The sequence below is a fragment of the Rudaea cellulosilytica DSM 22992 genome (assembly GCF_000378125.1).
Classification (GTDB): Bacteria; Pseudomonadota; Gammaproteobacteria; order Xanthomonadales; family Rhodanobacteraceae; genus Rudaea; species Rudaea cellulosilytica.
On the sequence record NZ_KB899241.1, the window covers coordinates 516338 to 631680 of the forward strand.

Annotated in this window: 98 protein-coding genes; 52 read left to right on the plus strand and 46 right to left on the minus strand. The window is 64.4% G+C overall.

Going from position 1 to position 115343, the window contains the following annotated elements; all coding sequences use genetic code 11:
- Positions 1-44 precede the first annotated feature (44 nt).
- Positions 45-1919, minus strand: coding sequence for a winged helix-turn-helix domain-containing protein (locus tag F455_RS0102310; RefSeq protein ID WP_169337277.1), 1875 nt, complete (start codon positions 1917-1919; stop codon positions 45-47).
- A 257-nt stretch (positions 1920-2176) separates the two neighbouring features.
- Between F455_RS0102310 and F455_RS0102315 the strand changes: the two genes are divergently transcribed.
- The 3 genes from F455_RS0102315 to F455_RS0102325 all read left to right on the plus strand — a co-directional run bounded on the left by F455_RS0102315 (position 2177) and on the right by F455_RS0102325 (position 4688).
- On the plus strand, positions 2177-3304 hold the full coding sequence (locus tag F455_RS0102315) for an InlB B-repeat-containing protein (protein WP_157578385.1): 1128 nt from the start codon (positions 2177-2179) through the stop codon (positions 3302-3304).
- A 17-nt stretch (positions 3305-3321) separates the two neighbouring features.
- Positions 3322-3960, plus strand: coding sequence for a hypothetical protein (locus F455_RS19470; protein WP_157578386.1), 639 nt, complete (start codon positions 3322-3324; stop codon positions 3958-3960).
- A 179-nt stretch (positions 3961-4139) separates the two neighbouring features.
- Complete coding sequence (locus tag F455_RS0102325) at positions 4140-4688, plus strand: DUF3016 domain-containing protein (RefSeq protein WP_018971646.1); 549 nt, start codon at positions 4140-4142, stop codon at positions 4686-4688.
- 19 nt (positions 4689-4707) lie between these two features.
- On the opposite strand, the gene F455_RS0102330 is transcribed toward F455_RS0102325, so the two are convergent.
- Positions 4708-5436 carry a helix-turn-helix domain-containing protein gene (locus F455_RS0102330; protein ID WP_020684036.1) on the minus strand — a complete coding sequence of 243 codons (729 nt, stop codon included), beginning with the start codon at positions 5434-5436 and terminating at the stop codon, positions 4708-4710.
- A gap of 349 nt (positions 5437-5785) precedes the next feature.
- On the opposite strand from F455_RS0102330, the gene F455_RS19475 reads away from it, so the two are divergent.
- The 9 genes from F455_RS19475 (at position 5786) to F455_RS0102375 (ending at position 18628) form a co-directional block, all read left to right on the plus strand.
- Positions 5786-6886, plus strand: coding sequence for a dipeptidase (locus F455_RS19475; protein ID WP_018971648.1), 1101 nt, complete (start codon positions 5786-5788; stop codon positions 6884-6886).
- Entirely contained in the window at positions 6883-9117 is a 2235-nt protein-coding gene (locus F455_RS19480) for a TonB-dependent receptor (RefSeq protein ID WP_083918767.1), read from the plus strand. Before F455_RS19475 ends, F455_RS19480 begins: the two co-directional genes overlap by 4 nt.
- A gap of 8 nt (positions 9118-9125) precedes the next feature.
- Complete coding sequence (locus F455_RS0102345) at positions 9126-10160, plus strand: N-acetyltransferase DgcN family protein (RefSeq protein WP_018971650.1); 1035 nt, start codon at positions 9126-9128, stop codon at positions 10158-10160.
- Positions 10161-10266: 106 nt separating this feature from the next.
- Positions 10267-12255: a serine hydrolase domain-containing protein gene (locus tag F455_RS0102350; protein ID WP_018971651.1), complete on the plus strand. Its 1989-nt coding sequence runs from the start codon at positions 10267-10269 to the stop codon at positions 12253-12255.
- Complete coding sequence (locus F455_RS0102355; protein WP_018971652.1) at positions 12255-13265, plus strand: dipeptide epimerase; 1011 nt, start codon at positions 12255-12257, stop codon at positions 13263-13265. The genes F455_RS0102350 and F455_RS0102355 overlap by 1 nt, the downstream gene beginning before the upstream one ends.
- Positions 13262-14596: a peptide MFS transporter gene (locus F455_RS0102360; protein ID WP_211212275.1), complete on the plus strand. Its 1335-nt coding sequence runs from the start codon at positions 13262-13264 to the stop codon at positions 14594-14596. The genes F455_RS0102355 and F455_RS0102360 overlap by 4 nt, the downstream gene beginning before the upstream one ends.
- Entirely contained in the window at positions 14596-15723 is a 1128-nt protein-coding gene (locus F455_RS0102365) for a YkvI family membrane protein (RefSeq protein ID WP_018971654.1), read from the plus strand. Before F455_RS0102360 ends, F455_RS0102365 begins: the two co-directional genes overlap by 1 nt.
- Entirely contained in the window at positions 15720-17294 is a 1575-nt protein-coding gene (locus F455_RS0102370; RefSeq protein ID WP_018971655.1) for a serine hydrolase, read from the plus strand. The genes F455_RS0102365 and F455_RS0102370 overlap by 4 nt, the downstream gene beginning before the upstream one ends.
- Positions 17291-18628 carry a dipeptidase gene (locus F455_RS0102375; RefSeq protein ID WP_018971656.1) on the plus strand — a complete coding sequence of 446 codons (1338 nt, stop codon included), beginning with the start codon at positions 17291-17293 and terminating at the stop codon, positions 18626-18628. Before F455_RS0102370 ends, F455_RS0102375 begins: the two co-directional genes overlap by 4 nt.
- A 72-nt stretch (positions 18629-18700) precedes the next feature.
- On the opposite strand, the gene F455_RS0102380 is transcribed toward F455_RS0102375, so the two are convergent.
- Positions 18701-19342, minus strand: a complete 642-nt coding sequence (locus F455_RS0102380) for a TetR/AcrR family transcriptional regulator (protein ID WP_026292994.1) — start codon at positions 19340-19342, stop codon at positions 18701-18703.
- A 226-nt stretch (positions 19343-19568) separates the two neighbouring features.
- Between F455_RS0102380 and F455_RS0102385 the strand changes: the two genes are divergently transcribed.
- The 6 genes from F455_RS0102385 to F455_RS0102410 all read left to right on the plus strand — a co-directional run bounded on the left by F455_RS0102385 (position 19569) and on the right by F455_RS0102410 (position 27194).
- Complete coding sequence (locus F455_RS0102385; RefSeq protein WP_018971658.1) at positions 19569-20702, plus strand: efflux RND transporter periplasmic adaptor subunit; 1134 nt, start codon at positions 19569-19571, stop codon at positions 20700-20702.
- Between the two features lie 12 nt (positions 20703-20714).
- Entirely contained in the window at positions 20715-21176 is a 462-nt protein-coding gene (locus F455_RS0102390; protein ID WP_018971659.1) for a DUF2214 family protein, read from the plus strand.
- A gap of 2 nt (positions 21177-21178) precedes the next feature.
- A complete protein-coding gene (locus F455_RS19485; protein WP_051084111.1) occupies positions 21179-21616 on the plus strand; it encodes a DUF4260 domain-containing protein in 438 nt (145 codons plus the stop codon).
- Complete coding sequence (locus F455_RS0102400; RefSeq protein WP_018971661.1) at positions 21613-24798, plus strand: efflux RND transporter permease subunit; 3186 nt, start codon at positions 21613-21615, stop codon at positions 24796-24798. The genes F455_RS19485 and F455_RS0102400 overlap by 4 nt, the downstream gene beginning before the upstream one ends.
- Before the next feature lie 252 nt (positions 24799-25050).
- Positions 25051-25710, plus strand: coding sequence for a protein-L-isoaspartate O-methyltransferase family protein (locus F455_RS0102405; RefSeq protein WP_018971662.1), 660 nt, complete (start codon positions 25051-25053; stop codon positions 25708-25710).
- Between the two features lie 41 nt (positions 25711-25751).
- Complete coding sequence (locus tag F455_RS0102410) at positions 25752-27194, plus strand: TolC family outer membrane protein (protein ID WP_018971663.1); 1443 nt, start codon at positions 25752-25754, stop codon at positions 27192-27194.
- A 66-nt stretch (positions 27195-27260) separates the two neighbouring features.
- Here F455_RS0102410 and waaA read toward each other — a convergent pair whose 3' ends face one another.
- Positions 27261-28547 carry a lipid IV(A) 3-deoxy-D-manno-octulosonic acid transferase gene (gene waaA / locus F455_RS0102415; protein ID WP_026292997.1) on the minus strand — a complete coding sequence of 429 codons (1287 nt, stop codon included), beginning with the start codon at positions 28545-28547 and terminating at the stop codon, positions 27261-27263.
- 92 nt (positions 28548-28639) lie between these two features.
- On the opposite strand from waaA, the gene lpxL reads away from it, so the two are divergent.
- From lpxL to F455_RS0102430, 3 genes are all read left to right on the plus strand, one after another.
- The gene (gene lpxL / locus F455_RS0102420; protein ID WP_018971665.1) at positions 28640-29560 is read left to right on the plus strand and encodes an LpxL/LpxP family Kdo(2)-lipid IV(A) lauroyl/palmitoleoyl acyltransferase; all 921 of its coding nucleotides are present in this window, start codon (positions 28640-28642) and stop codon (positions 29558-29560) included.
- A 122-nt stretch (positions 29561-29682) separates the two neighbouring features.
- Complete coding sequence (locus tag F455_RS0102425; RefSeq protein WP_018971666.1) at positions 29683-32424, plus strand: DUF2339 domain-containing protein; 2742 nt, start codon at positions 29683-29685, stop codon at positions 32422-32424.
- Positions 32421-33809, plus strand: a complete 1389-nt coding sequence (locus F455_RS0102430; protein ID WP_018971667.1) for a DUF3999 domain-containing protein — start codon at positions 32421-32423, stop codon at positions 33807-33809. The genes F455_RS0102425 and F455_RS0102430 overlap by 4 nt, the downstream gene beginning before the upstream one ends.
- A gap of 50 nt (positions 33810-33859) precedes the next feature.
- Here F455_RS0102430 and hrpB read toward each other — a convergent pair whose 3' ends face one another.
- Both hrpB and uraD read right to left on the minus strand, forming a co-directional pair.
- Entirely contained in the window at positions 33860-36385 is a 2526-nt protein-coding gene (gene hrpB, locus F455_RS0102435) for an ATP-dependent helicase HrpB (protein WP_018971668.1), read from the minus strand.
- 13 nt (positions 36386-36398) lie between these two features.
- Positions 36399-36908 carry a 2-oxo-4-hydroxy-4-carboxy-5-ureidoimidazoline decarboxylase gene (uraD, locus tag F455_RS0102440; RefSeq protein WP_018971669.1) on the minus strand — a complete coding sequence of 170 codons (510 nt, stop codon included), beginning with the start codon at positions 36906-36908 and terminating at the stop codon, positions 36399-36401.
- Positions 36909-37140: 232 nt separating this feature from the next.
- On the opposite strand from uraD, the gene alc reads away from it, so the two are divergent.
- Both alc and F455_RS0102450 read left to right on the plus strand, forming a co-directional pair.
- The gene (gene alc / locus F455_RS0102445) at positions 37141-38199 is read left to right on the plus strand and encodes an allantoicase (RefSeq protein ID WP_020684037.1); all 1059 of its coding nucleotides are present in this window, start codon (positions 37141-37143) and stop codon (positions 38197-38199) included.
- Complete coding sequence (locus tag F455_RS0102450) at positions 38196-38699, plus strand: ureidoglycolate lyase (protein ID WP_033409117.1); 504 nt, start codon at positions 38196-38198, stop codon at positions 38697-38699. Before alc ends, F455_RS0102450 begins: the two co-directional genes overlap by 4 nt.
- Before the next feature lie 6 nt (positions 38700-38705).
- Here F455_RS0102450 and puuE read toward each other — a convergent pair whose 3' ends face one another.
- On the minus strand, positions 38706-39668 hold the full coding sequence (gene puuE / locus F455_RS0102455) for an allantoinase PuuE (RefSeq protein ID WP_018971672.1): 963 nt from the start codon (positions 39666-39668) through the stop codon (positions 38706-38708).
- Positions 39669-39687: 19 nt separating this feature from the next.
- Between puuE and F455_RS19490 the strand changes: the two genes are divergently transcribed.
- From F455_RS19490 to F455_RS0102480, 5 genes are all read left to right on the plus strand, one after another.
- On the plus strand, positions 39688-40773 hold the full coding sequence (locus F455_RS19490; protein WP_051084113.1) for an aminopeptidase: 1086 nt from the start codon (positions 39688-39690) through the stop codon (positions 40771-40773).
- A 217-nt stretch (positions 40774-40990) separates the two neighbouring features.
- Positions 40991-42649 (plus strand): 2-isopropylmalate synthase, encoded by a 1659-nt coding sequence (locus F455_RS0102465; protein ID WP_018971674.1) that lies wholly within the window; start codon positions 40991-40993, stop codon positions 42647-42649.
- Between the two features lie 54 nt (positions 42650-42703).
- Complete coding sequence (locus F455_RS0102470; protein WP_018971675.1) at positions 42704-43828, plus strand: MGDG synthase family glycosyltransferase; 1125 nt, start codon at positions 42704-42706, stop codon at positions 43826-43828.
- A gap of 23 nt (positions 43829-43851) precedes the next feature.
- On the plus strand, positions 43852-44361 hold the full coding sequence (locus F455_RS0102475) for a hypothetical protein (protein WP_018971676.1): 510 nt from the start codon (positions 43852-43854) through the stop codon (positions 44359-44361).
- A gap of 163 nt (positions 44362-44524) precedes the next feature.
- A complete protein-coding gene (locus F455_RS0102480) occupies positions 44525-45349 on the plus strand; it encodes a sulfotransferase family protein (RefSeq protein ID WP_083918768.1) in 825 nt (274 codons plus the stop codon).
- Positions 45350-45472: 123 nt separating this feature from the next.
- On the opposite strand, the gene F455_RS0102485 is transcribed toward F455_RS0102480, so the two are convergent.
- Positions 45473-47557, minus strand: a complete 2085-nt coding sequence (locus tag F455_RS0102485) for a M13 family metallopeptidase (protein WP_018971678.1) — start codon at positions 47555-47557, stop codon at positions 45473-45475.
- Between the two features lie 258 nt (positions 47558-47815).
- Positions 47816-48631, minus strand: coding sequence for an adenosylmethionine decarboxylase (gene speD / locus F455_RS0102490; protein WP_018971679.1), 816 nt, complete (start codon positions 48629-48631; stop codon positions 47816-47818).
- A gap of 525 nt (positions 48632-49156) precedes the next feature.
- On the opposite strand from speD, the gene crp reads away from it, so the two are divergent.
- The gene (gene crp, locus F455_RS0102500) at positions 49157-49792 is read left to right on the plus strand and encodes a cAMP-activated global transcriptional regulator CRP (protein ID WP_018971681.1); all 636 of its coding nucleotides are present in this window, start codon (positions 49157-49159) and stop codon (positions 49790-49792) included.
- Between the two features lie 42 nt (positions 49793-49834).
- Here crp and F455_RS0102505 read toward each other — a convergent pair whose 3' ends face one another.
- From F455_RS0102505 to pdsR, 11 genes are all read right to left on the minus strand, one after another.
- Positions 49835-50833: a bifunctional helix-turn-helix transcriptional regulator/GNAT family N-acetyltransferase gene (locus F455_RS0102505; protein ID WP_018971682.1), complete on the minus strand. Its 999-nt coding sequence runs from the start codon at positions 50831-50833 to the stop codon at positions 49835-49837.
- An 84-nt stretch (positions 50834-50917) separates the two neighbouring features.
- Positions 50918-51862, minus strand: coding sequence for a response regulator (locus tag F455_RS19495; RefSeq protein WP_018971683.1), 945 nt, complete (start codon positions 51860-51862; stop codon positions 50918-50920).
- Positions 51859-53226 carry an ATP-binding protein gene (locus tag F455_RS0102515; protein WP_083918872.1) on the minus strand — a complete coding sequence of 456 codons (1368 nt, stop codon included), beginning with the start codon at positions 53224-53226 and terminating at the stop codon, positions 51859-51861. Before F455_RS0102515 ends, F455_RS19495 begins: the two co-directional genes overlap by 4 nt.
- Before the next feature lie 289 nt (positions 53227-53515).
- Positions 53516-54307, minus strand: coding sequence for an indole-3-glycerol phosphate synthase TrpC (trpC, locus tag F455_RS0102525; RefSeq protein ID WP_018971686.1), 792 nt, complete (start codon positions 54305-54307; stop codon positions 53516-53518).
- Positions 54304-54648, minus strand: a complete 345-nt coding sequence (locus F455_RS0102530) for an antibiotic biosynthesis monooxygenase family protein (protein WP_018971687.1) — start codon at positions 54646-54648, stop codon at positions 54304-54306. Before F455_RS0102530 ends, trpC begins: the two co-directional genes overlap by 4 nt.
- The gene (gene trpD, locus F455_RS0102535) at positions 54645-55697 is read right to left on the minus strand and encodes an anthranilate phosphoribosyltransferase (RefSeq protein ID WP_018971688.1); all 1053 of its coding nucleotides are present in this window, start codon (positions 55695-55697) and stop codon (positions 54645-54647) included. The genes F455_RS0102530 and trpD overlap by 4 nt, the downstream gene beginning before the upstream one ends.
- A gap of 3 nt (positions 55698-55700) precedes the next feature.
- Positions 55701-56294: an anthranilate synthase component II gene (locus tag F455_RS0102540; protein WP_018971689.1), complete on the minus strand. Its 594-nt coding sequence runs from the start codon at positions 56292-56294 to the stop codon at positions 55701-55703.
- Positions 56295-56385: 91 nt separating this feature from the next.
- The gene (gene trpE, locus F455_RS0102545) at positions 56386-57861 is read right to left on the minus strand and encodes an anthranilate synthase component I (protein ID WP_018971690.1); all 1476 of its coding nucleotides are present in this window, start codon (positions 57859-57861) and stop codon (positions 56386-56388) included.
- A gap of 116 nt (positions 57862-57977) precedes the next feature.
- A complete protein-coding gene (locus F455_RS21745; protein WP_018971691.1) occupies positions 57978-58721 on the minus strand; it encodes an SEL1-like repeat protein in 744 nt (247 codons plus the stop codon).
- An 88-nt stretch (positions 58722-58809) separates the two neighbouring features.
- Positions 58810-60873, minus strand: coding sequence for an ATP-binding protein (locus tag F455_RS0102555; protein WP_018971692.1), 2064 nt, complete (start codon positions 60871-60873; stop codon positions 58810-58812).
- Positions 60874-60932: 59 nt separating this feature from the next.
- Entirely contained in the window at positions 60933-61622 is a 690-nt protein-coding gene (pdsR, locus tag F455_RS0102560; RefSeq protein WP_018971693.1) for a proteobacterial dedicated sortase system response regulator, read from the minus strand.
- A 470-nt stretch (positions 61623-62092) separates the two neighbouring features.
- Here pdsR and purU point away from each other — a divergent pair, with 470 nt between their 5' ends.
- A complete protein-coding gene (purU, locus tag F455_RS0102570) occupies positions 62093-62944 on the plus strand; it encodes a formyltetrahydrofolate deformylase (protein WP_020684038.1) in 852 nt (283 codons plus the stop codon).
- 16 nt (positions 62945-62960) lie between these two features.
- Here the strand turns inward: purU and rpe are convergent, their stop codons facing one another.
- Both rpe and djlA read right to left on the minus strand, forming a co-directional pair.
- On the minus strand, positions 62961-63626 hold the full coding sequence (rpe, locus tag F455_RS0102575) for a ribulose-phosphate 3-epimerase (protein ID WP_018971696.1): 666 nt from the start codon (positions 63624-63626) through the stop codon (positions 62961-62963).
- Positions 63627-63714: 88 nt separating this feature from the next.
- A complete protein-coding gene (gene djlA / locus F455_RS0102580; RefSeq protein ID WP_018971697.1) occupies positions 63715-64524 on the minus strand; it encodes a co-chaperone DjlA in 810 nt (269 codons plus the stop codon).
- 170 nt (positions 64525-64694) lie between these two features.
- Here djlA and F455_RS0102585 point away from each other — a divergent pair, with 170 nt between their 5' ends.
- The 4 genes from F455_RS0102585 (at position 64695) to F455_RS0102600 (ending at position 67862) form a co-directional block, all read left to right on the plus strand.
- On the plus strand, positions 64695-65591 hold the full coding sequence (locus F455_RS0102585; protein ID WP_026293003.1) for a phosphoribosylaminoimidazolesuccinocarboxamide synthase: 897 nt from the start codon (positions 64695-64697) through the stop codon (positions 65589-65591).
- Between the two features lie 280 nt (positions 65592-65871).
- Positions 65872-66951 carry a 3-deoxy-7-phosphoheptulonate synthase gene (locus F455_RS0102590; protein ID WP_018971699.1) on the plus strand — a complete coding sequence of 360 codons (1080 nt, stop codon included), beginning with the start codon at positions 65872-65874 and terminating at the stop codon, positions 66949-66951.
- An 18-nt stretch (positions 66952-66969) separates the two neighbouring features.
- On the plus strand, positions 66970-67470 hold the full coding sequence (locus tag F455_RS0102595; RefSeq protein ID WP_018971700.1) for a methylated-DNA--[protein]-cysteine S-methyltransferase: 501 nt from the start codon (positions 66970-66972) through the stop codon (positions 67468-67470).
- A 65-nt stretch (positions 67471-67535) separates the two neighbouring features.
- Positions 67536-67862, plus strand: a complete 327-nt coding sequence (locus F455_RS0102600; protein WP_083918769.1) for a BON domain-containing protein — start codon at positions 67536-67538, stop codon at positions 67860-67862.
- Between the two features lie 41 nt (positions 67863-67903).
- Here F455_RS0102600 and F455_RS0102605 read toward each other — a convergent pair whose 3' ends face one another.
- Both F455_RS0102605 and F455_RS0102610 read right to left on the minus strand, forming a co-directional pair.
- Complete coding sequence (locus tag F455_RS0102605) at positions 67904-68947, minus strand: LacI family DNA-binding transcriptional regulator (protein WP_018971702.1); 1044 nt, start codon at positions 68945-68947, stop codon at positions 67904-67906.
- A gap of 40 nt (positions 68948-68987) precedes the next feature.
- Positions 68988-70553: a tryptophan halogenase family protein gene (locus F455_RS0102610; RefSeq protein ID WP_018971703.1), complete on the minus strand. Its 1566-nt coding sequence runs from the start codon at positions 70551-70553 to the stop codon at positions 68988-68990.
- A gap of 224 nt (positions 70554-70777) precedes the next feature.
- Between F455_RS0102610 and F455_RS0102615 the strand changes: the two genes are divergently transcribed.
- Positions 70778-73279: a TonB-dependent receptor gene (locus tag F455_RS0102615; RefSeq protein ID WP_018971704.1), complete on the plus strand. Its 2502-nt coding sequence runs from the start codon at positions 70778-70780 to the stop codon at positions 73277-73279.
- A gap of 111 nt (positions 73280-73390) precedes the next feature.
- On the plus strand, positions 73391-74929 hold the full coding sequence (locus F455_RS0102620; protein ID WP_018971705.1) for a GH1 family beta-glucosidase: 1539 nt from the start codon (positions 73391-73393) through the stop codon (positions 74927-74929).
- 9 nt (positions 74930-74938) lie between these two features.
- On the opposite strand, the gene F455_RS0102625 is transcribed toward F455_RS0102620, so the two are convergent.
- Together F455_RS0102625 and F455_RS23170 are read right to left on the minus strand one after the other, a co-directional pair.
- Positions 74939-76291 carry an alpha/beta hydrolase family protein gene (locus F455_RS0102625; protein ID WP_033409126.1) on the minus strand — a complete coding sequence of 451 codons (1353 nt, stop codon included), beginning with the start codon at positions 76289-76291 and terminating at the stop codon, positions 74939-74941.
- A 17-nt stretch (positions 76292-76308) separates the two neighbouring features.
- Positions 76309-76737: a DUF3830 family protein gene (locus tag F455_RS23170; protein WP_169337279.1), complete on the minus strand. Its 429-nt coding sequence runs from the start codon at positions 76735-76737 to the stop codon at positions 76309-76311.
- A 175-nt stretch (positions 76738-76912) separates the two neighbouring features.
- On the opposite strand from F455_RS23170, the gene F455_RS21750 reads away from it, so the two are divergent.
- Entirely contained in the window at positions 76913-77680 is a 768-nt protein-coding gene (locus F455_RS21750) for a helix-turn-helix domain-containing protein (RefSeq protein WP_018971708.1), read from the plus strand.
- Between the two features lie 24 nt (positions 77681-77704).
- Here the strand turns inward: F455_RS21750 and F455_RS0102640 are convergent, their stop codons facing one another.
- The 5 genes from F455_RS0102640 to F455_RS0102665 all read right to left on the minus strand — a co-directional run bounded on the left by F455_RS0102640 (position 77705) and on the right by F455_RS0102665 (position 81146).
- Positions 77705-78952, minus strand: a complete 1248-nt coding sequence (locus F455_RS0102640) for a DUF711 family protein (protein ID WP_018971709.1) — start codon at positions 78950-78952, stop codon at positions 77705-77707.
- Between the two features lie 203 nt (positions 78953-79155).
- A complete protein-coding gene (locus F455_RS0102650) occupies positions 79156-79608 on the minus strand; it encodes a hypothetical protein (RefSeq protein ID WP_157578389.1) in 453 nt (150 codons plus the stop codon).
- Between the two features lie 63 nt (positions 79609-79671).
- Positions 79672-80262, minus strand: coding sequence for a ferritin-like domain-containing protein (locus F455_RS0102655; RefSeq protein ID WP_018971712.1), 591 nt, complete (start codon positions 80260-80262; stop codon positions 79672-79674).
- A gap of 137 nt (positions 80263-80399) precedes the next feature.
- Positions 80400-80834, minus strand: a complete 435-nt coding sequence (locus F455_RS0102660) for an SRPBCC family protein (protein WP_026293006.1) — start codon at positions 80832-80834, stop codon at positions 80400-80402.
- 120 nt (positions 80835-80954) lie between these two features.
- Entirely contained in the window at positions 80955-81146 is a 192-nt protein-coding gene (locus F455_RS0102665; protein ID WP_018971714.1) for a hypothetical protein, read from the minus strand.
- Between the two features lie 297 nt (positions 81147-81443).
- Here F455_RS0102665 and F455_RS0102670 point away from each other — a divergent pair, with 297 nt between their 5' ends.
- Entirely contained in the window at positions 81444-81767 is a 324-nt protein-coding gene (locus F455_RS0102670; protein ID WP_018971715.1) for a hypothetical protein, read from the plus strand.
- A gap of 186 nt (positions 81768-81953) precedes the next feature.
- Here F455_RS0102670 and F455_RS0102675 read toward each other — a convergent pair whose 3' ends face one another.
- The gene (locus F455_RS0102675; protein ID WP_211212276.1) at positions 81954-82970 is read right to left on the minus strand and encodes a catalase family protein; all 1017 of its coding nucleotides are present in this window, start codon (positions 82968-82970) and stop codon (positions 81954-81956) included.
- 757 nt (positions 82971-83727) lie between these two features.
- Here F455_RS0102675 and F455_RS0102685 point away from each other — a divergent pair.
- From F455_RS0102685 to F455_RS22795, 3 genes are read left to right on the plus strand one after another with little or no spacing between them, the layout of a single operon-like run.
- A complete protein-coding gene (locus F455_RS0102685) occupies positions 83728-84090 on the plus strand; it encodes a hypothetical protein (RefSeq protein WP_020684040.1) in 363 nt (120 codons plus the stop codon).
- Between the two features lie 42 nt (positions 84091-84132).
- Entirely contained in the window at positions 84133-84519 is a 387-nt protein-coding gene (locus tag F455_RS23310; protein ID WP_211212277.1) for a DUF1328 domain-containing protein, read from the plus strand.
- Between the two features lie 7 nt (positions 84520-84526).
- Positions 84527-84775 (plus strand): hypothetical protein, encoded by a 249-nt coding sequence (locus F455_RS22795; RefSeq protein WP_157578390.1) that lies wholly within the window; start codon positions 84527-84529, stop codon positions 84773-84775.
- A gap of 143 nt (positions 84776-84918) precedes the next feature.
- Here F455_RS22795 and glmS read toward each other — a convergent pair whose 3' ends face one another.
- The 4 genes from glmS to F455_RS0102715 are packed head-to-tail and all read right to left on the minus strand — an operon-like array spanning position 84919 to position 89798.
- Positions 84919-86769 (minus strand): glutamine--fructose-6-phosphate transaminase (isomerizing), encoded by a 1851-nt coding sequence (gene glmS / locus F455_RS0102700; protein WP_018971721.1) that lies wholly within the window; start codon positions 86767-86769, stop codon positions 84919-84921.
- Positions 86770-86828: 59 nt separating this feature from the next.
- Positions 86829-88205: a bifunctional UDP-N-acetylglucosamine diphosphorylase/glucosamine-1-phosphate N-acetyltransferase GlmU gene (gene glmU / locus F455_RS0102705; RefSeq protein WP_018971722.1), complete on the minus strand. Its 1377-nt coding sequence runs from the start codon at positions 88203-88205 to the stop codon at positions 86829-86831.
- Between the two features lie 48 nt (positions 88206-88253).
- Positions 88254-88946, minus strand: a complete 693-nt coding sequence (locus F455_RS0102710; RefSeq protein ID WP_018971723.1) for a VIT1/CCC1 transporter family protein — start codon at positions 88944-88946, stop codon at positions 88254-88256.
- 33 nt (positions 88947-88979) lie between these two features.
- Positions 88980-89798 carry an AMP nucleosidase gene (locus F455_RS0102715; protein WP_018971724.1) on the minus strand — a complete coding sequence of 273 codons (819 nt, stop codon included), beginning with the start codon at positions 89796-89798 and terminating at the stop codon, positions 88980-88982.
- A 184-nt stretch (positions 89799-89982) separates the two neighbouring features.
- Between F455_RS0102715 and F455_RS0102720 the strand changes: the two genes are divergently transcribed.
- The 4 genes from F455_RS0102720 (at position 89983) to F455_RS0102735 (ending at position 95380) form a co-directional block, all read left to right on the plus strand.
- Positions 89983-92397 carry an acyl-CoA dehydrogenase gene (locus tag F455_RS0102720; protein ID WP_033409130.1) on the plus strand — a complete coding sequence of 805 codons (2415 nt, stop codon included), beginning with the start codon at positions 89983-89985 and terminating at the stop codon, positions 92395-92397.
- A 10-nt stretch (positions 92398-92407) separates the two neighbouring features.
- Entirely contained in the window at positions 92408-93037 is a 630-nt protein-coding gene (locus F455_RS0102725) for a 2-hydroxychromene-2-carboxylate isomerase (protein WP_018971726.1), read from the plus strand.
- 93 nt (positions 93038-93130) lie between these two features.
- Positions 93131-93964, plus strand: a complete 834-nt coding sequence (locus F455_RS0102730) for an ATP-binding cassette domain-containing protein (protein ID WP_018971727.1) — start codon at positions 93131-93133, stop codon at positions 93962-93964.
- Positions 93965-94069: 105 nt separating this feature from the next.
- Positions 94070-95380, plus strand: coding sequence for a dicarboxylate/amino acid:cation symporter (locus F455_RS0102735; protein WP_018971728.1), 1311 nt, complete (start codon positions 94070-94072; stop codon positions 95378-95380).
- Positions 95381-95498: 118 nt separating this feature from the next.
- Here F455_RS0102735 and F455_RS0102740 read toward each other — a convergent pair whose 3' ends face one another.
- On the minus strand, positions 95499-96149 hold the full coding sequence (locus F455_RS0102740; RefSeq protein WP_018971729.1) for a TetR/AcrR family transcriptional regulator: 651 nt from the start codon (positions 96147-96149) through the stop codon (positions 95499-95501).
- A 375-nt stretch (positions 96150-96524) separates the two neighbouring features.
- Here F455_RS0102740 and F455_RS0102745 point away from each other — a divergent pair, with 375 nt between their 5' ends.
- From F455_RS0102745 to F455_RS21755, 5 genes are all read left to right on the plus strand, one after another.
- Positions 96525-97748, plus strand: a complete 1224-nt coding sequence (locus F455_RS0102745) for an efflux RND transporter periplasmic adaptor subunit (protein WP_018971730.1) — start codon at positions 96525-96527, stop codon at positions 97746-97748.
- A 59-nt stretch (positions 97749-97807) separates the two neighbouring features.
- Complete coding sequence (locus F455_RS0102750; protein WP_018971731.1) at positions 97808-101005, plus strand: efflux RND transporter permease subunit; 3198 nt, start codon at positions 97808-97810, stop codon at positions 101003-101005.
- 77 nt (positions 101006-101082) lie between these two features.
- Positions 101083-101811 (plus strand): SDR family oxidoreductase, encoded by a 729-nt coding sequence (locus F455_RS0102755; protein WP_018971732.1) that lies wholly within the window; start codon positions 101083-101085, stop codon positions 101809-101811.
- 190 nt (positions 101812-102001) lie between these two features.
- Positions 102002-104095, plus strand: a complete 2094-nt coding sequence (locus F455_RS0102760; RefSeq protein WP_018971733.1) for a phosphocholine-specific phospholipase C — start codon at positions 102002-102004, stop codon at positions 104093-104095.
- 229 nt (positions 104096-104324) lie between these two features.
- Positions 104325-104915: a cysteine dioxygenase gene (locus F455_RS21755; RefSeq protein WP_018971734.1), complete on the plus strand. Its 591-nt coding sequence runs from the start codon at positions 104325-104327 to the stop codon at positions 104913-104915.
- A 15-nt stretch (positions 104916-104930) separates the two neighbouring features.
- Here F455_RS21755 and F455_RS0102770 read toward each other — a convergent pair whose 3' ends face one another.
- The 4 genes from F455_RS0102770 to F455_RS19525 form a co-directional block, all read right to left on the minus strand.
- A complete protein-coding gene (locus F455_RS0102770) occupies positions 104931-105620 on the minus strand; it encodes an energy transducer TonB (RefSeq protein ID WP_083918771.1) in 690 nt (229 codons plus the stop codon).
- Positions 105621-105688: 68 nt separating this feature from the next.
- The gene (rrtA, locus tag F455_RS21760) at positions 105689-106333 is read right to left on the minus strand and encodes a rhombosortase (protein WP_018971736.1); all 645 of its coding nucleotides are present in this window, start codon (positions 106331-106333) and stop codon (positions 105689-105691) included.
- The gene (gene rhlP, locus F455_RS0102780) at positions 106326-107171 is read right to left on the minus strand and encodes a rhombotarget lipoprotein (protein WP_211212278.1); all 846 of its coding nucleotides are present in this window, start codon (positions 107169-107171) and stop codon (positions 106326-106328) included. The genes rrtA and rhlP overlap by 8 nt, the downstream gene beginning before the upstream one ends.
- Positions 107152-108012 (minus strand): alpha/beta hydrolase, encoded by an 861-nt coding sequence (locus F455_RS19525; RefSeq protein WP_157578391.1) that lies wholly within the window; start codon positions 108010-108012, stop codon positions 107152-107154. Before F455_RS19525 ends, rhlP begins: the two co-directional genes overlap by 20 nt.
- A gap of 125 nt (positions 108013-108137) precedes the next feature.
- On the opposite strand from F455_RS19525, the gene F455_RS0102790 reads away from it, so the two are divergent.
- The gene (locus tag F455_RS0102790) at positions 108138-108869 is read left to right on the plus strand and encodes a helix-turn-helix domain-containing protein (RefSeq protein ID WP_018971739.1); all 732 of its coding nucleotides are present in this window, start codon (positions 108138-108140) and stop codon (positions 108867-108869) included.
- A 19-nt stretch (positions 108870-108888) separates the two neighbouring features.
- On the opposite strand, the gene F455_RS19530 is transcribed toward F455_RS0102790, so the two are convergent.
- From F455_RS19530 to F455_RS0102815, 5 genes are all read right to left on the minus strand, one after another.
- Positions 108889-109521: a hypothetical protein gene (locus F455_RS19530; RefSeq protein ID WP_018971740.1), complete on the minus strand. Its 633-nt coding sequence runs from the start codon at positions 109519-109521 to the stop codon at positions 108889-108891.
- A gap of 1 nt (position 109522) precedes the next feature.
- Positions 109523-109897: a hypothetical protein gene (locus tag F455_RS0102800; protein ID WP_018971741.1), complete on the minus strand. Its 375-nt coding sequence runs from the start codon at positions 109895-109897 to the stop codon at positions 109523-109525.
- Positions 109894-110544 carry a sigma-70 family RNA polymerase sigma factor gene (locus tag F455_RS19535; RefSeq protein ID WP_083918772.1) on the minus strand — a complete coding sequence of 217 codons (651 nt, stop codon included), beginning with the start codon at positions 110542-110544 and terminating at the stop codon, positions 109894-109896. Before F455_RS19535 ends, F455_RS0102800 begins: the two co-directional genes overlap by 4 nt.
- Before the next feature lie 66 nt (positions 110545-110610).
- Positions 110611-112194: a SulP family inorganic anion transporter gene (locus F455_RS0102810; protein ID WP_018971743.1), complete on the minus strand. Its 1584-nt coding sequence runs from the start codon at positions 112192-112194 to the stop codon at positions 110611-110613.
- A 134-nt stretch (positions 112195-112328) separates the two neighbouring features.
- A complete protein-coding gene (locus F455_RS0102815) occupies positions 112329-112793 on the minus strand; it encodes a DUF3574 domain-containing protein (protein WP_018971744.1) in 465 nt (154 codons plus the stop codon).
- A 94-nt stretch (positions 112794-112887) separates the two neighbouring features.
- Between F455_RS0102815 and F455_RS0102820 the strand changes: the two genes are divergently transcribed.
- Entirely contained in the window at positions 112888-115338 is a 2451-nt protein-coding gene (locus F455_RS0102820; protein ID WP_018971745.1) for a TonB-dependent receptor plug domain-containing protein, read from the plus strand.
- Positions 115339-115343 lie beyond the last annotated feature (5 nt).

Genomic DNA, 115343 nt, shown 5'->3' on the forward strand with positions numbered 1-115343 from the left:
ACGTGGCCAAAATGCCGAGCGCAGTTAGATTTGAAAGCAGCTGCTCAATCGCAGTGCACCGCGGCTTCCTCCGCGCGGCAACGATCCGGCCAGCCGTGCACGCGCCAGTAGTCGACGAAGCGATTGCGCGCGACATAGTCGGCGAAGGCTGCGTCGCGCCGGTGGCTGGCGAGTTCCTCGTTCCATAGCATCGAACTCATGCTCGACTGGCCATGCCGCCAGATCGCTTCGAGCATGGCGATGTCGCCTGCGATGTCAGGTTCGGGATCAAGCACGCGTGTCCAGTTGGCATGCTGACCGTCCGTTTCCGAACGCGCGATCGCCGCGCGCGCGGCCGACCATTTGGTCGCATCCTGCAGGGCATCGAGTACAGCGGTGTATGACGCCTGCCAGCGCGCATCCTCGGGCGTGGCCGCGCGTGCAGCGGCGACATCGCCGCGCCAGACGGCGTTGAACCAGATGCCCGCCTGGCGCTTGAACGGCACCGCGGCGAAGTAGGTCGTCGCCTCCTCGTGCCGACCTAACGTGTCGAGCGCATGGCCGAGCATGAAGTTGACTTCGATCGAGAGCGGATCGAAACGGTACGCGGTACGCACTTCGTCGAGCGCACGCGTGAGATAGCCCAGCGTGGTGAGCCGGCGCGCGTGCCAAAGGCGCAGCGTCGTATCCGCGGGCGCAAGCTCGATCGCGTGCTGCGTCAGCGCGATGCACGGCTCCCATTCGGCGTTGCGGCATTTGTCGTCGGCAATCACCGTATAAGGCTCGGCGAGATTTGCATCGAGCTTGAGCGCGGTCTGCGCTTCGGCCAGCGCGGCAATGCGCATCGTGCGCGCACTCTCAGCGTCGATATAGGACGGCTGGGTCAGTGCCATCGCGAGCCCCGCATGCGCGCGCGCGTAGCCGGGCGCGTCGGCGACCAGCACGCGGAAATCCGCCACGGCGCGATGCCAGTCGACGACGTCAAAGCGCAGCCAATGACGCGCCTCGAGGTAGCGCCGGTACAGCACCGGATCTTCGCTGCGCCGCAGTTCCGCCTGCAGGGAGGGCGACAAGGTCAGCGCCAGCGCCTGCGACACCGCTTCGACAATCTCTCGACGCAATGCGAACACGTCCGTCCCTGCGCGATCGAAATTGCGGCTCCACAACACCTCGCCCGAAGCAATCTCGGTCAGACGCAGTTGCGCATGCAAGGCCTCGCCGTCGCGGCGCAATGCGCCGACCAGCGCATAGCGAACGCCGAGCTGCTGCGCGAGCCGGCTCAGATCTTCGTCGCCCGCGCTTGTGCGGCCGGCCGAACTTCGTGCAATCACGCGCAAGCCATCGAGGCGCGCGAGGGTGGCGATCAGATCATCCGCAAGACCGTCGGCAAAGGCGCGATCCCCGGTCGCGTCGGCGTCGAGGCGGAACGGCATCACGACCAGTCCGCCGTCGGCGACACCGGTCGTCCCGGCGTTTGCGCTCGCCGACACTGCGATCTTGCGCTGCGGCCACGCGACATACGCAGACAAAAGCCCGAGCATCACGATTGCGACAAGGGCGAACGGGATACGCCAGCGCGACGATCCCGGCTGCGCCTGTGCCGGCGCAGCCGTAATCGGCGACGCCTGTACCTCTGCGGGCGCCGTGTCGACTGCAACGTGAGGCGATTCGACGGCCGCAACGAAACGGTAACCTTGCTTGGGCACGGTCTGGATGTAGCGCTCGCCATCATCGTCTAGCGCGCGGCGCACCTGCCAGATGATCTTGCTCAGGCTCGCATCGGAGACGACGGTATGCGGCCACAGCGCCGCGACGAATTGATCCTTGCCGACGAGCTGCCCGGCGCGCGCGACGAGCAAGGCCAGGGTATCGAACGCTTTCGGCGGCAGGTCGATTTCTTCTCCGTCGCGATGCAGGCGACGTTCGGCAACGTCGAACACGAACGGTCCGAAGGCGCAGCGAGAGGGAGGAGCCTTGTCTGCGACCACGAAGCGACCGTCTGTCGGGTTGTGAACCTAGGGGATAGCACGTCGCGAATTAAAAACGACAAAAAAAGGATACGCCGGCAAGGACTTTTCTGCATGCACTATCGCAGAGTGCATGGTCGGTACCACCCGACCGCGGACAACGCGCATGCGAAGTATCCGCAGCGGCGTCGCTCGAGCGGGAAACGACTTTCATCCAGCGGAGACCGGAAATGCGGAAGTTTTTGGCGATATGGGCGGCATGGGGCATGTTCTTCGCGCCAAGCACATGGGCGGCGGCGTACACGTTCACCTCGGCGAATTACAGTTCCGGCCAGATCACGGTGGGATCCAATCCTTATACGACCGCGATGCAGACGATCGGATCGTTCACAGTCGGCGCGCTGCCGGCGAATCAGTCGACTCAGTCGGACGCCATCGGATCCCTGCAGACCTGGAGCGTCAACGACGGTGTGACCACCCATACGCCGGCAAATTCGATACCGACTCTCTTCTCGGTCAGCACTGACGCCAGCGGCACCATCACCGGTTTCACGCTCAACGTTACTACCTCGCCGGTTACGGCAGGGCAGCCGGCGTATGCGGCTTTTATCAGCATGGCCGCCAACGGCTACCGCAACGTCACCGTCCAATACGACTCGTCTTGCTCGGCGCCGGCAACGGATACTTCGACCGGCAAGACCTTCTGCAATTCCCTGATCTACACCGGTGGCGATACGGTCGCCACCGCCGCGGCGCTTGCGGGCAGTTTCAGCACGGGCGGCACCGCGCCGACGACCTATGTCGTCACCCCAAGCGCCGGCACAGGTGGCACGATTTCGCCGAGCACGCCGCAAACTGTCAATTCGGGCGCTACAGCCACGTTCACCATGACGCCAGTTTCGGGTTACCAGCTCGCCAGCGTCAGCGGCACTTGCGGTGGCGCGCTGAGCGGCAATACCTACACCACCCAAGCGGTTACTGCGAACTGCACGGTGATCGCGACGTTCAGCGTTGCGCCTCCAACGACGTACACGGTCACACCCAACGCTGGCCCGGGCGGCACGATTTCGCCGAACACACCGCTGGCGGTCAACTCGGGCGCGACGACGATATTCACCCTCACGCCCAATCCGGGCTATCAGGTCGCCAGCGTCGGGGGCACCTGCGGCGGCACGCTGAGTGGCAATGCCTACACCACCAATGCGATTACCGCCAACTGCACGGTGAGTGCGGCCTTCAGCGTCGCCTCCGCACCCGCCCCCACAGCATCGGCACCGACGCTCGGGCAATGGGGACTCATCTTGCTGCTGTCCGGCATGTGCGCCGCCGTTGTCCGGCACGGACGGCGCGCACGCTGATCCTGCATCTCTCCGCGATGAAGACGATGAAACGGGCCGTGCTGTGCTTGGCGTTCTCGCTACTGGTCGCGAGCTCGCCGCAGGTGTACGCCGACGGCATTGCGCCGCAGGCCCGTCAGAATTTCGTTAGCATCGACGCGCTCGATGTCGAGCACCACTGGCCCGCGGGCGTGCATGTGCATTGGGAGTCGGGCGAGCCGGACGGCAAGCCCGAGTCAGGCATCGGCAAGCACACACACTGCAGCGTCTTTGTCGCAGCGGCCGCGAAGCTGCTCGGCATCTACATCCTGCGCCCACCCGAGCACAAACAGATATTGCTCGCGAACGCCCAGGTCGACTGGCTCGCGGGCGAAGGCGCGAGCCACGGCTGGCGGCCGTTGCGTGATGCCGCCGAGGCGCAGGCGCAGGCCAATCGCGGCCTGTTCGTCGTCGCCGCCTACAAGAACCGTCGCGACGACAAGCCCGGCCACATCGCGATCGTCCGTCCCGGGATGAAAAGCTCCGCCGCGCTCACCCATGAAGGCCCGGACATCACCCAGGCCGGCGGCCGCAACTATCGCAGCACGACGCTCGTGCAGGGTTTCGCCGGCCATCCGTCCGCATGGCGCGACCGCGAGGTGCGCTTCTACGCGCATGCGCCGGAACTCCCGCGTTGATGTCCGGCGCAAACTTCGATTGATCTGGCGGCAGCGCTGCGCAGTCCGAGGCTGAATGCCCGGCAACCACTGCGCGCCACCACCCACGCCCTGCGACGAAACCCGGCGCCTACCCGTCTTGTCTATCGTTCCCGCAGGCCGCAGAGTATCTGGGCCTGGTTCATCCGACGAGGTTTGCCATGAAGACGTATCGCCATTCGACATTCCGTCCGCTGATCGCGGTCGCCGCGGCCTGCCTCGCGCTCGCCGCCTGCGCCGCACCAGGACCGAAGAAAGCGTTGCCCGAACGCGTCCAGGTCAGCTGGGCGCCTAACGACCAGTTGACCGAGGTCAAGAACAACTCCTTCGGGCGCGGCTGGCTCAAGCCAGCGGATTGGCAGAAGACGCTGTCCGAGTACTTGCGCAAGCGCGCCGATCTCGTCCTGCCGCCGGGGCAAAAGCTCGAAGTGATCTTCGAGGACATCAAGCTCGCCGGCGATTTCGAGCCTTGGCGTGGTCCGAATGCGCAGGATATCCGCTTCATGAAGGATATCTATCCGCCGCGCGCGACGCTGCGCTACCGAGTAATCGACGCGAACGGCACCACGATCCGCGAGGGCGAGAGCAAGCTTTCCGACCTGGCCTACCTGCAGCGCACGACGGTCGTGAACTCGACCGATCCGCTGCGCTACGACAAGCAGATGCTCGACGACTGGCTCGACAAGGAATTCACGCGCAAGCAGTCGTGAGCTGCGGATCGTAACCAGCTCAACGCGCGCCGCGAGTAGACCGTTTTGCAGGTGGTTTCGCGGCGCGTTCGCTTTTATCCGTTGCCGGCACCCGCACTGCCTGGCTGTCGCCATGCAGTGAATACAGCGATTCGAGCAGGCCTTCGTCGGCGCTCGAGCAGACCGCAAGTACCAGCGCCTCGTCGCAACCTTCGGCTGCCACATAGGCGTGCCCCATGTTGCTGTCGATGTAGATCGACTCGCCTTCGTGCAGAACGATCGGATCGTAGAATTCCGTATTCACCTGCACCGCCCCTTCGAGCACGTAGATGAACTCCTCGCCGGAGTGACGCACGAGTTCGCCGAATTCCTCCACGCTCTTCGCGCGGATGCGCGTGAACACTGGCACCATGCGCTTGCGGCGCAGTTCCGGACACAGATAGTAGTAGTCGTAGTTCTTCGTGTTGACGCGCACCGCCTCGCTCATGCGACCGACGCTGCGCCGCGCCGTCACCGCCGTCTCGCCGGCTTCAGCCGGATCGGCGAACAGTTCCGACATGCGGATATTGAGGCGCTGGCTCAGCTGCAGCAGCTTGTCGTAGGTCAGCGTCAGCCGGTTGTGCTCGACTTTGGATAGCGTCGACACGGGAATCTCCGTGCGTTCGCTCATCTCCTTCAGCGTCCAGCCGTGGCGTGCGCGCAGCCCGCGCAGGAGGCCACCGAGAGTGTGGTGGCGCGCTTTCCCGTCCATCGATTCCTTTTCTTTCACAAATTTTCCAATCAGGACATTTCACCGGATATTCGCACCCCGGAAGCATATCGTCCCGCCGATGCGGGTCAACCTCCGGAACGCAGTATTTCTCGGTCGATACCCCGGAAATCCAGGCGTGACGCTCACTTGGCCATGCGATTTACTGAGGACGAATCTACGCCCGGATCATAATTTGTCCTGATTAGAAAATATTGTTGACAATTCTCTAATCAGGATCATACTCGCCCCAGCACGCCAATTGGGGACGACTATGATCCGTGCCACGTTCCAGTCCGGGCGACGCCGGGCACTACGGGCGATCGGGGCCGCTGCGGCGTTATCGCTTTCACCCTCTTTCCTCCGCGCCGTGGCGATCTCGACGACGCCGGTGCGTCGCAAGTACTCGAGAAAAGCCACCAATATCGTGCAGGGCGCACTCGTCATCGACATGCTCGCGCCGCTCAAGATCGACTTCAATCCGGAGGCGTTCTCGCTGCCGCTCAGCGAGGCCGACGCGGACCTGTTCCGCAGCTGCGGCATCACCGCATTCCACAACTCGGTCGGCGTCGGCACTTACGACGAGGCGCTGCAGTTCATCGCCGCGTGGAGCGGCTTCGCCGGACGCAACAGCGAAGTGTTCTCGCTCGTCGGCCGGGTCGAGGACATCGATCGCGCCAAGGCGAAGCGCAAGACCGCGGTCGTCATGGGCCTGCAAAACGCCGACCAGTTCCGCACGCCCTCCGACGTCAAGGATTTCTACGATCTCGGCCTGCGCTGCGCGCAGCTCACCTACAACACGCAGAACCTGATCGGCAGCGGCTCGACCGAACGTGTCGACGGTGGCGTCACCGATTACGGCATCAAGATCATCGAGGCGATGAATGACGCTGGCATGCTGATCGACGTTTCGCATTCGGGCGACCGCACGACGCTCGACGCGATCGAAATTTCCCCGCGGCCAATCGCGATCACGCATTCGAACTGCCGCGCGCTCAACAACCATCCACGCCTGAAGACCGACGAGGCGATTAAGAGGCTCGCGGCGAAAGGCGGCGTGATGGGCATCACCGGCGTGCGCAACTTCGTCAAGGACAAAGAGCCGACGACGATCGAAGACATCGTCGACCACATCGACCATGTCGTGAAACTCGTCGGCATCGAGCACGTCGGCATCGGCTCGGACTCCGACCTGATGGGCTACGACCACATGCCCAAAGACCAGTACGAAAAGCTCAAGGCCGCATACAAGGCGAGCTATTCATTCCGCAGCCGCATCGACACCGACGGTTTTGATCATCCGCAAAAGGTCTACGACCTCACCGAAGCATTGCTGCGGCGCGGCTATGGCGAAGCGAATATCCAGGCCGTGCTCGGTGGCAATTTTCGTCGCCTGCTCGGTGCCACCTGGAAGGAACCGAAACGCACACCGCCCCCTTCCGAGAAAAAACCCGAGGAGAAGAAATCATGACCCCGATGTCCACGCATCGTCGCTGCAAGCGCACGCCGTTGCCGCTTGCGATCACGTTCGCAATCGTCGCCGCGTCGACCGCGCATGCGGAGGACCCGGAGGCCGCATCGAAGAGCAATCAGCTCGGCACGATCGTCGTCACCGCGGAAAAGCGCAGCGAGGACGTGAAGACCGTACCGATGTCGATCAGCGTGATCGACGAAAGCCAACTCGACGGTCAACACACGACCCAGCTTGCCGACCTCGTCGGCTACGTGCCGGGCCTGACCCTCATCAACACGGGCGGCGCGCCGGGCCAAGCCTCGCTCGCCTTGCGCGGCATCGCGCCGCCGGCCGGCACGGGCGCGGCGGTGGCGACCTACATCGACGAGACACCGTTCGGCACGAGCGGTCTGTACGGCCGCGGCTCCAGCGAAATGCTCGATCTTCTGCCCTACGATTTCCAGAGCATGGAAGTGCTGCGCGGTCCGCAGGGCACGCTGTACGGTGCCAATGCATTCGGCGGCGTCGTGCGCTATGTCAGCAAGCAGCCCGATCTCGACGCGACTTCGTTCCGCGTCGGCGCCGACACCTTTGCGCAATCGAATGGAGACGGCCTGGGCGTCGGCGGTCACGCCTCCGCCAGCTTGCCGCTCATCACCGACCGGCTCGCGCTTTCCGTCAGCGTTGCGCAGCAGAATTCGCCGGGCTTCACCGACAACGTGCGCTCCGGCGAAAAGGGCCAGGACGCATTCTGGCAACGCGCGGCGCACGCGATATTGTTGTGGAAGGCGAGCGACGACGTTTCCGTCAAGTTCTCGGTGTTCGACTCCCGAAGCAACGCCGACTCGAGCCAGTACACCGCGCTCGATCCGACCACGCTGAGACCGGTCTATGGCAATCTCAAGAACGACAACTACGTACCCGAGTCGTACAAAGCGAGCGACCACTATTTCAATGGCACGCTGAACTGGGACGTCGGCTTCGCCGATTTCGTCTCCTCGACGAGCTACGCGCAGACGGACCATCGCACGATCGTCGACGCGAGTGACGTCTACGGCGTGATCTTCCCGCTGCTCGGCCTGCCCGGACCGGGCATATCGGCCGTCGACTATCGCATCAAGTTGCACAAGACGACGCAGGAATTCCGCCTCGTCTCCAAGCCGGACGATCATCTCGAATGGCTGCTCGGCGCGTTCTGGACACGCGAGAGCGCCAGGCAGGACCAAGTCGCAAGCGCACAGTTTCTCGACCTCAGCCCGATTCCCGGCCTCAATCCCCTCGAAGTGGTCGCGATGCCTTCGACCTACAAGGAATACGCCGGCTTCGGCGATCTGACGTACAAGTTCACGAGCGCGTTCGACATCAGCGCCGGCGTGCGCTGGGCGCACAACGCGCAGACCTTCACGCCGACCGTGGGCGGCGCGCTCGGCGGTGTCAATTACGAAGCGGAGGATTCGTCGGAGAGCGTGTTCACGTATTCAGTCAGTCCGCGACTGCATTTGAGCGCCGATTCGATGCTGTACCTGCGCGTAGCCAGCGGCTATGCGCCGGGCGGCCCGAACATCGTGCCCGCATTGCCGGGCGTGGACATACCGACGTACGTCAACTCCTCCAAGCTCACCAACTACGAGTTCGGCATCAAGAGCATGCTCGACGACCATCGCCTCTCGCTCGATGCGGCGCTGTACGACATCGAGTGGCAGAAGATGCAGATCACCGAACAGGTGGGCAGCCTCGGCTTTCTCGCCAATGCTGGCTCGGCGCGCAGCCGCGGCATCGAATTCTCGGCGCTGTACATGCCGATTCCGGGGCTGCGCCTCGGCTTCAACGGCGCCTACACCGACGCCGTGCTGACCGAGGATGCGGCGAGCTTGCACGGTCTCAACGGCGACCGCTTGCCGAACGTGCCGAAATGGACCAGCTCGGCGATCGCCGACTACAGCTTCCCGCTCTCCGGCGGCTGGAACGCGCGCGTCGGCGGCGGCCTGCGCTACGTCGGCGCGACGCAAAACGGATTCGTACACAACCCGACCACGCTGCCGCAGCAGGGCTATACGGCACTGGACCTCAATGCCGATGTATCCAACGACCGCTGGACGCTGCGCTTCTTCGCCAAGAACGTGACCGACAAGCGTGTCTACACCAACCTCAACTTGTTGGCGAACGCGGCCACCGGCGAGGCCTTGAAGGTGAACGCCGTGCCACTCGCGCCGCGCACGGTCGGCGTCGGCTTCGACCTGAAATTCTGAGTCTGCGCATGAACGCCATCTTGCGTAAAGCAACGGTCGACGCCCTGCCGCAACCCTACCTGTTGTTCCTCGGCGACACGACCGAACCGGGTTATGCGAAGACCGCGTTCGGCCTGCGCGACTGGGCCGGCGATCGCTGCGTCGGCGAATGGTCGTGCGGTGCGACGGTGACGACGGGCCTGTCGTTCCTGTCACCGCGAGAGGCCCGCGCGCGTGGCGCACGCGGGCTGGTGATCGGCGTAGCCAACGTCGGCGGTACGATCCACGAAAGCTGGATCGGATCGCTCGTCGAAGCGATCGAAGCTGGGCTCGACATCGTCAGCGGCATGCACACGCGCCTCGCCGACTCGCCGCAGCTCAAGGTCGCGGCGACGCGCCACGGGCGCCGCCTGATCGACGTACGCACGCCGCCGCCGAACATTCCGATCGCGAGCGGACGCAAACGCAGCGGCAAGCGTCTGCTCACGGTCGGCACCGACTGCGCGCTCGGAAAAAAATACACCGCGCTCGCACTCGCGCGCGCGTTTGCCGAACGCGGCATCGACACCGACTTCCGCGCGACCGGGCAGACCGGCATCCTCATCGCCGGCAGCGGCATGCCGATGGACGCGGTCGTTTCCGACTTCGAAGCCGGCGCTGCCGAGATCCTCAGCCCCGCTGCCGATGCGCGTCACTGGGATGTGATCGAAGGACAAGGCTCGCTGTTCCATCCGGCCTACGCCGCGGTGTCGCTCGGCTTACTGCACGGCAGCCAGCCCGACGTGTTCATCGTCTGCCACGAACCAGGGCGCACGCACGTACTCGGCAATCCGGGCTATCTGCTGCCGTCGATCGAAGAGGTGATCGATTTGACCGTAAGGCTCGGCCGGCGCACGAATCCCGCGATCCGCTGCGGCGGCGTCAGCCTCAACACTGCGCACTTCGACGAACCCGCCGCGCGCGAGCTGCTCGCAGCACAGAGCGCGGCGCTCGGTCTGCCGGTGGCCGATCCGATGCGCGGAGGTACCGAGTTCGCGCGACTCGTCGACGCCTGCCTGAGTTGAGCAAGCGCGCATGACATTCAAGACAAACGCATTTTCCCACAATGGACTACTGACCTGGCGCGGCAGCGCAGTTCAGCTGTCCCGCGTCCAGACAACGGGAGTGAAAATGAAAACGAACAAGCTGATCGTAGCCGCCCTGCTTTCGCTGGCGGCGTTCATGGCAGGCGCGCAAGCGCCGACGCCGGCAACGCCACCGACGACAGCGACTGAAGTTGCGCCTGCCGCATCGCCCGGCGAGCACGCGCTGACCGCTGCCGACATCGATGCCTGGCTCGACGGTTACATGCCGTATGCGCTGGCCACCGGCGACATCGCCGGCGCCGTCGTCGCCGTGGTCAAGGACGGCGAGATCGTCAGCGAACGCGGCTTCGGCTACGCCGACGTCGCGACGAAGAAACCGATCGATCCGAAGCTCACTCTGTTCCGGCCCGGCTCGGTGTCGAAGCTGTTCACCTGGACTGCGGTAATGCAACTCGTCGAGCAGGGCAAGATCGACCTCGACGCCGACGTCAACAAGTACCTTCCCGGCGACTTCCAGATTCCGCCGCGCGACGGCAAGCCGATCACGATGCGCAACATCATGACGCATACGGCCGGCTTCGAAGAGCAGATCAAGAACATCATCACCGAGGATCCGGACAGCCCGGACTACGTCACGCTGCTCAAGCGCTGGACCCCGACGCGCGTGTTCGACGCGGGCACCACGCCGGCCTACTCGAACTACGCGACCTCGGTCGCCGGCTATGTCATCGAACGCGTCTCCGGTGAGTCGTTCTACGACTACATCGACAAGCACATCTTCGCGCCGCTGGACATGCCTCACTCGACCTTCCGCCAGCCGCTGCCGAAGGATCTCGTGCCGCTGATGGCGACGGGCTACACCTCGGCATCGGTGCCGGCGAAGAAGTTCGAAATAGTTGGCCCCGCCCCAGCCGGTTCGCTGGCCTCGCCCGCGGAGGAGATGGCGCATTTCATGCTCGCCCATTTGCAGAACGGTGAGTACAAGGGCAAACGCATCCTCAAGGAGGAAACGGCGAAGCTCATGCACGACAGTCCGCTGACGCTGCTACCGTCGCTCAACCGCATGGAGCTCGGCTTCTTCGAGACCAACATCAACGGCCGCGAAGTCATCGCGCACCTTGGCGACACCGATTACTTCCACACCTCGTTGCACCTTTTCCTCAAGGAAAACACCGGTTTCTACGTGTCGTTCAACAGCGCCGGCAAGGAAGGCGCCGCGCATCATCTGCGTATCGCGCTGTTCAACGATTTCGCCGACCGCTACTTCCCCGGCCCGCGCACGACCACCCATGTCGACGAGGCGGCCGCAAAGCAACACGCGCAGATGTTGACCGGCAATTGGCTCGGCTCGCGCGGCGCGTTCACGAATTTCTTCTCGGTCATCGGCCTGATCGGGCAAACCAAAGTCGCGGTCGACGACAAAGGCGGCCTGCTGATTCCGGATGTGAAAGGTCTGGATGGCAAGCCGGTCAAATGGGTCGAAATCTCGCCGTTCGTCTGGCAGGACGTGAATAGCCACGATCAGCTCGCCGCAAAAGTCGTCGACGGCAAGGTCACCCGCTTCAGCTATGGCCTCGCCGGTCCGTTCGAAGTCTGGCTGCGCCCCGATGCCGCACACGACGGCGCCTGGCTGACGCCGGCGTTCTACGCGAGCCTCGCCGTGCTGCTGCTGACCGTGCTGGCCTGGCCGATCGCCGCGATCGTGCGCCGCAGGTATCGCGCGCGCCTCGACCTCGCACCCGTGGCGCTGAGCGCGTACCGCGCGGGCAAAATCGGCGCGCTGCTGATGCTGCTCGCGTTCGGCGCGTGGATCGCGACGATCATGACCATGTTCTCCGACCTCAACAACACCAGCGCGAAGTTCGACCCAGTCCTGCGCTTCGATCAGATCTTCGGCTTCCTCGCCTTCCTCGGCGGCTTCGCGCTGATCTTGTGGAATCTGTGGACGGTGTGGAGCGGCGGCGGCCGGCGCTGGCCGGCGAAGCTGTGGAGCGTTGTGCTCGCACTCTCGGCCTGCGTCGTGCTCTGGGTCGCGTTCGCGTTCCACCTGATCGGTTGGGGAGTGAACTACTGATGCCGGCTTTGGCACTCACGGTTTCGGTCGAAAAACTCCGATTCGCCGAACCGTTCCGCATCTCCGGCTATGTATTCGAAACGCAGGACGCCGTCGTCGTCACGCTCGACGACGGCGCACATCGCGGCCGTGGTGAGGCCTCCGGTGTGTACTACCTCGGCGACGATGCGGCGAAGATGGTGGCCGCGATCGAAGGCGTGCGTTCCGCGATCGAGGCCGGAATCAACCGCACGGCGTTGCAGCAACTATTGCCCCCGGGTGGCGCACGCAATGCCGTCGACTGCGCGCTATGGGAATTTGAGGCACGGCGCGCGGGATGCGAAGTGTGGCAACTCGCCGGCCTGGCCTCGGTGCAGCCGCTCGTGACGACGTTCACGCTCGGCGCCGACGCGCCCGAGGCCATGGCTGCCGGCGCACGCAAGTACGCGCAGGCACGTGCGCTGAAGGTGAAATTGACCGGCGAACTCGAACTCGACATCGCACGCGTGCACGCCGTGCGCGCGGCACGACCCGAGGTCTGGCTCGGCGTCGATGCAAATCAGGGCTATGCGATCGATACGCTCGACAAGTTGATACCCGCGCTGGTCGATGCAAAGGTGTCGTTGCTCGAACAGCCGTTGAAGCGCGGGAAAGAGGCCGACCTCGATGGCTTCGCTTCGCCGATCGCGATCGCCGCGGACGAAAGCGCGCTGAGCCTCGCCGACATACCGAACCTCGTCGGCCGCTTCAACGTCGTCAACATCAAGCTCGACAAATGCGGCGGCCTCACCGAGGCGCTTGCGATCGCGCGCGAGGCGCGGCAGCACGGCCTCGGCGTGATGGTTGGCAACATGGTCGGCACGAGCTGGGCGATGGCGCCGGCGTTCGTCGTCGGCCAGCTCTGCGACATCGTCGACCTCGACGGGCCGATCTTTCTCGCCCACGATCGCACGCCTGCGATCCGCTACCACGAAGGTCTCATCTGGTGCGGGGACGACGTGTGGGGCTCGCGCAAAGCGGCGGCGACGTGAGCGCACTGCAAAACGGCGGCGCGACGACGAATCAGTCGAACTGGTTCGGCCAGCCACGCGGGTTGACGATCCTGTTTCTGACCGAGATGTGGGAGATTTTCTCCTACTACGGCATGCGCGCACTGCTGGTTTACTACATGACCAAACAGCTAGCCTTCGCGCAGGAAAAATCCTCGCTCATCTACGGCGCGTATACGTCGATGGCGTTCTTTACGCCCATCCTCGGCGGCATCCTCTGCGACCGCTGGCTCGGCAAGCGCCGCTCGGTCATCATCGGCGGCGCGACGATGGCCGTGGGGCATTTCATGATGGCGTTCGAGCCGCTGTTCTATCCGGCGCTGGCGACGATTGCGCTCGGCAACGGCCTGTTCATGCCGAGCCTGCCGAGCCAGATCAACGACCTCTACCAACCCGATGATCCGCGTCGCGGCTGGGCCTACAACGTCTATTACGTCGGCATCAACATCGGCGGCTTTCTCGCGCCGCTCGTATGCGGCACGCTCGGCGAGTTCTACGGCTGGCACGTCGGCTTCGGCGCGGCCGGCGTCGGCATGCTGCTCGGTTTGCTCGTGTACCTGCTCGGCGGCAAACACCTGCCAGAGCGGCAGCCCGCCCCGCGCGAACCCGGCAACGCGCAGCCGCTGCGCAACGGCAAGCAGACCTTCCTGCTGCTGCTCGGCGTCGGCCTCGCGGTGACGGTGTTCCGCGGCGCCTACGAGCAGATCGGCAATACGGTGCCGCTGTGGTCGGATGCCGGCGTCGACCGTGCGTTCGGTTCGATGATGATCCCGATGACCTGGTTCCAGTCGCTCGATCCGCTGTTCGTGTTTCTGATGACGCCGCCGTTGCTCGCCCTCTGGCAACGCCGCGCGCAACGCGGCAAGGTTTCCTCGTCGATGCGCAAGATGGCGGCTGGCGCGTTGCTCGTCGCAACCTCCTACCTGCTGCTCGCGCTCGCGGCGCGCTTCGCTGGCGATGGCCGCGCGCACTGGCTGTGGCTGCTCGCGTATTCGGCCGTGTTCACGCTCGGCGAGCTGTACGTGCTGCCGACCGGGCTTGGGCTGTTCGCACGTCTTGCGCCGCCCACGCTCGGCGCGACCACGGTCGGCGCCTGGTACCTTTGCATCTTCCCTGGCAGCCTCGCAGCCGGCTTCGTCGGCACGCTGTGGAGCCATACCAGCCACGCGCTGTACTTCGTGCTGCTTGCGGTCCTCGCCGGCATCGCCGCTTTGCTGTTCCTCACGCTCGATACGAACACACGCCGCATCGAGGACGCGCGTGCCGCTGAGATCGCCGCGGCCGCCCTGCATCGCACGGAAGTGACTGCCTGATGCGCGGCGCCAGCACCACCAGCTCTTGGTTCCAACGCTACCTGCTGCCCGGCTTCGCCTTCAAGGCCGTGATCATCGGCGGCGGCTACGCCACCGGACGCGAACTCGCCGAATTTTTCCTGCCGGCCGGCCCCTGGGGCGGACTCGCCGCGATGGTGTTCGCGATGCTCGTATGGAGCCTGGTCTGCATTGCCACGTTCCTGTTCGCCCGTGCATACGGCGCGCGCGACTATTTGAGTTTCTTCCGCGCGTTGCTCGGCCGCGGTTGGGTCGTCTTCGAGGCAGCCTATCTGATCTTCGTCGTGCTGATCCTCGCCGTGTTCGGCGCCGCGGCGGGCGAAATCGGCGCGGCGCTGACCGGGCTGCCGCACCTGATCGGCACACTAGCCCTGCTCGTCGCGATCGCAGGCTTTGCGATGTTCGGCAACGCCTCGGTCGAGCGCCTGTTCAAATACGTGTCGTTCCTGCTTTACGGCGTCTACTTCCTGTTCGTGATCCTCGCGTTCACGCGCTTCGGCGATCGCATCGCGGCCGGTTTCGCGAGCAATGCGCCGGCAACAGCTAACTGGGCGCTCGGCGGCATCACCTATGCCAGCTACAACATCATCGGTGCGGTCGTCATCCTGCCGGTGCTGCGTCATCTGCGCAGTGATCGCGATGCCGTCGTTGCCGGCGCGATTGCCGGCCCGCTCGCGATCCTGCCGGCGATTCTGTTCTTCACCTGCATGATCGCGTTCTATCCGGCGATCGGCGAACAGACACTGCCTTCGGATTTTCTTCTGCGTCAGATGAACCTGCCGCTGTTTCATCTGCTGTTCCAATTCATGATCTTCGCCGCGCTGCTCGAAAGCGGCACCGGCGCCGTGCATGCGGTCAACGAACGCATCGCAAAGACCTGGCTGGCCGCGCGCGGTACGGCGCTGTCGGCAGGTGCGCGTCTGCTCATCGCCCTCATCTTGCTCACGATCTGCATGCTGCTCGCCGATCGCATCGGTCTCGTCGCACTGATCGCCAAAGGCTATCGGCTGCTTGCCGTCCTTTTTCTTCTCGTCTACGTCGTACCTCTGCTGACCGTCGGTGTGGCGCGTCTGCGTCGCCGTCCCACCATTGCCCAGGAGATTCCATGAAACGTTCGCTGCCGCTCGCGTTGCTGATGGCCTGCCCCGTGTTCGCCGCCGCCGCACCACCCGACGGATTCGAACAGCGCGTCGAATCGCTGCGTAAGGAGATCGGCGTGCCCGGCATGTCGATCTCCATCGTCGAAGGCGGCAAGGTCGTGTTCGCGCAAGGTTTCGGCGTGCGCAAACTCGGCTCGCCCGAGAAGGTCGACGCCGATACCTTGTTCGATACCGGCTCGACCGGCAAGGCGATGACCGTGGCCGATCTCGCCATCCTTGTCGACGCGGGAAAAATCGGCTGGGACGACAAGGTCGTCGATCGCCTGCCCGGTTTCCAGATGTACGATGCGTGGGTGACGCGCGAGATGACGATCCGCGACCTGCTCGTGCATCGCAGCGGCCTCGGTCTCGGCGCGGGCGATCTGATGTTCGTGCCGCGCACCAATCTGTCGCGCGCCGAATCGGTCAAGCGCCTGCGCTACATCAAGCCAGCGACGAGTTTCCGCAGCGGCTTCGCTTACGACAACGTGCTCTACATGGTCGCCGGTCAGCTCATCGAAGCGGTCACCGGTGAGACCTGGGAACACTTCACCGTCGAACATCTGTTCAAGCCGGCAGGCATGCTGCACGCCGTGGCGGACTCCGAATCGCACTTCGCCGATCCGAACCGCGCATGGCCGCATGCGCGCATGAACGGCGGTCTGCGCGGCGTGGGCGATCAGCAAGTGCTCGACGAACGCGACGAACTCGGCCGCAACGCCGCGCCAGCCGGCGGACTGTCGATCAGCGCGAACGATCTCTCGCGCTGGCTGCGCATCCAGCTCGCCGGCGGCAAACTCGTCGACAGCGACGCGCACCTGTTCAGCGAAGCGGCGCAGAGAGAAATGTGGAAACCGATGGTGCTGCAGCCGATCGCACCGCGCCCCGAATCGCTCAAGGCCACGCAACCGCTGTTCGACACCTACGCACTCGGTTGGGACGTGCGCGACTATCGCGGCACGAAGATCATCTGGCACGGCGGCGCGGTGTTCGGCGAGCTGACCGCGGTCGTGCTCGTACCGGACAAGAAGGTCGGCTTCTCGATCACGATCAACAGTGAAGACGGCGAGATCATCAGCGGCCTGATGTTCGAGCTACTTGATCATTACCTTGGTGCGCCGTCCAGCGACTGGCCGGCCAAGTTCCGCGATTTCAAGAAGCAGCGCATCGCCGAGGGACTCAAAGCCTACCAGACCAAGGCAGCGACGCCGGCGAAGGTCGGCCCGTCGCTGGCGCTCGCGCGCTACGCCGGTACGTACAACGATCCGTGGTACGGCAACATCGACGTCGGCGTCGCCAAGGGCAGGCTGACGATCGATTTCAAATCGACGCCGCGCATGGGCGGCGCGCTCGAGCATTGGCAATACGACAGCTTCGTCACGCGCTTCGATGACAAGACGATCGAGCCGGCCTATGTCACCTTCGCGATCAACGCCGACGGCAAGGTCGAGCGCGTGACGATGAAACCGGTATCGCCGCTGGCCGATTTCAGTTATGACTATCAGGATCTGATGTTCACTCCGGTCGAGGCCAAAAAATGATTTTCGCTCCGTTGCGCTTCACGTTTCCGCTTGCGCTCACCGCCGCCGTCATCACAGCGCTTGCCGCCACGCCGGCTTCAGCGGCCGGCGACAATGTCGAGGCGCGCGTCGCGCACGTGCTCGCGACGACGCCGCTGATCGACGGCCACAACGATCTGCCCTGGGAAATCCGCACGCGCTTCAATGGTGACGTGGCAAAGATCGATCTCGCCGCGGACACGTCGAAGCTTCCCGCGCCGGCCGGCGAGGCGACGCTGATGACCGACATCCCGCGCCTGCGCGCCGGCCACGTCGGTGGCCAGTTCTGGTCGGTGTGGATTCCGGTGTCGGTCAAAGGGCCCGAGGCCGTGCAGGTCACGCTCGAGCAGATCGATCTGGTCAAGCGAATGACGGCGCGCTGGCCGCGTGATTTCGCCATGGCCTACACCGCCGCCGACATCCGCCGCATCCACAAGGAAGGCAAGATCGCCTCGCTGATCGGCGTCGAGGGCGGCCACCAGATCAACAATTCGCTCGCCATGCTGCGCGAGTACTACGACGCCGGCGTGCGTTACATGACGCTCACCCACTCGTCGAACACGGACTGGGGCGACTCGGCCACCGATGCGCCCGCGCACCATGGCCTCACACCGTTCGGCAAGGAAGTCGTGCGCGAGATGAATCGCCTCGGCATGCTCGTCGATCTTTCGCATGTTTCCGAGGAGACGATGCGCGCGGCGCTCGATGTGTCGCTGGCGCCGGTGATTTTCTCGCACTCCTCAGCGCGCGCGCTCGACGACCATCCGCGCAACGTTTCCGACGACGTACTGCGCCGCGTCGCCAAGAACGGCGGCGTGGTCATGGTGAACTTCGCGTTGTCGTACATTTCCGAGGCGCATCGGCACTGGGAGGCCGATCGCGGGGCCGAACAGATGCGCTACAACGCTCCGCCGTTCGGCGGTCTGTATATCGGCGATCCCGAACGCGCGAAGGCCGCGCTGGCCGAGTGGGACAAGGCGCATCCGGAGCCGAAGGTTACGCTCGCCGAAGTCGCCGATCACATCGAACACGTCGTCAAGATCGCCGGCGCCGATCACGTCGGCATCGGCTCGGATTTCGATGGCATGCCATCGGTGCCGCAGGGCCTCGAGGATGTCGGCAAATATCCGGCCCTGCTCGCCGAACTCGCGCACCGCGGCTGGAGCGATGCCGACCTCGGCAAACTCGCGGGCGGCAATTTGCTGCGCGCGATGGCCCAGGCCGAAGCGGTCGCGGCGAAGCTGCGCGCCGAGCGCGCGCCGTCGGCGGCCACGCTCGAACAACTCGACCGGCCGCCAGCGAAGTCCGCGCGCTAGCTCAGCGTTTTTCTGCGAGAGGGGAAGTGCGCCGCGGCGAATGCAGCCGCCGCGCAGGCGCAATCGCCGCGCTCAGCGCGGCGCGTAGGCGCGCAGGAAGAAATCGACCGTGGCGTTGAGGTGCTCGTCGATCTCGCGCGCGGTCGGCGGCTCGCCGCAGCCGAACTCCATGCGCGCATAGCATTCGCCCTTGAGCAGACAATAGAACTGCGTCGCGGCGCGATGCATGTCAGGGACGTCGAGCTTACCGACCTCGACTTCCGCGCGCAGGAACGACTCCAGCCCTTCCTGCACCTTGAGCGGGCCCGCCTGCCAGAACCGGTCGGCCAGCTTCGGTGCGGTGCGTGCATTGGCAATGATGGTGCGATGGATCGCGATCGCGTCCTCGCTCGTGATGAGATCGAAGAACGCGCGCGCGATGGCAAGCAATTGCTTGCGCAACGGTCCCTTGAGATCGGGACGGAACAGCTCTTCCGGCATCAGCGTGTCGCACTTGCTGCGCACGGCCTCGGCGAACAGCGTTTCCTTGTCGCGGTAGTGACTATAGACCGTGAGCTTGGATACGCCCGCCTTGTTGGCGATCGCATCCATGCTGGTGCCCTCGAAGCCCTGCTTGACGAAAAGCTGCTTGGCCGCCTCGAGGATCGCGGCGCGCTTTTCCATATCTTTCGGGCGGCCGGGGCCGACGGATTTGGTAACGGCTAATACGGACATGACATCGACATTGTTCGAGCTCGCTGGGGTGATGTCCAGATCTGCGGCGCTTTTGGCACATTAAATACTGGACAGTTCAGTTTATTAATTGTAGGATAGCACAAAATCCGTTGTAAGAAACAAAAAACCGCTCGATTTTCCGCAACTTAACTTTTGCGCGATTCGTCCGGATTCGCAATCTGCCCCGCAGCAATGTCATTCACCAGCCAGTACGGAATTTGACGCCATGTCCGACGCTTTCCTTGTCAGCGCCTCCCTTCGAACTGCCGCTCGCGGCGCCGGCGCGGCTTTCACCCTGATCGGCGCCCTCATCCTCGCCGGTTGCGGCAGCCACGCGGCGGTTCCCGCGCCCCCGCGCAGCGCTATCGTTGCACATCCACAGCTCGCCGATACGATCAACGCCGAGGTCTATTCCGGCGACGTGCGCGCGCGCTTCGAGAGCCAGCTCGGCTTCCGCGTCAACGGCAAGATCAAGACGCGCAAACTCGATGTCGGCAACCATGTCGAGGCGGGACAGGTGATCGCCGAGCTCGATCCCGCCGATCTGCAATTGCAAGCCGGCAGCGCCAGCGCGAACCTAGCAGCGGCCAAGGCCAACCGCGATCTCGCCCAGGCCGACTACGACCGTTATCGCAAGCTGCTCGACAAGAACTACGTCAGCCAGACCCAGGTCGATGCGCAGGCCAATGCGCTCAAAGCCGCGCAGGCGCAGGTGCAACAGGCGCAGGCCGCGCTCGCGGTCGCCGCCAACCAGACCGAATACACGAGCCTGCGCGCCGACCACGCCGGCGTGATCACCGCGCTCAACGCCGAGGCCGGCCAGGTCGTCGCTGCGGGCCAAAGCATTGCCACGCTCGCCCGGGACGGCGCCGTCGAAGTGGAAATCGCCGTGCCCGAGAACCGCATCGGCGCGTACAAAGTCGGCACGCCGTTTGCGATCGAATCCTGGGCCGACGCAGGCAAGCAGCTCGGCGGCCACCTGCGCGAAATCGGCGCGGAGGCCGATCGGGTCACGCGCACCTATCGCGTACGCGTCAGCTTCGACGATCCCAGTGCCGCGCCGCGTCTCGGCCAGACCGCACGCGTCTACTTCGCCGACGGCGCCAATGCCGGGCAGATCCTGATTCCGCTGTCCGCGCTGCATGAACTCGGCGGCAAGCCCGCTGTGTGGATCGTCGATGCGAAGACGCGCCAGGTGAAGCTCGCGCCGGTCAACATCGCCGCCTACCGCGAGCAGGGCGTGACCTTGTCCGCGGGCACCGGCACGCAGGACTGGATCGTCACCGCCGGCGTGCACAAACTGCGCGAAGGCGACACGATCGCGCCGGTCGATGCGCTCAATCGCCCGCTTGCGCTGTGAAGGGGACGCGCCATGCTGGTTTCGGCCCTGGCTGCCTTCATCCATCATCTCGCGGCGTTCGCGATCGCGGCAGCACTGGTCGTCGAACTCGTCACGCTGCGCGGTGAGCTGACCGTCGAACGCGCGCGCCGCCTGGTCAACGTGGACGCGGCCTACGGCATCGCCGCGGTGACGATCATCGTTGTCGGCATCGCGCGCGTGGTCTGGTTCGAGAAAGGCGCCGGCTACTACCTGCATGATGCGCCCTTCGTCGCCAAGATGATCCTGTTCGCCGCGATCGGCCTGCTTTCGATCCGCCCCACCATCACCTTCCTGTCGTGGCGTAGCGCGCTCGCGCAAAACCGCGTGCCCGCGCTTGCGGCGGATGCGCAGCGCCGGCTGCGCTCGATCGTGCATCTCGAACTCGTCCTGCTTGTGCTCGTGATCCTGTGTGCCGCGCTGATGGCCAAGGGCGTCGGCTTCTTCGGAGGATAAAAATGATTCGTGATTCCGCAACCCCGGTCGCGGGGGCTTCGGGCGGCGTGCGTCTGCTGCTGCGCCTCGAGGGACTCGCCGTATTCCTTGTCGCACTCGCCCTGTACCGCCAGACCGAGTACGGCTGGGGCCTGTTCGCACTATGCTTCCTCGCCCCCGATCTGTCCTTCCTCGGCTATCTCGCCGGCGACCGTGTCGGCGCCATCGCCTACAACACGGCGCATTCGTATCTCGGCGCCGTCATCGCCCTCAGCGCGAGTGCCTACCTCGCTGCGCCGCCTTTGTTCGCCGCCGGCCTGATCTGGTGCGCGCACATCGGCTTCGACCGCGCGCTCGGCTACGGACTCAAGTACGCCGCCGGCTTCGGCCACACCCATCTCGGCCGCATCGGCCGTCGCGCCGGAACTACTTCGTCGCCCACCACGGACGCCGCTACATGAATCGCTTTAATCTTTCCGAATGGTCGCTGCGCAACCAGCCGCTGTTGCGCTACTTCATCGTCCTGCTCGCCGCGCTCGGCATCTGGTCGTACATGGGCCTGGGTCAGTCCGAGGATCCGCCGTTCACCTTCAAGGTCATGGTCGTGCAGACGCAGTGGCCGGGCGCGACCGCGGCCGAGGTTACCGAGCAGGTCACCGAGAAAATCGAGAAGAAGCTGCAGGAGCTGCCGCAGGTCGATTATCTGCGCAGTTACTCACGCCCGGGCGAGTCGATGGTCTTCGTGGTGATGAAGGATTCGTTGCCCGCGGACACGGTGCCCGATTTCTTCTACCAGGTACGCAAGAAGATCGGTGACATCCGCTACACGCTGCCGCAGGGCGTGCTCGGCCCGTTCTTCAACGACGAGTTCGGCGACACCTTCGGCAACATCTATGCGCTCAGCGGCGAAGGCTATTCCGACGCGCAGCTGCGCGATTACGGTGAGCGCCTGAAGTTGGAATTGCTGCGCGTACCCGACGTGGCCAAGGTCCAGTTCGTCGGCCTGCAGGACGAGAAAGTCACGATTGAATTGTCCAACGCCAAGCTCGCCACGCTCGGGGTCACGTTCGACCAACTGCAGCAGACACTGGCCGCGCAGAACGCAATCACGCCCGCCGGCAGCTTCGAGACCGGCAGCGACCGCATCTATCTGCGTCCGAGCGGTGCATTCGATTCGGTCGATCAGATTCGCAATATTTCGATTCGCGCGAACGGCAATCTGTTCCGCCTCGGCGACATCGCCAACGTCACGCGTGGCTACGCCGACCCGGCGAATCCGCGCATGCGTTTCATGGGCAAGAATGCACTCGGCCTCGCCGTGTCGATGCGCGCCGGCGGCGACATCATCCATCTCGGCAAGAACCTCGACGAGACGATCGCGCGCTTGCAGCAGACGCTGCCGATCGGCCTCGAGCTCGGGCGCGTCACCGACCAGCCGCGCGCGGTCGCGCGTTCGGTCAGCGAGTTTGTCGATACGCTGGCCATCGCGGTCGTGATCGTGCTGCTCGTCAGCTTCTTCTCGCTCGGCCTGCGCACCGGCCTCGTCGTCGCGCTGTCGATCCCGCTCGTACTCGCGATGACTTTCGCGGCGATGAAGTATTTTGGCATCGACCTGCACAAAATCTCGCTCGGCGCGCTCGTGCTTGCGCTCGGCTTGCTCGTCGACGACGCGATCATCGCGGTCGAGATGATGGCGATCAAGATCGAGCAAGGCTACGACCGCATCCGCGCCGCGGCGTTCGCCTACACCTCGACCGCGTTCCCGATGCTGACCGGCACGCTGGTCACTGCGGCGGGCTTCCTGCCGATCGCAACGGCGAAGTCCGGCACCGGTGAATACACGCGCTCGATCTTCGAAGTCGTGACGATCGCGCTGCTGATCTCCTGGGTCGCGGCGGTGATGCTGATTCCGTATCTCGGCTACAAGCTGCTGCCGGAGCGCGACCAGGCGCCGCTGCCGGCGAACTCATGGCTGAACAAGCTGCCGCCGCGCCTGCGTCGCATCGTCACCGGCGAACATGCGCCGCATGCCGCCCACGATCCGTACGCGACGCCGTTCTACAAGACCTTCCGCGCGCTCGTCGACTGGTGTGTGAGCCGCCGCTGGCTGGTGATCGGTGCAACAGTTGGCGCATTCGTGTTGTCGATCGCCGGCTTCGGCCTCGTCCAGCAGCAGTTCTTTCCGGACTCCACCCGGCCCGAACTCATGGTCGACCTCAAGCTGACCGAAGGCGCCTCGCTCAACGCGACCCAGGAGCAGGTGAAGAAGCTCGAGGCGTGGCTGGCCAAGCGTCCGGAACTCGAAAACTACGTCAGTTTCGTCGGCAGCGGTGCACCGCGTTTCTACCTGCCGCTCGATCAGCAGTTGCCGCAGGCGAGCTTCGCCGAACTCGTGCTGCTGACGCGCTCGCCCGCCGATCGCGAAAAGATCCGCGCTGACCTGATCGAATTGTTCGACAAGGATTTCTCCGAACTGCGCGCGCGCGTCGTGCGCCTCGAGAATGGCCCACCGGTCGGCTACCCGGTGCAGTTCCGCGTCTCCGGCGCGGATATCGCGACGGTGCGCGGACTCGCGCGCAAGGTCGCCGACGTCATGCGCACGAATCCAACCCTGCGCAACGTCAACCTCGACTGGGAGGAGCCCTCCAAGGTGGTCAAGCTCGACATCGACCAGGAGCGCGCACGCGTGCTCGGCGTGTCCTCGCAGGACCTGGCCAACTTCCTGCAGAGCTCGTTGTCCGGCGTGCCGATCACCTACTATCGCGAGCGCGATCAGCTCATCGAAGTCGACCTGCGCGGTCCGACCGACGAGCGCGCGCGCCTTTCCTTGCTCGAAAGCCTCTCCGTGCCGACGCCGTCGGGCAAAAGCGTGCCGCTCAAGCAGATCGCGACCGTGTCGTACGGCTTCGAGGAAGGCATCATCTGGCGCCGCAACCGCCTGCCGACCGTGACGATCCGCGGCGACATCTACGGTGACACCACGGCGCCGACCGTGACCGCGCAGGTGCTGCCGCAGCTCGACACGATCAAGGCGTCGATGCCGGCCGGATATTTGCTCGAGGTCGGCGGCGCGGTCGAGGAATCGGCCAAGGGCCAGAACTCGGTCAATGCCGGCATGCCGCTGTTCCTCATCGTCGTGCTGACCGTGCTGATGATCCAGCTGCGCAGCTTCTCGCGCGTGCTGCTCGTGTTCCTCACCGCGCCGCTCGGTCTGATCGGCGTGACCTTGTTCCTCGTCGTGTTCCGCGTGCCGTTCGGCTTCGTCGCGATGCTCGGTACGATCGCGCTGATGGGTATGATCATGCGTAACTCGGTCATCCTCGTCGACCAGATCGAGCAAGACATCGCGGCAGGACACGAACGCTGGACTGCGATCGTCGATGCGACGGTGCGCCGCTTCCGCCCGATCGTGCTGACCGCGCTCGCCGCAATCCTGGCGATGATCCCGCTGTCGCGCAGCGCGTTCTACGGGCCGATGGCGGTCGCGATCATGGGTGGTCTGCTCGTCGCAACGGCACTGACCCTGCTGTTCCTGCCCGCGCTGTACGCCGCCTGGTTCCGCGTGCGACGCGGCGAGCCTGTCGCGCATCCTGCCAACGATGCCGGCGCCGGAGTGACCATGGCCAGCGCAGGCAGTCATTGAATTTCGTGATATGCGCCCAACCGTCTTGACGCAACAGTTACTGATCGGTAACATACGCGCCGTTACTGATCGGTAACATCGTTTCGGATCAGCGGCTTTGGGTTCGCGTCAGCGACGATGCCGGAACATGCACAAAGGTTTGAATGACTTCCGGCACTTAGGACGCCGCAGCGATCTGCGGCATCGTACGATTGCCGGCGTTCAATCCAGCACTTATGCTTTGATTCTTTTCAAAAAAGCCGGAAACCCATCATGTCACTCAACGTCGAACTCGCGCGCAACAACATGATCGAACAGCAGGTGCGCCCCTGGGACGTGCTCGACGAGCGCGTGCTCGGCGCGCTCAGCGCGGTGCGGCGCGAGGACTTCGTGCCCGAGGCGCTGCAGAGCCTCGCCTTCACCGACATGCAGCTGCCGCTTGGCCATGGCGAGGTCATGCTCAAGCCCGTGCTCGAAGGACGCCTGCTGCAGGCAGCGGCGCCTTTGAGGAGCGAGAGCGTCCTCGAGATCGGCACCGGATCTGGCTTCCTCACCGCTTGTCTCGCCCATCTCGGCGGCAATGTCACCAGCGTGGAATTGCGCGCCGATTTCGTCGAGGCAGCGCGCGCGCGCCTAAAGGCCACCGACGCGCGCAACGTACACATCGAGCATGCCGACGCGGTCAACGATTATGACCCGCGCCAGCAATTCGACGTGATGATTGTCACTGGCGCGGTCGCCGTGCTTCCGCCACGCTGGCGCGAGTGGATCAAGCCAGGCGGTCGCCTCGTCGCGATTGCCGGCATCTCGCCGGTGCAGCAGGCCATCCTGTACACGCGCGACGGGGCCGGCGAGTGGAGCAGCGAGCCGCTGTTCGAGACCGACCTGCCCTATCTCGCCCATGCGGCGCCCGCGCCGCAATTCACGCTTTGAAACACTGGACGCGGACATCCGATTCCCGAAGGAAATCCACAATGCAAAAAAATAAACTTGTCCACAATGCCGCGCGCGATCGCATCAAGCTTGGCGTGCTGGCCGCGGCGCTCGCGGTCGCGGTCCTGTCTTCGCCGCTGCGCGCCGAGGACCTGACCCAAATCTACACGCAGGCGCGCGAAGCCGACCCGACGCTCGCCGCCGCGGACGCGAACCGGCTCGCCACCAAGGAAGGCTCGCCGCAGGCGCGCGCCGCGCTGTTGCCGCAGATCAACGGCAGCTATGGTTATTCCCGCAGCGACACCGGCGGCAACAGCACCGCGCCGGAACTGGTTACTCAGAACGACGGCAGCTCGCAGTACGAAGTTCTCTCGAGCGGCAGCTACCTGCGCAATCGCTCGCGCCCTGCGGCGGTGCAACTGAACCAGGTGCTGTTCAACTGGGCCGACATCACGCGTCTGCGCGGTGCGAACGCGCTCTCCGAAGGCGCCGATTTCACCTACGACGCAGCCTCGCAGGATCTGCTCGTGCGCACCGCGACGGCCTACTTCAACGTGCTCACTGCCGAGGACCAGCTCACCTTCAGCCAAGCAAACGAGAAGTCGCTGCAGAAGCAGCTCGATCAAGCCGACGAGCGCTTCAAGGTCGGCCTCTCGGCGATCACCGACGTGCACGTCGCGCGCGCGCAGCACGACTCTGCCGTGGCCGGGGTCATCGTCGCGCAGAACAACGTCGAGACGCAGCGTGAAGCGCTCGTGCAGATCATCGGCAAGAGCTTCGGTGACCTGAAGAAGCTGCGCGACCCGGTCCCGCTCGACAAGCCGGTGCCGGCAGAGATGCAGGCCTGGGTCGACCTCGCCAGCAAGCAGAATCCGTCGCTCGCATCGGCGCAGAAATCGGTGGACTCGGCCGAATACGGCATCCAGACCGCGCGTTCCGGCCACTATCCGACGTTGAACGCGACGTTGCAGCGCCAAGTTACGCCGGGCTGGGGCAACTCGACTTATTTCGGCCCCAATGGCGCGAGCGAAGGCCCGCTGCACGGCAACAGCGTCACCGGCAACACCGCAATCGGCGTCACCCTGAGCATCCCGATCTTCTCCGGCGGCCTCATCTCCTCGCAGACGCGCCAAGCCGTCTATCAGCGCGACGCGGCGCAGGACCAGCTCGAAATCACCCGCCGCGGCGTTCTGGCGAACACACGTAACGCCTACCGTACGGTGATCTCCGGCATCAGCGAAGTCGAGGCAGCCAAGGCCGCCGTGGTTTCGGCGCAGAGCGCGGTCGACGCGACTCAGGCCGGTTTCGAAGTCGGCACCAAGACCATCCTCGACGTGCTCACCAGTCAGAGCCAGCTCGTCAGCGCGCAGAGCTCCTACTCGCAGGCACGCCACAATTTCGTGCTGAGTGGCCTGTTGCTCAAGCAGGCAGCCGGCTCGATCGCGGTGAAGGACCTCGACGCGGTCAACGCATTGCTGCAGTAACGATCGAACTCGCTGCCTCCGGCCCCGCCGGAGCTGGGTTGCGCAAGGGCACGGCAGACCGTGCCCTTATTTTTTCGCTGCTTCGTCGTCGAGCGCCTTCTCCACGATCGCCAGCGTGCGCAGCACGCTGCCCTGCTCGCGCTCGAATGCCTGTTGTGCGGCTTCGCCAACGCGCTTGCGCAAAGCTCCGTCGGCGAACAGGCGCGTGATCGCGGCGCCGAGCTCATCGCCGTCGAGCACCTGCAGCGAAGCGCCGGCCGCGGTAAGGCTCTGGTTGATCTCGGCGAAATTGAACATGTACGGGCCAATCACGATCGGCACGGCGAGCGCGGCCGCTTCGAGCACGTTGTGTCCGCCGATCGGCACGAGGCTGCCGCCGACGAAAGCGACGTCGGCCGCGGCGTAGTAGTTGAGCAGCTCGCCGAGCGTATCGACGACAAAGCATTGCGTATCGGATTTTGCCACGCCGTCCTCGCTGCGCGTGCGTGTGACGAAACCGAAACTGCGACAGGCCAATGCCACCGGCTTGAAGCGCTCCGGATGGCGCGGCACGAGCAGCATCAGTGCATCGGGAAAGCGGCGCAGCACCTCGGCATGGGCCTTGAGCACGGGCAGTTCCTCGCCGTCGTGCGTGCTTGCCGCGATCCACACCGGACGGCGCGCGCCCCAGGAGTCGCGCATCGCCGCGGCCTCTTCGAGCAGGTGCTTGGGCACGGTCATGTCGTATTTGAGGTTGCCGATCACGCCGAGATGCTCGGCCGGCGCACCGAGTTCGGCGAAGCGCGTTGCGTCGGTGGCCGACTGCGCGGCGATGTAACTGACACCGGCCAGCGCTCGTTTCACCAACGGACGGATCGGCGAGTAACCGCGCAGGCTTTTCTCCGACAGGCGCGCGTTGGCGATGATCAGCGGAATGCCGCGCGCCTCGCACTCGAAGAACAGGTTCGGCCAGATCTCGGTTTCCATGATCAGCGCGACGCGCGGACGAACGCGGTCGAGGAAGCGTGCGATCGAGGTCGGCAGGTCGTAAGGCAGATAGAGGTTGACTACGCGATCGCCATAGACGCGGCGCACGCGCTCGGAGCCGGTCGGCGTCACCGTCGTGATCACGAACTTCATATCCGCGTAACGCGCCATCAGTGCATCGATCAGCGGCAACGCGGCGTTGACCTCGCCCATCGACACGGCATGGATCCAGATGCTTTCCTTCAACTCGATCGTCGAATGACCGAAGCGCTCGCGCCAGCGGTCGAAGTATTCGCGGTAGCGCAGCCCGCGCACCGCGAGCCGGTACAGGATCGCCGGCGTCAGCAGGTACATGGTCAGGGTGTAGAGAAAGCGGCGTAGCGGCACGTGCGAAAGGCGGGATGAAGGATGGCGAAGTATAGCCGCGAGGCGGACGCAGCATGGATTCGGGCAGCGATGCTTCTCGTATACTCCGGGCGATGACGGCAGCGGAAAACCCACAACCCTCTCTGCGCTCCCCGCGCTACTGGCTCTCGTGGCTCGGCGTCGGCGTGATGAAGCTCGTCGCACTGCTGCCGTACCGCACGCTGCATCTGCTCGGCCGTGGGCTCGGCTTGCTGACCCGGCAACTGCCCGGCGCACGCCGCCGCATCGCGCAGCGCAACCTCGAAATCTGCTTTCCCGAGCTCTCCGTGGGCGAACGCGAGCGCCTGCTGCGCGCCACGCTCGCCGATCTCGGCATGATGCTGGTCGAGTTCGCCTTCGCCTGGATGGGCAGCGACCGCGCGCTCGCGCGTTTGCCGTGCGCGATCGAGGGGCTCGAACATCTCGAAGCCTGCCGTGCGCGGGGCCGCGGCGTACTCCTCGTCGGCGCACATTTCTCGCACCTGGAGCTGTGCGCACGCCTGGTCTCGCAACGCATCCGCATCGCCGGCATGTACCGCGTGATGGACAACCCCGTGTTCGAGCATGAAGTGCTGGGCGCGCGCCTGCATTACGCCGAGGCGATGTACACCAAGGACGAGCTGCTCGCGACGGTGAAGTACCTGCGCCGCGGCGGCACGCTCTGGTACGCGCCAGACCAGGACATGCGCGGCAAGGATTCGGTGTTCGTGCCGTTCTTCGGCATCGCTGCGGCGACAATCACAGCGACGCATCATCTCGCGCGCCTGTCCGGCGCCGCGGTGATTCCGTTCTTCCACCGCCGCCTGCCCGATGGCCGCGGCTACGCGCTGCGCCTCGAGGCACCGCTGAAGGATTTCCCGACCGCCGACGCTGTCGCCGACACCGCGCGCGTCAACGCGCAGATCGAGCGCATGGTGCGCGAGGCGCCGGCGCAATACCTCTGGGTGCACAAGCGTTTCAAGTCGCGCCCGCCGGGAGAGCCGCCGCTGTACTGATCCTCGCCCCGGCGGTTTTCCGTCTTGCAGATGATGTGAAAATTGTTTGATGATGCCTGTGCAAGCGGGCGCTGATCGTCCTGGGGTTTGGACTGCACGGGGCGCGACGGGAGACAGACGCGATGACGTTCTTGTGGATGTTGGTGGGCGCCGTGCTCGGCGGCTGGCTCAGCTGGATCGTGTTCGACGAGTCGGTCGGCGCGGTCGGCATGGCCTTCGGCATCGTTTGCGGGCTGTTGTTCGGCCGCCTCGCCAAACTCGGCAAGCGCGTCGGCGCACTCGAGGCGCAACTCAAGGCGCTGGTTTCGGCGCCTGTCGTGCAGCGGCCGGAGGCACCAGTCGTCGTGGCCACACCCTCGGCACAGGCGGCGCCGGTCGAAGCGGTCACACCGCCGTCCGCGGCCACGCCGGCACCCGCTGTTTTCGCCACGACCACCGCCATCGATCCCGGTACGACAACGATCGACTTGCGCGAACCCGTAACCGCGGTTGAAGCTCAGCCGCCGCCACGCATCCCGACTCCACCGCGCGCCGATCCGCCCGCGCTCGCATGGATCAAGCGCTGGCTGACCGAGGGCAATCCGCTGGTCAAGGTGGGCGTCGTCGTCGTGTTCTTCGGCGTCGCCTATTTGTTCAAGTACGCGGCCGACGCAGGCTGGCTGACCGTGCCGGTCGAGTTCCGCTTCCTCGGCGTCGCCGTCGCTGCGCTCGCCGCGCTCGCATTCGCCTGGCGCAAGCGCGAATCGCACCGTGCCTTCGCCCTGAGCCTGCAGGGCGGCGCGATCGGTGTGCTGATCCTGACCATCTTCGCCGCCTACCGGCTCTACGCTCTGCTGCCGCCGACGCTGACCTTCGCCCTGCTCGTCATCGTCGTCGCCGGCGCGGGACTGCTCGCGGTGCTGCAGGATTCGCTGGCGCTCGCCGTGCTTGCGATCGTCGGCGGCTTCCTCGCGCCGATCCTCGCCTCGAACAACAGCGGCAACCATGTCGCCCTGTTCTCGTACTACGCCGTGCTCAACGCGGCGATCTTCGGCATCGCCTGGATCAAGTCATGGCGCGCGCTCAATCTTGTCGGCTTCGTCTTCACCTTCGGTGTCGGCTCGGCCTGGGGCGCGCTCAAGTATCGGCCGGAATTGATCGCCTCGACCGAGCCATTCCTGCTGCTGTTCTTTGCGTTCTACCTGTTGATCCCGGTGCTGCACGCGCGCTTGCACGCGCGGCAGGAAGGCGAGCCAGGATCGAATCGCCTGCAGGCTGTAGTCAGCGGCAGCCTCGTGTTCGGCACGCCACTGGTCGCATTCGCGTTGCAGACGGCGCTGCTCGAAGGCGCGCGTATGCCGCTCGCGTTCAGCGCACTCGGCGCCGCAGCGATCTACGCCGCACTCGCCGCGCTCGAGCTGCGCCGCTGGCACGTGCAATTGCTCGGCGAATCGCATGCGCTGCTCGCGCTCGGCTTCGCCACGATCGCCGTGCCGCTCGCGCTGTCGGCGCAGGCGACCACGTGCACGTTCGCGCTCGAAGGCGCGGCGCTGGTCTGGCTCGGCTTGCGCCAGGCACGGCGCATCCCGCGCTGGATCGGCTACGCGTTGCAGGGCATGGCCGGCGCGATCGCCGGCGATCGTTTCGCCGCCGCCACGGACGCGCTGCCGATCCTCAACGGGACTTTCCTCGGCGCCGCGCTCCTCGCCCTCGCCGGGCTGGCCAGCGCACGCTTGCTGCAACGGCGCGATGCGCGTGCGCCTTTGACCCTGCTGTTCCTCGTCTGGGGCGGGTTCTGGTGGTACCTCGCCGGCGGCAACGAAATCGAACGCTTCGTCGCCCACGCACGGCACTGGGATGCGTGGCTCGCCTTTCTCGCTGTGACCGCGCTGATCTCCACCGAGGCTGCGCGGCGGCTTAGCTGGCGCGAACTGCTGGTTCCGCCGGCGGTCACGATCGCACTCGGACTGCCGTTCGTCGTCCTGACCATGCTCGACGAGCATGGCCCGCTCGAAGGCTGGCACCTCGCCGCCTGGGCACTATGGCTGGCCGCGGCCTGGCGCACGCTGCCGGCGCTCGCCACCGAACAATTGCGGGCCGCTCGCATCCTGAATTTTGTCTATTTGTGGATTTGTATACTTCTGCTTTCGCTCGAACTCGGCCATCTCGGCCACGATCATCTGCACCTGCGCGCGATCTGGTTCGCTTTGACCCTGCTCGTCCCGTTCGCCGCTGCGTACCTGCTCGCGCTGCGCCGCTCGCCGCTCGTGCGCTGGCCGCTCGGCACCGAGGCCGACGCCCTGCGCACACCGCTGCTTGGCAGCCTCGCCGCGGCCATGGGCATCGCCTGGCTCACCGGCCTCGTGCAGGAAGGCGAGCCGACGCCGTTGCCGTATCTGCCCTTGCTCAATCCGCTCGAACTCGCGCAGATCGCCTGGCTCGTGCTGCTCGCACTGTGGTATCGCCAGGCGCAGAGCGAAGGCAAGGTCTGGTTCGACGCCGAACTGCGCGCGCGCGTGCTCGCGGCCGCCGGCCTCGTCCTGCTGACCACGATCACGCTGCGCTGCGTGCATTTCTTCGGCGGCGTGCCGTGGGACGCCGGCATGGCTTCCTCGCCGCTCGCGCAATCGGCGCTGTCTATCGTGTGGACGCTAGCCGGCATCGCCGCGATGCTCGCCGGCAAGCAGCGCGGTTCGCGCGCGGTCTGGTTCGGCGGCGCGGCGCTGATGGCGCTCGTGCTGGTCAAGCTCATGCTGATCGACCGCAACCATCTCAACGACCTTTCTGCCATCCTGGGTGTGCTCGTGGTCGGCGTGCTGCTCGTCGCGGTCGGCTACTTCGCGCCGGTGCCCCCGAAGACGCTCGCGGCGGGAGAGAAGACATGAGGCGCATCGCCGGCTTGACCGCGGCTCTGCTCGCCATCGCTGCCGCCGCGCATGGCGACGAATCGAAACGCTACGCGTATTCCTGGCCGCTGACGCTGGCCGGCGATGGCGCCGCCCGGCAGGTAGAGCTACCGCTTGAGGTCTACCAGACGCTGACCGATGCTCAGCTGCGCGATCTCATCGTAATCGACGAGCAGGGCAATGCCGTGCCGACTGCAGCGCGCACGGCCGACCCCGCGACCGCCGTTTCCGCGCGCACCGAACTGCCCTTGTTTGCGCTGCCCGCCGGCCTGCCGGCGAACCCGGCCGACGGCCCGCTCAACCTGCGCATCGAGCGCGACGCGGACGGGCGTCTGCGCAGCATCGGCGCCGATCTCGGCGCGGCGAATGCGAAGCCGGCGGCGGATTCGCAGGACTACCTGATCGACGCGAGCAAGCTCGATGCACCGATCGACCGCCTGCGCCTCGACTGGGACGAGGCAGCCGGTGCGGTCAACGCGCAATTCGCGCTCGGCGCCAGCGATGATCTGCAGAACTGGCGCAACCTGGTCGCCAGCGCGAACGTGCTCAGCCTCGCACAGGACGGCAATCGCCTCGAACTGCACGAAATCGGCGCGGCCGGCGTGCATGCGAAATATCTGCGCCTGCGGCGCCTCGATCGCGGCGCCGCACTGCCGGGCCTGCGCCTCAGCGTCGTCACCTCGGCGCAGCGCAGCCCGACGCGCGCCGCGCGCGAGTGGCTCGCGCTCACGACCAAGGATCCGGCTGCCTCCGACGCGTCGACGCCGACTGGCGTCGAGTATCGCTACACCCCGCCCGCCGCGTTGCCGGTCGAGGCGATCAAGCTCGATCTCGCCGCCGACAATTCGGTCGCGCGCGTCAGCATCGCCAGCCGCCGCAGCGGCACGCAGGCGTGGACGCCACGCGCCGAGCTCACGGCGTTTCGCCTGCAGCAGGGCGGCGACGCCGTCGTCAACGACGAAACGACGCTGACGGGCGCGGTGCGCGACAATGAATGGCGCGTGCAGTCGGCGACGCCGCTCAATCGCGCACCGACCTTGAATCTTGCATGGCGCCCCGACCGCTTCGTCTTTCTCGGCGATGCCCAGCACCGCTATCGACTCGTCGCCGGCAGCGCCACAGCGCGCCGCGCCGACTACCCGGTCGAAGTCGCGCTTACCCAGCTGCGCGCCAAGCTCGGCGCCGACTGGCAGCCGCCGCTCGCCGCGCTCGGCACGCGCGCAACGCTCGCTGGCGATGCCGCGCTGCAGATACCCGCATCGAAATACGACTGGAAGACGTTCCTGCTCTGGGGAGTGCTAGTGGCCGCTGCTGCGGCGATAGGTTATCTCGCGTTGAGTCTTCTGCGCGGCCAGAAGACGTAGATACACGATGGTTGCGATCATTCGCTCGTGGCGACGGTGGGAACCATCCATCAGCGCGCGCGCGGCTTGGCACGCGCGGTCGGCGTCGCCGTCCACGGATCGTCGGGCCAGGGATGCTTGGGGTAGCGACCCTTGAGTTCCTTCTTCACCTCGGGATAGGTGCGCTCCCAGAATCCCTTCAGATCCTGGGTGACCTGGATCGGACGTTGCGCCGGCGAGAGCAAATGCAGGGTCACGCCGACGCGGTCACGCGCGATGCGCGGGGTGTCGGCAAGGCCGAACAGTTCCTGCAGCTTGACCGCGAGCACCGGCGGCTTGCCCGGCTCGTAGTGCAACGTGCGCTCATTGCCGCTCGGCACGCGTATCGTTTCGGGGGCGTATTCGTCGAGCACGCGACGCTGCGCGTAGTCGAGCCTGCCCGCAAGCGCCTCACCGAGCGACTGCGCACTCAGCGAATCGAGTTTGGTCTTGCCGGCGAGCGCGGGCGCGAGCCAGTCGTCGAGCGTGGCGAGCAGCGTGACGTCAGACAAGTCCGGCAATTCCAGTTCGGGACAGGCTTCGCGCAGGAAGGCGACGCGCGAGCGCAGCGCACGCGCATGGTCGCTCCACGGCAACGAGTCGAGGCCGGTCTCGCGCACGGCGGCGAGCAATGCGGGCAGCGCATCGTCGGCCTTGGCCGGCACGCTGCGACGCTCGAGCACGAGCCCGGCGAAACGATATTCCTCGAACGCCTCGACGCTGCGCGTATCGCGATTCCAGCGCACGACGCGTTCGCGCTTGAGGCGATCGGCGAAATCACGTTCGAGCAGATCGGGATCGAATGGCGCCGCAGCGAGAACGAGGCTGTCGCGCTCGTCCATGCGCAGGTCGACGACGACGAGCCAGGGTTCGCCGTAGAGGGCCGAATTCTGATGCAGGCTTGCGCCGCGACCGTTGCTCAGCGCATAGCGGCGTGGGTTGCTCGTGTCCTGGCGCGCGATGCGGTCGGGAAACGCGTGCGCGAGCACGTCGCCGATGGCGGTAAGGCTCGTCGCCCGCACGGGTGCGGGATCGCGCACGCCGAAGCGCCGGCGCCACGCCTCGGCTGCCTGCGCGATCGTCGCGAGCAAGCCTGCATCGGCGCCGAGCTCGCGCGCGGCGCGGCCGCCTGCATTGCGGTACGCCACGTATGCGGCATGGCGCGCGCGGAAATCGTCGTTGCGTGCGCCTTCACCGCGCAGCGGATTGCGCGCCTCGATCAACGCGAGCAGATCGCAGGCCAGCGTGCGCTGGTCGCGTGGTGCGCGCAACACGGCCGCGGACAGGCGCGGCGTGGCGCCGCCCGCGAGCATCGCCCGACCGAGTTCGGTGAGGCTCGCGTCGGCGTTCGGCGATGTCGTCGCGCCGAGCAGGTGCAGCAGATCGCGCGCACTGGCGAGCGCACCGGGCGGCGGCGCATCGAACCAGCGCAGATCGCTCGCGCCCCAGGCGGCGAGTTCGAGGGCGAGACCGGAAAGCTCCACCTGCGCAATCTCGGCGCGGCGCGACGGCTCGAGGCGCCGGCTCTGTGGCCATAGCCGGTAGGCCACGCCCTCGGCGACGCGCCCGCCGCGGCCGGCGCGCTGGTCGGCCGAGGCCTGCGAGATGGTTATCGTTTCCAGGCGCGTGAAGCCCGAATTCGGATCGTAGTACGGCTCACGCGCAAGGCCCGTGTCGATCACCGCGCGGATGCCCGGCAGGGTAACGCTCGACTCGGCCACGTTGGTCGCAAGCACGATGCGCCGCGTGCCAGCGCGTGCGGGGGCGAGCGCGGCGTGCTGATCGGCGAGCGAGAGTTCGCCGTGCAGCGGCACCAGTGCGAGCTCCTGACCGTTCGGTGCGCTCAACGCAGCGAGCGCCTGCTGCGCGCGTTCGATCTCGCGCCGCCCGGGCAGGAAGACCAGCGCATCGCCCTCGGTCTCGGCCAGCGCCCGTTCGACGACGCGGCGCAGGTGGAACGGCCAGTCCTCGTTCTGCTTGGCCGGCGGATAGTCGATGCGCACCGGGAAGCTGCGCCCCACGCTGGTCAGACGCGGCGCGTCGAACCAGCGCGCGATGCGCTCACCGTCGAGTGTCGCCGACATGATGACGAGGCGCAGGTCGGGGCGCAGCGAAGCCTGAACTTCGAGCGCGAGCGCGGCACCGAAATCGCCGTTGAGATGGCGCTCGTGGAATTCGTCGAACAGGATCGCGCCGACCTCGGCGAGTTCCGGATCGCTCTGGATCATGCGCGTGAGGATGCCTTCGGTGACGACCTCGATGCGCGTGCGCGTCGAAACTTTCGTCTCGAAACGGATGCGATAGCCGACCGTCTCGCCGACGTCTTCGCCGAGCTGCGCGGCCATGAATTCGGCCGCGGCACGCGCCGCAATGCGACGCGGTTCGAGCATGACGATCTTGCGCCCGGCCAACCACGTCGCATCGAGCAGCGCGAGCGGCACCTGCGTCGTCTTGCCGGCGCCGGGCGGCGCTTCGAGCACGAGGCGCGGCTGCGCATCGAGCTGCGCGCGCAGCTCGGGCAGGATTTCCGCGATCGGGAATGTCGTGCTTTTCGCCACGCGAATGTCTGCGTCAGGCCGCAAGCAGCGACGCCAGGCGCAATCGCGCGATTTCGTGCACCTGATCCAGGCAGGTGGCGAATTCGCGCGCGGCATCGTCGCCCGCAGCACGGCCGCGCAGTTCGGCGAGGATGCCCGACTTGGTGTGATGGCGTACGGCGATGATGAACGGAAATCCGAACTTCTCGCGGTAGCGGCGATTGAGTTCGGCCAGCTCCACTTTCTCGGCCTCGCTCAGATTGACCAGGCCCGCACCTTTTTGCTCTTCGCTCGAATGCGCGGTCAGCGTGCCGCTCGCCGCTTCCTTGCCGGCCAGCTCGGGATGCGCACGCAGCAACGCGAGCTGGCGTTCGCGCGCGGCCTGCGCCACGGCCTCGCGCAACGCCGCGATGAGCGCATCGACATCGGCGAACGGCGCGCGCACATGCGCGGCGGCGGCGATCCACGGCGAGTGCTCGTAGATGCCGGCCAGCGCCTCGGTGAATTCCGCGGCAGACAAGTGGTTGAGTTCGTTCAAATTCATCGTTGCGTGTATTGTGCCTGCCGATATCCGGGCATTTTGTTGGCGCCGCGGGTTTTCTACAATCGGTGGCACCTCGAAAAACCGTAGCGACGACAAGAATTTGTGCGACACCGGAGCGCAGGAACCGGAGCATACAAATAGTATGTGAGGATTCCGAGCACCGCCGGCGCGCAACATCGAGCGCAGTAGGTTTTTCGAAGTGCCCAGTTTCGAACCGAACAAGGAATGGGGTATGGCAACGTCATCCAGCGAAAGCGCACCGATCGCGGCAGCCGCCGTCGAACTGCCCGACTGGGCGCGGCGCGCGACCAATCTGGCCAATCCGCGCATCGGCGCGGCAGCGATCGCGGCATCGGATGAGTTCTTCGCGCCGCTGGCGCGCATGCTCGATCCGGCTCCCGCCGTGTTCGTGCCGGGCAAATACGACGCCAACGGCAAATGGATGGACGGTTGGGAGACGCGGCGCAAGCGCAGCGCGGGCCATGACTGGGCGATCGTCAAGCTCGGCCGGCGCGGGCGCATCGCCGGCTTCGACATCGACACGAGCCATTTCACCGGCAACTACGCGCCGGCCATCTCTATTGAAGGCACGTTGATCGAGGGCACGCTCGCGGGAAGCGACGATCCCGAAGCCCTGCAGCGCGTGACGTGGACGCCGGTGCTAGCCGCGACGTCGCTGAGCGGCAACAGCCACCATCTCGTCGAGGCGGCCAGCGACGGCGTCTTCTCGCATCTGCGCGTGCACATCTATCCCGACGGCGGCGTCGCGCGGCTGCGCGTATACGGTCACGTGGTCGGTGCATTCGACACCGCCGATGCGAACGCGTTGCACGACCTGATCGCGCTCGAAAACGGCGGCCGCGCCGTGGCCTGGAACGACGCGCACTTCGGCGCTGCGGCGAACCTGCTGCTGCCCGGCCGCGGCCTCGACATGGGCGACGGTTGGGAAACGCGGCGCCGGCGCGAGCCGGGCAACGATTGGTGCCTGATCGCGCTGGGCGCGCCCGGCGTGGTCGAGAAGATCGACATCGACACCGCGCATTTCAAGGGCAACTATCCGGACCGCTGCTCGCTTCAGGCGGCGCATGTCGAGGGCGGCACCGATCAATCGCTGATCACGCAGAGCATGTTCTGGCCGGTGTTGTTGCCGGAGCAGAAGCTGTCGATGGATGCCGAGCACCACTTTGCGAAGGAGATCGCCGCGCTCGGGCCGATCACGCACGTGCGCCTCAACATCTTCCCCGACGGCGGCGTGTCGCGGCTGCGCCTGTGGGGGCGACTGGCCAAGTGAGCACGCGCATCGCCAAGATCGAAGCGTTGACGCGCGATGCTTTCGCGCCGTTCGGCGACGTCATCGAGGCGAGCGATGCCGTGCGCCATTTCCCGATCAACGGCGGCACGACCGAGCGTTATCACGACCTGGCCAACGTCGAAGTCGATGCTGCGGGCCGCGCGATCGTCAGCATCTTCCGCGCGCAGCCGCGCATGCTGCCGTTCGCGATCACGATGCTCGAGCGCCACCCGCTTGGCAGCCAGGCGTTCATGCCGCTGCACGCGCGGCCGTATCTCGTCGCCGTCGCACCGCGCGGAGAAACCTTCGGCGCGAACGACGTGCGCGTGTTCCTCGCGCGCGGCGACCAGGGCGTCAACTACGCCGCGGGCGTCTGGCACCATCCACTGCTCGCGCTCGGCGCGATCTGCGATTTCCTCATCGTCGATCGCGCCGGGCCCGGCGCGAACTGCGACGAGCGCGATCTGCCCGAGCCGCTGACGATTCCGTCGCCAATGTAGCTGTAACTATGCGGCGAACGGATGCGTCGCGATCCAGTGCCGCGCGATATCGACGCGACGGCAAACCCACACCTTGTCGTGCGCAAGCACGTAGTCGAGGAAGCGTTCGAGCGCGGCCACGCGCGCAGGCCGGCCGACCAGGCGCGCATGCAGGCCGATCGAGAGCATCTTCGGCGCGTCGAGGCCGTCCGGATCGCCTTCGCGATACAGGACGTCGAAGGCATCTTTCAGATAGTCGAAGAACTGCGTGCCCGAGTTGAAGCCTTGCTGTGCAGCGAAGCGCATGTCGTTCGTGTCGAGCGTGTACGGCACGATCAGCTGTGGCACGCGCCCAGGTACACCGTCGCGCACGATGTCGACTTGCGCCCAGTAGGGCAAATCATCGGCGTAGGAATCGGCGTCATAGAGATAACCGCCCTGTTCTGCGACGAGACGCCGCGTGTTGGGCGAATCGCGCCCGGTGTACCAGCCGAACGGCGCGTGGCCGCAGAGTTCGGCGAGGATCGCCGTTGCCTGCGCAATGTGCGCGCGCTCGGTCGCCTCGTCGAGGTTCTGATAACTGATCCAGCGCAGGCCGTGGCTGGCGATCTCGTGGCCGAGTTCCTGGTACGCCGCGAGCAGCTCGGGCTTACGCCGCAAAGCCATCGCCGCGGCGAACACAGTCAGCGTCAGCTTGCGCGTGGCGAACGCGCGCAGCACACGCCATACACCCGCACGCGAACCGTATTCGTAAAGCGATTCCATGCTCATATGTCGCGCCGGGAACGCCTGCGCGCCGATGATCTCCGACAGGAAGGTTTCCGACGCCGCATCGCCGTGCAGCACGCTGTTTTCTGCACCCTCTTCGTCGTTTAGCACGAACTGCAGCGCGAGGCGCGCGCCGCCCGGCCAGCGCGGATGCGGCGGCGTGCGCCCGTAGCCGATCAAGTCGCGCGGATAGGCAGAGTTGGGGTTGGCGGCAGCGTTCATTTCGCCGCATGATCGCACAATGCGACCCCTGCTTCGTATCTTCACGATGGCCATCCTCGCGACCCTGACTTCGGCCTGCTCGACTCTGCGCTACGTCGCCCATGTCGCGCATGGGCAGGCGCAGCTCGTGAGCGGACGCGAACCGATCGCGAAAGTGATCGCCGACCCCGCGACCGACGCGAAACTCGCAGCGCGCCTGCGTATCGCGCAGGAAGCGCGTGGTTTCGCCTCGGCGCGTCTGCATCTGCCCGACAACCACAGCTATACGAGCTATGTCGATCTGAAGCGACCTTACGTGGTGTGGAACGTATTCGCCGCGCCGCGCTACTCGGTCGATCCGATCCTGCATTGTTTTCCGATCGCCGGCTGCGTGCCGTACCGCGGCTGGTTCGACGAGGCGCTCGCGAAAGCAGAGGCTGCGAAACTCGAGGCGCGCGGCGACGACGTCTACGTCGGCGGCGTGACGGCGTACTCGACGCTGGGCTGGTTCGCCGATCCGATCACCTCGACGATGCTGCGCTGGGACGACGACGAGTTGATCGGCACGATCTTTCACGAACTCGCGCACCAGCAGCTCTACGTGAAGGACGACACGGCATTCAACGAATCCTTCGCGACGTTCGTCCAGGACGAGGGCCTGCGCGAGTGGCGCACGTCGCGTGGAGAAAGCGTGCACGAAGAGCGCGATCGCAATGCAGGCGACGAATTCGTGCAGCTCGTGCTCGATCTGCGCGAGCGCCTGCGCAAACTGTATGCAGGCGAGCTCAGCCAGGCCGCGATGGAGGCGGCCAAGCAGAACGAGATCGCGGAATTCCGCCGGCGCTACGCCGAGTGGCGCGATACGCACTTCCCAGGCGACCATCGCTACGACGCGCTCGTCGCCAAACCGATCAACAACGCCACTCTGCTCCCGTTCGGCCTCTACGACGGTTGGACGCCGGCGTTCGCCGCACTGTTCGCGCAGTCGGCAGGTGACTGGAGCGCGTTCTACATACGTGTCGGCGAGCTGGCTCGCGTGGGCAAGGCTGCGCGCGAGGAACGGCTGCGAGCGCTGGCCGCGACGGCCGCCCAGCCGGTTCCGCCGTCTAGACGTCCAAATTCGTGACGCTTGCAACGCAGAGAAGGGGGTCTGCTAGAATCTGGCCATGCGCACGCTGCCGCTATCGCCGCTCCTTCTTTGGCTCGACCTTACCCTCGGCCGGGATCCGCTACGCGTGCTTTGAACTCTCCCTGATCCCGGCCATCGACCAGACCTTCACGGAAGGTCGGCAGGAGAGACGCGCGCCGTCGAATTTTCTCCCCGCAACATCCATGGCCGAATCATGATTCCCAATCCGCATACCAAATACCGCCCCTTTCCCACGGTCGACTTGCCCGACCGGCAATGGCCTTCGCGTCGCCTCACTGCCGCGCCGATCTGGCTTTCGACCGACCTGCGCGACGGTAACCAGGCGCTGTTCGATCCGATGAACAAGGCGAAGAAGCTGCGCCTGTTCGACGAGCTCGTGCGCGTCGGCTTCAAGGAAATCGAACTCGGCTTCCCGGCCGCATCGCAGATCGACTTGGACGTGATCCGGCATCTGATCGAGAACGATCTGATTCCCGACGACGTCACGCCGATGGTACTGACCCAGGCGCGACCGGAACTGATCGAGCGCACGATCGAGTCCGTGCGCGGCGCGAAACGCGCGATCGTCCACGTCTACAACGCGACCGCGCCGCTGTGGCGCCGCGTGGTGTTCAACATGAGCGTCGAGGAGGTGCTCAAGCTCGTCGATACCCAGGTCACGCTGATCAAGCGCTTGACCGACGCGCGGCCCGGCACCGACTGGCGCCTGCAGTATTCGCCGGAAACGTTCTCGATGACCGAGCTCGAAGTCTCACTCGCCGCGTGTAATGCGGCGACGCGCGCGTGGGACGCGGGTCCCGACCGGCCGATCATCCATAACCTGCCGACCACGGTCGAGGTGGCGACGCCGAATGTCTTCGCCGACCAGGTCGAATGGATGCACCGCCATCTCGAGCGGCGTGAGCACGTGGTGCTCTCGGTGCATTCGCACAACGACCGCGGCACCGGCGTCGCCTGCGCGGAACTGGCGATGCTGGCCGGTGCGCAGCGTGTCGAAGGCTGCCTGTTCGGCAACGGCGAACGCAGCGGCAACGTCGACATCGTCACGCTCGCGCTGAACCTGTACACCGAAGGCGTGCATCCCGGCCTCGACTTTTCCGACATCAACTCGACCGCGCGCATCGCCGAAGAATGCACGCAGCTGCCGATCCATCCGCGTCATCCCTACGTAGGCGATCTGGTCTTCACCTCGTTCTCGGGCTCGCACCAGGACGCGATCAAGAAGGGTTTCGCCGCGCGCCGCGAAGGCGATTTCTGGGAAATGCCGTACCTGCCGATCGATCCTGCCGACGTCGGTCGCAGCTACGAGAGCATCGTTCGCGTGAACAGCCAGTCGGGCAAAGGCGGCATCGCCTACCTGCTCGAACGCGACCACGGCATCGTCCTGCCGCGGCGCATGCAGATCGAGTTCTCCTCGATCGTGCAGCGGCACGCCGACGCGAGCGAAGCGGAGATCACCAGCCCGGAACTGTGGAAATTGTTCGAGCGCACCTATCTGACTTGCGCGAACGACACGAACGGATTCGTCTACCGCGCGCACAACGCGCGCGCGACGGACGCGGGCCACGCGATCGATCTCGACGTCGCCGTCGACGGCCGACCGCACACGCTGCGTGGCCAGGGCGCCAGCGTGGTCGATGCGACGGCGCAGGCACTGCCGATGACGCTGCGCATCGACAGCCACGAACAGCTTGGCGCCACGAACGGCGACGCAGTCGTCATCGTCGAGGCCGCGCACGCGGATGCGCCAGGCGCGCGCTTCGGCGTCGGTCGCCATGTCGATCGCGACACGGCCGCCATTCTCGCCGTGCTCAACGCGGCCGCGCGGCTCGCGGCGAAGCCGGCGGCCTAGCGTGGGTCGGGTATCATCCCTGCCTTGCGATTCGTGCGAGGCAGGGATGGATCGATGACCAAACTTCTCATCCTCAGCGTCAGTGCCGGCAACGGCCATGTGCGCGCCGCGCAGGCGCTCGAAGCGAGCGCGCGTGAGCTGCCCGAGGCACCCGAGGTCACTCATCTCGACGCGATGGATTTCGTCGCCACGGGCTTCCGCAAGATGTACACCGACGGCTACATCCGCCTGATCAACGAGCACCCGGGCATCTGGGAACACCTGCATCATCTGTCCGACACGACGCCGCATAGCGCCGCCTCGCAACGGCTGCGCCGCGGCGTCGAACGCCTGTCGAGCGGTGCGCTGCGGCGCGAGGTGCGCAAGCGCAAGCCTGACGCGGTGATCTGCACACATTTCCTGCCCGCCGAACTGCTCAAGCGCGAAGCCGAGCAAGGCCATCTGCACTGCCCGATCTGGCTGCAGGTGACCGACTACGATCTGCACAACATGTGGCTGGTGCCTGATATGGCCGGCTATTTCGCGGCGACCGACGAGGTCGCGTTTCGCATGCGCGCGCGCGGGCTGCGCGCGGAGCGCCTGCACGTCACCGGCATTCCGGTGATGCCGGCGTTCTCGCGGCCCGACGCGGCCGAACTCGATCGCGAGCGCTGCGCGCGCGAACTTGAGCTCGATCCGGCGCGGCGCGTGATCCTCATCGTCGCGGGCGGCGCCGGCGTCGGCAACCTGTCCTCGCTCGTACAACGCGTTCTTGGCCTCGCCGGCGATTTCCAGATCATCGCCGTCGCCGGGCGCAATGCCGAGGCGAAGCAGAAACTCGACGTGCTGGCCGCGCAGCAGCCGCAACGCCTGCTCGCAGTCGGCTTCACCGACAAGATGCACAAGCTCATGGCGGCCAGCGATCTCGTCGTGACCAAGCCCGGCGGCCTGACCGTCTCGGAATGCCTCGCGCTGGGCCGACCGATGCTGCTGATCTCGCCGATCCCGGGACAGGAGGAGCACAACGCCGGCTATCTGATGGAGGAAGGCGCGGCCCGGCTCGCCTACGACACGTTCGGCGTCGAGTACAAGATCGCACGCCTGATGGCGGAACCTGCGACGCTCGCCGCGATGGCGATACGCAGTCGAGCGCTGGGTAAGCCACAAGCAGCGCAGGATGTGCTGCGGCTCGTGCTCTGATCCCGCGAAGCTGGAATTTCGGAATGATTGAATCTGTCGAATCGGGCACATCAACAAGCACTCGCCTCGGCTGGCCACGCACCCTCGCCTACATCGCCTGGGTGCTGCTGATGGCCTGCTTCTTCGCCGAAGTCGAAATCCAGATCGAAGGCGCTTCCGGCTGGGCAGCGAAGCTGCCGACCTGGCGCATCGAGTCGCACTGGCTGCTCGACATCTTCTGGGGCGGGCGACCGATGACGGGCTATCACGCCTGGGTGTTCAGTTTTATGGCGCTCGCCTTTTTTGCGCCGCTCGTATTTTTCGCGCAGTACACCTGGCGCGCGGCGGCGCAGGCACTGGCCGGCGTGATGCTGTTCTGGATGGTCGAGGATCTGGCCTGGTTCATGTTCAACCCGGCCTTCGGCTGGAGCCGGTTCGCGCCGGAATACGTGCCCTGGCACAAGCATTGGCTGCTTGGCGCTCCTGCCGACTATTGGCTCGGGATCGGCGGTGCGACGCTGATTTTCTTCATAATCAATCGAGGCCGAATGTGACGTTTTGCCAAAATCACTGTTCAACGATGGGTTATACATTCTGGCGATAAGTCCAACGGCGATCGCATGAGCACCACGCCGCGACTTTGACCCCATTCGCGGCGTTCAAGGAAGCTCTTGAAGCTGCGTTTGGCGCTCCGCTTCAAAGCCCAACTGGAAGCCAATGACAAATCAGGCAACTTCGAACCCCGCCCCGATCTTCATAGGTGGCGCAGGCCGCTCAGGAACAACCTTGTTGCGGGTGATCCTTGACGCACATCCGCGCATCGTCTGCGGTCCGGAATTGAAGGTCACGCCTCTGATCTGCCGTCTGTGGGCGGATTGTCAGTTCGGATATTTCTCCGCACTGCAGCAGCATCATCTGACCGAAGAGGACCTGGCTCGGAGTTTCCGCACCCTGCTGATGTCACTGCTGGAAAAGGACGGCATGGTGGCAGGGAAACCGCGCATCGCCGAAAAGTCTCCGGACAATGTCTTCTTCTTCCATCACCTGCATCGCTTGCTGCCCGACAGCCCGCTGATCCACGTCATCCGTGACGGCCGCGATGTCGTCTGCTCGTTGCGCGGGATGAACTGGAGGAATGCGAAAACCGGCGAGCTTATCGATTGCGCACGCGACGCCCGTGGGGCCGCCACGTACTGGGTACATGCCGTGCAGGCCGGTCGCGCAGCGCCTCGGCAGCAGCCGTCTCTGGCTTCGCGTTATTTCGAATTGCGCTATGAAAAGCTGATCAGCGCCCCCGAGCAGACGCTGCGACCTTTGTTTGAATTTCTCGGCGAGGCGTGGGATTCGCGCGTACTTCGCCACCATGAGCAACAACGAAATCTGGCCGGCGAGTCCAGTGCCGGCCAGGTCTCGCGGCCGATCAACGCAAGAGCGCTCGCGCGCTGGAAAACCGATCTGAGCGAGGCGGATAAGGACGTGGTCAAGGAAATCGCAGGCCCGCTGCTGCAGGAGCTGGGTTACGTGACCGATCAGAACTGGTAGCCGCCATCGCGTCGGTGCATCCCGGTGGCGGAATCGAAAAGGACCGGCGGCACGGATGGAGCGAGGGCTCGCCCCCACTCCACCAACGCGACTTCAGGCCGAAATTTTTCGCATGCGGACCAACTACCAGATCGTCACGCGCTTTTCCGGCGCCACGTACATCTTGTCGCCTTCCTTGACGCCGAACGCTTCGTAGAACGGCGCCTGGTTGGACAGCGTGCCGAGGACGCGATCGACCGGCAGCGAATGCGGATCTGATTTGATCAACTCGATCGCGAATTTGTCGCGCACCTTGGCCTGCCAGGCCTGCGCCCAGCCGATGTAGACGCGCTGGTCGCCGCTGAAGTCGTCGGGCGTCGGTGCGGGCTTGCCACCGAGCGAAATCTTGTACGCCTTGTACGCGATCGCGAGACCCGAATTGTCGGCGATGTTCTCGCCGAGCGTGAGCTCGCCATTCAAGTGGTAGCCCGGCACCGGTTCGAACGCGGCATACTGGGCGACGAGCGCCTTGGTCTTCGCCGCGAACTTCTCGTGGTCGGCGGCCGTCCACCAGTCGCGCAGGTTGCCGTCGCCGTCGTATTGCGCGCCCTGGTCGTCGAAGCCGTGGCTGATCTCGTGGCCGATCACCGCACCGATGCCGCCGTAGTTGACCGCGTCGTCGGCGTTGGCGTCGAAGAACGGCGGCTGCAGGATCGCGGCCGGGAACACGATCTCATTGAGCTCGGGGTTGTAGTAGGCATTGACCGTCTGCGGCGTCATGCCCCATTCGGCGCGGTCCACGGGTTTGCCGAGCTTGTCGATGTTGCGCTGGTACTCGAACGCGTTGCCGCGCATGACATTGCCGACGAGATCGTCCTTCTTGATCTCGAGCGCGGAGTAGTCGCGCCACTTGTCCGGGTAACCGATCTTCGGCATGAACTTGGCGAGCTTTTCCTGTGCGGCCTTCTTCGTCTCGGGGCTCATCCAGTCGAGCGTGTCGATGCTCTGCTTGAACGCGGCGAGCAGGTTTTTGACCAGCTGGTCCATGCGCGCCTTCGACTCAGGCGGGAAATGCTTGGCCACATAGAGTTTGCCGACCGCCTCGCCGATGATGCCTTCGGTCAGGCCGACGCCGCGTTTCCAGCGCGGCTGGTCGGCGGGCACGCCACGCAATTCGGTGCCGTAGAAGGCAAAGCGCGCGTCGACGAAATCCTTGTTGAGGTACTTGGCGTAGTTACGCAGCAGCTGCCAGCGGAAATAAGTCTTCAGCGTCGCCAGCGGCGTCTTGGCGAGGATCTTGTCCATGCCCGTCATGTAGCTCGGCTGGCCGACGATGACATAGTCGGTCTTGCCCTCGATGCCGGCGGCGACGAGGAAGCTCTTCCAGTCGTAGCCCGGCGCGAGTTTGGCGAGGTCGCCGAACGTTTCCTTGTTGTAGCCCTTGATCGGATCGCGCAGCTGCACCTTGGTCCACTGCACGCGCGCCAGTTCGGTTTCGAACGCAAGCGTTGCCTTGGCGTTCGCCGCGGCGGCCTTGTCGCCGGACATCGTCAGCATCTTCTCGATGAACTTGGCGTAGGCCTCGCGGATCTGCTTGAGCTTGGCGTCGTTCTCGAGATAGTAGTCGCGGTCGGGCAAGCCGAGGCCGTCCTGCTGCAGGTCGACGACGTACTTGGTCGAGTCCTTGTTGTCCTGGTGGACGAAACCGCCGAACGGCGCGGTCGCGCCGATCTGCAGAAAGTGAGCGACGAGCGCCGGAATCTCCTTCTTGTCCTTCAGCGCGTCGATGCGCGCGAATTCGGCCTCGAGCGGCTTGAGGCCGGCGGTTTCGAGCGCCGCCTCGTCCATGAAGCTCGCGTAGAGGTCGGCGATCTTCTGCTTGTCCTTGTCCGCGGTATCGGAGGTCTTCGCCGTTTCCTCGATGATCACGCGAATGTTCGCCTTGGCCTCGTCGTCGAGTTTGACGAAGGCGCCGCTCATCGGCTTGTCGTCGGGAATCTGGAAGGTATCGAGCCAGTGGCCGTTGACGTAGCGGTAGAAGTCGTCCTGCGCGCGCACGGCCGTGTCCATGTTGCCCTTGGTCACACCCGAAGTCAGCGGCGGCGGCGTTGGTGCGGCGGCTGCCGGAGCCGGCGCTGGCGCTGGCGCCTTCCCGGCCGGCGGCGGAGTCGATTGCGAGCAAGCGGCAATGAAGCCGGCGCAGGCCAGCCAGACGAGGGTGCGTTTCATACAAAGATCTCCGGGAAAAAATGCGATCGATCAGTCTATTCTGCGCATCGACACCGCGCATAGGCCAAAGGTAATCGCAGCGAGCCGAGCGGCTCTGGCCTTTGTTCTTCGGGCCCCCGTTTGCCGCGGCGAGGGCGTGCCGAAGCTGCAACTCGGTTTGCTCACCGGCAACCCTGCCGTCTGGATGCGGCAATCCCTGCCGACATGACGAGCGACAAGGCGCGGTGCTATGACCGGGAGCGCCGCGTCAGCGGCAACCTACGAGAGATTGCGCCCGTGGAACAACTCCTCGATCTCGCGCTTGAGCAACGACTCGATGCGCAACCGCTCCTTGAACGACAGATCCTTGGCATGCGCCTCGAACAGATAGGTCTCGAGATCGAACTCTTTCACGTGCATCTTCGTGTGGAAGATGTTTTCCTGATACACGTTGACATCGAACATCTCGTACTTGTTGCGGATGTGCTTGGCCAGGTATTCCTGGATCGAGTTGATGCGGTGGTCGATATAGTGCTTCTTGCCCTTCACGTCGCGGGTGAAGCCGCGCACGCGGTAGTCCATCGTCACGATGTCCGACTCGAAGCTGTCGATCAGGTAGTTCAACGCCTTCAGCGGCGAAATGACGCCGCAAGTGGCCACGTCGATATCGGCGCGGAACGTCGCGATGCCGTTGTGCGGGTGCGTCTCCGGATACGTGTGCACCGTGATGTGGCTCTTGTCGAGATGCGCAACGGCGCTGGCATCGTGATGCTCATGGACAGCGTCGGAGATCAGCTCGCGGCCCGCATCGCGCTTGTCGATGATCGGCTGTTCCGAGATCAGGATCGTGACCGAGGCGCCCTGCGGATCGTAGTCCTGGCGCGCGATGTTGAGGATGTTCGCGCCGATGATGTCGGCCACGTCGCTGAGGATCTTGGTCAGGCGGTCGGAGTCGTACTGCTCGTCGATGTACTCGATGTAGCGGTCGCGCTGCTCGGGCGTCACCGCATAGCAGATGTCGTAGATGTTGAAGCTGAGCGCCTTGGTCAGATTGTTGAAGCCCTGCAGCTTCAGACGCGGGATGGGCTTGACCATGGTGGAATTCCTCGGAGAACGTGCCGCAGACGCGGTGAAGGGGGGCGAATTATGGGCCAAGATGATTGCGGACGGAACCGTGGAAGCAACATGGACCAAATCGATGACGGAGGAAACCTCCTGGCAAGCGACATGAACCGAGTCGATGACGGCGAAACTTCCTGACAGACGATATGTGCCAAGATGATTGCAGAGAAGCGGCGAAGTTGGCACGGGCTGGGTCGGCGCTGCGTTTGTAGACGGCAATTCGTCCTTGCATGGACCGGGGCGATATCGATCGGGAAAAATCGTGAACTGTGCGGCACCCCTTCGCCCGAGGCGCAAATTTTTCCGCGGTGATACGTTTAACGGCTTTTTTTCGTCTAAGATGCGAAAACGTCGATCCGGGAGCCCTGCCGAACGCCGTGCGGCTCGGAGGTATGGTCGGCGATACGTGAGCAACCCTATAGAACGAGGTCGAGCGTGCCCCAGCCTTTGCGTTACACCCTGCAAAAAACCGTAGCGCGCGTGCAAACACCACCCGCTTTGGTTCTGGACCAGGCAGCCCTGAACCGCTTCCTGGAAGACTGCCATCTGCGCCATTACCCGCGCAAGACGGTCATCATCCGTCCGGGCGATTCGGCGAACATTCTCTATTTCATCATCGACGGCTCGGTCACCGTTTCTTCGGAAGACGAGGAAGGTCGCGAGCTGATCCTGGCCTACATCAACGCCGGCGAATTCATCGGCGAGATGGGCCTGTTCGTGGAGACACCCCAACGCGAAGTCACCGTGCGCACGCGCACGCCCTGCGACCTCGCCGAGATCAGCTACGAGCGCCTGTTCCAGCTCGCCGAGGGCCCGCTGCGCGAGGACCTGCCGAAAATCCTGTTCGCGATCGGCACCCAGCTCACCAACCGCGTGCTCAACACCTCGCGCAAGGTCAGCCGCCTCGCCTTCATGGACGTGACCAACCGCGTCGCCAAGACCCTGATCGACCTGACTGCCGAGCCGGACGCCTTGTCGCATCCGAGAGGTATGCAGATCCGCATTTCGCGTCAGGAAATCAGCCGCATCGTCGGCTGTTCGCGCGAAATGGTCGGGCGTGTGCTCAAGCAACTCGAAAGTCAGGGCATGATATCGGTGTCGGGCAAGAACATGGTGGTGTTCGACTCGCGCTGAACGCTTTCAGCCGCCGCTCCCTGCCCGCGCGGGAGCGGCGATCTAGCGATTGCGATTGCGTTTAGCCACCAAGGCCACCGGTAAGGCAGTCGCTCCCGCATAGATCATGTACACATCCGACCGTGCGTAGTGCGAGCCCGGCCGCAGCGCCGGCTGACGCACGAAACCGACGCTTTCGTACAGCTTCAGCGCCGGGCCCAACTTCGAGTTCGATTCGAGAAACAGCAGCTTGCCCTTGCGGCGGCGGAATTCCGCTATCACCGCATCGAGCAGCAGGCGTCCGGCACCCTTGCCGCGCCAGCCAGCCTCGACGCCCATTTTGGACACCTCGTACTCGCCGACTGCAGCGTCCTTGAGCAGCGCGACCGTGCCGATTACCTCGCCGTCCACGCGCGCGTAAAGAATCGCCCCGCCGGGTTCGAGCACGTGTTTTTCCGGCTGGCACAGCACGTCGCGATCGATCGGCTCCAGCGACCAGTAGCGCTCCAGCCATTGCGCATTGATGCGATGAAAATGTTCGCGCAGCGCCGGTTCGAACGGCGTGATTTCGACATCGGCTGCGGCGAGGCGCGCATGCCGCGCGAGGATGTCCTGCAGCACCCGTTCGCTGGACAGTTCCTTTTCCAGCGCGGCCATCGCCGTCGACAGGTCGCCGGCGTGGCGCGCGAGCAACGCATTCGTCGCGCGCCGGATCGCGGTCCAGATCGGCCCCATGTCGGCGAGGCGACGCTCCGCCTCGAGTGGCAGGTCGAGCAGGCTGCGCCGCGCGTCGGCGCGGTCGGACTTGCGCACGAGCCAGCCCTCGCGTACCAGGCGTGTCGCAAGCTGGCTCACTGCGGAATGCGTCTGCCCGATCGCTTGCGCAATCTGGGTCACCGTACCAGGACCCCTCACCTGCACGTAACGCAGCACCGGAAACCAGTGCGCATCGAATTCGATTCCGGTTGCGCGATAGGCGGCGTTCGCGATCCGATAGCAATGCTCCGACAGCGCCTTGAAGCGGCTGCCGAGCGCGAGTTCACCCTGACTTTGCAGGAACATGAGGCAATCCGTAAGCATTTACGTTAGTGCTAACGTATATATTTTCGGACGCAATTGCAAGTCGGCCTCGCAACCGAGAGGCGCTCAGGCGCCCTGCTGCACGCGGCCGTTATCGCGGATGCGGCGCCAATAGCCGAGCAGGCGCGAGGACAACGAGGCCGAAGGTTCCGCGGCAGCCGATTCTTCGACCGCATGGCGCGCGGCGAGCAGCGGTGCTGCGCGGATGCGCCGGTAGTGGTCGACCGCCGACTGCAGGCTGCGGCGCAGCAGCTCGCGCGACAGCGGCTTCGGCAGGAACCGGTAGATCTGGCCCTGGTTGATCAGCTCGATCAGGCCGTAGCTGTCGCCGAGCGGCGACACTGCGATCGTCAGCGTGCCCGGGCTGTAGCGTTTGAGCGTCTTCAGCGCGCCGATCACGTCGTCGCTGCGGTGGCGCAGGCCGGCAATGACAACGGCGATCTCCTGCTCGCTCAGCACCGCGAGAGCGCCTTCCAGCGTCGGTGCGTACTCCACTGCGCAACGCGTGCAGGCGAGCTCGCGCACGAGCGCGAACGTCGCCGGGTCTTCGTCCATGGTCAGCAGCCGGATGTCGTTCGCATCCGGCAGCGAAGCGGATGCCGCGACCGGCGCCAGCACAGGAGCGGCGAGTTCCCGCCGCGCGACCTGCACGGCCTGCTCGACCGCCTCGGCCAGGCGCTGAGCCTGCCAGGGCTTCTCGATGAAACGGAAAATCTCGCCCTCGTTGACCGAGGCGACAATCGCCTGCATGTCGGAATAGCCGGTCAGCAGAAGGCGCATCGTCGCCGGCGAGATCTCGCGCACCCGGCTGAGCAGTTCGGCGCCGAGCATGCCCGGCATGCGCTGGTCGCTGACCACCGCGTGGACGCTGCGGCCGCGCACGATGTCGAGCGCCTCGCTACCCGAGCCCGCGGTCAACACCTCGTAGCGCCCGCGGAACTGCATACGCAGCGAACGCAGGATGCGCTCCTCGTCGTCGACGAACAGCACGGTGGCGCGCTCGGCGTTCACGCCGCGTCCTGTGTACTGCCGCGGATCGGCAGGGCGACGAAAAAGCGTGTGCCGATGCCGGGCTTGGATACGGCGCGGATGCGGCCGCGATGCTGTTCGATGATCTGATAACAGATCGACAGGCCCAGCCCGGTACCCTGCCCGACCGGCTTGGTCGTGAAGAACGGATCGAAGATGCGCGCGAGATGCTCGGCCGGAATCCCCGCACCATTGTCCTCGACTGCGATCATCAGGTATTGGCCGACTGCATGCGTGCGCACGCTGATGCGGCCTTGCTCGTGGGCGATCGCCTGTGCGGCGTTCGTGATCAGGTTGAGCAGCACCTGATTGATCTGCGCCGGTGAGCAGACGATCTCGGGCACCGTGCCGAACTGGCGCACGACCTCGATGTTCTTCTTGCGCAGCAAGTTGCCGCCGATCTTCAGTGCGCCGTCGACGAGCTGATGCACATCGACGCGTGCGACCTGCGCCTGGTCGAGGCGGCTGAAGTCCTTGAGACTGCCGACGAGCTCGGAGATCTGGCCGATGCCGAATGCGCTATCGTCGAGCAGGCCGCCAAGGTCGTCCAGTGCAGCGAGATCGAACCTCCCGCGCTGTGCTTCGAGTTCCTGCAGGTGCGCGGCGAGTTGCGCCTCATCGCCGCCGTCGGCGAAGAAATCGACAACCTGCTGGTAGGCGCCGATCAGGCCGCGCATGTCGACCAGCGCTTCCTTGGTCATCTCGACGTTGTTGCGCACGTAGCCGAGCGGTGTATTGATCTCGTGCGCAATGCCCGCGACCATCTGACCGAGCGAGGCCATCTTCTCCGACTGCACAAGCTGCGCCTGCGACGACCTCAGCTGACGGTTGGCCTTCTCCAACTCCTGCGAATGTGCGGCCATGCGCCGGTCCATCGCAGCGAGCACGTCGAGCACCTTGCCCATGCCGGTGTAGCGGCCGTCCGCGTCGACGACGATGAAGTCCTCCATGATCGGTTGGCGGATGCGCGCGGCGATCGTACGGCTCGCATCCTCGATCGCGGACTCCGCGGCGATGACCAGCGGCTGCGCATGCATGATGCTGGTGATCGCACGGCGGCCGTACAGTTCGCGCCCGAACGGCTTGATGTAGACGCGCTGCATCAGCTCGTAGCGGCTGACGCTGCCGACCGGTCTGCCGTCATCGACGACCGGCAACGACAGCCACGCTGCGCTGGCTGCGTCGAGAAAGCGCTCGCCGACCGCGAGCACCGGGGTCGTCGACGCGAGCGGCTCCAGCCATTCTGCCAACGCGGCGACACACAACTCCGCCTCGGCCGCCACCGGGTTGGCGGAAGCAACGGGAGCGGACGGCAACACCGCGACGGGCTGTACTGCGGAATTCATCGGCTGGATCGGAATGCCGGACGGATTGCGCAGCACGCAGCGCAAACCTGTCCCCTGTGGGCGCACACCATCGCAGATCAATATGGATGCGGTATGACAGTCGCGTGACCTTTGCGCCGAGGCAAAGGCAACGCGCGTCGAAAATCACGCGACGGCTCAGGCAATCTCCGGGTCACCGCCCGCGGGCGGCCCGCCCGACTTCACCACTCGACGATGGCGAGGCGCTGGCGCAGGCGCAGGCGCAGCGACAGTTTCGCAATCAGTGTGGGGGAATTCTTTGCTTCCTGGCTCACTTCGAGAACAGGCGCCGCAGTTCTGCGCCGGGATCCTCTGCGCGCATGAAAGTCTCGCCGACGAGGAACGCGTGCACGTCGGCGCCGCGCATCCTCGCAACGTCTTCGCGCGTGACGATGCCACTTTCGGTAACGAGCAGCCGCTGCGCTGGCACGCGCGAGCGCAGCTCCAACGTGGTGTCGAGTGTTGTCGCGAACGTGCGCAGATTGCGGTTGTTGATGCCGATCAGGCGTGCTGGGGTCGCCAGCGCGCGCTCGAGCTCCTCACCGTCGTGCACTTCGACGAGCACGTCCATGCCGAGCTCAGCGGCAAGCTCGGAGAGTTCGACCAGGGCTGCGTCGCCAAGCGCGGCGACTATCAGCAGGATGCAGTCCGCACCGAGCACACGCGCTTCGTAGACCTGGTAGGGATCGATCGTGAAATCCTTGCGCAGTACGGGCAGCGAGCACGCGCTGCGCGCCTCTTGCAGGTAGGCGTCGGCGCCCTGAAAAAAATCGACATCGGTCAGCACCGACAGGCAGGCGGCACCACCGGCCTCGTAGCTGCGTGCGATCTCGGCAGGACGGAAGTCGGGACGCATCACGCCCTTCGACGGACTCGCCTTCTTCACTTCGGCGATCACGCCGGCTTGCCCGGTCGCAATCTTCGCCTCGATCGCCGCAACGAAGCCGCGCACCGGCGGCGCATCGTCCACCCGTGCAGACAAATCGCGCAACGATACGCGTGCACTACGCTCGCGAATCTCCTCAGCCTTGCGCGCGAGGATCGTTTTCAGGATATCGCTCATCCGTGCTGCGGACCGCCGTAGGCGCGCTCGACCTTGGCCACGCGTACCTCGAAATGCTCGTACCACTCGCGCTTGCCGCGCTCGCGTGTCGCCGCATGCTCGGCGTGGTTGCGCCAGGCGCGGATGTTTTCCTCGCTGTCGAAATAGGCGACGGTGATACCGAAGCCTTGCGCATCGCGCGCGGACTCGGCACCGAGAAACCCCGCTTGCTTCTGCACGAGTTCGAACATCGCGTCGGCCGCCGCGGCGTAGTCCGCCTCGCCGTGGCCGTTGCGCCGCGAGGAGAAGATCACCGCGTAGTACGGCGGCTGCGGCAGCCGCGCGAATCCCAATCCACTCATGTCTGCGCTTCCTTCAGGCGCCGTGTCGTGGCGACGAACTCATCGAGCTTGGCGCGCGCCGCGCCGCTTTCGAGAGTCGCCATCGCCGTCTCGATGCCGGACGCGATCGAACCGATCGCGCCGGAGGCGTACAAGGCCGCGCCCGCATTGAGCGCAACGATGTCGCGCGCGGCACCCGCGCGGTTATCCAGCGCCTCGAGCACGCGCGCCTTCGACTGCTCGGGATTCTCCACGCGCAACACTGCGCTGTCGACCACGCTCAGGCCGTACTGCGCCGGCTGGATCTCGTATTCTTCGACCGCTCCGTCACGCAGCTCACCGATCAGGGTCGGCCCCGCGAGCGAAATCTCGTCCATGCCGTCACGCCCCCAGACGACGAGCGCATTGCCTGCGCCGAGTCGTTGCAGCACGCGCACCTGGATGCCGACAAGATCGGGATGGAACACGCCCATGAGGATGTGCGAGGCGCCGGCCGGGTTGGTCAGCGGCCCGAGGATATTGAACAGCGTGCGCACGCCCATTTCCTTGCGTACCGCGCCGACGTTCTTCATCGCCGGATGATGGTTCGGCGCATACATGAAGCCGATACCGGTTTGCTCGAGACACTGCGCGACCTGCGCCGGCGCGAGATCAATCGCCGCCCCAAACGCTTCGAGCACGTCGGCGCTGCCGGACTTCGACGAAGCGCTGCGATTGCCATGCTTGGCCACGCGCGCACCGGCCGCGGCGACGACGAACATCGACGCGGTAGAGATGTTGAACGTGTTCGAGCCATCACCACCCGTGCCGACGATGTCGACAAGATGGCGATTCGCCTCGGCATCCTGCGCCAGCGGCACCTTCGCCGCCATCTCGCGCATCACGCGTGCGGCCGCGGCGATCTCGCCGACGGTTTCCTTCTTCACGCGCAGGCCGGCGAGGATCGCGGCCGTCATCGTCGGCGATACCTCGCCACGCATGATCTGGCCCATCAGGTCGATCATCTCATCGTGAAAAATCTCGCGATGCTCGATCGTGCGCTGCAGCGCCTGTTGCGGGGTGATCGACATCGCTTACGCCGCCAGTTTCGGCGCATGCAGGAAATTGCGCAGCTGATCGTGCCCGTGCTGAGTCATGATCGACTCGGGGTGGAACTGCACACCCTCGATCGGCAGTGTCCTGTGACGCAGGCCCATGATCTCGTCGATGCTGCCGTCGGCGTGCTGCGTCCACGCGGTGATTTCAAGGCAGGCCGGCAAAGTATCCTTTTCCACAATGAGAGAATGATACCGTGTCGCCTCGAACGGATTCGGCAGGCCGGCGAACACGCCGACATTCTTGTGGTGAATCGGCGAGGTTTTGCCGTGCATGATCGTGCGCGCGCGCACCACTCTGCCACCGAATGCCTGCCCGATCGCCTGGTGGCCGAGGCAGACACCGAGGATCGGCACCTGGCCGCCGAGCTTCTCGATCACGGCAAGCGACACGCCGGCCTCGTTCGGTGTGCACGGACCGGGCGAGATCACGATCTTCTCCGGCGCCAGCTTGCCGATATCCGCAACGCTCAGCTCGTCGTTGCGCACTACGCGCACGTCCTCACCGAGCTCGCCCAGATACTGAACGAGGTTGTAGGTGAAGCTGTCGTAATTGTCGATCATCAGAATCATCGTGTGGGCCCTTGCTACGGCGAACGAATGGCAGCGCCATTGCCGCGCATGCACATCTTAGCGGTTTGTCGGACTTGCAGCGACGGATCGGCTACAGCCCACCCACCGCCTGTGCCACTGCACGGAACAGTGCGCGGCATTTGTTCATCGTTTCCTTCCACTCGAGCTCGGGCACCGAATCGGCGACGACGCCGCCCGCGGCCTGCACGTGCAGTTGGCCGTCCTGCACGATCGCGGTGCGGATCGCGATGGCAAGGTCGGCCTCGTCGTGCCAGTTCCAGTAGCCGATCGCACCGCCATAGACGCCGCGCTTGACCGTTTCGAGTTCAGCAATCACTTCCATCGCGCGCACCTTCGGCGCGCCGGTCAGCGTGCCTGCCGGAAACGTCGCGCGGAACACGTCCATGAAACTCAGTCCGGCTTTCAGCTTGCCGACGACTTCGGAGACGATGTGCATGACGTGCGAGTAGCGTTCGACGACCATGTTCGCGGTGAGCTCGACCGTGCCGGTTTCGGCGATGCGACCGACGTCGTTGCGTCCGAGGTCGATCAGCATGAGGTGCTCAGCGCGTTCCTTCGGGTCGGCAAGCAGCTCCGCTTCCATCGCCGCGTCATCCTCGGGCGTGTGCCCGCGCCGGCGCGTGCCGGCGATCGGGCGCAGCACGACCTGTTCGCCCTGCGCGCGCACGAGAATTTCCGGCGAGGAGCCGATGATTTGCTCGCTGCCGAGATCGATGAAATACATGTACGGCGACGGATTCAACGCGCGCAGTGCGCGGTAGACGTCGAGCGGACGCGAACGGAACGGCACGCTGAGGCGCTGGCTGATCTGCACCTGGAACACATCGCCCGCATAGACGTATTCCTTGGCCTTTTCCACCGCGGCAAGGTAGTCGTCCTTCGGAAAACTCGAAACGAAATGCGACTCGTCGATCGCCTTCGGATCGACGATGTCGGGATAAGCCGCGCTGGTCGAGCGCAGCCGATGCACGAGCGAGTCGAGCCGGCGCTGCGCGCGCGCGTAGGCGCGCGGCTCGGCCGGATCGGCATTGACGATGAGATAGAGCTTGCCCTTCAAATTGTCGAAAACGGCGAGCTCTTCGGCGAGCATGAGGCAGATGTCGGGCATGCCGAGCTGGTCCGGCTTCGCGTCGGCCTTGACCTTGTGCTCGATGTAGCTTGCGCATTCGTAGCCGAAATAACCGACCAGGCCGCCGGCGAATTTCGGCAGACCCTCGATGCGTGGCACCTTGTACTGTGCTTTGATCTGCGCGATTTCGGCGAGCGGATCGGCGACCTCGCGCTCCTCGATCGTCTCGCCTTCCTCGCTGATCGTCAGGCGATGGCCGTAGACGCGGATCACGCGGCGTGCCGGCAGGCCGATGATCGAATAGCGTCCCCAGCGCGCGCCGCCCTCGACCGATTCGAACAGATAGGCATACGGCCCATCGGCGAGTTTGAGGTAGACCGACAGCGGCGTGTCGAGATCGGACAACACCTCGCGCACGAGCGGAATGCGGTTGTAGCCCTGCGCGGCGAGTGCGGCGAATTCTGCGGGAGAGATCACGGGTCAGAACGGCAACGAAAGGGCTGCCGAAGATAGCAAGCTATGCTGCTTTGCGCCAATCACCCGGCACAAGGACGCCGGCGCAGGCACGACGGGCCTGCGCGTTCATCGAGGCATCACTTGCCCTCGGGCGCGTCGAGCGGTTCTTGCGAAGCGTTCTTCAGCGCGTCGGCGGACACTTTCAGCGGCGTCACCGCACCGACCCGGACATGCCCGGTGATCTTTCCGATCAGCTCGTCGCGGGTATCGCCTTGGTGGCGGTAGTAACGGAAACCAGATTCGCCGAGCGAACCGTTGCTGGACGCGCCGGTTTCGTACACGGTGAGGTTGCCGACGTAGCCCAGGTGCGAACCGGTGGCGCCGCGCGCCTCCATCTCGTACCGCCGCACTGCACGCGGCAGGCTCGCCGCATCACCATATTTCTCGTCGAGTTGCTTGAACAATTCGCCCGCCTGGCGCTTTTCGCTCTCGTTGAGGCTGGCATAGGCGACCTGCAGGGCGCGTACAGCGAGATCGTCCTGCGCCTCCGCCGCTATGCCGAGCCAGGCGACGCCGCGCACGCGATCAACTGGAATGCCGATGCCGTTGTAGTACATGAGCCCAGCGTTATATTGCGCGATCTTGTTCGCCCAGAATCCGGCCAGCTCGTACATGCGCAGCGCGGTGACATAGCTCTTCTTCGACAGATAGAACTGCGCCTTGTACTGGAAGTACTTGCCCGGAAAGAAGTTGCCGGGTGGGTCGTTGCTCGCGAACGCCGCCGAATCCATGCCGTAGTCGTGCATGGCGAAGGCCGGCGCCGCCGCACCGCACAACAATGCAACGATGAACAAACCCAAACTTGCCTTGATCCTGCGCATACGAGTCGCCCGGGAGTCTTTGCCTGGGACTGGACGTGACAGCGCCGATATTCGTCGCAACTCCATGTCAGTTCAAGTCCTCGACTGGTCAACCGGCGAGCGAACGCCGTGGCATGCCATGCAGTTCCAGCGAGAACACGACGCCTGTGCCGTCCGGCAGATTGCGCGCCGTCGCCACGCCGCGATGCAGCTCGGCAATCAGGCGCACGATCGACAGACCGAGGCCGAGATGCGGCGGCTCGGCAGGCGCGCCGTTGACCACAGTGGCCTTCTGCGCCGTGGACGGGCGCACGCTGACAAGCGATTCGAACAGGCGATCGGCCATGCCGACGGGCAAAGGCGGCCCCTGGTTGGCGACGCTGACGATCGCGCCATCGCCATTCGCGCGCAGGGCGATGCGGATCCAGCCATTCTCGGCGGTGAAGCTGCGCGCATTGTCGATGAGCTTGTCGAGCGCCTGCGCGATCAGCTCCGGCGCGCCGTGCATGAGTAGCGGCGACGCAGGCAGATCGGCCTCGACGCGGCGCGGCGCGAGCAGCGGCCGATAGGCATCGACGCAGCCGCGCACGACCGCGGTGAGGTCGAACTCCTCCGCGTCGACGCCGTGGATCGCACGCTCCATGCGGCTCGCTTCGCTCATCGCGCGCACGATCGCGCCGAGGCGCTCGGCGCCGCTGCGTGCGCGTACGAGGTAAGTGCGCGCATCGGTCGACACCGACTGCTGGTCGAGATTGTCGAGTGAGGATTTGACGATTGCGAGCGGCGTCTGAAGCTCATGCGAGAGCTTGGAGGCGAGGGTACGCAGATAGTCGGTGTACACGCTCACCTCGTCGAGCAGATGGGCGAAGCTGCGCGCCAGATCGCCGAGCTCGTCCTTCGCTCCCAGCAGCGGCAGCGGAACCTGCCGTTCGCCGCCACGTTCCACCCTGCCGCTCGCATGCTTGGCGCGTTCGACCGCGTCGCGCAGGCGGCGGATGCGCACGCCGAGCACGCCGGCGAAGGCGAACAGCACGGCCCCCGCGAACAGCAGCGCACCGAGGCTTGCGCCGATCAGGATCAGCAGCGCACGGTTGGTCAACAACGGCAGCGCATCGCCGGATTGTTCGAGCAGCAACGCGCCGCGCACTTCGTTGTTGTCCTTCAACGGCACCGCGGCGGCAAGCACGACGCTGCTGCCCTGATTAGGCGCCGGATGCCACGCGGTCGCGGCAACGCCGGACAGCGCCTGCCAGATCTCGGGCGAGGACAGGCGCGGCAGGTTGGTCGCGAAATCCTGTGCCCGCGTCATGTCGGGCGCGATCAGGCTGCGGTAGATCAGATTCTCGAACCAGCGCCGCAGCGCCGGCGTCGACGATTTCGAAGGCAGCGCCGCAAGCTGACCCGACTCGGCGACGACCCAGCCTTCGGCGCTGAGCACGCGCACGCGCATACCGTCCGGCGCGAACTGGGCGAGATCGGAGGACAAGTCGGGCGAACGCAACAACAGCGGGCGCAATTCGATGTGCGCGTTGTTCGGTGCGTCGGCATCGAACTCGTTGAGCGTGAGCGAGTCGGGCATCTGCGCGCGCGGCAGACGCAGTTCGACGCGATAGCCGTCGCTGTCCTCCTGCCAATAGCCGCCAAGCACCTGCGGCAGCGTGTTGCCTTCGCCGTCGAGCACACGCGCCTCGAACGTTCCCGGCGCCGCATTCGCGATCAGATAGCGGCGCAAGTCGTTGTCGTGAGCCAGACTCAGGGTCAGGTGGTCGTGCAGCAGCGCATTGTCGTCGCTTGCGTCCGTGCGCGTCGCGTCGCGTACCTGTGCAAGCAAATAAAGGTAGTCATCGTCCGCGCAAAGCAGGAGTTTGGCTTTCTGCGCGTCGTCGGCGGGGCCGATGTTCTGCGCGTACGGCATCAACGCGTTCCAGTCGTCGGCGTAACCGTCGATGCGCATGCCGCGCGCGCAGGGATGCACGTAGAACGCCTGCCCGGCCGGCGGCAGCACGGTCTTCAGCGCCGCGAGGCTGCGCGCGAGCGCCTTCGCCGACGCCGTCAGTGTCTGTTCCTGGCCTTGGCGCAGCAACTCTTCCATCTGCCGCACGATCAGCCAGCCCGCCAGCGGCAGGGCCAGCGTGGACAGGGCGAGGAGAAGAAGTTTGAAGCGGAGCGACATGGGTCAAGGCGCCGGCGCAGTTGCTTTCCTCCTCCCGCCGGGAGAAGGAAAGAACAGCTTCACGGCCGCCACCGATATCCGGCACCGTGCACGGTCTCGATCGAATCGAATGCCTCGTCGATCGCGAGGAACTTCTTGCGGATGCGCTTGATATGCGAAGTGATCGTCGCATCGTCGACGACGACCTGCGCCTCGCGCATGAGCTGGTCCCGATTTTTCACGTGCCCCGGGAAGCGCACGAGCGTGTGGATCATCCAGAACTCGGTCACGGTCAGCGGCACCTCGTGATTGTTCCAGGTGACGCGCATGCGCTCGGCTTCGAGCTTGAGCGGGCCATGCTCGACCACGGTCTCCTTCGACGCGGGCTTGTTCAAGGCATCGATGCGGCGAAAGAGCGCGCTGATGCGCGCGGCGAGATGATGCAGGCTGACGTCCTTGGTCAAATAGTCGTCGGCGCCGAGGCGCAGGCCCGAAATCACATCGAAATCCGAATCGCGCGCGGTCAGGAACAGAATCGGCAGCGTCGGCGACTGCGCACGCAACTCGCGGCACAGCTCGAAGCCGCCTTCGGGTTCGTCGCCGAGGCCGACGTCGATGATGACGAGTTCGGGCAGCCGCTGCGCGAATGCGCGGCTCGCATCGGGCCGCGTGGAATAGCCGTGCGTGGTGTAGCCGAAACGATTGAGCGCCTCGACGTAGTTGGCGCGGATCGCGGGTTCGTCTTCGACGATGGCGATATTGCGGCCCATGCGGTCGGTCCTGCGTGATGAGGTGTGCGCAGCTTACGGGCCAGTCCTGCACGCAGCAATGGCTGCAGCGCATTTGTCATCGTTGCGCCAGATTTGGCCTCGCCGTCGCCGCAAACGGCGCCGCAGGCGTTCAGGCTCGTCGCCGAATCTATGCTCGCGCCAAGCGGGCGCCCCATGAAGAACATCGATGAAAGCCGATCGCCCCAACCCCAATCTCGAGCTGAACCAAGCCGAGCCGTTCCGCGTCGCCTTCGCCCTGTGCGCGCTCGTGCTCGGAGCCCTCGCCGCGCTGCAATTCTGAGTTTCCGCGCCGCGCCGAAGCGTCCCACTCCTGAATACCTTGTTCCGGCGCGGCTTTCTTGACCTTGGCTGCATGCGGTCGTCCGCGATGGCGAAAAATCGAAGCGGCCAGCCCTGGCCGCACTCTTCAATATTAGAATGCCCGGCCCGCCCCCTAAGTGCGTTCGCCGATGCGTCACGACTACATCCTCACCCTGTCCTGCCCGGACCGCACCGGCATCGTCTACCGCGTCAGCGCGCTATTGTTCGAGTCGGCTTGCAACATCCTCGACGCGCAGCAGTTCGGCGACGAGGAAACCGAGCGCTTCTTCCTGCGCATTCATTTCGATGTGCCGGCCAGCCTCGACATCGCCACGCTTGAAAGCCGAGTCGCCGCGCTCGCGCACGAGTTCGCGATGGATTGGAAAATTCACGATGCGCGCAAGCGCGCGCGCCTGCTGCTGCTCGTGAGCAAGCACGGCCACTGCCTCAACGATCTGCTGTTTCGCGTGCGCAGCGGCCAGTTGCCGGTCGACATCGCGGCGGTGGCCTCCAATCACGAGGACTTCGCCGAGCTCGCCGCATCGCATCGCGTGCCGTTTCGCCACCTGCCGGTCAGCAGCGCGACGCGCGATGCGCAGGAAGCCTCCATCGTCGAACTCGTCGACAAGCAGCACGTCGATCTCGTCGTGCTCGCGCGCTATATGCAGATTCTTTCGCCGCGGCTATGCGCAACGCTTGCCGGGCGCGCGATCAACATCCACCACAGCTTCCTGCCGAGCTTCAAGGGCGCCAAGCCTTACCACCAGGCGCATCAGCGCGGGGTGAAGGTCATCGGTGCGACGGCGCACTACGTCACGAGCGATCTCGACGAGGGTCCGATCATCGAGCAGGATGTCGCCCGCGTCGACCACGGCGCGACGCCGCGCGATCTCGTGCGCATCGGCAGCGACGTCGAATCGCTCGTCCTCGCGCGCGCGGTGCGCTGGCACGTGGAGCATCGCGTGCTGTTGAACGGGCATCGCACGGTCGTGTTTCGCTGAGCGGACTGGCGCGAGATCAACCTATCGCGGCGAACATCTTGGCGACGATCTCGCGGTAATCCTTGTGGCCGAAGATCGCCGAACCAGCGACGAAGGTGTCGGCACCAGCCTTGGCGATTTCGGCGATGTTGTCGGCCTTGACGCCGCCGTCGATCTCGAGGCGGATCGCGCGGCCGCTGCGGTCGATGCGCTCGCGCACTTCGCGCAGCTTGCTCAGCGCGGACGGAATGAAACTCTGCCCACCGAAGCCGGGATTGACGCTCATCAGCAGGATCAGATCGATCTTGTCCATTACGTAGTCGAGATACGCCAGCGGTGTCGCCGGATTGAAGACGAGACCCGCGCTGCAGCCGCTGTCGTGAATCAGGCCGATCGTGCGGTCGATGTGCTCGCTCGCCTCGGGATGGAAGCTGATATTGGTCGCGCCGGCCTTGGCGAAGTCGGGCACGATGCGATCGACCGGCTTGACCATCAGGTGCACGTCGATCGGCGCGGTCACGCCGTGCTTGCGCAGCGCCTCGCAGATCAGCGGGCCGATCGTCAAATTCGGCACGTAATGGTTGTCCATGACGTCGAAGTGCACCCACTGCGCACCGGCGGCAAGCACGTTGTCGACTTCCTCGCCGAGCTTGGCGAAGTTCGCGGACAGGATTGAAGGCGCGATGACGGGGGACTGTTTCATCGGAGTGCTCTCGCGATGCGGAATAGACAGTTTACATGCGCGCCTCGGCGATTCGCTTGGCGCTCCAAAGGTGTGACAAAACGCCGCTCTAGCGTCTGCGTTCTGCCTGAATCTGCTCGTAAGCTGCATTGATGTCGCGCGCGCGCTCCTCGGCGCGGCGTTTCAATTCGTCGGGCACGTTGCCGAGCTTGTCCGGATGGTGCTGGCTCATGAGCTTGCGATAGGCGCGCTTGATCTCGGCATCGCTTGCCTTGCGGTCGAGGCCGAGTACGGCATACGGATCTTTGATCCGCGTGGAATTCGCATTGCCGCCGCGCGCGCGATCGCCGCGATGCGCGTTGACGTATTCCTCCCAGTTGTCCGGCGCGACGTAGGCGTAGCCTTTCATCACCGCGATGCCGATCAGCTGGCGCTCGTCGACACCGAGCGCGGCGCAGAGCTTGCGCACGATGACGAGCTTGGCCGGCGCGAGCGGGCCGTCGGCGCAGACGATGTCGAGCAGCAGGTCGATCAGGATGAAGGCGCGGTCGCGGTGTCCGTGCGTCCACGCGCGCAGCTGCACGATCGCGTTCGTCGTCGAATAGCCCGGCTGCTTGCCTGCGTTGAACTGGTCGACCGCGACGTTGCGCAATTCGGAGGAGAGCTGCAGGCGCGCCATGAGCTGCTCGGTCGCGGCGATCTCGGCCTCGGACACGCGTCCGTCCGACTTCGCGATCGCCCCGGCAAGGCCGAACAACGGCGCGACGAAGGACAACGGTGCGGCATCGATCGTGCCCCCGAAGCTGCTCACGCTGCGGTCGAAGATGTGTCCGAGCACGACGCAGACGACGATCGCGAGCGGGTTGTGGAACACGCCGACGCCGATCGCGAAGCCGATCAGCTTGCCCCAGATGTTCATGCGTGCAGCCGCGGGCCGATGCGCATCGGCGCCGGCGCGGCGCCGGAAAAGGAGAGAATCATCGATCGTCGCGGAACCCTGTCGAACGCGAATTCTAGCCGAACCCTGCGATGCACGATGAACGGACGGTTACAATGCGCACCCCGCCCCGCCTGCCTTTCGAGGTCGCCGTGCCCACCACGCTCCTGCAATCCGACCTGCCCGGTCTCGATCTGATCCATCGCGGCAAGGTGCGCGACGTCTACGCGTTGTCGCCGCGCGAACTGCTGATCGTCGCGAGCGATCGCCTCTCGGCGTTCGACGTGATCCTGCCCGACCCGATTCCGGGCAAGGGCGAAATGCTCTGCCAGATCTCGAATTTCTGGTTCGCGAAGACCGCGCACCTCGTGCCGAACCATCTGACCGGCAAGGATGTCGCCTCGGTACTGCCCGCCGGCGTCGATGCGCGTTTGTATGCCAAGCGCAGCGTAGTCACAAAGCGCCTCAAGCCGGTACCGGTCGAGGCGATCGCGCGCGGCTATCTGATCGGCTCGGGTTGGAAGGACTATCAGGCCACCGGCTCGCTCTGTGGCATCAAACTTCCGAGCGGACTGCGTCAGGCCGAGAAGCTGCCCACTCCGATCTTCACGCCTTCGACCAAGGCCGCGATCGGCGACCACGACGAGAACATCGGCTTCGACCAGGTCGTCGCCTCGATCGGCGGCGACCTCGCCGAGCAGGTTCGCGACGCCACTTTGAAAATTTATACTTTTGCAGCAGAGTTCGCCGCGACGCGAGGTATCCTGATCGCCGATACCAAGTTCGAGTTCGGCACCGACGAAGACGGCAAGCTCTACGTCATGGACGAGATGCTGACGCCGGACTCTTCGCGCTTCTGGCCCGCCGACGAGTACCGCGTCGGCATCAGTCCGCCAAGCTACGACAAGCAGTTCGTGCGCGACTATCTCGAGACGCTGGATTGGAATAAGACCGCACCGGGTCCGAAGCTGCCGCGCGAAGTGATCGACGGCACCGCGGCGAAATACGCCGAAGCTTTGAAACGTCTGGCCGGCATCGAACTGGATTGAAGCTCTTGATCCCTACCCCACCGGGACAAGCCGAGAAAAACGGCGCCACGCTTGTCGCCGGCAAATCGATGTGATATTTGTATACCCATGACCTCCACCCGCCACAGCTATTACTTTTGGTATTACGGCATTCCCAAGCCGCTGGCGGAGGAAGGGGCGCGATCGATCTGAAGATCCGCAAACAAGACCCTCGAAGACCGCCGGCCACCCCGGCGGTTTTTTTATGGCCGCCGGGAAGTCCACAGAACCCAACCCCCGATGACCCTCCCAGGAAACCGCCATGACCACCCACCACACCGACGACCTGCGCATAGCCGAACTGCGCGAACTTTCCACGCCCGCCCAGGTGATTGCCGAATTCCCGCTCGACGATGCGGCCGAGGACACCGTGGCGAAATCGCGCGCGGCGGTGCACGCCATCCTCGACGGCACGGACGACCGCCTCGTCGTCGTCGTCGGGCCCTGCTCGATTCATGACACGACGGCCGCGATCGAATACGCCCAGCGCCTGGTCAAGGAGCGCGCGCGTCTCGCGGGCGAGCTCGAAGTCGTCATGCGTGTCTATTTTGAAAAACCGCGCACCACGGTCGGTTGGAAGGGCCTAATCAACGATCCCGACCTCGACGGCAGCTTCCACATCGACAAGGGTTTGCGCCTCGCGCGCGGATTGCTGCGCGACATCAACGCGCTCGGCCTGCCGGCCGGTTGCGAGTTCCTCGACATGATCACGCCGCAGTACATCGCCGATCTGGTCGCTTGGGGCGCGATCGGCGCGCGCACGACCGAGAGCCAGGTGCATCGCGAACTCGCATCCGGCCTGTCCTGCCCGGTCGGCTTCAAGAACGGCACCGACGGCAACGTGAAAATTGCGGTCGACGCGGTGCTCTCGGCAGCAAGCCCGCATCATTTCATGGCAGTGACGAAGGAAGGCCGCACCGCGATCGCGGCGACGCGCGGCAACCGCGACTGCCACGTCATCCTGCGCGGCGGCAAGACGCCGAACTATGACGCGGCGAGTGTCGACGCGGCATCTGCGGCGATCGCCAAGGCCGGCCTCAATGACCGCGTCATGATCGACGCGAGCCACGCCAATTCGTCGAAGAATCCGGAGAACCAACCGACGGTGATCGACGACATCGCCGGCCAAGTCGAAGCCGGCGAAACGCGCATCCTCGGCGCGATGATCGAAAGCCATCTCGTCGGCGGTCGCCAGGATCTCGTCGAAGGCCAGCCGCTGAAGTACGGCCAGAGCATTACCGACGGCTGCATCGACTGGGAAACGACCGTGCGCACGCTCGATCGCCTCGCCCAGGCCGTACGCGCGCGCCGCATGCGGGCGGAGGTCAAGTCGGCGGCCTGAGGTGTAACATTGTCGATCATGTCGACGGTGTACTACGACTATCTGCAAACGCCGATCGGCCGCCTCATGCTCGCGGCCGACGGACGCGGCCTGCGCCATGTCGATTTCGAGAATGGCAAGTATCCGGCCACGATCGGCGAGGATTGGGAGCGCGGGCCCGGTGCGCTGCACGAGGCACGCACGCAGCTCAAGGCGTATTTCGCCGGCAAGCTCACCGCGTTCGATCTGCCGCTCGCGCCGCAGGGCACCGATTTCCAGCAGCAGGTCTGGCTTGCTTTGCTCGAAATTCCCTACGGCACGACGACGAGTTACGGCGAGATCGCGCGCGCGCTCGGCGATGCCAACGCCACGCGCGCGGTCGGCGCGGCGAACGGGCGCAACCCGCTGCCGATAATCGTGCCCTGCCATCGCGTGATCGGCGCCAACGGCAGCCTGACCGGCTTCGGCGGCGGCCTGCCGACCAAGCGCTGGCTGCTCGAGCACGAGCAGCGCCATAGCGCATTCACCCTGACGCCGTAAACAAGCTGACCGCGACGCGTGGTATTGCCCACCACGCCATCACCGACGATGCCGGCCCAAAGCGCATGAATCGCCCCCTTGTATCGCTGACACTCTGTTTGCTGGTCGCGCAGCTGTCTGCGTGTACCGCATACGAGGCTTATCGCAAATGCGGCTTCGCCGGCTGCCCGGGCGACAAGGAGATCGCTGCGCAGATCGAAGCCGCACTGCGCGCGACGCCGGGAATCAGCTTCTGGGACATCCAGGTGCAGTCGCTGGATCACGTCGTCTATCTGTACGGCCTTGTCGACACCAATCCAGAACGCGCACACGTCGAAGAAGTCGCGTCACGCGTCTCCGGTGGCCTGAAAATCGTCGATTCAATCGCCGTGCGCGCCAGCATCGGTCGCTGAAGCGCCGCGCGTGCACGCGACCGATTGGGTTTGGTTCAAGCCTAGCGCGTGCTTCGCAGCGCCATCGAGGTACTGTTCGCCCGAATTGGCCCCGTCGAACCGCGAATCTTGATTTCGTAGGAAATGCGTACCGTCTGTGCCGCTTCGGGCTCGCGGATCGACAACAGCACCTGCTCGGTGGCGATGCGGCCCATTTCGCGGCAGGGCTGGTGCACCGTGGTCAGCCCGGGCCATACCTGCGCCGACGCCGGCGTATCGTCGAAGCCGCAGATCGACAGATCGCGCGGAATCGAGAATCCGCGCTCGAACGCCTCGTGCATTGCGCCGCAGGCCGAATCGTCGTTGGCGGCGAAGATCGCGGTCGGCGGATCGCGCAGGTCGAGCAGTTGCCTTGCCGCGGCAATGCCTGAGTCGAACGTGAAATCCCCGTCGACGACGAGGCTTTCGTCGTAGGCCATGCCCGCCTTGCGCAAGCCGTCGCGGTAACCCGCCAGTCGCCACGCGCGCGCGCCGTGACCCGCGCGCCCGGCGATGTGGCCGATGCGGCGATGGCCGAGTGCGGCGAGATGTTCGACCATCTCGGCCGCCGCCCTGCGCTCGTCGAGGCCGACGCCGATGCGTGCGTGCGCGGAACGTGCCGAAATCGCCGAGTAGCGGATATTCAAATCGTCGAGACGGCGCAATATCTTGAGGTCGTCGCCGATCGGCGGCGCGAGCACGAGTGCATCGGGCCGGAACTGGGCGACGAATTCCTCGACCGCCGCCACCGCATCGGCGGACAGGTCGAGCGGGCGCAGCATCGCGTTGTAGTGCGTGTTCTCGCAGGCCTGCAGCACGCCGACTATGAGTTCCATGACGTAGCTCGAGCCCGCGTGCGGATTGTCGAACAGCAGCGCGACGAGATACGAGCGGTTGCCGGCCAGGCTGCGCGCGGACGGATTGGGCCGGTAGCTGAGTTCGCGCGCCGCCGCTTCGACGCGGGTGCGCGCCTTCTCGCTCACGTTCGGCTCGCGGTTGAATACGCGCGAGACGGTCTTGGTGGAAACGCCGGCCTTCAGCGCAACGTCTTCGATTCGGGCTGGCATGCAGCGTTTCCCGGCAGTCCTGGGTTGAGTGATAGCGCTGTCATCCTACCGCAAGAGCGCCGCGTTCCGCGCAGATCGCCTCGACCAGCGCGCGATGGTCAGGCAGGTCGTTCACCGCATGCGTGCCGAGCACGCGGATCATCTCGAACTCGCGCCGCGCGGCGTCGACTTGCGTGTACGCGGCGCGCGCGGATTCGAGATCGGTGCGGAACTCCATGCCGTAGAGGATGTACTGCCAGCTCGCCGGCAGGAACATCTCGATATCGCTGAGGAAGTCGAGGCGGTGCGGCGGCCGGCAGCGCCACATCGCGAGGCGGTCCTTGAGCGTGTCGGGTACGCTCGCCGGGTCGGCGTTGTCGATCCAGAACGTCGAGTCGCGGCGTTGGCTCAGGCAATAATGCATCTTGATGAAGTCGAAGATGCGCTCGTAGCGCGCGGACATCGATTCGTTGAACAGCTTCGCCACGCGCGTCATCTCGCCGTCGCGCGGAAACAGGTGTGCGATCAGGTAGGCGGCGATCTCGATCAGGCCGATGCCGGTCGATTCGAGCGGCTCGACGAAGCCGGCGGAGAGCCCGACCGCGACGCAGTTCTGCACCCATTGCAGCGGACGATGGCCTGCTTCGAACTTGAGCACGCGCGCGCTCAATCCTTGCGCCGCCGGGCCGATGTAGTCGCGCAGCACCTGCTCCGCGCGCGCATCGTCGGTGTGGCGCGTCGAGTAGACATAGCCGACACCGCGGCGCGCGTGCAGGCCGATGTCCCAGGTCCAGCCCGCTTCGTGTGCGGTCGAGATCGTGTATGAGGGAATCGGTGCATCGGCACGCGCATACGGCACCTGGATCGCGACCGCGCGGTCGACGAACAGCGTGTCCTTGGCGCTGCGGAACGACGAGCCGAGCGCGCGACCGATCAGCGCAGCACGGAAGCCGGTGCAGTCGACGTACAGATCCGCTTCGAGCGCGCCGGCTTCGCGCGTGTGCACGCGCGCGATCGCGCCATGTTCGTCGAGGTCGACATTCTCGACCGTCGCGATCGTATGCTGTACGCCGAGATTGCGCCCGTGTTCGGCAAGCAACTTGGCGAACTGCACCGCGTCGAAGTGATAGGCATAGTTGAGCCGACCCTGATACGGCGCATCGCCGCGTTTCTTCGGCGCGCGCGAGGCGTCGGCGACGCGCTGCTGCAAGGTCACGCTTTCGGCGAACGACGCGCCCGGTGCGGCCGCGCCGAGCAGCCAGTACGGCAACAATTCGGGCGCGTCGCCGCGCTGGCTCGGCAGGCTGAATGGATGGAAGTAGTCGCGGCGCGCGCCGGCAAGCGCAGCCGGCGCACGCACCCAATCGACGAAGCGGATACCCTGCTTGAACGTCGCCGTCGCGCCGCGCAGGAAGCGCGTCTCGTCGAGGCCGATCGCAGACAAAGTCCCGCGGATCGACGGAAACGTGCCCTCGCCGACACCGAGGATACCGATGTCGGCCGATTCGACCAGACTCACGCGCACGCCCTGCGGATGCGCCGCGTTGAGCACGCGCGCGAGGTAGCAGGCGCTCAGCCAGCCGGCCGTGCCGCCACCGACCACAAGGATATTGCGCAATGCCGACATGTCTCTCCTCCCATTGTCTTTCTTTGTGCGGGCAAGCCGCGCCTGCCCGCCGCCGCGGGCGCGGCTTCCACCCTTTTCTTGAAGTTTAGATTACGCCAATTGTCAGCGCTGTCAATTTCTGATTGACAGCGCTGACAATTTACAGTATTCCTAGCCTCGCCCCGTATCAGACCGGCACAGAAGCCGGCCGGCTGGCACCGCCAAATCCTTAGGAGGGAGACCCAATGAATCACCGTTCGAACGCGCCGCGCGCGTCCGCGTCCAACGCCACGCAGATGCTTCTCACCACCCTGCGCGACACCCGAATTTTGCCCGGCAGAACCGCACTCTGCTGTGCGATCGTGGCCGTACTCGCCGCCGGCTACGCTCATGCCGCGACCGACAATGCCGTCGACGGCGCAGGCGATCCGAAGGCAGCGAATACGCAGTCGCTCGAAGAAGTGAAAGTGACCGCGACCAAACGCTCGACCTCGCTGCAGAAGACTCCACTCGCGGTCACCGCGATCGGCGCCGACACGCTCGAGAAGGAACGCGTAAACACCGTTACCGACATCGTCAAGCTCGTGCCCGGCTTCGCCGCGACCACGCAGGGCGACCACGGCGTCGTCACCCTGACCCTGCGTGGCATCGGCAACGATTCGGCCAAAACCGAGTACGCCGACCCCGAAGTCGCGCTGTTCGTCGACGGCATCTACACGCCGCGCGCGGAAGCCGCGGCCGGCCTGCTGCTCGACCTGCAATCGGCGGAAGTGCTGCGCGGTCCGCAGGGCACGCTGTGGGGGCGCAACTCGACTGTCGGCGCAGTCAACTTCCAGACCGCCAAGCCCGAACTCGGCAATTTCTATGGCTATGCGCAGTTCGAGGCCGGCGACTACGCGCACCTCGGCCTGCGCGCAGCGGTCAACGTGCCGGTGAGCGAGACGTTCGCGTTCCGCGTCGCCGTCGCGCAGCAGCAGCACGACGGCTACGTCGACTACCAGAATCCGGTCGGCCAGTTGCCGTCGGTCGCCTCCCAGCAGGCCGCCTACCTCGCCGCGGGCGGCACCGCCGCCACGTTCAAGGCGATCGATCCGAACATCTACGTAACCGGCGGACCGAAGTACAACTCGCAGAATCAGAGCGCCGCACGTGTGTCGGCGTTGTGGGTGCCGAACGACAAGCTGACCTGGAACCTGTCGCTCGAATACTTCCGTGACCGCGGCACGCCGAGCGCGAACCTGATGCAGAACCCGCGCGCCGGCCAGGATTTCTGGTCGATCCTCGCCGACACCGCGCCGGCGCTGAGCCGGACCAACTACGCGCTGCGCTCGCGCGTCGACTACGCGATCAACGACGCGATGGAGTTCAGCTACATCGCCGGTTACTCGCGCTTCAACGGCTCGAGCAGCTACGACCAGGACGGCGGCGTGCTCGTGCCGACCAGCTTCGCCAGCGGCGCGAACTACCAGAACGACCGCACCAATTGGTCGAAGTACGAATCGTGGAGCCACGAGTTCGACCTGAAGTCCGTCGGCGACAACACGATCGACTGGATCCTCGGCCTCTACTACGCGGCCGAAGACAACGGCATCCGCTTCGACATCCCGATCTTCAACGGCACGCCCCAGGGCACGGTCGGCTGGCAGGGTTCGTTCATCCAGCCGAAGGAACTGGTCGACTCGTGGGCCGGTTTCGGCCAGGCGACCTGGCACCTCAGCGATGCCACGCGCCTGACCTTCGGCGCGCGCTTCACCCACGACGAGAAGAAGAACGAAGGCGGCCGCAACTACGGCTGGGCCTACGACGCGACCGTGCCGCAGGTGCCGATCTATCCGGGCCTCGATCCGGCCTCGCCGGGCTCGGGCTTCAACGTCAGCGCGAAGAACGATGGCAAATACAGCGCGGACAAGCCGACCTGGCTGCTCAAGGTCGACCACGATCTGTCGAGTGACGCGCTGGTCTACGCGAGCGTGTCGACCGGCTACAAGTCCGGCGGCCTGCAGGACGGCGGCGTGCCGTACAAGGGCGAGTCGCTGATCAACTACGAGGCCGGCATCAAGCTCAGTTTCCTCGACCATCACCTGACCTGGAACAGCGCGATCTATCACGAAGATTTCAAGGACTTCCAGCTCGCCGCACCGATCACTTTTATCGACGGCAGCCACGGCCTCGGCTTCTCCAACGTGAAAGGCACGACCAAGGTCAGCGGCATCGAATCGGAAATCGCCGCGCGCCTCGGCGACGTCGACCGCTTCAACCTCGTGTTCTCGGCGATCCCGCAGAAGAAGCTCGGCACGCTGCTCTATGCCGGCAGCAACGACTACGGCGGCTTGCCGGCCTGTCCGCCCGCGTCGGGCATCGGCAACTGCATGGATGTGAGCGGCCACGAACTCGCGCATGCGCCCGACTTCGCTTTCAACGCGATCTACGAGCACGACTTCATCCTGTCGAACGGCGCACGCCTGACACCGCGATTCTCCGGCCACTACGAATCGTCGAGCTGGCTGTCGCCGTTCAACTTCGGCGCGGGCGACCAGCAGAAGGCTTATTTCCGCGGTGATCTCTCGCTGCGCTACACCTCGGCGGACGACAAGTGGTACGCCGGCGCCTACGTGAGCAACTTCACCGACGTGAAGGTGCGCACGAGCGATGCGGGCCGCACCGTGGCACCGAACGGCTCGTTCATCTACACCTCGCAGTACCTGCCGCCACGCACTTTCGGCGTCAACTTGGGCTTCAACTTCTAGGGAAGCGGTTGCGTCCCAGCGTGCCGGACCCGGGCCGTTCTCCATCGGGTCCGGCACTTTTTCGCCGCTTCACCGCGGACAGACAAAGTATAAATTGGAAGGAAGTATACAATGCAGCGCCGCGACCTCCTGCGCCTGTCCCTCGCCCTCGGCGGCGCCTCGCTGCTCACGCGCAGCCCGCTCGCGCTCGCCGACGCGCTGATCGGGAAGAAGCCCGTCTCACCAGAAAAACTGCGCGCGGGCGAATTCCCCAAGGGCTTCCTCTGGGGGGCGGCGACCGCGGCTTACCAGGTCGAAGGCGCGTGGGACGAGGATGGCCGCGGCGAATCGATCTGGGACCGTTTCGCGCACACGCCCGGCAAGGTCAAGAACAACGACAACGGCGACATCGCCTGCGACAGTTATCATCGCTATGGCCAAGACATCGCATTGGCCAAACACCTTGACCTGAAGACTCACCGCTACTCGATCGCCTGGCCGCGCGTGCAACCTGGGGGCCGCGGCGCGGCGAACGCGAAGGGCCTCGACTACTACAAGCGCGTCACCGACGCGCTGCTCGAAGCGGGCATCCGCCCGTTCCCGACGCTGTACCATTGGGACCTGCCGCAACCGCTCGAGGATGCCGGCGGCTGGCCGAACCGCGACACCGCCGAACGTTTCGCCGACTACACCAAGCTCGTGATCGACGCGCTCGGCGACCGCGTCAAGCAATGGTGCATCTTCAACGAACCGAAAACCTTCACCCACTGCGGCTACTGGCAGGGCAACCACGCGCCGGGCCGCACCGATCCGCTCGACTTCCTGCGCGCGACGCACACCGTAAACCTCGCCCAGGGCATGGCGTTCCGCGCGATCAAGGCTGCCGATCCCAAACTCGAAGTCGGCGGCGTCTACGACACGCAGCCGGCGTATCCCGCCGACACAAACAGCGCAGCGGACAAGCTGGCCGCGCAGCGCTGGCACAAGTTCGTCAACCTGTGGTTCCTCGATCCGGCGCTGAAGGGCCGCTATCCCGAAGGCGTGTTGCCCGCCGATCGCCAGGCCGAGTTGCTCGGCTGGAAGGACGGCGACGAGACGATCGTGCGCGCCGCGCTCGACTTCGTCGGCATCAACTACTACTCGTCGTGGCTCGTCGCCGATGCACCCGAGGGCAACGGCGTGCCCGGCCTCAACGCGAAGGCCGAGTGGGCGCGCAACTACGCGCCGCATCGGCAGACCGACAACGGCTGGGACATCTACCCGAAAGGGTTCTACGACATCCTAGTCGACATCGCCGAGCACATCGGCCACCTGCCGATGGAGATCACCGAGAACGGCGCCGCTTACAACACCTTGCCCGGCGCGGACGGCAAGGTCCACGACAGCGCGCGCATCGCCTGGGTTCGCGCACACCTGCTCGAACTCGCGCGCGCTATCCGCGACGGCGTGCCCGTGCGCGCGTATCACCACTGGAGCCTGCTCGATAATTTCGAATGGGCCGAGGGTTATTCGCAGCGCTTCGGCCTCGTCCACGTCGACTTCAAGACGCAGAAGCGTACGCCCAAGGACTCGGCCGCGTGGTTCGCCAAGGTCGCCGCCACGAATGCGGTTGCGGCATTGGCGCCGCTGTCGAATGCAACCGTCACCGACAGCATGAATTCGATGGCTTGAACGCAATCGCTAGCGGTTGCGCCGCCGCGGCTGGGTCAACTCCGCGTCGCCGTACTGTCCGGAGAGCGTTCCGTGCAGCGAGAAATCGCGCAGCATCTGGAAATATCCCGGCGCGTAGCGAGTCGAGATTCGCTCGCCCTTCGCGTCGACATCGAACAGGGTCATGCCGTGCTCGGCGTTGCGGTAATAGGCGATCGTGCAATCGCTGCCGCGCGCGATCAGCGAGTTGAGTCGCTTGCGCGTTTCGCGGCTCGGCGCTTCGTAGTCCTCTCCGCCGAGCACCCACAGCTGTGGCGTGCGCAGCGAGCGCAGCACGGGCATCGGGTCGTAATTCCACGGGATGTGCCAGTCGAATTGCGGCGCCATCGCGCGCAGTTCGGCCTCGGTCTTCGACAGGAAGATGTGGGTGTAGTCGCCACGCAGATCCTTGTACCAGCGTGCGGCAGCATGGCGCTTGCGCAGTCGGTCCAGTTCGGCGAAACCACTGTTGAATCCGCTCGCGACGACGTTTTCCACCGCACTTGCGACGCTCAGCGCATCGCGGATTTCGCTGCGCGAATAACCTTTCTCGCTGAGCTGCAGCTCGACCGATTGCTGATCTTCGTCGATCACGTTCACCGCCAGGCCGAAGCAGACGATGACGAAGTCGACCGCAGTCCTGGTCGCGGCGAGCGGCGCCACCCAACCGCCCTGGCTGCCGCCCTGGAATCCGATACGTCCCAGCCGGGCACCTGCCAGCGACTTGGCTGCCGCGACCGCGGCCACGGCATCGTCGGCGAGGACGGAATAGTCCTGAGTGTAGGTTCCGCCCGAACTGCCCGTGCCGCGTTTGTCGTAGACGAAGGCGCCGATTCCCTCAGCGGGCAGCATGCGTTGCAGCGAGTACGATTCGAGCGCGGAGCTGGGCTCGGAACCGTGGATCAGCACGACGATCGTGACCTTGCCTTCGCCCGGTGGCATGACCAGCCTGCCGGACAAGGCCGTGCCCTGGCTTTCGAAGTGGATCTCGCGGGTCGCGAACTCGCGCTTCTTGCCCGACACTGCGCCAAAGCGCAGCGTGCCCGTGTCGCAGCCGGCGAACGATACGACGATGCCGTCCGCCGTCTCGCTCCATCCGCGCGTGCTCGTCCAGCTGGCGTCGCCCTGGCGGCGCAGCGCTCCGGTCGTGCCGTCGAATTTCCTCCAGCGCAACGTATTGTCTGAGGAAGGCGCGATGTCCAGGTCCGAGCCGTCGTCGAGCCGATAGTTGCCGACGAGGCAGTCGGCGGGCGACGCGGCCAGGGCGGGCAGGGACAAAATGGCGAGCAGCGTCACGAACAGGAGCTGCGTAAGCGAAACAGCAGTGCTGGTGAATCGTGGCATGACGGCGAAATCCTGCTTCAGCAAAAGGGTTCGAATTCGATGCGCAGCATGCCGGCGCCATTCTCGAGGATGGCGCGGCCGGCCTGCGCGAGTTCGTCGAGGCGATCGACAATGGTCAGCACGGGATTGCCGCGCAGTGGACCTGCGGCACAGGCGAATCGCGTCTGGCCGTAGGCGACGAGCAGTTCGGGCTCGCTGTCCTGGCCAGCGTAGAGCAGAATCTGGCCCGGTCGCGGCTGTGCGATGGCATCCTCCTCGGGCAAGCGTGATTCGACCGGCCACGCGGCACGCAGCGGCGACCAGACGGCCTCACCGCTCCAGCGCGCGTGCAGGACAGGGCCCGCATACGGCAGCAACTTAGCCAGCGCAATCCAGCTGGAGGACTCCACGGGCGATGCGAGGCTTGCTCGAAAGGTCGAAGTACCGATCGATACGATTGCGTTCACTGCGATTCCACTGAGCGGCGAGCTGCCATACCTCGGCACAGTATCGATGCGACTGGCGCGCGTCTTGGACGAATTCAAGGGAACCCAGGACGAATGGCCCTTGATTCCACGACCGCTTGGCGGAAGATGCAGCGATAGAACCGCAGTCGGTTTCCCTGAGGACGCTGCAAAAAAAATGTCCGTGCTGCACCAATTCAGCGGCGCCTGCGTGCGCCGCGTCATCGATCCGAGCCGCGCCGTAGTCGCAGAGCACGCGCACGAGTGGCCGATGATTTCGCTGTACGTCATGGGCGGATACCGCAACGTCACCGAGCGCGGCGAGCACGAGATCGCCGGCCCCTCGATGGTGTTCTACGGTTCGCAAGTGGCGCACCGCAATGTTGTGGGCGAGATGGGGTTCGAGCAGATCGAGATCGAGTTCGATCCACAATGGCTCGGCACTTCTGCGCTACCGGCGAAGGAACTGCTGTTGCGCGTCGGCGGCGCTTGCGGCGCACAAGCCCGCGCGATCGCCGGCGCTTGCGTGACGCGACTCGCGGAGGCCGATCTGCGCAATTCGATCCGGCGGCTGTTCTCGATCGCGCTGCGCGAACCCGGCACGCGCAGCTCCGCATGGGCCGGCGATGTCACCGCGCGTCTGCGCGCCGATCCGGGCCGGCGCATCGGCGAGCTCGCGCGTGAGGTCGGCCGCAGCCCCGCCTGGATCGGGCCAGCGTATCGACAGTCGAGCGGCGAAGGCCTGCAGCAGGCCGCGGCGAGATTTCGCGTCGAACGCGCGGCCCGGCTACTGCGCGAATCCGACTTGGGTTTTGCCGACATCGCCGCGGAGGCGGGGTTCTGCGATCAAAGCCACATGAACCGGACCTTGCGCCGACTGCTCGGACGCTCGCCGACGGCGATACGCGCGGACCGGGAAGCCTTCCGCGACGCGCGCCAAGCTTGAGCAGAAAGGTCCCGTTGCGAACAGCTATCGATCGCGCGGCAATGCCTGCAGCGTCGTATTGAAGAGATACTGACTTTCAAACTCCGTGCGATTGCCGGCCTTCTTGCCCGGGATAGGCAGCAATCGTGCGGTGAGCGGCTTGTGCCACTTCCAAGCGAGCGAGGCGACGTCGCCAAAAATACGCGCAAGTTGTTCCTCGCTGATGTCGCCGGGCAGCGGCACGGTGTCGAGTCCGGTACCGCAGACGGAAGAGTACGCCAGCAGCGAGTCGATGCCGTAACCGTTCTCGGCCCAGCGATCGGACAAGCGTTTGTCTTCCAGCACGGGCACCATGAGTCCCGAGTAGCCGACTTGCTTGACCGGCACGGCCTTCACCGCCGAGGTGATCGCTAATGCTGCGGTCAGCGTGCCGCTCGAGCCGAAGCGCGCGCCGCTCCAGGTTTCCATAGCCGCGCCGATCGACACGTCGCCGAGTGGCGCTGGCGTCGGGTCAACGCCCATGAATGTCCAGCCTCGCGCTTTCGCCACCTGCTCGCCGATCGCTTCGGCGACGCGTGCGTGTGTCGCCAACGCGTTGGTGAGTTCCTTCACCGATGCGTCGAAATCACCATGCGTCCGCGCAAATACCTCTCGCACGACGCTCGCTCCTTCGAAACCGAACGAGAGTTGCTTGCCGGCACCGGTGTGATATGCGCCGGGATAGAACGGGCCGTATGGCGACAGCATGGCGGTTGCGGCGAAATTGAAATTGCCCTGTCCGTGGGGGCTGTCGGCGAGAGCGTGCACGAGCGCAGCGCTCGCGCGGATGGTCTTCCAATGGATGCCGTTGGTGGCCGCGATGATCGCGCTGGCGTTGGTGTGCGTCTGCGTAGCGAGTGCGGAGGCCAGCAGGTGCATCGCACGCGTGTCGTCGGTATCGTGCAGCATCGCTGGCCCTACGTTCAGCGCGAGACCTTGCTCGCCGGCGAGCGCATCTAGCCTTTTCAGCAGCGCGAGCGCATCGTCGTCCGACAGTCCATCGATCAATTCGCCGACCGGTTGGGTGACGAGGCGCTGCGTCTGCACCACATAGCCGCGCTTGGCGAATGCCGCTTTGACATCGTCGAGAACCGCTTTGGCGTCGGTGAAATTGCGTGCGTAATTCGCGCGCTCGATGCGTACGAACGCGGTGATCGCACGCACGTTCGGCAGCGTTGTTTGTGTCGCGTCGAGCGCAAACGCCGCAAGGGGCAACAGCCACAGCAGAACACAAAAACCGAGTCGTCGCAGCACGGCTTTCCCCCGATCGTGATCAGTGCGAGAAAGACTGTAGCATGCGTCGCGTCGATCAATGCAATGACCGAAGTGGCTTGCTTATTGTACTCCATGCTCATGAGCATCGAAGCTGCGCTTGGGCTGATGCGCTTGCTCTTCGCGAGGCCAATCGAAAAATGAGCATGTGATCAAGCGTCAGCATGCGCCGAATTTTCTATGAATCAACCCGCTTGCCGATTGGCGAAATCTAGCTTTTCCTTCGCAGCACTACCCGATTGATCACGCAGGGAATGGGCGCTCTGCTCGCACAGATTCTTCGCGTCGGCTGACAGCATCCGGCACTTTTCCAGAGCGACCGAGAGATCGCCATCGGCTCTCGCGAGAGCGACAGCATAGTCGGCCTTGGCTTGTTCCTTGTACTGGTTCAGCGCCGCCTTGCTGACCCCGCGATTCGCATCCGCGTTCGCGTCCGCGCGCTTTGTACTCGCTTCGCTCCGTGCTTTTGCCAAATCGCGATTGGCGGCATCGATCGCCGGCTGTGCAGCTTGGGCGGCCTTCGCCGCATCCTCCGCGTGATCGCGAGCTACATTGTCCACATCACTCTGGGTGGACTTGCCGCAACCCGCAAGAGCGATGACCATTCCTGCGACCAATATTCTGGATGTCATATTCATAGAAAACTCCTCTCAAGGATGAAAACCCCAATCGTCTGGAAGCCGGCGCAAAATCGTTGCGGCCTACAATTTGGCGCGAGACGCCCTCAATTTTTCACTCGGCGGCTCGCCCTTTTTGCCAAGTTGTTGCAGCATCGTACTCAGATCTTCGGCGTGCTCTTCTTCGGATGCCAGGATGGTCTCTAGCATGCGTCGTGTAGTCGGATCATCGTTGCCGAGATACTGGATGATCTCGCGGTAGGTATCGATCGCGATGCGCTCGGCGACGAGGTCTTCTTCGATCATCTGCACGAGATCGCTGCCCTCGCTATATTCGGAATGTGCGCGCGAGCTCAGTCCGTCCGGTGAAAGATCAGGAGCGCCTCCGAGCTGCACGATGCGTGTAGCGATCTGATCGGCATGCCCTTGTTCCTCGTTCGCATGCTCGAGGAACTCCGCTGCGATGCTTTTGGCGTGGATGCCCGAGGCCATGTAGTAATGGCGTTTGTAGCGCAGCACACAAACGATCTCGGTTGCGAGAGTCTCGTTGAGCACCTTCAGCACGGTCGCCCGGTCCGCAGAATACCCTTCGGTGACTGCGCCCGCTTCCATGTGCATGCGGGCGCGTTTGCGGATCGTCTCGACATCGGTGAAAGACGCGTTCTTGGCAGACATCAATGGGTTCTCCTTCAACGTGAGATGGAAATACCGCACCCGGAAGGGTGTAAGAATTCGGCGACAGTGATTTTTGAAATGGCCAACGCGAGCCAATTGATCGCCTTGATCGTCACGTCGCTAAATCGGAAGGCATCCTAGGACGATTTTTCAACATATTTCTTCAGACCGCCCAGCATCGCTGTCCAATTTTTCTCCGATTCTTCGCGTGCCTTCTCATCGGGATTGTTGTCTTGAGAAAGAGATACCTCGGTTTCGTTGCCGCTGCCTGAAAGATCGATCTTGATGGTGTGATAGTTCTCTGGTCTTTCCGCTTTCCCGGACAATGGACTGAAATGGGTGTACTGAAGCGTCTGCTCGGGTTCGATTTCGAGGATGACACCTTTGTCCTCGTATTTTTTGCCGTTCATTTCACCCGTCCACGTGATCCGGCTTCCCCTACTCCAGTCCGATTCGACGATGGCGCCAAACATGTATTGTTTGATCGCATCGGCTTTGACAAGCGCCTCCCAAACCTTATCTCTTGGCGCTTCAATCGATGTCGTAGATTTGGCTATCAAGTTGTTGCTCATGACCTTCTCCTATCGAGGACGGGGCATGGTCGCCTTGTGCCGACGAGTCATTAGCCGTTTGCATCATTGGACTCGGTTCCACGGCTTCGCTTCTGAAATTTACGCCAGCCTGTCGTGAATCTAGCCGTGCTCAGCCATATCAGCAGATCGCCACGAGCGCACCCGATCGACCGCGTAGCCGGAGTAGCGGGATCGAAAAATATGTTCGGTATAGGTGCCGTTCAACGCGACTTCGCGGCCCTCCAGCAGGAATTCGACCGGCTCGCCTTCCTGCGGCAGACCGACAGCATCTTTCACAGATTGCGTGTCCATGTTTTCTCCCGCAACGCTGAGCGCGTGAGCAAGATGGGATGGAAAGTTCGGCGCCTCAACCCGGCGTCTCACATACAGCATGCACGCATGGGCTTGCGCGTCTCTGTCTGCTATCGCACAAAGGACGTGCGATCGAGTATCGACAGAGCGAATGCGTGCGAATGGGATGCCGTTCGGCGCGGACCGGTGAAATCACGCTGAGAACCGTCTCGGCTGTGTGCGACGCCGTACATACACGCTGGGACTTTCTCTTTACATTCCAACTCCCGCGGAGACTCAAGTTGCTGAGAACCGAATATGAAAACGAATCTTCTGCTTCTTTCTGTCATTTTCGTGGGCCTGCTCATGGTTGCCACGGGCGGCCGGGCGCAAGACAAGGTGACGCACTTTACGGCAAGTGACGGCACCAAGGTTTTGTTGACCACAGGTCAACCGGCACCCGATCACTACGGGCCGGCTCTGAACTTCGGTCAGCTGGATGCCAACCATGACGGCTATATCAGCCGCGACGAAGCCGAAGCATATCTGCCATTGTTCAACGATTTCGATTTCCCGGCGCAGCACGCCAATCGAATTTCTAAGCAGCAGTACGAATTTTGGCAGCGCGTGCAGAATCATTAGTTTTGAATTCACGCCACACGCGAGGCTCTTCCGCGCTGCGGCGCGAATTAGCGTGGATGATTCTATGCCCTAGGCGGCTGAGGTAGCAGCGGCTGCGGGACAGCTAAGGCATCGCCAATTGTCGCTTGAGAAAATGGCATGACGCGAAAACGCCAACGGCGATGCCGATCACTCCATGACCGGTCTTCATGCCGGCAGGTCGTTGAGGTCGCGCGGCTCCTCGATCCGATGGCTGTTATGCATGGCGCGAAAATTCGCCGACATCTCGTAGGCCACTTTGCGGATGCGCATGACCGAGCCGATCGGTCGATGTGCGGCGATCCCGTGCCATGGGCTGAATGACATGCCGTCGTCGATCGCGCGAGCGCGCGTCTCGCTCCATGCAAGTTGCGGCTTCGCCGTGATGCGAGCAACCGCAATGTAGGGACTTTGCTCTTCGGGCCATACAACCGAAGCATCTTCGACGGGCATCGTGTGAAGATCCGTACAAAGTTGAATGCGAAGCTCCCACTCGCCCGCGGTTGCGGTGAAGAAATTGACCACCGCCTCACGCAAGCCATTCGGCCTGCCATTGACATCGAGCGACGCGTTGGCGAGCTGCATCAATTCGGCCGATATCGGAGCGATCGATACTTTTGCCATGTACGGGCCGAACAGGATCGGCACCTGGCTGAAGAATGTTTCACCGAGGATATGCGTTTCAGGATGGCCGCCAAGCGCCTTCAAGGTTTCACTCTTGCCTCCCAAGGTTTCGATCGCCCGCTCGGTGCCGCGAAATATCGCAGACAACGCTTTCTTCAATCCGGGCGCCTTGTCCGTGGTGAACGCTAGCAATTTCAACACCGTTAGGAATTTTTTCGCACCCGGGGCCGAGAATGCCGGGCCATTGACCAGCACGAAGTCTTGGGTGACGGCGTTCTCGCTGCCTTGCAGGCGCTCGCCTTCGACGCCAATGACCTTGATCGCCAGACCGCGCGGGGTCGAGACGCTGTCGTCGAGAATATCGCCGGGTACCGTGGACAATCGCATGACAACGGGCCAGCTGCCCGGCTTGGCGAACATGCCCTGCGCCAGCACAGGCGGTAGATCATCCACTACGCGAAGTTCAGCGCGCAGCAAACCGTGGCTCTTTGCATGAACGCTGCGCGTAGCATGACCCGAATCCTTGAAGGTAGTTTCGGAAATGCTGCGCAGCGTTTTCACCAGCTCGTCGCGTGTCTCCGCTTCGTCTTCGTCCGCGACCTCAAACGAGGGATCGTAGCTTACCGGCAAAACAGGCAAGCGCGTGATTACGTTCATGGGTTGCCCTTCGTGATGCGCGATCAGCGGGATGCATGATCCGATGCGTTGTCACAGCATGCACGCATAAGCGCGAACGTCTCTGTTCGACAGCACACGCAACGCAGATCGGTCGTTGTGCTTGATGCGAATGCCGATATCAGCTGCGCCAATCCGCAAAAAAACGCCGTAGGGCTGGCGCATCGTTAAGGAGCCGGCGCACAGAAGCATCGATTCGCCTACCTCCCGGGCCGCACAATGGCATTGTGCAGACTCCGTGGCGACATCACGCACGCGACGTCGCGGCGTCCTCCTTTCGACGTCGTTCTGGCTAGTGCGCGATGGCGCACATACAAAGGCGCCAGGGAGGCGGAAGATGCCCGACAACATCCTGACTCGCAGGGACGGCGACGCCGAATACCCGATCGACAAGCCGCAGCAATGTGACCGATCTTTCGGAGCCACGCGAAAGGCAAATCAGGAAGTGTGAGTGCTTGCTACGGCACTCACCCGCCGGCGCTCCCCGCAATCATCTTAGGAGATGACTCACGCTGAAACATATTGTGGCATGGGTGCAGGTTGTTCCGGTTGGCGCATTAGTACTTATTATCTGTTCACACATATTTTCTTACCGAATTGCGTGTAGAGCAGATAGCCAGCACGTAAATCGAAGGAGAAATTCATGATCAATTACCGCAACCTCGCCTTAGCAATTATGTTCGCGACCGGGTTTGTGACCGCCGCGCCGGCTTTGGCCGATCAGGAAACCGCCGTGGTCATCGAGAAAACGACCAAACATCACTATGTCTACTACGGCGATCGCCAAATCTATTTCGCACCGGAAACCAAGACCTACTATTGGCAAACCAACGGCACATGGCAATCGGGCGAAACGTTACCCAGCGAGGATCGGACATACGAAAAAACGGGCGGCGTGGAAATGGATCTCGACACGGACCACCCGTACGAGCGCCATGAGTGGGTCATCAAGCACTACAAGACGATGCACGATGACGACGCCAAGCGCGATCGCGACGATCACTAAGCAACCTGCATATGCAGTTTGCTGCTTCCAAAAGGTGTGGCCATGTCGCGTTACGTATTGAAAATTTTGGTCGTCGCGCTAACAGCGAGTGCAGTGGGCTTCATCGGTATCCCCGGCGCGTTGATCTTGGCTGCGAAGATCCTGCTCTTCTCAATCATCGTATCGCTTGTGGTGTCGTTGGTTTACAGCCGACGACGCAATTATTCGCGCCTACTCGCCGGTCAACGCGGGGGAGTAAATATGAAAAATTCACTGACGCCGATCTTTGGGCTGGTCAAGCCCGACCCATTGCTATTCATCCCGCTCAGATCAATCAATGTGCCGATCGAGGCTCGATGGAATTTTCCGCCGCAGCATCAAAAACTCTCTGCGCCACAAGCGCGTGGGGTGTCCGATGGTTTCGAACATACAAATCAGCTGTCATCCTAACGTTCTCATGAAGCGCTTTCGCGATCATCTGCATGACGAGCTCGTTGGCGGCGTTGGCGCCTCTATTCCAATTCGGCCAGAAGAAAAACTCATAGATGACAATCTCCAAGATGAGATCTCGGAGGATGTCGAGCATACGCCGACCGATAAATCCGGCGACGAGACTCAGCGAAATCAAGAAAGTTCCACCGAAGACGGCATCGAGGGTCAACCGCGTGAGCGCCATGACGGTAGTGAAGACAACGACGCGTCGTGATAATCGGACGTTCGCGATTGCGATACTCTCGTCGTTTGTATGCCTCATTTGATAAGCCGCGCTGAAACCGTCAGCTCTTGAGGTCGAAATCCTAAAGACTATCCGCGGCGACGAAGAAGGTCTCGATGTCTGAAAGGACGAGACTATTCCACGGTCACCGACTTAGCCAGATTACGCGGCTGATCGACGTCGGTGCCACGCAGCACGGCGACGTGGTAGGCGAGCAGTTGCAACGGCACGGTGAGCACGGCCGGGGCGATGAAGTTGCCGCCCGAGTCGAGTTTCACCAGCGCACCATGCGCTTCGTGCACGCCGAGTTGGTGCGCGTCGATGTCGGCGTTCGCATCGGCGAAGACGAACAGCTCGCCGCCACGCGCGCGCACCTCGGCGAGATTCGACTTGAGCTTTTCCAGCAGGTGATCGTTCGGCGCGACCGCGACGACCGGCATTTCGGCATCGACCAGCGCAAGCGGACCGTGCTTGAGTTCGCCGGCGGGGTAGCCCTCGGCATGGATGTAGGAAATTTCCTTGAGCTTGAGCGCGCCTTCGAGCGCGACTGGCCAGTACGTGCCGCGGCCGAGGAATATGGCACTTTGTTTCGGCACGAAACGCTCGGCGAGTTTGCGCACCTCCGGCTCGGTCTTGAGCGCGGCGTCGACGACGCGCGGCAGGCTGGTCAGTTCGGCAACGAGTTCGCGCAGGCGCTCGGCGGGAAGGCCATTGATGCGCGCGAGTTCGAGCATGAGCAGGGCGAGCGCGGCGAGCTGGGTCGTATTTGCCTTGGTCGAGGCGACGCCGATCTCCGGGCCGGCGCGCGTCATCAGCACGAGGTCGGACTCGCGCACAAGGCTGGACTCGGGCACGTTGCAGATCGCGAACGTGCCGAGGTAGCCGAGCTTCTTCGCCTGGCTCAACGCGGCCAGCGTGTCGGCGGTTTCACCCGACTGCGAGATCGTGACGAAGAGTGAGTCCTTCGGCACGACGACGTCGCGGTAGCGATACTCGCTCGCGATCTCGACGCTGCACGGGATGCCGGCGAGCGCCTCGCACCAGTAGCGCGCGACGAGGCCGCCGTGATAGCTCGTGCCACAGGCGACGATCTGCACGTGGCGCACGCGTTGCAGCAATGCGTCCGCGTCGACGCCGAAGATATTCGGCAGAACGCGGTCGTTGGCGATGCGTCCTTCGAGCGTATCGGCGATGGCCTGCGGCTGTTCGTGGATTTCCTTGAGCATGTAGTGCGCGTACTCGCCGCGCTCGACCGCATCGGCGGACAGCGAGGATTCGTGCCGCTTGCGCTCGACGACGCGCCCCCGCGCGTCGAACACGGTAACCGAATCGCGGCGCACGTCGGCGACGTCGCCCTCTTCGAGGAAGATGAAACTGCGCGTTACCGGCAACAGTGCCTGGACGTCGGAGGCGACGAAGTTCTCGCCGTTACCAAAGCCGATCACCAAGGGACTGGCGATGCGCGCGACGACGATGCGATCCGGCTGCTGCGCATCGAACACGACGATCGCATATGCACCGGTGAGTTGCTTGACCGCGAGCTTCACCGCGTCGGTGAGGTCGTGGCCCTGCTTGACGAAATCGTGGATCAGATGGGTGACGACTTCGGTGTCGGTCTCGGAATGGAAGACATAGCCCTTGCCGCGCAGCGATTCGCGGATCTCGAGATAGTTCTCGATGATGCCGTTGTGGATCAGGGCGATGCGGTTTTCAGAAACATGCGGATGCGCATTCGCTTCGGTGACGCCGCCGTGCGTGGCCCAGCGCGAATGGGCGACGCCGAGCACGCCTTCACCAGGATTCGCCTTGATCTTCTCGGCCAGCCGCGCGACCTTGCCGACGGTGCGCCATAGGGCGAGATCGCCGCCCGGCTGTGCCAGCGCAAGACCGGTGGAGTCGTAGCCGCGATATTCCAGGCGCCGCAGGCCCTCGACCAGGATGGCCGTGACATCGCGCTGCGCGATCGCACCGACAATTCCACACATGAAATCTTCCTCGAATCGGATCAGCCGCGCATTTTACATTCACGGCGCGGCGCGGGCCGCTATTTCGATTTTTTCTGCGGCCGTTTCCAACCGCGCACCGTGGTCTGCCGCGTGCGTGAAACGGTCAGTTCGCCCGCCGGCGCATCGGTGGTGATCGTCGAACCCGCGCCTATCGTTGCGTCCTTGCCGATCGTCACCGGCGCAACGAGCGCGCTGTTCGAGCCGATGAACGCACCGTCTTCGATCAGCGTGTGGAACTTGTTGATGCCGTCGTAGTTGCAGGTGATCGTGCCGGCGCCGACATTGACGCCGGCGCCGATCGTCGCATCGCCGATATAGCTCAGGTGATTGGCCTTCGAGCCGGTGCCGATGCTTGCGTTCTTGACCTCGACGAAGTTGCCGACGTGCGCGCCAGCCGCGATTTCCGTGCCCGGACGCAGGCGCGCATACGGACCGATGACGCAGGCGCCGTGGGTGACGACGCCGTCGAGATCGCTATGCGCGTGCACGACGCTGCCGGCGGCGAGCGTGGAATTCCTGATGCGGCAGAACGCACCGACGCGCACTTCGTCGCCAAGCGTCACCGCGCCTTCGAGTACGACATCGACATCGATCTCGACGTCGCGCCCCGCGTTGACGCTGCCGCGCAGGTCGAAACGCGCCGGGTCGGCGAAGCGCACGCCCTGCGCGCAGAGGTTGCGCGCTGCGCGCTGCTGGTAGCGGCGTTCGAGCTGGGCCAGCTGCCAGGCGTCGTTGGCGCCGACAATCGCGTTCGGATCGGTCGACAGGATCGCGAGCGCCGAGGCATTGTCTGCCGCGGCGAGCGCAAACACGTCGGTGAGGTAGAACTCGCCCTGAGCGTTCTTGTTGTCGAGTCGCGCGAGCCAGCCGCGCAGGCGCCTCGCGTCCGCGGCGATCACGCCGGTGTTGATCGTGCGAGTCGCACGCTGCGCGGGCGTCGCGTCCTTCTCCTCGACGATGCCGGTGACGCGCTGCGCGGCGTCGAGCAGCACGCGGCCGTAGCCGGTGGGATCGGGCAGGTCGGCGGCGAGCACGGCGAGCGCCGCCTGCGCCTCGACCAGCGGCTGCAGCGTCGTCGGCCGGATCAGCGGCACGTCGCCGTAGAGCACGAGCACGCGTGCCGCCTCGGGAATACTCGCGATCGCAAGCTGCATCGCATGACCGGTGCCCTTCTGCTCGGCTTGATGCACCCAGGCGATGTCTGATTGATCGGAAAATGCCGCCTGTACCTGCTCGCCGCGATGGCCGTAGACGACGTGGATTTTTTGCGGATGCAGCGCGCGCGCCGTGTCGAGCACGTGCGCGAGCATCGGCCGGCCGGCAAGCGGCAGCAGCACCTTGGCACGCGCGGACTTCATGCGCTTGCCCTCACCCGCGGCGAGGACGACGATATGCAAGGGATGGGTCGGATTCATCGGCGCAGCCTAGCAGAGGAGCAAGGCGAAATTCGGGCAGGATGGTGGCTAAGCATTGACGCCGAACAGATGCCCGATCGCCGCGGTCGCAATCATCGCCAGCGTGCTCCAGAGGAAAACGCGTATGGCTCCCGGCAGCATCGGCGCACCACCGGCGCGCGCCGCAACTGCGCCGAGCAGCGCGAGCGAGATCAGCGAGGCGATCGCGACGATCAATGCCATATGTGCGGGCGCGGCAAGCAGCGCGGCAACCAGTGGCAGCGCCGCTCCGATCGAGAAGGAAAGCGCCGAGGCCAGCGCCGCCTGCAACGGGCGCGCCCGCTGTTGCTCGGTCAGGCCCAATTCGTCGCGCAGATGTGCGCCGAGCGCGTCGTGGGCGGTGAGCTTGTCCGCGACCTGCTCGGCAAGCGGACGGTCGAGACCGCGACCGACGTAGATATTGACCAGTTCCTCGCGCTCGCCATGCGCGTCGGTGGCAAGCTCGTGCTGTTCGAGTTCACGCTCGGCCTTCTCGGCATCGCTTTGCGAGGACACCGATACGTATTCGCCGGTGGCCATCGACAGCGCACCGGCGACGAGACCGGCGACGCCGGCCACCATCACGCTGCCGAGCGTCGCGTCCGCGCTCGCCACGCCGACGACGAGGCCGGCCGTGGAAAGAATGCCATCGTTGGCTCCGAGCACGGCCGCGCGCAGCCAGCCGACGCGGTCGCCGACGTGGCGCTCGCGATGGCGGCGCATGGACGGGGTATCGATACGTCGCGCGCGCATCGGTTACAACTCGTGCTCGCCGCCGAGGTCGTCGTGATACTCCTCGTCCGCCTCAAAACGCAGATGCTTGACGCTGCGGCCATGGCGGCGCACGAGCTTGAGCGCCTCGATGCCGACCTTGATGTGCTTCTCGACGTAGTTCGCGGTGATCTTCCTGTCACTGGCCTCGGTCTTCACGCCCTCGGGGATCATCGGCTGGTCGGAAACGAGCAGCAGCGCGCCGGTCGGGATGTGGTTGGCGAAGCCGGCGGCGAAGATCGTCGCGGTCTCCATGTCGACGGCCATGCTGCGCGTGCGCCGCAGTAGGTTTTTGAACTCCTCGTCGTGCTCCCAGACGCGGCGGTTGGTCGTGTAGACCGTGCCGGTCCAGTAGTCGTGGCCGAGGTCGCGGATCATCGTCGACACGGCGCGCTGCAGTTGGAACGCGGGCAAGGCCGGTACGATCGGCGGCAGGTAATCGTTCGAGGTACCCTCGCCGCGGATCGCCGCGATCGGTAGGACGAGATCGCCGAGCTGGTTCTTCTTCTTCAGGCCGCCGCATTTGCCGAGGAACAACGCGGCCTTCGGCGAGATCGCACTGAGCAGGTCCATGACCGTCGCCGCGTTCGGCGAGCCCATGCCGAAGTTGATCAGAGTGATGCCGTCGGCGGTCGCGTTCGGCATCGGCCGGTCGCGGCCCTGCACCTCGACGCCGTTCCATTCCGCGAACATGTCGACGTAGTTGCCGAAGTTGGTCAACAAGATGTGCTCGCCGAACTGGTCGAGCGGCGTGCCGGTGTAGCGCGGCAACCAGTTTTCCACAATGTCTTTCTTGTCTTTCATGCTTGTATTCCGCTGGGGTTGCCGATGACGACACATCGGCGGAATGGCAGGTCTTTGGTTGTCGCCGGTAAGTTTAATCGTTGCGCGTGCTGCGCGCAGCCGTCGCGCGGCGGCGCAGCTTTGCTTTTTTGCAGCCGCGAAGGATGATGCAGCGCGTCTTGCCGCCTCGACCCGGGAGTTTCCGATGCTCGTCACCTTGCTGCTCGCCCTGATCGCGCTGAGCGCCCTGCTCTTCCTCGGCCGCGGCTTTCTCGCCTGGGTCGTCGCGGCGGGCGTCTGGCTGGTGGGTTGGCGCATCACCGGCATCGCCTCGCCGCTGCTGTTCGAGGCCGCGGCGCTCGTACTGACGGCGCTCGCCATCGTATTCGGTCTCCCGCCGATCCGCCGCGCGCTGATCACGAGCCGGGTCATGCCTATCTTTGCCAAGGTGCTGCCGCGGCTCGGCGAGACCGAGCGCATCGCGCTCGACGCGGGCACGGTATGGTGGGATGCGCAGCTGTTCTCGGGCCGGCCAGACTGGAACAAGCTGCTCGATTTCAAGCCGCAGCCACTGAGCGCCGACGAGCAGGCGTTTCTCGACGGCCCGGTCGAGCAGCTCTGCGCGATGCTCGACGACTGGCAGATCAACCAGCTGCGCGACCTGCCGCCCGAGGTCTGGGAGTTCATCAAGAAGCAGGGTTTCTTCGGCATGATCATCCCGAAGGAATACGGCGGCCATGGCTTCTCGGCCATTGCTCATTCAAGAGTCGTCACGCGCATCTCCTCGCGTTCCGTGGCGGCGGCGGTCACGGTGATGGTGCCGAACTCGCTCGGCCCCGGCGAACTGCTGCTGCACTACGGCACCGCCGAACAGAAGAACTACTACCTGCCGCGGCTTGCGCGCGGCGAGGAAATTCCGTGTTTCGGCCTGACCGGCCCCGAAGCGGGCTCCGACGCGGCGGCAACACAGTCGACTGGCATCGTCGAGAAACGTGTCGTCGACGGTAAGGAGGTGCTCGGCCTGCGCCTGGAATGGAAGAAGCGCTACATCACGCTGGCACCGGTCGCGACGCTGGTCGGCCTCGCTTTCCGCATCAAGGATCCCGGCCACCTGCTCGGCAACGAGGACGACCTCGGCATCACCTGCGCGCTGATCGAAGCGAATTTGCCCGGCGTCGAGATCGGCCTGCGCCACGATCCGATGGGCGTGCCATTCATGAACGGGCCGATCGTCGGCCAGGATGTGTTCGTATCTCTCGATCATGTGATCGGCGGCCGCGAAGGCATCGGCCAGGGCTGGCGCATGCTGATGGAATGCCTCGCCGCGGGCCGCTCGATCTCGCTGCCCGCGCTCAGCGTTGGCGCCGCGCAGATGATGACGCGCATCTGCGGCGCCTACGCGACCGTGCGCGAGCAGTTCGACACGCCGATCGGCCGCTTCGAGGGCATCGAGGAACCGCTCGCGCGCATCGCCGCGAAGACCTACATGATGACCGCAACGCGCACACTGACCTGCGGCGCGCTCGATGCCGGCGAGAAGCCCGCCGTACTGTCCGCGATCGCCAAGGCCTACCTGACCGACAGCATGCGCGAGGTCGTCACCGACGCGATGGATATCCGCGCCGGTTCTGCTATCCAGCGCGGACCGCGCAACTCGCTCGCGCGCGCCTGGGACGCAGTGCCGATCGGCATCACCGTCGAAGGTGCGAACATCCTCACGCGCTCGATGATCATTTACGGCCAGGGCGCGATCCGCTGCCATCCGTTCGTGCAGAAGGAAATCGCCGCGGTCGCCGCGAACGATCTCGCCGCATTCGATGCGGCGCTGTTCGGCCATATCAATCTCGTCCTGCGCAACGTCACGCGCGCGAAACTGCTCGCACTGAGCGGCAGCCGTCTCGCCGCGGCACCAAACGTGCAGGACACGCGACGCTACTACCAGCACCTGTCGCGCTTCTCGGCCGCGTTCGAATTCACCTCCGACATCGCCATGGGCACGCTCGGCGGATCGCTCAAGCGCCGCGAAAAGATCTCCGGGCGCCTCGCCGATGCGCTCGCCTATCTCTACCTCGCCTCGTGCGCGCTCAAGCGCTACGAGGACGAGGCGAAGACGACGGCGAACCTCAACCTCGTCTCGTGGTGCGCGGAATATTCGCTGTACAAGGTGCAGGAAGCGCTGCGCGGCGTGATCGAAAACCTGCCCACGCGCACGGCCGCCTGGATGCTCAAGCTTGCGATCTTCCCGCTCGGCGCACGTTTCCGTCCGCCCTCGGACAAGCTCGGTGCGCGCGTCGCGCGCGACATCCTCGAAGACCGCGAGGCGCGCGCGACACTGACCGGCGACGTCTTCATCCCGCCACCGAGCGAGCCCGGCCTCGGCACGCTCGAAGCCGCGCTCGACAAGGCCGTGCGCGCGATCCCGGTCGAGACCAAATTGCGCGACGCGGTGCGCGCCGGCACGCTCGACCGCGCGCCGGGCTACATGCTCGACGAAATGGGCCTCAAGGCTGGCGTCATCACCCAGGCCGAATACGATCTGCTGCAGGAAGCCGAGGCAGCGCGCAACGAGGTGATCGCGGTCGACGCGTTCGATCCGGCGATCTTCAAGACCCTGCATTGAGGAGCGTGCAATGAACGCACATTGGTACTTCGATTTCGTCTCGCCGTTCTCGTATCTGCAATTGGCGAAAGTACTGCAATGGCGCGGCCGGCTCGACATCACGCCCGTGCCGATCGCATTCGGCGCCGTACTCAAGCACCACGGTCAGCTCGGCCCCGCGGAAATTCCGGGCAAACGCGAATTCACCTACCGCTTCGTGCAATGGCAGGCTGAGCAGACCGGGGCGACACTGCATTTTCCGCCACAGCATCCGTTCAACCCACTCGCGGTGCTGCGCCTATGCATCGCCGCGGGGTCGACGTGGAATGCGATCGAGGCGATCTTCAATCATCTCTGGCGCGACGGAAAGGCGGGTGCAACCGCCGCCGAACTCGCCGACGTCGGCCGCGCGTTGGGCATCGGCGATGTGGAAAACGCGATCGCCTCTGCCGAGGTGAAGGAAGCACTGCGTGCAAATACCGACAGCGCGATCGCTGCGGGCGTGTTCGGCGTGCCGACGCTCAAGGTCGGCAACGAGATATTCTGGGGTAATGATGCGACGCCGATGATCGAGGACTGGCTCACGCACCCGCAGCGGTTTGCCGATGCCGAATACCGGCGCATCGCCGATCTACCTTTCGGCATCGAGCGGCGGCGCTGAGTCTTTTGTTCGTCATCTCTGCAAAAGACGGAATGACGAGCAAAACGCGGGGGAAGGTTAGAATTCCCGCCCCTTCCCTACTTCGTTCGAGCCGTGACCGATACCGATACTGCCAACCCGCCCCTGCTCGAACTCGACGATGCGTACCTGATGCGCGGCGAAAGCGAGGTACTGCGCGGCCTCACGCTGCGCATCCTGCCTGGCCAGCATACGGCGATCGTCGGCCCGAACGGCGCCGGCAAGTCCTCGCTCGTGCGCATGATCCATCGTGACGACTACCCGCTCGCGCACGCCGACGGCACGCCGCCGATGCGCATCCTCGGCCGCACGCGCTGGGATGTGTTCGAGTTGCGCAAGCACTTGGGCATCGTTTCGGGCGACCTGCAGCAGCGGCTGATCGATGAAGACCTCGTCGACGGACTCGATGCGGTGGTTTCGGGCTTCTTCGCCAGCCACGTGCTCTCGTTCAACCACACGGTCACCGACGCGATGCGCAGCGCGGCAAAAACCGCGCTCGATCGGCTCGGCGCTTCGCATCTGGCCCATCGGCGCTTTGCCACGCTGTCGACCGGCGAGGCGCGCCGCGTGCTGATCGCGCGCGCGCTCGTGCACCACCCAGGTGCGCTGCTGCTCGACGAGCCAACCGCGGGTCTCGATTTCGTCGCCCAGCGCACCCTGCTCGAAAGCCTGCGCGCGCTCGCGCGCGAAGGCACGACATTGATCCTCGTCACCCACCACCTCGAGGAAATTCTCCCGGAGATCGATCACGTCATCCTGCTGCGCGAGGGTCGCGTGTTCGCACAAGGGCCCAAGGCGGAAGTGCTGCGCTCGGATGTACTCGGCGCTCAGTACGGTATGCCGATCCGCGTCTGGCAGCACGGTGGCTACTTCCATGCGGGATTCGACGGAGTCGGCCCGGCAAACTGATTTCACAATCCACTCGATCAATGGGCCATTGACACGCGCGCCGCGCGCTGTTGGGATACCGTCAATCGAGCCACCCAACGAAATCGGCCGCCACCGGGAGGGGTTATGAAGGGCTTTGCGCGCCATCTGTATTTCTGGGTGCTGGTCGGCATCTTCCTCGGCGGCCTGCTCGGCTGGCTGTTCGGCGATGCGAATCCGGTCATCGCGGACACCGGATTCAAGGCATCCTCGCTCAAGTGGCTCGGCGATCTGTTCATCGGCCTGGTCAAGATGCTGATCTCGCCGGTCATCTTCCTCACCGTCGTGCTCGGCATTGCCGGCATGAACGACATGAAGAAGGTTGGCCGCGTCGGCGGCAAGGCGCTCTTGTATTTCGAGATCGTGTCGACCGTCGCGCTCGCGGTCGGCCTGCTGGTCATGAAGGTCGTGAAACCCGGAAGCGGCCTCAACATCGATCCGGCCACACTCGATGCGAAGTCGGTGGCGAACTACGCCAAGGCGGCGAGCGAGCAGTCGACGGTGGACTTCGTCCTGCACATCATCCCGAAAACCTTCGTCGACGCGTTCACCGCGAATGGCGACCTGCTCCAGGTGCTGCTGATCGCGATCCTGTTCGGCTTCGTCCTGTCGCGTCTCGGCGAAACCGGCCAGACCGTATACCGCTTCTTCGAAGTCTGCTCGAAAGTGCTGTTCGGCATGATCGGTCTGGTAATGAAAGTCGCGCCGCTCGGTGCGTTCGGCGCAATGGCATTCACGATCGGCAAGTACGGCATCGGCACGATCGTCAGCATGGCCAAGCTCGTCGGTCTGTTCTATCTCACCGCGGCGCTGTTCGTCCTCGTCGTGCTCGGCCTGATCGCGCACTTCACCGGCTTTTCGATCCTGCGCTTCCTCAACTACATCAAATCGGAATTGCTGATCGTGCTCGGCACGAGCTCGTCGGAAAGCGCGCTCGTGCCGCTGATGGAGAAGCTCGAGAAGCTTGGCTGTTCGAAATCGGTGGTCGGCCTCGTCGTACCCTCGGGTTATTCGTTCAACCTCGACGGCACCAACATCTACATGACGATGGCCTCGCTGTACATCGCACAGGCGCTCAACATCGATCTGAGCTGGGGCCAGGAACTGGCCCTGCTTGGCGTGGCGATGCTGACCAGCAAGGGCGCTTCCGGAGTGACGGGAGCGGGCTTCATCACGCTCGCGGCGACGCTGGCCGTGGTGCCGAGCATCCCGGTCGCCGGCATGGCCCTCATCCTCGGCATCGACCGCTTCATGAGCGAATGCCGCGCGCTGACGAATTTCATCGGCAACGGTGTCGCGACCATCGTCGTGTCGAAGTGGGAAGGTGAGCTCGACAATGCGACGCTGCAGCGCGAGCTGGCCGATCCGAGTTTCGTCGAGAAGGCCGAGGTGGCATGAGCGCTCTTGTCATTCCCGCATGCTCTTGGCGGGAATCCAGTGACTTTGATCTTTAGCCTGCAGAGTGCAAGGCGCTGGATTCCCGCCAGAAGCGCTCGGGAATGACAGCAAAGAATGCTCAGCCCATGTGCGCGTCAATCAACGCACGTGCCGCCTTCGCGATCGAAGTAACCGGGCCGGAATTGTTCGGGAAGGTCAGGCGCGTGTAGTAGCCGCCTTCGAGCAACAGCATCAGCGCATCGCCGAGTGAGTCGGGTTCGCGTGCGCCCATCTCGCGCGCGTACCTGCGCAGGCGACGGCGGATTTCCGCCTTGTAGTCGTGCACGATCGCGTTGAGCCGATCGTTGCCCTCGGGAATTTCCACTGCGGCATTGCCGAGCGCGCAGCCGCGGCTGGAGCGGCAACCGCAATCGGATTTCGATTTGGTTTTGATCAGGTCGACCACCGCCTGCATCAGCGCCTCGACCTGGCGGCGCGCATCGCCGGCATGCGGCGCGACGGCCTCGTCCCACCATTGCCAGTAGCCGCGCTCCTGGTCCTTGAGGTATTCGGCGACCAGATCGTCCTTGGACGGGAAGCTGCGGTAGAAACTCATCTTGTTCGTGCCGGCATCCTCGACGATCGCGTCGACGCAGACCCCGCGAATACCGTGGCGATAGAACAGGTTGGCGGCGGAATCGCGGATGCGGTCGCGCACGCGCGGCTTTTCGCTGCGCGCCGGCGCCTCGCTCGCCACCGAAACCGCGGCGGCCGTTGATTTTGCGGACATGACACAAACTCCTCTAATTTGATTGTCCATCGGGCTGCGCCCGATTCGCGTCGAGCCATCCATGGCTTGCGGGGAACTGCAAAAGTGAAGTCCCCCTTGACAGGTTAGTGACTGGTCAGTAACATCTCGTAACGTTACTGACCGGTAACACACATTGTGACAGCTTCTCGTAAGCCAAGACCCAAGTCAAGGCGCCGCGCAGCAAGAGGTCACAGCCGGTTCAGTGAAAAGAAGTAGCTCATCAGCGCATGGATGTGTTGACGCGCAGTTCTTGGCTCATTGCGACAAACGTGACGCGGCTCGGCCGCGACCGTTTGCTTGCAAACCGCGGCAGGAAGCGCGGTTTTGCAGCGATCAAATACCTGGGAGACCGCTATGCAGTACCCGAAATTCATCAAAGCCGGCATTGTTCTGACCGTACTTGCCGCCGCCCCGATTTTATTTGGCGCAATTGCTGGCTGCTCGCGCTCGCAAGCGAGCGGCGCACCCGCCGCGCCGCCGGCACCCGCGGTCAGCGTCGCCGAAGTCGTGGCCAAGCCGCTGCGCGACTTCGAGGAGTTTACCGGACGCCTCGAGCCCGTCACCACGGTGCAAATCCAGGCGCGTGTCAGCGGATTCATCGAGTCGGCGCAGTTCGCCGAAGGCGCGCAGGTCAAGAAAGGCCAGGTGCTGTTTCGCATCGATCCGCGCCCGTACCAGGCCGAAGTCGACCGTCTTGCCGCGCAGCTCAAGCGTGCGCATTCGCAAGCCGCGCTGGCTGAGCAGAATCACGAGCGCGGCAAGCAGCTGATCGCCAAGCATGTGATCGCGCAGCAGGACTTCGACCAGCTCGCCACCACCGCGACCAGCAGCGGCGACGACATCGGTGCCGCCGCCGCGGCGCTCGAAGCCGCACGCCTCAATCTCGAGTTCACCCAGGTGCGCTCGCCGATCGACGGCCGCGCTTCACGCATGCTGATCACGCCTGGCAACCTCGTCACGACGACCAGCGTGTTGACTACCGTCGTCTCCGACAACCCGGTTTACACCTACTTCGACGTCGACGAAGCGACGTACCTGCGCTTTGCCCACGGCGCGACGAAGGCGGAAAGCCCCGTCTACATGGGCCTCGTCGACGAACAGGGCTACCCGCATGAAGGCCGCCTCGATTTCGTCGACAACCAGGTCGATCCGAACAGCGGCACGATCCGCGCACGCGGTGTGTTCGACAACCAGGATGGCCACTTCACCCCGGGCCTGTTCGCGCGCATCAAGCTCGTCGGCGGCGCACCGCGCGATTCGATCCTGATCGACGAGCGCGCGGTCGGCACCGACCTCGGCAAGAAGTTCGTGCTCGCACTGAAAAAGGACAACTCACTCGAATACCGCCCGATCACACTCGGCGCGGCGATCGAGGGTCTGCGTGTCGTGCGCGATGGCTTGAACGTCGGCGACGTGATCGTCGTCAACGGCCTGCAGCACGTGCGTCCCGGCGCGACCGTGAACCCGACGCGCGTAGCGATGACGACTGACGGCAAGGCCGTGGCGCAGCTTGCGCCTTCGGCACCGGCAACGGCTTCGACCGCGACGGGTAAGAGCGGACACGCCGCGTTGAACTGATCCGAAGCCTTACCCCTTCTCCCGACGGGAGATGGAAAAAAGAACAAAGGACTCGCTCCATGAACCTCTCCCGATTTTTCGTCTCGCGCCCGGTCTTCGCCGGCGTGCTGTCGGCGCTGATCCTGATCGCCGGCTTGGTTTCAATTCCATCGCTGCCGATCTCGGAATATCCCGAAGTCGTACCGCCGACCGTGGTCGTGCGCACGACCTATCCGGGCGCCAATCCGAAGGTCATCGCCGATACCGTCGCCGGTCCGCTCGAGCAGGCGATCACCGGAGTCGAGGACATGCTCTACCAGTTCTCGCAGGCGACCAGCGACGGCGTGATGACGCTGACTGTCACGTTCAAGCTCGGCACCGACGTCGACAAGGCGCAGCAGCTGATCCAGAACCGCGTGGCTCAGGCGACGCCGAAGCTGCCGTCCGACGTGCAGCGCATCGGCGTGACCGTGAACAAATCCACGCCCGACATCACCTGCGCCGTGTTCCTGATCTCACCTGACGGGCGCTACGACCAGAACTACCTGTCGAACTACGCAATCCTGCGCATCAAGGACGAGCTCGCTAAGCTCGACGGCGTCGGCGACGTGCAAGCGTTCGGCGGCGGCAACTATTCGATGCGCATCTGGCTCGATCCGGAGAAGGTCGCCGCGCGCGGTCTGACCGCGACCGATATCGCCAACGCGATTCGCGAACAGAACGTGCAGGTTGCCGCGGGCCAGCTCGGCTCTTCGTCGACGCCGTCAAACGACCCGACGCGGCCGAACTATCAGATCGCGGTCAATACCAAGGGTCGTCTCGTCAGCGAAGAAGATTTCGCCAACATCATCATCCGCACCGGCACATCGGGCCAGATCACGCGCCTGCGCGATGTCGCACGCGTCGAACTCGGCTCGGACAACTACGCGTTGCGCGCGATGCTCAACAACCAGACCGCGGTCGCGCTGCCGGTGTTCCAGCGTCCGGGGAGCAACGCGATCGCGATCTCCGACGCGGTGCGCGCGAAGATGGCCGAATTGAAGAAATCGTTCCCCGACGGTATCGACTACAACGTCGCCTACGATCCGACCGTGTTCGTGCGCGGCTCGATCGACGCGGTGATGCATACCCTGCTTGAAGCGATCCTGCTTGTCGTCATCGTCGTGATCGTGTTCCTGCAGACCTGGCGCGCCTCGATCATTCCGCTGCTCGCCGTCCCGGTGTCATTGATCGGCACGCTCGGCGTCATGCACCTGCTCGGCTTCGGCCTCAACACCTTGAGCCTGTTCGGCCTCGTGCTCGCGATCGGCATCGTCGTCGACGACGCCATCGTCGTGGTCGAGAACGTCGAGCGCAACATTAGCGAAGGCCTCGCGCCGTTCGATGCGACCGTGCAGGCGATGAAGGAAGTGACCGGGCCGATCATTGCAACCGCACTCGTACTCTGCGCGGTGTTTCTGCCCACAGCATTCATCAGCGGCCTGTCCGGCGAGTTCTACAAACAGTTCGCGATCACGATCGCGATCTCGACAGTGATTTCAGCGTTCAATTCGCTGACCCTGTCGCCGGCATTGTCGGCGCTGCTGCTCAAGGCACACGATGCGCCGCCCGACCGTGCCACGCGCATCCTCAACGGCGCGCTCGGCTGGTTCTTCCGTCCGTTCAACCGTTTCTTCACGCGCGCCTCGAACAGCTATGTCGGCGCGGTCAGCCGCATCCTCGGGCGCAGTTCGGTTGCGGTGTTCATCTACGCCGGGCTGATCCTGGTCACCGCCTATGGTTTCATGCGCACGCCGACCGGCTTCGTGCCGCCGCAGGACAAGCAGTACCTCGTCGGCTTCGCGCAGTTGCCCGACGCGGCCACACTCGACCGCACGACCGACGTGATCCGGCGCATGGGCGACATCGGTCTGAAGACGCCCGGCGTGGAAGACGTGCCGGCATTCCCGGGCCTGTCGATCAACGGCTTTACCAACGCGACCAACTATGGCATCGCCTTCACCACGCTGAAGCCGTTCGAGGAGCGCCGCGACGCGTCGAAGTCCGCCGGTTCGATCGCAATGGCGATGAACATGAAGTTCGCGCAGATCCAGGACGCGTTCATCGCGATCTTCCCGCCACCGCCCGTGCAGGGCCTCGGCACGATCGGCGGCTTCAAGCTGCAGATCGAGGACCGCGCCAACCTCGGCGCCGACGAGCTGTACAAGGTGCTGCAAGGCGTGATCGCGAAGGCGTCGAAGCGGCCCGAACTGGCCGGCGTGTTCTCAGGTTTCCAGGTCAACGTGCCGCAGATCGAAGTTGACGTCGACCGCGAGAAGGCGAAGACCGCGGGCGTACCGTTGCAGAACATCTACGACACGATGCAGATGTATCTGGGCTCGCTCTACGTCAACGACTTCAACCGCTTCGGCCGCACCTACCAGGTCAATGCGCAAGCCGAGCCCGGCTTCCGTTTGACCGCCGACGACATCGGCCGGCTGAAGACACGCAACGCGCGCGGCGACATGATCCCGCTCGCAAGCTTCGTCACCGCGCGCGAGGCCTCGGGCCCCGATCGCGTGCCGCACTACAACGGCTATCTCGCCGCCGAGCTCAACGGCGCCGCCGCACCGGGATTCAGCTCGGGCCAAGCGCAGGCCGCGATCGAAGACGTGCTGCGCACGGAACTGCCGAACGGTTTCGGCTACGAGTGGACCGACCTGACCTACCAGCAGATCCTCGCCGGCAACACGATGATCGTGATTTTCCCGCTGGTCGTGCTGCTCGTGTTCCTCGTGCTCGCCGCGCAGTACGAGAGCGTCACGCTGCCGCTCGTCGTGATCCTGATCGTGCCGATGACCCTGCTCTGCGCAATCCTCGGCGTGCAGGTCACGCGCGGCGACAACAACATCTTCACCCAGATCGGGTTGATCGTCTTGATCGGCCTCGCCTGCAAGAATGCGATCCTGATCGTCGAGTTCGCCAAGGACCGCGAGGCCCTGGGCGAGTCGGTCTGGCAAGCCGTGCTTGACGCCTGCCGCCTGCGCCTGCGCCCGATCCTGATGACCTCGCTTGCATTCATCATGGGCGTCGTGCCGCTCGCGCTCGCCACAGGCGCCGGCGCGGAAATGCGCCGCGCGATGGGCGTGGCCGTGTTCTCCGGCATGCTCGGCGTGACCTTCTTCGGTCTGTTACTGACGCCGGTGTTCTATCTGCTCGTGCGCCGTCGTCGCAAGCAACGTATCGCCGACGACACGCCGCAAGTCCAACCGCCATCGCTGCCGGCGACGAGCCATTGACCTTCATGCCGTCATTCCGGTTCGTGCCGGAATGACGAGCGAAAAAACCGCACTCATTCATTCTCAGGAGAAACCCCATGACCATCCAGAAAATCGCTCTCGTCACCGGCGCCACGCGCGGCATCGGCCTCGAGACGGTGCGCCAGCTTGCGCAGCAGAACGTCCATGTGCTGCTCGCCGGACGTGACCGCGCCAAGGCCACCGAAGCCGCATTGAAGCTACAGGCCGAGGGTCTGCCCGTCGAAGCGATCGCGCTCGATGTCGACAATACGAGCAGCATCGCCGCAGCGGCGAAAGACATCGAAGCCAAGCACGGCCACCTCGATATCCTCGTCAACAACGCCGGCATCCTCGTCGACGATCTGGCGAAGAAGCCGTCGGAGCAGACGCTGGACGCGTGGCGCAAGACTTTCGACACCAACCTGTTCGCGCTGGTCGCGGTGACCCAGGCGTTGCTGCCGTTGCTGCGCAAATCCGATGCGGGCCGCATCGTCAACGTGTCGAGCATCCTCGGCTCGAACACGTTGCATTCCGATCCGACCTCAGGCATCTACGACTTCAAGGTGCCGGCGTACAACGTGTCCAAGTCCGCGGTGAATGCGTGGACCGTGCAACTCGCCCACGAACTGCGCGACACGAAGATCAAGGTCAACGCGATCCATCCTGGCTCGGTGAAGACCGACATGAACAGCCACGGCGACATCGAGGTGGCGGACGGCGCCAAGTCGAGCGTCGAGCTCGCCCTGATCGGCGCAAACGGCCCGAACGGAAGTTTCTCGCACCTGGGCCAAACGCTGCCCTGGTAAACCGTCGGCGCTTGTCGAAACAGCGCGGCCGGGTTCGGTCGCGCTGTCACGAATCTGTATACATTTCTAAATTTTGTTGAAACGCGCCTTTCCCGGCGCTGACTTTTTTCCTAGATAGCCTTGCGCGCATCGGACGTGCGTGAGGGGGCTCGTGCGTTCCGCCATCCTTCCCGGACCGACGGAGCTCCTCATGACTACCCTGGATCGCCGCAACTTCCTGCGCCTTGCCGGCGCGGGTGCACTCGCCGCCGCACTGCCGAACAGCATCCGCCGCGCACTAGCGATTCCCGCGAACAACAGCACCGGCACGATCCGCGATATCGAGCATATCGTCGTGCTGATGCAGGAGAACCGCTCGTTCGACCACTACTTCGGCATGCTGCGTGGCGTGCGCGGCTTCGGCGATCCGCGCGCGGTGTTCCAGCGTGACGGCCGCGCGATCTGGCGCCAGAGCGACGGTGCGACCGAAGTACTGCCATACCGTCCCGCCGTGACCAATCTCGGCGAGACCTTCCTCGACGGCACCCCGCACGACTGGAACAGCTCGCAGCAGGCGTTCAACCACGGCGAGTGCGACCAGTGGATTCCGGCGAAAGGCACGACGACGATGACGCACATGACGCGCGCCGACCTGCCGTTCCACTATGCGCTGGCCGACGCGTTCACGATCTGCGATGCCTACCACTGCTCGGTGCAGGGCCCGACCGATCCGAACCGCTACTACATGTGGACCGGCTACGTCGGCAACGATGGCACAGGCGGCGGCCCGGTGATCACGAATGCCGAGGCCGGCTACGACTGGTCGACTTATCCGGAGCGGCTCGAGCGCAACGGCATCTCGTGGAAGGTTTATCAGGATGCCGGCGACGGTCTCACCGCCGGCGGCTACTGGGGCTGGACCGGCGATGCTTACATCGGCAATTACGGCGACAACTCGCTGCTCTATTTTCACCAGTACCAGAATTCGCAACCCGGCGATGCGCTGTACGAGAAGGCGCTGCGCGGCACGGACATCAAATCCGGCGGCAGCCTGTTCGATCAGTTCAAGGCCGACGTCGCCAACGGCACGCTGCCGCAGGTATCGTGGATCGTTGCGCCCGAAGCGTACAGCGAGCATCCAAACTGGCCGCCGAACTTCGGTGCGTGGTACGTCGCCCAGGTCCTTGACGCGCTGACCGCGAATCCCGAAGTGTGGAGCAAGACCGCGTTGTTCCTCACTTACGACGAGAACGATGGCTTCTTCGATCACATGCCCGCGCCGTTCGCCGCCAAGGACGCGACGCGGGGCAAGTCGACGGTCGACACGCGCAACGAATATTTTCCGGGGGACGCGCAGATGGTCGCTGGCCCGTACGGCCTCGGCACGCGCGTGCCGATGCTCGTGATCTCGCCGTGGACGCGCGGCGGCTACGTCGACTCGCAGGTGTTCGATCACACCTCGATCATCCGCTTCATCGAGCAGCGCTTCGGCAATGGCAATCCGGATCTGATCGAGTCGAATATCTCGCCGTGGCGGCGTGCGGTCTGCGGCGACCTCACTTCCTGCTTCAACTTCGCCACACCGAACGCGGCGCTGCCGACCTTGCCGGACACGAACGGTTACCAGCCTGCCGACGACCAGCGCCATCCCAGCTACGTGCCGGTACCCCCGACGCAAGGACAAATGCCGACGCAGGAAAAAGGTTTGCGCCCCACGCGCGCGCTGCCGTACGCATTCGAAGTCGACGGGCAGCCCGACGGCCATGGCGGCTTCGCGCTCGGTTTCAGCAACAGCGGCGCGGCGGGTGCGTGCTTCCATGTGCGCGACGGCGTCGGTGGCGCCGGTCCGTGGACCTACACGGTCGAAGCGGGCAAGTCGCTGGCCGACTCGCTCGTGATCGGCGCCGCCGACGGCCGCTACGATTTTTCGGTGCACGGGCCAAACGGTTTTCTTCGCCGTTACAAGGGCAACATCAACGGCGCGCAGGTGGATGCGGTGCTGCGCCGCGACGGCGCCAGCGCGAACGTCAATCTCGATTTGCGCAATCGCGGCAGCGCGAGCGTCACACTGACCGTCCTCAACGGCTACAGCGGCGCACGCAATGACGTGACACTCGCGCCGAGCCATCACCGGCAATTCAACTTCCAAGCGAACGCGAGCCTACGCTGGTACGATCTGATCGTTTCCGACGGCGCCGCCGGTGGCTTCCGCCGCGAATTTGCCGGCTACCTCGAGAACGGCAGGGACGGCGTCAGCGATCCGGCGATCGCCGCGGGTCCGACAGCACTGCAAGACGACCTCTAACGCACTGCAGCAGCGAAGCGCGAAAAAATCTGCCCAATCACCTCGCCATGTTCGCAAGAGCGAGGTGAAGCAGTCCGCAGTTTCATCACGCAAATGCAGCACGTTGCGCATGCGTTTTCTTTACATACATATGCGCTCGCGCAATGGAATTTGTACGTGGAATTAGCGCCGCGATAACACCGGGCATGATCGAATAGCCGCATTCGAAATCGACCCCGGATTCACCCCTATGCCTCATCCTCAAATCGCGATCGCGGCCAGTTGGAGTCGCGCGTTGCGCCAAGCTACGTCCAGCCTCGGCGGCGAGATCACGCCGAAAGATGTAACCGACCTGCGCGATGCATTGACCTCTCTCGTCTGGGCCGAAGGCTGTCCACGCGCGGCATCGTTCTTCTCCGACGCGCAAGCGCCGCGCTACCGCCGCCAGCTCATCGCCGCGGCCTCCGATCGCTCCTACACCATCCTGCTGATCGCCTGGCCACCGGGCTACGTCACCCCGCTGCACGACCACGCGGATTTGTGGGGCATCGAACTCGTGCTCGACGGCGCGTTGCAGGTCGATGAATTTTTCAGCGACGGCGATGCGCAGCAACCGGAGTTGCAACCGCATCGTTCGCTGATGCTCGGCTCCGGCGACGCCGCCGTGTTCATCGATCCGGCCTACGTGCACCGCTGCCGCAACCTGTCCGCGCATCAGCCTGCGCTGTCGCTGCACGTCTACGGCGGCGAGCTCGATCGCTACCAGAGCTTCGTCGAAGTCAGCGACAACCTCTACCGCATCGCGCAGCAGCAGGCGGTGCTCGATGCGGTATCGATCTGACGCTGACGTGCGCTGCTACGGCAAGGTGAAACTGATCGGCACGCGCGCCCAGCCCGCGTAGGCGACCCCGCCGCGCATGCCCGGCTTGAACTTCCATTTCATCACCCCCTCGCGCGCAGCGCGATCGAGTTCGTGCGAGCCGCTGGACTTGTCGATCTCGATGTCCTTGACGCTGCCATCCTCGCCGACCAGCACGCGCAGGATCACGGTGCCTTCGGTGTGGTTGCGCAGCGCGATCGGCGGATACGGGATTTTCGTCTGTGTGCCGTAGCCGAGTGCGCTCGGCGACGCGTCTGCAACGCCGCTGTCCAGCGGTGTGGTCGGCACGGCCCGATCGGCAGGCGGCGCAATCGAATCGACCTTGGACGTGGGTGGCATCGGCACGGGTTGGGCAATCGGCGCCGTGATCGTGATCCGCGGTACTGGTGGTGGTGTCGGCGCGATACGCTTCTTGATCGGCGGCTGCGGCAGCGCCGGCTCGGGCTTGATCTGTTCGGGCGGCCTGACGTAGGGCGGCGGTTCGCTCGGCGTGGCATTGCTGATGCGCTGCAGTTGCATCGCCACGGGTGGAACCAGCAACAGCAATGCGAGCATGAGATGCAGCGAGAAAGTTCCCGACCATGCGGAAATGCGCGGCAAGCTCAGAGAGAGTGGACGACGCGCCAACGCGGACGACGGAACGGAACCAAGGACCAACGCAGTCATGACGGACTCCTTCGACGTGGTTAGACGTCCGGCGACCTCACGCCGGATCGGCCATCGCGAGGACTACGCTAGCAAGCGTGGCGGCAACGGCGCATCACGATTTTCTTGAATCGATCAGGCTTCGCGGACAGTCGGAACGAAGCGCAATCGATGTGCCGGGACCACAGCACAAACGCACCAATCCCGAGAACCGCACCGAAGGCATGGGCCTGCCAGACGACGCGGACTACGTGGTCGAGACCGGACACATTTGCGGCGACGCCGGTCGCTTCGCACAAGGTCTTCAAGGCGAACAGTCCAGTCAACGCAATCAGCGGCGTGCGCATCGCGCGGGACTCTTTCCACAACACGAGGCCGAGGGCCATGGCGAACACGGCGCACAGGCCCGACGCACCGCGGTAGACGACCAGCTCGGGCGCACCAAGGTACAACGCAAGCGACAACAACGGCGGCGCGCAAAGCAGCATCGCAGCGAGCAGGCGATGTCCACAGCGCATCTCGATGCCCGCAGCGAGCACGAACGCCGCTGCCAGATCCACGCCGGCGTGGCGTGCGGAGAAATGCACGACGTGACCACTCCAGGCGCGCCAGCACTCGTCCGCGGCGAGCGCATTGCGATCGTATTCCAGCGCGCTGCGCAGCGACTCCGGCGACAGCGCAAGCGCGATGCCGATCGCCGCCAGTGCGAGCGCAAGCGCCGGCAGCCTAGGCATGTCGCCGCGCGAACGCGAGCGCGATCAGGGCGAAAGCACCGAGCAGTCCGATCCAGCCGACGTCACCGCCGCCTGTGTAGCCGGCCTTGTTTTCAACCTTCACCTGCGCGTCGTGCTTGGAGCGTTCGCGGAAATCGTCCATCGCCGTCTTCAGCTGCGGGATCAGATCATCGACGGCCTTCGCATAACCCGCGTCCTGTGCGTGCCGCGCGCGCTCGCTGAAACTCGCCAGCGTGCCGCTGCCCTTCACCCGGCTCGAACCCGGTGCCCGGAACAGCAGCTCGCGGCTGGCCACGTCGAAGACCGACGCATCGACCAGCGTCTGCACGTCGTACTTGTCGCCGCGGATCACATAGGCACCGACGATGGTCCAGTACAGCACCGCCGCCGCGCGCGTGTCGTTGAACTGCACTTGGTCGTACGACAGCAACGCCACGATTTCGACGTTGAACAAGCGTGCAACCTGATCGAGATTGTCGAAGCCGCCGCGCGCGTGCAGGTAGTTCGATGGAATCACTTCGATGCTGCCGATGTACGCGTATTGTCCAAACGCTGCCTTGACGCGTTCGAGCAGCAACCGTTTCGACTGCTCGGACGCGCCTGATTCCCACTGCCCGCCCGGCACGAAGGCGATGCCCACGCGCACCGGCGGACGCAACGTCGTCGTGCCCGGCAGCAATTGCGGCGCCTCGCTCGCATTCGGATAGAGATAGTCGACGACGCTCGCGGCGCGATGCTCCTGCTGCGGGCGGAACAGGGTCGCACAGCCGGCGAGCAGCAGTCCGGACGCGGCGACGACTAGGCCTCGCAGCCATGAATTACTCGGCATTGCGTGCATCAAGATGCTCCTCAAGTACAGGCGATGGACGATCAAGCAGACCTTGCGCCGCGAGCCACGCCGGAATGCGTTCGGCAAACAGACTGCGATCGAAATGACAGTCGTCGTGGCCGCAGTCGAGCGCGGCGAACTCCGCGTGCTTCGACGTGGCCGCAAGGCGCTCGCCCATGCCGAACGGGATGACTTTGTCCCCGCGTCCGTGCTCGACAAAGACCGACCCGGTGAATTCCCGCACGCGTGCCAGCGTGTCGTAGGGATAGCGCAGTAGGAATCCGGGCAACAAATAGCGGTGCGCGATGTCCTCCAGCGAGGTGAACGTCGACAGTAGGATCAGTGCACGCGGCTGGCGCCGGCGCGTCAACTCGCCCGCGGCGGCACCGCCGATCGAATAGCCCATCGCGATGATTCGCTGTGGATCGATCTCTGCCCGGCCTGCAAGCCAATCGTAGGCGAGCGCGGCAGCCTCGTTGATCTGCGCGAAAGTCGGTTCGCCGTCGGCGCCGCCGAAACCCGGGTATTCGAGCTGAAGCACGGAGATTCCCGCGCGGCGCAACGGCTGCACAAGAGCGAAGGAATCCTCGATGCGCTCGAAATTGCCGTGGGTGTAAAGAATCGCCGGACCGCGTCCGGCGCTCGCGGCTGCCGGCTGATAGACGGCGCGCACACTGCCGAAGCTCGCCGGCAGCTCGACCAGTTGCGCATCCTCGGGCAACGCGGCGGCCAGTGCCTGCCGTTTGTCCGACGCCGCGGGAAACAGAATCGATTGCTGCTTCGAATACATCACGCCGCCGTACAGCGGATACAGCAGCACGAGCGGCAGAATGTAAGCGCGCAACCTCATTGATGTGTCCGCTCGGCGACGGCAGCAAACATCGGCGAAGACACGACAATGTGCAAATCATCGTGCGTACTGCGCGCGACGCGAGTCGTCGGGTATCATCATTTGATACTCCGCGGAATCGAAACATGAGCACGAGCGCAACCCTGCTGCAATCGATCCGCGCAACGCTGCGCGAGCGCGGCATGACCTATCGCCAGCTCGCGACAAAACTCGGTATCAGCGAGCCGACCGTGAAGCGCGACCTGTCGCGTGGCGATTTTTCGCTGAGCCGGCTCGATGCGATCTGCGCCGCGCTCGAGGTATCGCTCGCCGATTTGCTGCAGGCGCCGTCGGCGAAGAGCCTGCTGACCCAGCTCAGCGAGGCGCAGGAGCGCGCGCTCGTGCGCAACCCGCAACTGCTGCTCGTCACCTACCTGCTGGTCAACGACTGGAAATGGGCCGAGATCACCGCGACCTTCGACTTCGACGACAACACGCTGACCTCGGCGCTGCTCAAGCTCGACGCGCTCGGCATCGTCAATTTCCGTCCGCCACGGCGCGTCGGCAAGCTCACCGCGCGCAACTTTACCTGGCGCAAGGACGGACCGGTGCACGAATTCTTCCTTGCCCGCGTCGCACCCGAGTTCCTGCGCGCGCGCTTCGACGGTCCGCTCGACGAACTGCGCCTGATCGGCGGCATGCTGTCGGCAGCGTCACGCGCGCACATCAAGGCCGCAATCGAACACGTGGCGCAGGAGTTCGAGGACCTCGCCCACCGCGATGCGCGTCTGCCACTCACGGACAAGGACGGCTGCACCGCGCTGTTCGCGTTCCGGCAATGGGAATTTTCCGAATTCACCCGCCTGCGGCGAAGATGATGCGAATCAGTCCAACCCGTTATCTGTCGACAACTGCAACAAGCGTCTGCTGCAGGCGAGGCCTTGCGCTTTGGAAATCAAGGTTCGTCGGCATTTTGGGCAGCAGCGGTGAAGGGCCGGCGGTGGTAGGGACACTCTTGTCGACTTCGTCCAACTTCAGACTCTCGGCCCACAAGGTGCCCTTGCCGGCCAGCAAGAAACCGAAAGCGACGTCCGTCGCATCCTGCGCAACGTCGAGCACGATTTCATAACGCCGCCACTGAGTGGAGCCGAGCACAGGCCGCGACTGCATGTTATCGAACCCGAGAATATTGGGTTTGTTGCCGGGCTGCCCATCGATGCGCAGCCACAGTCCGCCCCAGCCTTTAACGTCCGCCGAACGCAGCATGCCGGAAAGACGTATGCGCTTGCCGCGATACGCATCTGCGGCGATTGTTTGCATGATCGTGCCGAACTTGTCGTCAGGCGCTTCCGATCGCGATTGGATGACGGCGCACTTGCCGCCGGCAGAGCCTGCTGTGTCGGTACCAGCAACATAGGAGGCGGGAGACGATCCGGTCAAATACCAACCTTTCGGCACACCTTCGACGATCGCGGCATGTGCCGCCGCCGAAAACAACAAGAAGAAAATCAGACCAGGCAAGATTCGCATATCAGGCTCCAGGAGAAGAAAAAGAGGTGCTGTCCACGCAGAGGCCGGGGAACGCGCGGCATTGCTGCGCAGACCATGCAATTTCCCCGGTATCGGCCGGCATCGCGGCCGGCACTGCTGGGCTCAGCAACCAGTCGCTGACGGCCTGCGTATTGCGCGCATGAGCTTGCGCAAGCTCAATATCCTCGCGTGGATGTTGCGCGAACCAGACCAGAATCAGTGCTGCGGACGCTGCCACAGCGCCCGAGCCGAGGTGCCGGCGCCTGCGGGCGCGGCGCTCATGTTCGCGCGCATAGCGCAACAACATTGCATTCACCGTTGCGGGAGCACGCTCGCGTGCCGCCCGCCGATACAGTTCCAGCAAAGGCTCGCTCATCTCCACGTCTCCAAGGATTTGCGCAACCGCGTATATGCGTAGCGCAAGCGACTCTTCGCCGTGTCATGGCCAACACCCGTCACCAAGGCGATTTGTTCGATACTCATTTCCTCTTCGGCCCGCAGCAAGAAGGCTTCGCGCTGCAGCCATGGCAACTGCGCAATCGCGTCGAGCAACGCCTGACTCACGTCGACACGATGCATGAAATCGCCAGGATCAGGGTTGCCGTCGTCGACGAGTTCGACTTCATTTGGATCGACGGAATCGACGCGCGCAAAAGGTGAGCGTGCGCGCCGGCGCTCCACTGCACGATGGTGGGCGATGGTAAAAAGCCAGGTCGTGAACCCGGAGCCGGAAACGTAGCGATCCTTGCCGCGGATGACGGCAATCCAGATTTCCTGAAAGACCTCGTCCACCTCTGCCCAATCCGACACCATGCGACGCACGAATCGGTGCAGACGGTCGCCATGCCGTCGATAGAGATGCACGAACGCGTCGGCGTCGCCACTGCGGTAGCGCCGCATGAGTTCCTCATCGCCCGCCGTTGCATCGTGCGGGCGGGGCGACGATGATGCTGCGGTATCGCGCTCTTTCGCCTCACCCGGAAACAGGCCTGACATCATTGATGGCAAAGCGATGGCGGACATATGCGTCGTTATTCCTGGATTCTCATCTTCTGCTATCGGGGCAGAGTGCGAATCGGGGTTAATCCTTCATCCGGAACTTCCATTTTTTTCACGTGGCACGCCTGCCTGAGAGACGACGAGTAGCACTGCAGCAAGCACGCCATAAGCCGCGCTGAACTGCCAGACCAGAGCGCGTGCAGAGTCGGAGAGCGTCCACGGCAGATAGATGGTGCCGAGCGGATCGACGGAGTGGATGATGCCGAAGAAGGTCAGCGCGGCGCCGGCGAGCAGGATCGCGGCGGCCTTGCGTGCGTGTCCGTCGATCAGCGCAACGACGAAGCTCGCCCAGACCATCGAAGTGATGATGAAGCCGTTGCCGAGGATAAAGATCACTGCCATCTCGGGCAGGCCGTGGTCGGCATTCGCGTACAGCTTCGCGAACTGGTCCGGCGCGACGATCGATGGATCGCCGAGCTTGATCGCAACCATGCGCGCGACAGCCGGAAAGAATGCCATGACGACCGCGGCGAAGTATTTCTGTTCCGTCGCCTCGAACGCCTGCATGGTGATGTGGATCGCGATGAAGATCAGGATCGGGGCGAGCACGGCCAGCGGAATCAGCTCGACCAGATTCGACAGGTAACCGAACACGCCGCCGAGACCGACGAACAGGCCGGTGAGGAAGGTATAGCCCGTGCGCCCGCCCATCGCGCGGTACGCGGGCTGGCCGATGTAGGGCGTGGTCTGCGCGACGCCGCCGCAGATGCCGGCGACCAGCGTCGCAATCGCCTCGGTCAACAGGATATCGCGCACCGGATAGTCGTCGCCCGCCGCGCGTGCGCTCTCGGTGACGTTGATGCCGCCGACGACCATGAGCAAGCCGAACGGCAGGATCAAGGCGAGATACGGCAGCGTGTACTTCAGCCCCTCGATGAAACCGAGATTCGGCCACGGCAGGTTGAAGCGCAACGTCGGCGCACTCGGTGCGTGAAAGCCCGGGCCGAGCAGGTCGAACGGACCCAATGCGTAGTAGAGCACGACGCCAACGAGGATCGAGAACAGCACGCCCGGAATGCGCCCCGGCAGCGGCGCGTGCGCGACGAGCGCGTAGAGAATGATGCCGAGACAGGCGAAACCGACGACCGGCACGCGCAGCACGTCGACGAGCGGGAAGAAACCCATCAGCACGAGCGCGATGCCCGCGATCGATCCGAGCAGCCCCGCGCGCGGCACATTGCGCATGACCCAGTCACCGAAGAACGAGAGCACGGTCTTGAGCACGCCCATGACGACGAGCGCGGCCATGCCGAGCTTCCAGGTCGCGTCCGCCGCCGTCATTTCGTCCATGCCTTGCTGCTTGAACGCGAGGAAGGCCGGACCGAGCACGAGCAGGCCCATGCCGATCGTCGTCGGCGCGTCAATGCCGAGCGGCATCGCGCACGCGTCTGCGCGGCCGCTGCGCAGCGCCATGCGCGTATAGATGAAGTTGCCGAGCAACGCGCCAAGTGCCGTGCCCGGGAACATCTTGCCGAAGATGACCTCGGCCGGGAAATGGAAGATGCCAATCAGCGCGCCCGAGAGGAACGCGAGCACCGAGAGATTATCGACGACGAGGCCGATGAAGCCGTTGACGTCGCCGGAAGTGATGCGCAGCTTATTGGCGTCCAGCATGAATCTATATCCGGTCGTGTTGAGCGAAGCGGAGCGAAGCTCCGCGGAGTCGAAACACCCGCAACTCCGAACCCTTCGACTTCGGCGCTACGCGCCTACGCTCAGGGCGAACGGGGTTTCGAGGCCAATTCATATCAGAACGACACCTCGGCCGGCTGGGTCACGCGCAACACAGACAGGTCGCCCGTTTCCTTCTTCCATGCCGCGCGGATCGCGTCGAGATCGGCGCGCTGCTTCGGCGCGTCCGCGTGCAGCAGCATGATGACTTTCGAATGCAGACGCTCGACGTGGTTCTGACCTTGCGTGCGCCATTGGCCGTAGACGTCAAACACACTCAACCCATCCGGGAAGCGCGGGGTCACCTCGCGGTCGAGGAAATCGCGCCAGCGCTTTTCGTTCGCGGCCGCATTCGCCTCCGAGCCCTCATCGGCGATCACGCCGAGACCGAAATACAGCTCCGTGCGCACCCAGTTCTTGGCGGCATCGGGATGCGCGGCGTCGCCGACGAGAGTGCCCGGCGCGGATTGCGGCAAAGGCGCGGTGGTCGCGCAAGCCGACAGCAGCAATGCGAACAGAATATGCGCAGCAGGTTTCTTCATATGGACGTCTGTTTCGCGATGAAGATCGGTAACCTAGTATTCACGGGTTGTGCGCCGCAGCGCAACCGCTCCTGATCCCCTCGTGGAAATATCGATGAAAGCAAAAATCAGTTCGACACAGATTCGTCCCCTTTCCGCCGCGGTCGCGCTGCTGCTCTGCGGCGGCCATGCCTCCGCGCAGCAGGTCGCCGATGCTCAGGCGGCGAATCTAGACACGATCGTCGTCACCGGCACGCGCGCGCGCAACCGCACCGCGCTCGACTCGACCTCGCCGATCGATATAGTCACCGCGGACGACCTCAAGGCCGCCGGCGCAGTCAATGGCGAGCTTGGGCAGGCACTGCAGACACTGCTGCCATCGCTGAACTTCCCGCGCCAGTCGAACGCGGGCGGCGCAGACATGGTGCGCTCGGCGCAGCTGCGCGGCCTGTCGCCCGACCAGGTGCTCGTGCTGATCAACGGCAAGCGCGTGCACACCTCGGCGCTGGTGCAGACCGAATCGACGACTGGCCTCGGCACCACACCGGTCGATCTCAATGCGATCCCGATCTCGGCGATCAAGCGCGTCGAAGTGCTGCGCGACGGCGCCGGCGCGCAGTACGGTTCGGACGCGATCGCGGGGGTGGTCAACATCATCCTCGACGACTCGCCGCACGGCGGGGAAATCACGACGAGCTATGGTGCCTACCACACCGACTTCGAGCCGACCAAGCGCACGATCACCGACGGTCAAAGCAGTTTCACCAGTGCGAAGTTCGGCACCGAACTCGGCAGCGGCGTCGGCGGCTTCCTGCGCGGCGGCGTCGAGGTCAACAACCACAATGCGACCAACCGCGCGGGCTTCGACAACTTCGCCGGTGATTCGACGCCGGACAATCTCAAGTTGCTCGGCAAGGTCAACTACGCGGCCGGCGATCCCAAGCTCGAGAACTATTCGGGCTGGCTCAACGGTGCGCTGCCGCTGTCGGACGCGGCGACGCTGTATGCGTTTGGCACCTATGCACACCGGCATTCGACCGGCGACAATTTCTTCCGCTACCCGGACGACGCGGCGAACGTGAAGTCGATCTATCCGGACGGCTATCGTCCGGTCGGCCTCGGCAGCAGCGACGACATCCAGGGCACGGCCGGCGTGCGCGGACGCCTCGGCGAATGGGATTACGACGCGAGCCTGACCTACGGCGACAATGATTTCGACTATCGCCTGCGCAACTCGCTCAACGCCTCGCTCGGCACCGCCAGCCCGACCTCGTTCGACACCGGCGAATACGAGTTCGCCCAGACCGTCGCCAACTTCGACGCCACGCGCGGCGTGAACCTCGGCGGCCGCGACTATACGCTCGCGCTTGGCGCCGAAGCGCGCCACGAGAACTTCCAGACGCATGCGGGCGATCCCGCCTCCTACGCGATCGGCCCGGTCACCGGCGTGCCGATCGGCGCACAGGCCGGCACGAACCTGACCCCGGCCGACACGGCCGATGTGTCGCGCAACGTGCAGGGCGTGTACGCGGAACTGTCCGGCAACCTCAGCGACGCATTGTTTGTCGATGCCGCCGTGCGCTACGAGCACTACGACGACTTCGGCAGCACGACCAACGGCAAGCTCAGCGCGCGCTACGAAATCACGCCACAGTTCGCTTTGCGCGGCGCGGTGTCGACGAATTTTCGCGCGCCGTCGCTTTCGCAGATCGGCTTCGAGTCGACTTCGACCGGCTACGATAACAACGGTAACCTGATCGACTCACGCATCCTCTCGGTCAACAACCCGATCGCGCGCGCGCTCGGCGCGAAGCCGTTGCAACCGGAGAAATCGCACAACTACAGCATCGGCTTCACCGCGACGCCGGCCGAGAAGTTCGACGTGTCGCTGGATATCTACAAGATCGACATCGACCATCGCGTCGTGTTGTCTGAACAGATCGGCGGCGACGCGCTGACTGAATTCATAGCCTCACATTTCGGCATCCCGGGCGTGCAGGCGGTGAACTTCTTCACCAATGCGGTCGATACGAGCACGAAGGGCGCCGACCTTGTCGCCAACTACCGCTTGCCGCTGTACGAGGGCACGCTGACCTTGACCGGCTCGTACAGCTACGCCGACACACATATCGAGCGCGTCGCCGACACGCCGGCCGAACTCGTCGCGCTCGGCAACGACAACGTGCTGTTCGGCCTGCAGTCGCGCAATATCCTCACCAATGCCGCGCCGCGCAACCGCGGCATTCTCTCTGCGCGCTGGGCCGATTCGAAATGGTCGTTGCTCGGCCGCGCTACACGCCAAGGTTCGACGACGCGCGTGTTCGACTTCGGCGGCGGCTTCACGCCGACGCAGACCTACGCGGCGAAGTGGCAGCTCGACGCGGAAGTCGAGTACAAATTCACGCCGACATTCTCGGTCGCGGTCGGCGGCATCAACCTCACCGACAACTATCCGACGCGCTCGAGCGACGACATCAACTATTTCGGCAACCTGCCCTACGACATCATCTCGCCGATCGGCTTCAACGGCGCTTATTACTACGCGCGAGCGCGGTTGACGTTTTGAGGTTG

Coding starts and splice junctions, on each gene's coding strand:
- F455_RS0102315 (WP_157578385.1), top strand. CDS start 2,177: ATGCGGAAGTTTTTGGCGATATGGGCGGCATGGGGCATGTTCTTCGCG.
- F455_RS19470 (WP_157578386.1), top strand. CDS start 3,322: ATGAAGACGATGAAACGGGCCGTGCTGTGCTTGGCGTTCTCGCTACTG.
- F455_RS0102325 (WP_018971646.1), top strand. CDS start 4,140: ATGAAGACGTATCGCCATTCGACATTCCGTCCGCTGATCGCGGTCGCC.
- F455_RS19480 (WP_083918767.1), top strand. CDS start 6,883: ATGACCCCGATGTCCACGCATCGTCGCTGCAAGCGCACGCCGTTGCCG.
- F455_RS0102345 (WP_018971650.1), top strand. CDS start 9,126: ATGAACGCCATCTTGCGTAAAGCAACGGTCGACGCCCTGCCGCAACCC.
- F455_RS0102350 (WP_018971651.1), top strand. CDS start 10,267: ATGAAAACGAACAAGCTGATCGTAGCCGCCCTGCTTTCGCTGGCGGCG.
- F455_RS0102355 (WP_018971652.1), top strand. CDS start 12,255: ATGCCGGCTTTGGCACTCACGGTTTCGGTCGAAAAACTCCGATTCGCC.
- F455_RS0102365 (WP_018971654.1), top strand. CDS start 14,596: ATGCGCGGCGCCAGCACCACCAGCTCTTGGTTCCAACGCTACCTGCTG.
- F455_RS0102370 (WP_018971655.1), top strand. CDS start 15,720: ATGAAACGTTCGCTGCCGCTCGCGTTGCTGATGGCCTGCCCCGTGTTC.
- F455_RS0102375 (WP_018971656.1), top strand. CDS start 17,291: ATGATTTTCGCTCCGTTGCGCTTCACGTTTCCGCTTGCGCTCACCGCC.
- F455_RS0102380 (WP_026292994.1), bottom strand. CDS start 19,342: ATGTCCGTATTAGCCGTTACCAAATCCGTCGGCCCCGGCCGCCCGAAA.
- F455_RS0102385 (WP_018971658.1), top strand. CDS start 19,569: ATGTCCGACGCTTTCCTTGTCAGCGCCTCCCTTCGAACTGCCGCTCGC.
- F455_RS0102390 (WP_018971659.1), top strand. CDS start 20,715: ATGCTGGTTTCGGCCCTGGCTGCCTTCATCCATCATCTCGCGGCGTTC.
- F455_RS19485 (WP_051084111.1), top strand. CDS start 21,179: ATGATTCGTGATTCCGCAACCCCGGTCGCGGGGGCTTCGGGCGGCGTG.
- F455_RS0102400 (WP_018971661.1), top strand. CDS start 21,613: ATGAATCGCTTTAATCTTTCCGAATGGTCGCTGCGCAACCAGCCGCTG.
- F455_RS0102405 (WP_018971662.1), top strand. CDS start 25,051: ATGTCACTCAACGTCGAACTCGCGCGCAACAACATGATCGAACAGCAG.
- F455_RS0102410 (WP_018971663.1), top strand. CDS start 25,752: ATGCAAAAAAATAAACTTGTCCACAATGCCGCGCGCGATCGCATCAAG.
- lpxL (WP_018971665.1), top strand. CDS start 28,640: ATGACGGCAGCGGAAAACCCACAACCCTCTCTGCGCTCCCCGCGCTAC.
- F455_RS0102425 (WP_018971666.1), top strand. CDS start 29,683: ATGACGTTCTTGTGGATGTTGGTGGGCGCCGTGCTCGGCGGCTGGCTC.
- F455_RS0102430 (WP_018971667.1), top strand. CDS start 32,421: ATGAGGCGCATCGCCGGCTTGACCGCGGCTCTGCTCGCCATCGCTGCC.
- uraD (WP_018971669.1), bottom strand. CDS start 36,908: ATGAATTTGAACGAACTCAACCACTTGTCTGCCGCGGAATTCACCGAG.
- alc (WP_020684037.1), top strand. CDS start 37,141: ATGGCAACGTCATCCAGCGAAAGCGCACCGATCGCGGCAGCCGCCGTC.
- puuE (WP_018971672.1), bottom strand. CDS start 39,668: ATGAACGCTGCCGCCAACCCCAACTCTGCCTATCCGCGCGACTTGATC.
- F455_RS19490 (WP_051084113.1), top strand. CDS start 39,688: ATGCGACCCCTGCTTCGTATCTTCACGATGGCCATCCTCGCGACCCTG.
- F455_RS0102465 (WP_018971674.1), top strand. CDS start 40,991: ATGATTCCCAATCCGCATACCAAATACCGCCCCTTTCCCACGGTCGAC.
- F455_RS0102470 (WP_018971675.1), top strand. CDS start 42,704: ATGACCAAACTTCTCATCCTCAGCGTCAGTGCCGGCAACGGCCATGTG.
- F455_RS0102475 (WP_018971676.1), top strand. CDS start 43,852: ATGATTGAATCTGTCGAATCGGGCACATCAACAAGCACTCGCCTCGGC.
- F455_RS0102480 (WP_083918768.1), top strand. CDS start 44,525: ATGACAAATCAGGCAACTTCGAACCCCGCCCCGATCTTCATAGGTGGC.
- F455_RS0102485 (WP_018971678.1), bottom strand. CDS start 47,557: ATGAAACGCACCCTCGTCTGGCTGGCCTGCGCCGGCTTCATTGCCGCT.
- speD (WP_018971679.1), bottom strand. CDS start 48,631: ATGGTCAAGCCCATCCCGCGTCTGAAGCTGCAGGGCTTCAACAATCTG.
- F455_RS0102505 (WP_018971682.1), bottom strand. CDS start 50,833: ATGTTCCTGCAAAGTCAGGGTGAACTCGCGCTCGGCAGCCGCTTCAAG.
- F455_RS0102515 (WP_083918872.1), bottom strand. CDS start 53,226: ATGAATTCCGCAGTACAGCCCGTCGCGGTGTTGCCGTCCGCTCCCGTT.
- trpC (WP_018971686.1), bottom strand. CDS start 54,307: ATGAGCGATATCCTGAAAACGATCCTCGCGCGCAAGGCTGAGGAGATT.
- F455_RS0102530 (WP_018971687.1), bottom strand. CDS start 54,648: ATGAGTGGATTGGGATTCGCGCGGCTGCCGCAGCCGCCGTACTACGCG.
- trpD (WP_018971688.1), bottom strand. CDS start 55,697: ATGTCGATCACCCCGCAACAGGCGCTGCAGCGCACGATCGAGCATCGC.
- F455_RS0102540 (WP_018971689.1), bottom strand. CDS start 56,294: ATGATTCTGATGATCGACAATTACGACAGCTTCACCTACAACCTCGTT.
- F455_RS21745 (WP_018971691.1), bottom strand. CDS start 58,721: ATGCGCAGGATCAAGGCAAGTTTGGGTTTGTTCATCGTTGCATTGTTG.
- F455_RS0102555 (WP_018971692.1), bottom strand. CDS start 60,873: ATGTCGCTCCGCTTCAAACTTCTTCTCCTCGCCCTGTCCACGCTGGCC.
- pdsR (WP_018971693.1), bottom strand. CDS start 61,622: ATGGGCCGCAATATCGCCATCGTCGAAGACGAACCCGCGATCCGCGCC.
- purU (WP_020684038.1), top strand. CDS start 62,093: ATGCGTCACGACTACATCCTCACCCTGTCCTGCCCGGACCGCACCGGC.
- rpe (WP_018971696.1), bottom strand. CDS start 63,626: ATGAAACAGTCCCCCGTCATCGCGCCTTCAATCCTGTCCGCGAACTTC.
- djlA (WP_018971697.1), bottom strand. CDS start 64,524: ATGAACATCTGGGGCAAGCTGATCGGCTTCGCGATCGGCGTCGGCGTG.
- F455_RS0102590 (WP_018971699.1), top strand. CDS start 65,872: ATGACCACCCACCACACCGACGACCTGCGCATAGCCGAACTGCGCGAA.
- F455_RS0102595 (WP_018971700.1), top strand. CDS start 66,970: ATGTCGACGGTGTACTACGACTATCTGCAAACGCCGATCGGCCGCCTC.
- F455_RS0102600 (WP_083918769.1), top strand. CDS start 67,536: ATGAATCGCCCCCTTGTATCGCTGACACTCTGTTTGCTGGTCGCGCAG.
- F455_RS0102605 (WP_018971702.1), bottom strand. CDS start 68,947: ATGCCAGCCCGAATCGAAGACGTTGCGCTGAAGGCCGGCGTTTCCACC.
- F455_RS0102610 (WP_018971703.1), bottom strand. CDS start 70,553: ATGTCGGCATTGCGCAATATCCTTGTGGTCGGTGGCGGCACGGCCGGC.
- F455_RS0102615 (WP_018971704.1), top strand. CDS start 70,778: ATGAATCACCGTTCGAACGCGCCGCGCGCGTCCGCGTCCAACGCCACG.
- F455_RS0102620 (WP_018971705.1), top strand. CDS start 73,391: ATGCAGCGCCGCGACCTCCTGCGCCTGTCCCTCGCCCTCGGCGGCGCC.
- F455_RS0102625 (WP_033409126.1), bottom strand. CDS start 76,291: ATGCCACGATTCACCAGCACTGCTGTTTCGCTTACGCAGCTCCTGTTC.
- F455_RS21750 (WP_018971708.1), top strand. CDS start 76,913: ATGTCCGTGCTGCACCAATTCAGCGGCGCCTGCGTGCGCCGCGTCATC.
- F455_RS0102650 (WP_157578389.1), bottom strand. CDS start 79,608: ATGAATATGACATCCAGAATATTGGTCGCAGGAATGGTCATCGCTCTT.
- F455_RS0102655 (WP_018971712.1), bottom strand. CDS start 80,262: ATGTCTGCCAAGAACGCGTCTTTCACCGATGTCGAGACGATCCGCAAA.
- F455_RS0102660 (WP_026293006.1), bottom strand. CDS start 80,834: ATGAGCAACAACTTGATAGCCAAATCTACGACATCGATTGAAGCGCCA.
- F455_RS0102665 (WP_018971714.1), bottom strand. CDS start 81,146: ATGGACACGCAATCTGTGAAAGATGCTGTCGGTCTGCCGCAGGAAGGC.
- F455_RS0102670 (WP_018971715.1), top strand. CDS start 81,444: ATGAAAACGAATCTTCTGCTTCTTTCTGTCATTTTCGTGGGCCTGCTC.
- F455_RS0102685 (WP_020684040.1), top strand. CDS start 83,728: ATGATCAATTACCGCAACCTCGCCTTAGCAATTATGTTCGCGACCGGG.
- F455_RS23310 (WP_211212277.1), top strand. CDS start 84,133: ATGTCGCGTTACGTATTGAAAATTTTGGTCGTCGCGCTAACAGCGAGT.
- F455_RS22795 (WP_157578390.1), top strand. CDS start 84,527: ATGAAGCGCTTTCGCGATCATCTGCATGACGAGCTCGTTGGCGGCGTT.
- glmS (WP_018971721.1), bottom strand. CDS start 86,769: ATGTGTGGAATTGTCGGTGCGATCGCGCAGCGCGATGTCACGGCCATC.
- glmU (WP_018971722.1), bottom strand. CDS start 88,205: ATGAATCCGACCCATCCCTTGCATATCGTCGTCCTCGCCGCGGGTGAG.
- F455_RS0102710 (WP_018971723.1), bottom strand. CDS start 88,946: ATGCGCCGCCATCGCGAGCGCCACGTCGGCGACCGCGTCGGCTGGCTG.
- F455_RS0102715 (WP_018971724.1), bottom strand. CDS start 89,798: ATGAAAGACAAGAAAGACATTGTGGAAAACTGGTTGCCGCGCTACACC.
- F455_RS0102720 (WP_033409130.1), top strand. CDS start 89,983: ATGCTCGTCACCTTGCTGCTCGCCCTGATCGCGCTGAGCGCCCTGCTC.
- F455_RS0102725 (WP_018971726.1), top strand. CDS start 92,408: ATGAACGCACATTGGTACTTCGATTTCGTCTCGCCGTTCTCGTATCTG.
- F455_RS0102735 (WP_018971728.1), top strand. CDS start 94,070: ATGAAGGGCTTTGCGCGCCATCTGTATTTCTGGGTGCTGGTCGGCATC.
- F455_RS0102740 (WP_018971729.1), bottom strand. CDS start 96,149: ATGTCCGCAAAATCAACGGCCGCCGCGGTTTCGGTGGCGAGCGAGGCG.
- F455_RS0102745 (WP_018971730.1), top strand. CDS start 96,525: ATGCAGTACCCGAAATTCATCAAAGCCGGCATTGTTCTGACCGTACTT.
- F455_RS0102750 (WP_018971731.1), top strand. CDS start 97,808: ATGAACCTCTCCCGATTTTTCGTCTCGCGCCCGGTCTTCGCCGGCGTG.
- F455_RS0102755 (WP_018971732.1), top strand. CDS start 101,083: ATGACCATCCAGAAAATCGCTCTCGTCACCGGCGCCACGCGCGGCATC.
- F455_RS0102760 (WP_018971733.1), top strand. CDS start 102,002: ATGACTACCCTGGATCGCCGCAACTTCCTGCGCCTTGCCGGCGCGGGT.
- F455_RS21755 (WP_018971734.1), top strand. CDS start 104,325: ATGCCTCATCCTCAAATCGCGATCGCGGCCAGTTGGAGTCGCGCGTTG.
- F455_RS0102770 (WP_083918771.1), bottom strand. CDS start 105,620: ATGACTGCGTTGGTCCTTGGTTCCGTTCCGTCGTCCGCGTTGGCGCGT.
- rrtA (WP_018971736.1), bottom strand. CDS start 106,333: ATGCCTAGGCTGCCGGCGCTTGCGCTCGCACTGGCGGCGATCGGCATC.
- rhlP (WP_211212278.1), bottom strand. CDS start 107,171: ATGCACGCAATGCCGAGTAATTCATGGCTGCGAGGCCTAGTCGTCGCC.
- F455_RS19525 (WP_157578391.1), bottom strand. CDS start 108,012: ATGAGGTTGCGCGCTTACATTCTGCCGCTCGTGCTGCTGTATCCGCTG.
- F455_RS0102790 (WP_018971739.1), top strand. CDS start 108,138: ATGAGCACGAGCGCAACCCTGCTGCAATCGATCCGCGCAACGCTGCGC.
- F455_RS19530 (WP_018971740.1), bottom strand. CDS start 109,521: ATGCGAATCTTGCCTGGTCTGATTTTCTTCTTGTTGTTTTCGGCGGCG.
- F455_RS0102800 (WP_018971741.1), bottom strand. CDS start 109,897: ATGAGCGAGCCTTTGCTGGAACTGTATCGGCGGGCGGCACGCGAGCGT.
- F455_RS19535 (WP_083918772.1), bottom strand. CDS start 110,544: ATGTCCGCCATCGCTTTGCCATCAATGATGTCAGGCCTGTTTCCGGGT.
- F455_RS0102810 (WP_018971743.1), bottom strand. CDS start 112,194: ATGCTGGACGCCAATAAGCTGCGCATCACTTCCGGCGACGTCAACGGC.
- F455_RS0102815 (WP_018971744.1), bottom strand. CDS start 112,793: ATGAAGAAACCTGCTGCGCATATTCTGTTCGCATTGCTGCTGTCGGCT.
- F455_RS0102820 (WP_018971745.1), top strand. CDS start 112,888: ATGAAAGCAAAAATCAGTTCGACACAGATTCGTCCCCTTTCCGCCGCG.